Source organism: Winogradskyella ouciana, assembly GCF_965284585.1.
GTDB classification, from domain to species: domain Bacteria; phylum Bacteroidota; class Bacteroidia; order Flavobacteriales; family Flavobacteriaceae; genus Winogradskyella; species Winogradskyella ouciana.
Genome location: NZ_OZ260095.1, coordinates 2,998,913 through 3,114,255, shown reverse-complemented (window position 1 = coordinate 3,114,255; position 115,343 = coordinate 2,998,913). Strand labels below are relative to the sequence as shown.

Below are 115,343 nucleotides of genomic sequence, written 5' to 3'. Positions count from 1 at the left end.
TCCAAAAATTGTTGGTGCAATGACCAATCAGGCACAAACGTTGACCTTAACCTCTCGTGCATTTTACAATGATATGTTAGGGAAGTACGAAAAATTTGCAACCGAGTATTTTGGGTTCGATAAGTTATTACCAATGAATACAGGTGCTGAAGCTGTGGAAACGGCGTTGAAGCTATGTAGAAAATGGGCTTACGAAGTCAAAGGTATTGACGAAAATGAAGCAGAAATAGTAGTTTGCGAAAACAACTTTCATGGACGTACCACAACTATTATTTCATTTAGTAACGACCCAGTAGCACGTAAGAACTTTGGACCTTACACCAAAGGATTTATTAAGATTGAATACGATAATCTTAACGCTTTGGAAGATGCGCTACAAAACAACCCAAATGTAGCAGGTTTCTTAGTTGAGCCTATACAAGGTGAAGCAGGAGTTTATGTTCCGAGTGAAGATTATTTAACAAAAGCTAAAGCTATTTGTGAAAAATATAATGTACTGTTCATCGCTGATGAAGTTCAAACAGGTATTGCACGTACAGGACGATTACTAGCCACTTGTGGCAACTGTGATTGTACAGATAAAAATTGTTCTTCAGAGCCTGAAGTAAAACCAGATGTATTAATTCTTGGTAAGGCATTATCTGGCGGAGCATATCCGGTTTCAGCGGTATTGGCTAATGATAATATTATGAATGTCATTAAACCAGGAAACCATGGAAGTACATTTGGAGGAAATCCAATAGCAGCAGCTGTTGCTATTGCAGCTTTAGAGGTTGTAAGAGACGAAAAATTAGCCGAAAATGCTTTTGAATTAGGTAACTTATTTAGGTCGGAATTAAACAAGTATATTAAAACGAGTTCTATAGTAAACTTGGTAAGGGGTAAAGGTTTGTTAAATGCTATCGTCATCAATGATGATGAAGAGAGTGAAACCGCCTGGAATATTTGTTTAAAATTAAGAGACAATGGTTTATTGGCAAAACCAACACATGGCAACATTATCCGTTTTGCACCACCTTTGGTAATGAACAGAGAGCAACTGTTAGACTGTGTGTCTATCATTACTAAGACTTTAAATGAGTTTGAAGATTAAGGTGCTAATTCACTAAAAGGTGCAATAGGAATATTGCGCAATACCCAAAAAATAATGACCATTGCTAATATAGCTTTGGTCATTTTTGATTTATGTAGAAGGTTGTCATAGGTTTTAGACCCAAATTTGTTAAAAAGGAATAGTATAGCTTGATACGCTAAAACTAAAACCAGCAGTAAAATTAGATAGTTGTGCTTTATTCCTGTAATGATGTTTCCTTGAAGAAAATTATGCACAGCCCTTTGACTTCCACAACCAGGACAATACAATCCTGTAAAGCTTAGGAACGGACATTTTGGAAAAAATGCGGATACTGATGGGTCTATAAAAAAATATAGTGGTAGAGCTAAAAGCAACACTACCACTATAAGTACTATATATATAGTTTTGTTAAAATTCACCATTAGTGGCAGCGCCTAAAAAGGCCAATCCGAATATTAGTACATATACCAACAAGCCTAAAGCCGCAACAACTATAGAGACAATTCCCCAAGTTTTTGCATTTTTAGAGGCACTCATAGCTTTTTCATAGTTGCCATCTTCATAGGCACTATTAACTTGTGTTGCATAAATTATACTTACTATTCCGGTTGGTAAACAACACAAGATTGTGCTGATTATCGCTAATGCCAAATAGCTATTTGGTCTTTGTGGTTTTTGGTCCATTTATTGGGTTTTAGTTGGTTATTGTTGCCATTGCTGCATCATTTCTTCAGATTGACGCATTATTTCATCCCATCCCACAGTATATATTCTGTAAACGGTCATTATTAAATAAATCACATTAATAATCAATATTACGAGAGCAACAATTTTAGCAGTTTTCATTGCATTTATACTACTCTGATCATAATTTTCAGGGTCAGCAGCAACTTTTTTAAGATTACTTTGAGCTATAAAGTATGCTGGTCCTGCCAGCAAAACACCAGCACCGCCAAAACAGCAGCATAATAATCCGATAATCGATAATACATATACAATTGCTGGATTGAGTTTTTGTTGTTCCATAATGAATTTTATTTAAGATAAAGTTTAAGTAAATAACTGACTATGATTATGACCACATTCAGTATTGCCAATATAGTAATTATTTTATTTCCGTTTTTAAAATTCTTAAAACTATTGAGTATAATAAACCCAATTAATGCTATAAGCGTATAAATTGCAGGATACATATAAAAGGCAGAAATAAATTCACCTTTTATTAGCAAAGCCAAAGAACGCTGAAGCCCACAACCCATACACTCAAAGCCAAACAACTTTTTGTTAAGGCAAGGCAACATATAATCTTCTATTCCTTTAATCAAAAATAGCATAGTGCTAAAATAGGGATTTGCAAATACTTTTTTATTAGCTCTAAATAATTATTCTAAAGCTTATTTTTGCATAAAATAGAATTAAAATGAATATTTCAAGAACCATAAACTTTGTTTGTATTGTAGCTGGTGGAATTATTGCCATATATGCTCAAGCAGAAGAAAAGCAGAACACCTATTTATTAATGGGAGGTATCATCTTATTGATGTTTGGGATCTATAGAACATCTCGAAATATTCCAAGTAAAAATGACAAGCAAGAGGAAGAAACTTTTGTAAAAAGCGAGAAGGTAGATGAAGATTAAAGTTGGTGATACAGTTGAAACTATTGACGATGCCATAAAAGGTGTTGTGACAAAAACCTCTGGTAACTCAGTTACGATTGAAGATGTTGATGGTTTTGAGCTTCAGTTTGAAGCCAAAGAACTAGTGATTATAAACTCTGAAAAAACACTAAAAAATGCCATTTATAATTCTGATATAGAAGCCGTAAAAAAAGAGAAGGAAACGGTAAAGAGAAAATCAGTACCAACCGTAAAGCCTAAAGAACGAAATGCACCAAAATTTGAAGTCGATTTGCATATTCACCACCTAACGGATTCTACTAAAGGTATGACCAATTTCGATATGCTGAATCTTCAACTAGATACAGCAAGAGGACAGCTAGAATTTGCGATACGTAAACGCATACCTAAGGTTGTTTTTATACATGGAGTGGGAGAAGGTGTGTTACGACAAGAGCTCGAAACTTTATTCGGCAGATATAATAACGTAAAGTTTTATGATGCTGATTATAAAACCTATGGGCTAGGAGCCACTGAGGTTAGAATATTTCAGAATGTAGCACCCTAATCTTCTTCCTGTAAAGGAAAAGAGTAAGTTAATGTACCAAGATCGAGTTCGTCTGCTGATAAGATATCAAAATCGAAACCTGTAATCAAGAAACTTGCAGTTACCGTTCTGGAATATTCGTTATCATCTGTTAAGCCTGGGTCACCGTAATCTGTAGCTTCTAATTCATTAAGGTAATGAGCAATGGAAACACCTTCAGTGATAGAAGTGTCATTTATAGGGTTTTTATCTAAATCTTCATCCTCAAATCGAGTTAATACACCATCACCATCATCATCGGTGTCTAGATAATCTGCAGTACCATCATTATCTGTATCTAAAGGATTGGTTGCAGGATTATCGTCGCCATCAGCATTTTCTGTATCGAGTTCATTTATTGTTTTTACATTGTCATTGTCATCGTCTTCATCTAAATAATCAGCAATACCATCACCATCTGTATCTTGAGGATCTGCTAAACCTCCAGGTCCGTATTCGTCTTCACTCGGAATACCATCGTTATCATCATCGTCAATGGTAACCGTAACAAAGGCAGTACCACTATCAGCTTCATAATCTTCTACAATGGTCAAATCGGCTGGCGGTACCAAATCGCATAATTCGTCAGTTCCAACAGACCTATTGTAGGTTCTATAGATAAATCTAATGGTTGACATATTTATTTCAAACTCTATAGGATCATCTACGGGAGTAGCTTCTGTAAACGGAAATTCTTGATCGTTATTTCGTGGAATAATCAAGGATAAAGATTCATTGGGATCCTCACGTAAATCATATATTAAAAATGACTCTGTGCTATTAGTACAGTAGTCTAGTTCTTTATCAAACTCTAAATCTACAGTGATAATATCACCATCATCACAAGCAGTTAAAAGAAATAAAGAAAGTACGATATAGATTCGACGCATCATGGTTTCAATTTTGAACAAAAATAACGGATTTGTAAAATTATAACGTTGCATTAACTAAATAATTTTATTTACAATATTTTTGCAATATGAATCACGTTTATCTAGACAATGCAGCGACCACACCACTTCGTAAAGAAGTCGTTGAGCGAATGACCGAAGTTCTCAATAATAACTTTGGTAATGCCTCTTCTACACATAGTTTTGGTAGAGCTTCCAAAGCACTTTTAGAGCAATGTAGAAAAAACATTGCGCGTTATTTTAATGTGTCTGCAGCTGAAATTGTATTCACTTCTGGTGGAACTGAAGCTGATAACTTGGCCTTACGAAGTGCCGTAAGGGATTTGGGAGTTACAGAGATTATTACTTCTAAAATCGAGCATCATGCAGTTTTACATACGGTAGAGCAATTGCAAAAGGAATATGATATCACAGTAAGTTTCGTCAATTTAGATGATTGTGGATTGGTGGATTATAATCACCTGCAAGACTTATTGCAATCTTCAGATAAAGCTATGGTCAGCTTAATGCATATCAATAACGAAGTTGGTAATATTCTCAATATTGAACGCGTTGCCAATTTATGTAAAGCATCCGATGCTTTGTTTCAGTCAGACTGTGTGCAATCTGTAGGACATTTTAAAATAGACTTGCAAGACATCCCGATTGACTTTTTAGCAGCAAGCGCACATAAATTCCATGGCCCAAAAGGTGTTGGGTTCTGTTACGTAAGAAAAGAATCTGGATTGAAGCCACTTATTTTTGGTGGTGAGCAGGAGAGAGGCTATAGAGCTGGTACGGAATCCATCCATAATATTGTTGGTATGGACGAAGCGCTGAAAATTGCCTATGCTAATTTAGATACCGAAAAACAATACATTTCTGAATTGAAGAATTACTTCATTGCACAATTAAAGGAAAATATAGATGATGTCAGCTTTAATGGAGGTTGTGAAGACACAGTAAATAGCACATACACTTTGGTGAACGTCTGTTTGCCTATTGCTCCAGAGAAGGCACCAATGCTACAGTTTCAACTCGATCTTAAAGGTATTGCTTGCTCTAAAGGAAGCGCATGCCAAAGTGGAAGTAATCAACAATCCCATGTACTTTCGGCAATTCTGGATGAGGATAAACTAAAGCGACCGTCCGTGCGCTTCTCATTTAGTGTTTTTAATACTAAAGAGGAATTAGATTATGTGGTGGATGTTCTAAAGGATTTTGTTAATTCTTAACGATCACTTTTTCAGATTTTACCGTATTTGTATTTGAAATCACATTGACTATATAAACTCCGTCGCTTAGATCTACTGTAGAGAGTTCATAGCGATTAGATACAGAATCATATTGGTTATTAAGCATACGCTTGCCTGCAACATCAAAAACTTCAATAGACTTAATGTCTAATCCATTTGGATTTAAAACAGCAAGTTGATGTAAGTCATTTTTCTGTCTTATGGTAAGCTTGCTAACTTCAAAATCATCAATACTTAGAGCCTCGCCAGGTGTAAATATAATTTCGAAGCGATTGGTGTAATTGCCTGGTTCAATGTTTAATTCATAATCTTGTTCCCTAAGATTGACATAAAGCTCGTTCTCAATGTCGTGAATATAAATGCCTTGTGTGTCATCAAAATTCTGAATATCAAATATTCTGAAACGTAAAGGCTGCTGTTGTTCTATATCAATTACTAAAGGAATAGTCAAAGCATCTTCAAAAGGATAGGCTTGAGCAGAATACGCTTTGTCATTGAGTGTAAAATAAGTATCCGAAGGGTGATTATCTGAACGGCTTAACTCTAATCCATAATCAAATCCAGCTGTTGCTGTATCATGAAAATTTAAAAGTAGCTGTCTTGTGTATTGGGATTGACCCACCGTAAAATCTACATTAACCCTAAAACGTTTGTAATCTTCTGGAACTATAGGAAGTCCATTTTCTTGAAATTGAATGCCATCTGAACTTGTATTGGTAGCATCACCATTTCTAAAGAAATAACTCTGCGCACCTTCTTTTACATAAGCTCTGTGTTCGTTTTTGGCACGCACAATACCAGATGTACCAACACTGCCCTCTACCATAAAACCTTGTCCAATTGGTATGTAGCGTTGAGCCATTTTAGTTCCGGTGGCTGGTGGCCCAGGAGGTAAAGAGTAAACATTATCTTGCTCATCATAAGTATAAAACACAGCAGGTGTATTGGAGATGATAACTCCAGAAGAATTGATAGTAAATTCTGAATAGCCACCAACATAATCTTGTAAAACGTGCGATTGTGTTTGTGGAGTACTGGCATCTTGCTCCCAATAAAACAATGTGCCTGTTATTGCTGCTTGATTTTGAGTATCGTGTATAAAGGCTGCAGAGTCCATAGCGCTAGGATACGGATTGCCAACCAGAGTGAAATCACCAGCAGCCACAGGATTAGCCATTGTGCCATTATTTGGTTTTCCTCTGAAATCGTAAGTGGTATTACCTGTACTAGCTGTTCCACTTCCTTTCATAGTGAAGCCCAATCCAGGATCTACATCACCAGTATCACCAGCATAAATCCAATCAGCATAAGCACTAGACGATACATAAGTCCATAACCAACGGTCAGATATGGTCAAAGGGCTTGCGGTTCCATTATACGAAGCGGTAAATATACTATTGTTACTGTCTATTGGATTCATGGTGGACAGAAGAGGATCGTCTAATTGATTAATCCTAAAATCATTATTTATAAAATTATCAGTCAATATTCCACCAACAGGTGAGCACCAATAATTGTAAGCCCATTGGTTGACTGTTCCGTTTTGGTAAACACTTAATTCACCAACACCAGAATTACCAGTTGTACCAGCTCCTTGAATTAATTGAGATTCGTTTCTAAGATAAAGTTTAGTGGTTGACTCTTCGAGGTTAACATCATCTTCTACGTATAAAACCTGATCATTAACGTAGACAAAAGCGTTGTTTCTGACACTAAGTTGTGCAAAAACCGAACTAAAACATAGCATTAGGCATGTGATGAGGGAAAATTTCATGCTTGATAAATTTATAACTAAAGCTTAGTAGGGTAACCTAAAGTGAATTAGACAGTTACAAATTTATGAAATTTAATGATACCTTAGGTGTAATACAACGAGAATTTGAGTTATTGCGCTAAAATATGGTCTAATTTACTTTGATTTTAGTTTTGAGCTAAGCAGTCAGTTTTGAACAACCCAGAAGACCCATCTTCATTTACACCAAAATTATAAGACCTCCAATTTGTATTTGAGTTGTCTAGTTCAAACTCTTCAGTTTCTGTGTTAAACAAGTAATATTTTAATTCTACTTTGTGGTAATTATTTGAAGAAAATGCTTTAAAAAATGCACCATCAATAAAGAATTTACCTTGGATCAAGTTAGGGAGGTCGTCAAATTCCGAAAAAATTGTTTCGTATTTTGCGTAGAGTATATCAGATTCTTGAAGAGGGTTGTTGATGTCATGGTAAACGAACTCTTCTATTTTTATTAGGTTGTTGTTTTCAAGGTGAAATATTCTGTATAAATCGTCTTCTTTGTATTCCAAAACAGTATTTCCTTGATATTGATATGTGAAATCAACTTTTTCATTTAATAATCCTTGCGGAATAATTATACTTCGTTCTACAACTTTTGAATTAATAATGGTATAATTGTTAGTTGTGTCCCCATAAAAAGATTCTAATACTGAAGTAATGCTTGTAACGTTTTCAGAATAATCAATGTCGTACTGGGTTTGATCAGATATCATCCATCCAGTTAAATTCGATCCCATAGGAAACGGTGTTGGGCCGCCAATGATTCTAGTAATAATATTATTGGCATCATATTCTATTTGAATACCTTCAAAGTTTGGGTCAAAATTGTCAACTCTAAAACCTAAATCCTCTCTTGGGAAATAGTCAAAGTAGAGTTGTGCTGCTTCATAACTTACTAACTTGCAATTATCTTCAGAATTTATGTCATCGCCTGTCGAGCACGATACTAGCAATGATAAGAATACCAATTTTAAAAAATGCTTCATGACAACTTTCATTAAAACTTAGCCGACAATCTCAAATTAAAAACACGAGGTGTTAAAAAATTAGGAATAGCAAACTGACGCTTGGTATAAACATCCCTTACCCAAGTATTGGTAATAGAGTTTTGGTTGTTGAACATGTTGTAAATCTCAAAACCTAAGGAAAGTTCCCTAAACTTCTTTTTCCAGCGAGCGTTGTAGGTTTTGGTTGGGTTTACCAGTTCTAGGGAAATACCCAAATCGGCACGTCTGTAGTCTCGCAATCGAATCTGAAAATCGTATGGATCCGCATAACTCGGAGACCCACCAGGAACACCTGTATTGTACACCAAATTGAGGTACATTTTTAAATTGGGCATGTTTGGTACATAATCCTGAAATAATGCTCCAAACTTTAAACGTTGATCGGTTGGTCTAGAAATGTAACCACGATTATCAATATTCTCTTCGGTTTTTAAATAGCCAAAACTAAACCATGACTCAGTGCCTGGTACAAACTCACCATTCAATCGCATATCCAAACCATAAGCGTAAGCTTTAGCATTATTCTTGGCCCTATAACGAATTCTTACGTTTTCTAAAGTGTATGGATTTACATCGCTTAAACCTTTGTAGTAGGCTTCAGTAACTAACTTAAATGGTCTGTCCCACATTTTGAAGCTATATTCATTACCTAGAACTATATGAAAGGATTTCTGAGCTTTAACATCTGGTTGCACAACACCAGAGGAATCTCTTAATTCTCTGTAAAAGGGTGGTTGGTAATACAAACCACCTGCAACTCTAAACAACATATCCTTGTCCCAATTTGGCTTAATGGCAAATTGAGCTCTTGGGCTAAAAACCGTTTGTGTATTGCTTTCTATATCCTCGCCACTCACAGTCCAGTTGTGTGCTCTAACACCAACATTGTAAAACACTTCATTGGCTCCCCATTCTGTTCGTTTACTATATTGGGCAAAAGCTTGCATACGATTTATTTGAACTCTATTCAACGCTCTGATGTTTTCAAAAGCTGTTAGAGGGCCTTCAAAAGGTTCGTAAGGTTGTAAATTTGGAATGCTAAAATTCGGTGGACGAATAGAGAAGCCTGCCGAATCTATAATTTCGTATTCTACCAAACGATCTCTAATATCTTCATGCGTGTATTTTACCGACCATTCAACTGTAGATTCTTCATCGATTTTGTAATCACCTCTATGCTCTGCATTGATGATAAAGGCATCTAAATCGTTACGTGCATGTGTTAATTGTGAACCAATGCCTTCGCTGAATTCAACTTCACCTAAATCCTCGTCACCTATATTAGTATTGACTTCTCCTAAACGGTATTGCGCAAAAATGTCGAAATACTCTTGCTCTATAGTGTGATATGCTGAAGCAATCAGCTTTAGCGTTAAATCTTCGTTGACAAAATAATTCGCCTTAAAGGCACCAAAATAAGTTTGGTATTGATCTTCTTCGTTACCTTCATAAAACACTAAAAGCGCTACAGGTTCTTGTAATGTACCGAAGTTAGTTTGTCTATTTTCTGGCTGAAAGTTGTATTTGTTTAAGGAGATATTTCCCAAGAAGTTGAGATGAAACTTATCCGAAAAACGATACGTTAAATAGGTCTGGGCATCTGCAAAAACAGGTTCTACGTTACCTTCGGTTTCTAAGTTGTTTAATATTAAACTATTGTCTCTGTAGCGCACACCAGCAATACCAGAAAATTTTCCATCTTTAGAAATCGTTTCAGCAGCAATGCTTCCTCCTAAAAAACTTAAATCTGTTCTTATGCCAAAATCCACAGGATTTCTATATGTAATATCCAATACAGAAGAAAGTTTGTCTCCATATTTGGCTTGAAAACCACCAGCCGAAAAATCAACATTAGAAACCAAATCCGTGTTCACAAAACTCAGACCTTCTTGATTACCTGAACGAATAAGAAACGGACGGTACACTTCAATTTCATTAACATAAACCAAGTTTTCATCAAAATTTCCACCACGTACTGAATATTGCGTACTCAGCTCATTTGAAATATTAACACCAGGCAAGGTTTTTAGTATGTTCTCCACACCAGGTTGTGCACCTTTTATGGTTCTTAAGGTTTTTGGAGTCACAGAGACAATTCCGTCGACGCTTTGCCTTGTATTGGTAGAAATGACCACTTCAGCAATTTGCTCTACTTCAACTTTCATTACAGGATTAAACTCTAATTCCTGTCCATTTTTTAAATTGAATTTTGAAACAACACGACTGTGTCCAACATGTGTAAATTCTATAGTTAATTCAATATCTGAAGGTACTCTTAATTCGTAGAAGCCATTTTTATTGGTTGCACTCCCTTCACCAGTAGAAGCTTTTATGTTAACATTTTCTATTGGGTTATTGGCTTCATCCAAGATAACACCTCTTATAATTGCAGACTGTGAATAGGAAATTGCACTAAAAAGCAAACAAAATAGAAGAATAAAGTGTAAGCGTTTCAAATATTAGTTTTTATAGTTAGCATTAAAAAAGATCATAAAGATCAAGTTTTGTCATGCTGAACTTGTTTCAGCATCTCAAAGTATGAAAAACAAAAAATGAGACTCTGAAACGAGTTCAGAGTGACAAGATTTTAATGTTATTTCATTTATTTTCTGAAAAAGGTTGCTTCAAATGTAGAACTATTTCCAACATTATCGGTAACAATTATCTTTAATTCGTTCTTAGTGTCTTTAGCGATGTTATCATTAAAATCGTGCACCAACATCTTGGTTTTATAGTCGTACTCCATTAAGATCCATTCACCATTTACAGTTGCTCTGTATTTGCTGATTCCAGATAATTCATCATCAATTTTCACTTTCAGATAACGGTATTTGCTCAACCATTTCTTGTTCTGAAAATTTACTGGTTCAATTGTTGGTGCAACCGTATCCATTACCAATGTATATAAACCTAATGTTTTACTACCAGCGCTCAAAATGTTTCCTTTCCGCTTTGTGTGTACATAACTTGGTCTTTTGTAATAACCGTATAAACGCGCAATGAAAATTTTGTCCAAATGCTCAACCTTATAATTACTTAGGTCATAATTGATATAGAAATTCTTTTGAAGTGGGATGTTGTCTTTATGAAGATGAATTGTATCTGAGCTTACTTTAAAATCAATAAAAACATCATCATAGACCGTGTTTTCATAGAAATTAACGGTAACGTTTCCAGATTGAAGCGTTGTCGGTTGGTTACTGTATACCAATGTCTTGTTGGCATCAATGTCTCGTAATGTTTCATTGGGCTTTTCATACTTTCCATTTACAGGAATATTCACCCAAGTTTCGTTGCCTTCAAAATCACGAATTCTTATTTTATAAACAGACGAAGTACTATCTTCAACACGTATATAACCATCATCATACGCATCTTTGTATAGGCTCAGCGGATTGTTTTTCTGAATAAATAATTTTTGAATACGAGAACGTTTGGTTTTGTAATATTCATAATCAATTAAACGCTTAATGTGCTTAGATTCGTCAAAACTGAAACGTTTAAAATCTATTTCCAGGCTTTTATTGCCATTAAAAAATGTTTCAATATTGCTTACTCCATTGTTGTTTGGCGCCAAATCTTGTTTGTCATAAGAAGTCACTCCAAAACCTATATTGCCAAAAGCGGTAATTTTTTCAACCTCATAATCACCACTTTTCTGCGGTATTAAACGAAGAGGTACACGTTCATTCTTACCATTAATTATGGCATTTTCATCTTTTGGATACGCAAATACTGCTGACACAAATGGCCTTTTAGAGTCTTTTGCCTCAATGCCAAATAGCATTGGATTCATGGGACGTTCTTGGTTGTCTCTTATTTCAAAATGCAAATGAGGTCCGCCAGAACCGCCTGTATTACCAGAGTATGCAATAACTTCATTGGGTGCAATAATGAGTTCTTCAGAACTTGGAAAAACTTCAACCTCAAAACTTTCTTTATCGTATTGACATTCCTTGATGTATTTTTCCAATCGGTCAGAAAATTTTTGAAGATGGCCGTAAACCGTTGTGTATCCATTTGGATGTGTGATGTAAATGGCCTTTCCGTAACCGTAATGCGAAATTTTTATTCGGCTCACATAACCTTCTGCAGCAGCGTAAACTTTCAATCCTTGTTTTTGCTGAGTCTTTATATCCAAGCCAGAATGGAAATGCGAAGAACGTAACTCACCAAAAGTACCAGAAAGCACTAAGGTGATGTCTAAAGGGTTTCTAAAATAATCTTGAGGGTATTCTGACTGCGCGTACACAGACGAGGTAATTAAAAAGAAGAGTAAAAACTTTTTCATAGACTAAGCAATACAGCTAAAATATCAAATAGATTAAAATTTACAAATGGTAATGTTGTATTATTTTTAATATGCACAATTACATTTTATAAAATTGTCATATTGATCGTTGATGAGTTAAAATAAACATTTTTGTACTTGTATAATGTTTATTTTAATCAAGTTAATTTCTTAACGCTCTAATTGTTTTGATGTTATGTGAATTAAAAATAATTGTAAAAGAATTGTGTTTTTTCATTAGGTATGTTAACTTTGTTTCTACAGTATTGAATTACTTTAATGAGTAAAATAGAAGAAATTGTTGATGCTTTAGAGAATAAGATCAGTAAGATTTTACACAAGCAAGAGGTTTTAAAGCAAACTAATGCGAAACTTACGGATCAATTAGAGAAACAACAAAAAGAACTTCTCAGCAAACAAGAAGAAATTGCTTCTTGGGCAGAAAAATATGAGACACTCAAAATAGCAAATTCAATGCTTGGTAGTGACGAAAATAAACGAGAAACAAAGCTCAAAATAAATGCACTTATTAGGGATATTGATCATTGTATAGGTCAAATCTCGGAATAAAGTTGTAAATTTAGACTGAATGTCAGATCAATTAAAAATTAAACTTTCTATTGCAAACAGGGTATATCCTTTAACAATAAATCCAAAGCAGGAAGAAGGTTTGCGAAAGGCCACAAAGAAGATTGAGGCAATGATAGGGCAATTTGAGCAAAATTACTCTGTAAGAGATAAGCAAGATGTTTTAGCAATGTGTGCTTTGCAGTTTGCGGCTCAAGTAGAGCAAAAGTCAATAGATAAAGAGTATGTTAATGAGGAAGTTCAGGAAAAGTTAGAAGCTTTAAATGATCTGCTTCAAAAACACATCTAACTCGTACGTTCTTTAAAATACATAAGGTTACTGCCTACATTAGTTATATTTTTTGATAAACTCAACGTTAATTCTTTAAAAAGGGTGAGTTTAAATTGTAAAAGCAAGCCATCTCAGAATGGATCCTTGATCAGTTTGTTAGCCCTAAACTTGTTTTTAAGGAGTTTATACCAGAATCCAAAACTGATGTAGGCTTTTTTTATATACTAAACTAAATAACTAACATGGATACTAACACAATTTTATATATTGTTGGAGGAGTAGTATTAGGCGTAATACTGGGCTATATAATCGCTAAATCCCTTGAAAAAGGAAAGGCATCTAAATTAATCGCAAATGCAAAGAAAGAATCCAAGTCGATTTTAAAGCAAGCAAAAGTAGATGCAGAATCATTAAAAAAAGATAAAATACTTCAGGCTAAGGAAAAGTTTATTGAACTTAAGGCTGAGCACGAAAAAGTCATACTTTCTCGCGACAAGAAAATGGCTGAGGCAGAAAAACGTATTAGGGATAAAGAGTCCCAAATTTCCAATGAACTTTCGAAAGCAAAAAAATCCAATCAATCTTTAGAAGGCAAAATCAAAGATTACGATTTTAGATTAGAGTTTCTTGAGAAGAAGAAGGATGAAGTTGAAAAGACGCATAAAAGCCAAATACAACAATTAGAAGTCATTTCTCAACTCTCAGCAGAAGAAGCTAAAGAACAACTGGTAGAATCTCTTAAAGAAGAGGCCAAAACAGATGCTATGGCTTATGCCCAAGAACGATTAGAGGAAGCCAAGCTAACTGCACAACAAGAGGCCAAAAAGATTATCATTAATACCATTCAGCGTATTGGTACAGAAGAAGCTATAGATAACTGTGTATCTGTTTTCAATATTGAATCTGATGACGTTAAAGGTAGAATCATTGGTAGAGAAGGTAGAAATATTAGAGCTATAGAAGCAGCTACAGGTGTTGAGATTATAGTTGATGATACACCAGAAGCTATTATATTATCTTGTTTTGATTCTGTAAGACGTGAAATAGCACGTTTATCGCTTCATAAGTTAGTGACTGATGGTAGAATACACCCAGCTCGTATTGAAGAGGTAGTAAGGAAGACAGAAAAGCAGATTGAGCAAGAAATTATAGAAGTCGGTAAACGTACGGTTATCGATTTAGGGATTCATGGTTTGCACCCAGAATTGATAAAAATGGTAGGACGAATGAAATATCGTTCTTCTTATGGTCAAAACCTATTACAGCATTCACGCGAAGTCGCTAAGCTTTGTGGTGTTATGGCCGCAGAGTTAGGTTTAAATCCAAAATTGGCTAAGCGTGCAGGTTTATTGCACGATATCGGTAAAGTACCATCTTCTGAAACTGATGTAGAAACTCCACACGCAATCCTTGGTATGCAGTGGGCAGAAAAGCACGGTGAAAAACCAGAGGTTTGTAATGCCATTGGAGCCCACCATGATGAAATAGAAATGACAACCATGTTGTCACCAATTATTCAAGTTTGTGATGCTATTTCGGGAGCAAGACCAGGTGCGAGACGCCAAGTGTTGGATTCTTACATTCAACGTTTAAAGGATTTAGAAGATGTAGCTTTTGGTTTTAACGGCGTAAAGAAAGCCTATGCTATACAGGCAGGTAGAGAACTACGTGTTATTGTAGAGAGTGAAAAAGTTTCTGATGATAAGGCAGCTAGTTTATCTTTTGAAATTTCTCAGAAAATACAAACGGATATGACCTATCCAGGACAGGTAAAAGTAACCGTAATTAGAGAAACTAGAGCGGTGAATATAGCCAAGTAGAATAATAGTGTATTTAGATTTACTAAAAAGTGTCTTAATTTCTTAAGGCACTTTTTTTTATATGTATACTGCACAAAACACATACTATGTAAAATTTTTATTCATTACTCGAGTAAGTATGTGATGTAAAATTTCTAAGATCAAAGTAGATATTATTTTCTCGGATGAAATTTGTTTAAAACATCGCTTAAGTGAGTCCTATCCACATGCATATAGACTTCAGTAGTCGTGATGCTTTCATGACCTAGCATCATTTGTATAGCCCTTAAGTCTGCACCGTTTTCCAGTAAATGCGTAGCAAATGAGTGTCTAAAGGTGTGTGGCGATACCGTTTTTTTCAGACCAGACTTCTCGACCAATTTTTTTATAATGGTAAATATCATAGCACGAGTTAACTTTTTACCCTTATAATTTAAGAACAGAATATCTTTAGAACCAGATTGAACATCTATATGGTTTCTTATGTCTTTCCAAATGTTGATAAACCGTTGGGTGGTTTCTCCAATGGGTACAAAACGCTGTTTATCACCTTTACCAGTCACCTTTATAAAGCCCTCTTCAAAAAATAAATCAGATAATTTTAATTCAATAAGCTCACTCACACGCAAGCCGCAGCTATATAAAGTCTCTATGATGGCTCTGTTGCGTTCTCCAAGATTTACACCATTGTATTGGTAGCTCAAATCAATAGTGCTTATTAGTAGGTCAATATCGCCAATGGATAAAGTGTCAGGAAGTTTTCTACCGATTTTTGGGGATTCAATTAAATCCAGGGGATTGGTTTTTCTATAGTTTTCAAAAACGAGATAATCAAAAAAATTGCGAAGACCAGAGATGAGACGTGCCTGCGACCTTGGGTTTATGTCTTTTGAAATGGTATAGATAAATTGTTTTATGATTTCATTGTCAATAGCTGTTGGTGAGCTACTTATATTATTATTTTCAAGATAGGTGATCAATTTTTTAATGTCATAGCTATAATTTTCTATGGAGTTGTTGGAAAGACCACGTTCAATCTTGAGATAGTGCTGATAATCAGTAATCGCTTGGGACCATTTCATGCCTAAAAATAGAAAAATATAAACTCAAATAAGTGAAAATACTACGCAATTTATCGTATATTCATTATAAATTGTTAATAACAAAATTTATAAGTATTTGTAAATCAATAATATATATATCTGTGTTTACAAAAATGTTAATAACTGTGTGAAGAAACTTTAATATTTAAAAAAAAAGGCTTTAGTTTGTATTAATCAATTTTAAAACTTTAAAGATTATGAAAAAATTATTTTTAGCTGCTTTTGCAGTTTTTGCTTTTGCAAGTGTTAATGCACAAGATTTTAACGCTGGTATCAGTGGTGCTTTACCAATAGGTGACGCCGGAGATGGTTGGACTTTTGGAGTTAACCTTGATCTTAATTACTTATGGGAAGTTTCTGATGATTTTCAAGCAGGTGTAACTGCAGGTGTAGCTCACTACTTTGGTGATGAAATCTCTGGATTTGAAATCGAGGACGCTACTTTTATTCCTATTGGTGCAGCAGGACGCTTCGCTGTATCTGAAGAGTTTACTTTAGGTGCTAATTTAGGCTATGGAATCGGTATTGCTCCTGATGGTAACGACGGTGGATTTTACTATTCACCTAGAGTTCAGTATGGTGTAAGTGATTCATTAGATATCGTGTTCGCCTATACAGGTATAAGTATTGAAGGAGGATCGTTTGATGCAATTTCTCTGGGAGTAGAGTTTGGATTGTAATCTATCTAAAATTATAGATAAAAAGGAGGCCAAATGGCCTCCTTTTTTTTACAGTTATTTTTAATAGATAAACTAATTGATAATTGAAATTTTAACAATATTTTGTTTACAAAATTGTTAATAGTTCAAATCAATTTTTTTAAAGATCTCTAAAAAATGCTTTACTTAGTATAAACTAATTTTTAAACCATAAAGTTATGAGAAGTTTATTTTTAGCTGCTTTTGCAGTATTTGCATTTTTAAATTTAAATGCACAAGGGGATGATGATCATGGCCCAATCCAAGAGGGTAAATGGCAGATTGAAATTAATACAGGTTCTTGGACAACAGGAAGCACTGCTTTTTCATTAACGTCTGTTGATGGCGAAACCATGTGGTCCGTGGGTGGTGAAGGTGGCTATTTTGTAGCTGATGATTTAGCAATTAAGGCAGGTTTAGGCTATTCCGATTTTGGAGATGATTTTTCATCATTTAGCTATAAAATTGGTGCAAAGTATTACATTAATAGTGAATTTCCGGTTGGCTTAGATTTCACCGGTACAAGTTTCAAGGACTTTGATGAAAATCCGTCATATGTTGGTATTGAAGGAGGTTATGCTTGGTTCATAACCCAAAAAGTAAGTATTGAGCCTAAGCTACGCTATAATATATCTATGAACAGTGATTTTTATGACGATGCACTTCAGGTTTTAATCGGATTTGCAATTCATTTATAAACAGTAGTGATAAAATAAAAGAGGCCATCTGGCCTCTTTTTTTATTTATGTGAATTTCGATTATTTACATTAAATATTAACATTCTGTTATATTTCAATTGTCGCCTAAATCTTACATTTGGTGTTCGAAAAATTAAACTGATATCAAAATGAAAAAAATTACTTTATCTGCAATTATGGCTTTTTTTAGTGTAATTGCTATTAACGCTCAAGATGAAACCACAGCTTCTGCAGACCAACAATTTGGTTTAAAGGCAGGATACTCTTCAATTATTTCTAAAGTCAAAGTTGATGGTGCTTCTGGTTCTGATAATGTTTCCGGTTTTTACATTGGCGCTTTCGCTGAAATAGAATTAGGTGATAAATTCTCTTTACAGCCAGAAATTACTTTTGCAAACTATAGTCAAGATGGCGAGAGCAGTAGCGTATTACTAATACCAATTCTTACAAAATTTAAAGCAAACAATGAATTAGGGCTTTATGCAGGACCTCAATTAGATTACCTGCTTAATGAAGAAGATGCAGAAGGATTGAAAAGAGTAGGACTAGGATTAGCTATTGGTGCTTCGTATGATATTTCAGATGATGTTTTTATAGATACTAGATATACTTTTGGTATTTCTGATAGATTAGATGGGGATTTAGAAGGATTTGAAGATTTTAATGTTAAGGCAAAATTTAATTATTTTCAGGTAGGCTTAGGATACAGATTCTAAACATTAATTAACTCAACATAAAAAAAAGGCAATAATTGCCTTTTTTTTTTATGCCAGAATTTTTACCACGTGGTATCCTATATATTACTATGAATTTAGTTAATATAGAGTTTTGGAGCTTAATTTATATTTTTAAAAACATACTTAAGCGACTGATAATTAAGAAGATAAATATATTTTGTTTATTAATTTGTTAATAACTAGTACTAAATCCCATAAATTCTTCAAAAAAATCATTTATTTAGTAGTAACTAATTTAAAACCAAAAGATTATGAGAAATTTATTAATGTTTACCGTATTATCAGTTTTTAGCTTTTCAATTATTTTTGCACAAACCGGCGAAGATAACGATAGTTTTACTACTGGTTGGGCAGAAGGAGATATTGCTTTAAGCGGATCCTTAAACTATTCGACTACATCTCAGGATGATGTAAAAGATTCTAGTTTTGGCGTTATGCCACAAATTGGCTACTTCTTCAATGAAAACTTGCAAGGTGGCTTAAGTTTAGGCTATATGTTTAATACTGCAGAGGCTAATGACATAGATATTTTTGACGAAAGTACCATTATGGCTGGTGCCTTTCTTAAATATTTCTGTATGCCAGAAAAAAGGTTTAGTCCATATGCTTCATTGGGCATTAATTATATGTCTACAGATGACGGATTAAATGATGTAAAGTTTAATGGTTTTGGTATTGGAGTAGGTTTAGGTGCAAATTTCTTCTTAAATGATGATTGGGCTCTAACTACTTCGGTTGGTGCTCTGTCTTACACTTCTGAAAAGGCAGATTTTGATGGTGCAGAAGCCAGAAACACTTTTGGACTAGATTTAGACTTTAAAAATATATGGTTTGGAGTTGTAAGAAGATTCTAGAACTATTAGAGTTTTATAAAAAGCAGCCAACTTGGCTGCTTTTTTTATTAGGTTTTTATACCTTTATCTTATGAAGAAACTTATAGTCATCAACGGTCCAAATCTCAATTTATTAGGTAAGAGAGAACCAGAAATATATGGTGACAAAACTTTTGAAGACTATTTAGGTACCTTACAGTCTAAGCACAATGACGTTAAGATTGACTACTATCAGTCTAATATAGAAGGTGAAATTATAGATAAGTTACAAGAGGTTGGGTTTAACTATGATGGTATTATATTAAATGCCGCTGCTTATACACATACTTCAGTAGGGATTGGCGATGCTGTAAAAGCTATTGAAGTACCAGTTGTAGAGGTTCATATTTCCAATACATTTTCAAGAGAAGAATTTAGACATCAGTCTTATATTTCACCAAATGCAAAAGGAGTTATACTTGGTTTTGGGTTAAGAAGCTATGATTTGGCGATACAAAGTTTAATAGAATAAGGCATGAGAAGGATAACACTTGTTCTAGCCTTTCTTTTATCAGGGATTTTTGTAAGTGCTCAAACTGATTTTGGTATTAAAGGTGGACTGAATTTTACTTTTTTTAGAGTAACCGAAGGTAGTTTTGGTACTAATCCAAGCGAGGAGGTTGGCTTTTATGGTGGAGTATTTTTTGATGTTGAATTTGAGGATAAGCTACACCTACAACCAGAGTTACTTTATATCCACATACGGGATTTTCAATTTCTAAATGCACCAATTTATCTGGAGTATGATATTGACAAAAACTTTCACATACTTGTTGGGCCTAGTCTAAATTACTTTTTCGACTTCTTTTCTAACAAATTTAAAGTGCGAGCTGATCTTGGCTTGGCCTACAGCTTTACTGAAAACTTAGATATGCATATGAAATATACCTTAGGTTTTGAGGAACTTGCACCTAATATGGTATTTCTAGGCTTAGGTTATAAGCTGTAAAAATAAAGCGATTCAATTATTAGATGAATCGCTTTTTGTTTTTAAAATAAGAATTATTTCCCATTCGGAAGGATAGGAAGTCCTTACAAATGAATCACTTCATCATAGGCATCAGCCACAGCTTCCATTACAGCTTCACTCATTGTTGGGTGAGGATGAACTGCTTTTAAAACTTCATGGCCTGTAGTTTCTAACTTACGACCTAAAACAGCTTCAGCAATCATGTCAGTTACACCAGCTCCTATCATATGGCAACCTAACCATTCTCCATATTTAGCATCAAAAATCACTTTTACAAAACCATCTTTATTTCCGCCTGCACTCGCTTTACCAGATGCTGAGAATGGAAACTTACCGATTTTTACATCAATACCTTGCTCTTTAGCTTGAGCTTCAGTTAATCCAACACTTGCAACTTCTGGAGAACAGTATGTACAACCAGGAATATTGCCGTAATCTAATGGTTCAACGTGTTGTCCTGCTATTTTCTCTACGCATAAAATACCTTCAGCCGACGCTACGTGAGCTAACGCTTGCCCAGGAGTTACATCTCCAATGGCATAATAACCAGGTATATTGGTTTGGTAGTAATCATTAACTAAGATTTTGTCTCTATCTACCACAATACCAACATCCTCTAATCCTATATCTTCAATATTTGATTTTATACCAACAGCGGATAAAACAATATCTGCTTCTAGTACTTCTTCACCTTTCTTGGTCTTTACTGTAGCTTTTACACCACTACCAGAAGTATCTACAGAAGTAACCTCAGCAGAGGTCATTATTTTGATACCAGATTTTTTAAAGCTACGCTCTAATTGTTTTGATACTTCGTCATCTTCAACTGGAACAATTTTAGGCAAAAACTCAACGATAGTCACTTCTGTTCCCATGGAATTATAGAAGTATGCAAATTCAACACCAATAGCACCTGAACCTACAACAATCATTTTCTTAGGTTGCTTGTCTAGTGTCATTGCTTGTCTATACCCAATAACCTTTTGGCCGTCTTGTGGTAAGCTTGGGAGTTCACGTGAACGCGCACCTGTAGCAATAATGATATGGTCTGCAGAATATTCTTTTCCATCTACCTCAACTTTTTTTCCAGGTTTTACTTTTCCGTACCCTTCAATGACATCAATCTTGTTCTTTTTCATTAAGAACTTAACACCATTACTCATACCATCTGCAACACCTCGACTACGCTTTACAACGGCATCAAAATCGTGCTCGGCATCCTTTAATTTTAAACCGTAGTCTTCAGCATGTTTAAGATATTCGAAAACCTGAGCAGATTTTAAAAGTGCTTTTGTTGGGATACAACCCCAATTTAAACAAACACCTCCAAGACTTTCCTTTTCTACTACAGCAGTTTTAAATCCTAATTGAGATGCTCTAATCGCAGTTACATAGCCACCTGGACCACTTCCTAAAACTATAATATCGTATTTACTCATAAGTGATTTTATATTGAAAATGAGTAGCAAAAATATGAAAATCCCTTAACAATATTGAAATATAGAGATGTCAAATTTTATCATTTGAGCAAATGTTAATTTGGTTTCGGACAATCTAAAAGCTTTAATGAAAGTATTTTTACAATAATGTTATGCGATAAGTGATTAGTCCATAACATAAGCTAACATAATCACACAACTAAATAACTTAAAATTTAAAAAAATGAAAAAATTAATATTATTATTTGCAATAGGAGCTTTTACATTTTCAGTAACAAGCTGTAAAATTGATAAAGAAGAATCGGGCGAGATGCCAGAGTTGGATGTAGATGTAGATGCTGACGCAGGTGAATTGCCAGAGTACGATGTAGATTGGGCAAATGTGGACGTAGGAACCAATATAAGAACGGTAGAGATACCAAAAGTTGTGGTGGTAATGGAAGAGGAAGAAGTAGAAGTTCCATACATAGATGTTAACATGCCTGGTGAAGATAAAGAAGAAAGAACTCTAATGGTTGAGGCCGAAGTTTCTGGTAATGAGCACGATATAGAGATACAAGAAATAAGAGCAAGTAAAAATCGCTTATATGTAATCTCTAGATTGGAGAAATTGGATACTGATTTAGGTGATAAAACAGTTAGGATTCAAGATCAGGTAGATATTAATGCGCCAGATTTGGATGTTAAGCATATCATTATTGGTAAAAAGGTTGACAGAGTTTTTAATAATAATTATACTTATGTTAACTCCATGAATGATTTAGATGCGAGCATCAGAAACGCTGAAGTAATCTATAAAAGATAACATTTAAGTTAATCAAAACACCAAAACCCTTTCATTGATTTGAAAGGGTTTCTTATATTCAAGGATATTCCAATGCCTACAAATCATCTGTAAAATGTTGCTTGGCTTTATCTTTAGAGAACTTGTTTTTGTTATAATCCGATGATTTTCCTTTTGGTATTGAGAGCGATTTCCAGCTATCTCCTTTAATTAATTTACCGATAAAAACAATTTGCCCAATATGGTAGGCATAATGCATCATTTGTCTGTTTATGGCTTCCGTGACTGTATGCCCTTGATTTCTAATATAGACTATACTGTCCAAATCCTCTTCTGTTAAGGGTTTAATGGCATTGAATAAACAATCCCAACCTTTATTCCAGTAGGTAGTTAGAGCTTCTTTGGTTTCAAAAGTATCAATAAACTCGTTATCCCGTTCTCGCCAAGTTTTTTCACCATCTTCGGTTAAAAAATTGGTCCATCTGCTCAACATATTTCCAACAATGTGTTTAACTATAATGGCTATTGAATTAGAGTCGTCTTCAAATTCTGTTTTAAGTTCAGCAAATGATAATTGCTCAAAAGTTTTATCGCCAAGACTTTTGTAATATTCAAATTGTTTTATGCAGCTTGTTAAGTATGAATCTCCCATGCCTTTGGATTTATATCAATAAAAATAGTGCTATAAAACCACTAAAACTACGAATAGTCATAGATAGATTTTATAACACTATTATATGATCTTGTGTGCGAAATTTACTCTTCCGCTGGCACAAACTTTAATGCTACGCCATTGATGCAATGACGTTTCCCAGTGGTTTCTTTCGGGCCATCATTAAACACATGGCCTAAATGGCCTCCACAAGTTGCACAATGCTCTTCGGTTCTTGCATAGCCTATATCATAGTCTGTAGAAAAAGCAACGTTGCCTTCAATTTCTCTATCAAAACTTGGCCAACCAGTACCAGAGTCAAACTTATGTTCGCTTTTAAACAAAGGAGTATCACATGCCGCACAATGGTAAACACCTTCTTCGTAGTTTTTGTTTAACGGACTGGAGAAGGGTCTTTCTGTACCAGCTTCACGTAGAACATAGTATTGCTTGTCCGTAAGTTGCTCCTTCCATTCTGCCTCTGTTTTAGTAACAGGGAAAGTTTCTTTTTCTTGTTTGTCTTTTTTTTGTGCTGAAGAATTGCAGCTAAAGAGTAAACTAAGGGTAAATAAAAATATTATCTTTTTCATAGTGTAAAATTACAATTTTTTAATTGTTTGTTTTGTCGTACACATAAATTAAAACTTACGAAATCGTTTTAGTATATTTAAGTTTATTAATTTTATAATATACAAGGTAAACTCAAGTAATTTGCACTATGTTTGAGTTTTAAACCTTTAGAATGTTAACCTGAAACGAATCAATGAAAGCATTATTTCTAACTAGAGAATTTCCACCATATGTTTATGGAGGTGCAGGAGTGCATGTAGAATATTTGGCAAAAGAATTGTCTGAATTGATGCAGATAGAGGTAAGAGCTTTTGGAGATCAAGATACCAGTGAAGACAGCCTAACTTTAAAAGGTTACCCTTTTGAGGATGGTATTTTTAAGAACAGTGATGAAAAGTTAAAATCAGTGTTTAAAACTTTAAGTACAGGTTTACACATGAATGCCGAAGCAATAGATGCAGATGTGGTGCATTGCCATACATGGTATTCCCATTTTGCTGGTATTATGGCAAAGTTGTGTTATGGTACACCTCTGGTAGTAACTACACATTCTTTAGAGCCTTTACGACCATGGAAACGCGAGCAATTGGGAAGAGGCTATGATGCTTCATCTTGGATCGAAAAGACTGCCATTGAAATGGCAGACTGCCTTATCGCAGTTTCAGAAGAAACTAAGGAAGATGTCATCAAGCATTTTAATGTTGATGAACAAAAAATAGAAGTGGTATATAATGGTATAGATCTCAAAGAATATGTCGTTGTTAAAGAGACCGATGTTCTAGAAGCCTATGGGATAGATAAATCAGAACCTTATGTTCTGTTCGTTGGAAGAATCACCAGACAAAAGGGCATTGTTCATCTAGTGAACGCTATTAAATATATAGATCCTGATACACAAATAGTATTGTGTGCAGGAGCACCAGACACCAAGGAGATTGCTAAAGAAATGGAAGATGCCGTTGAGGAAGCTTCAAAAACTAGGGACAACATATTTTGGATAGATAAAATGTTAGACAAAAAAGATGTAATTCAGTTATATTCTCATGCAGATGTGTTTTGTTGTCCGTCAATCTATGAGCCATTTGGTATTATTAATATAGAAGCCATGGCATGTGAAACAGCTGTGGTCGCTAGTGCAGTAGGAGGAATAAAAGAAGTGGTTATACCAGAAGAAACCGGATTATTGATTAACTTAGAGCAACAAAATGTTGCGCCTTTTGAGCCTGTAAATCCTGATAAGTTTTCAAAAGATCTGGCAAAAGGCATCAATAGGTTAATCAACAACAAAGAGTTAAGAGATGCCATGGCAAAAAAAGGTCGAAAAAGAGTAGAGGATTTTTTCGACTGGAAGGCAATAGCAAAACAAACGCAATCCATATACCAATCACTAATTAACGACTGATGATAAACAACAAAGTTATATCCATAATTTTAGGTGGAGGACAAGGTTCGAGATTATATCCATTAACGGAAAACAGGTCTAAACCTGCAGTACCAATTGCAGGAAAATATAGGTTAGTAGATATTCCGATATCTAACTGTATTAATTCGGATATTAAAAGAATGTACGTTTTAACACAGTTTAATTCGGCATCGCTAAATAGGCATATAAAAAATACCTATCATTTTAGTTTTTTCAGCTCGGCATTTGTAGATGTTTTAGCAGCAGAACAAACCATTAAGAGCGATAAATGGTTTCAGGGTACTGCGGATGCCGTAAGGCAGAGCATGCATCACTTTCTTCAACATGATTTTGAGTATGCTTTGATCTTATCCGGAGACCAGTTATATCAAATGGATTACAATGAGATGATTAATGCGCACATTGAAGCAAATGCAGATATTTCTGTTGGTACCTATCCTGTAAATGCTAAGGATGGAACTTCGTTCGGAATTCTAAAAACAGATGAGAGCAATCAAATTACATCGTTTGTCGAAAAACCTTCAGCAGAAGTGATCGTAGATTGGAAATCTGATGTAAGCGATGAGATGAAGCAACAAGGTCGTGAATACTTAGGTTCAACAGGGATTTATATATTTAATAAAAAGCTATTAATTGAACTCATGGAGGATGAGAGTACTGTTGATTTTGGTAAGGAAATCATTCCGCAAAATATTGATAACTATAAAATAATGAGTTATCCGTTTGAAGGCTATTGGACAGATATAGGAAACATAGATTCTTTCTTTGAAGCTAACCTTGGCTTAACGGATGAAATCCCAAAGTTCAACTTATATGATTTAGATAATCGTGTTTATACCAATGCACGTATTTTACCTACTTCAAAAATTTCTGGAACCACACTTAATAAAGCGGTTATTGCAGAAGGCTGTTTAATCCACGCTGCAACCATAGAAAAATCCGTAATTGGCATTCGTTCTAGAATTGGAAAGGAATCCACTATTATCAATACATATATGATGGGTAGCGATACTTATGAATCCTTAGAGACTATTGAAGAGAAAAAGATTGATATTTTAATGGGAATCGGTGAACGCTGCTTTATAAAAAATGCCATAATTGACAAAAATTGTCGCATTGGTGACGATGTTAGAATAAATGGTGGTACTCATCTCGAAGATACTGAAACAGAACAGTATGTTATAAAAGATGGTATTGTAGTTGTAAAAAAGGATGCCGTGATTAAACACGGTACCACTATTTAATTTTCAAATCAATTTTTGAAGTAATTGACGTACCTGTTTAGGATCCTTTATTTGATATTTTGCTTTGGTTTTGGTTAAGCCTACTTTTATGGTATAAGCCCAATCAGGAGCTTCTTCAAACATATATTCATCTGTCCAGTCATCACCAATGACGGTTATAAAATCATAATCGTTTTCGATCAGCAGTCTGTTTACGACTCTTCCTTTATTAACATTGCTGCTCTTTATTTCAATAACCTTATTTCCTTCTAATATAGATAGACCATTGTTTGCTACCATGCTGGTTAACACGGTGTTAAGCTCCATGGTTCGGATTTTGGCAAGTTCAGGATCTGCTGTTCTATAATGCCAAGCTAATGAATAGTTTTTGGTTTCTATAAATGTTCCTGGCGTACTATCTACAAAGGTTTCTAGAATAGGTCTAATACTCTGCATCCAGTCTGTTTTTAAGCGTTCTAAAGCGGTCCATTCCTCATTTTGATATAACCATACTCCATGGTCAGTGACTAAATTGTATGACTTATGGCCAAACCAACGCTGAAATGTGTCTTTATCTCGTCCGCTTATGAGAACCAAGGTAGCTTTTTCGTGCAATCGATCTAACAACTCAAATAACTCATCATCTGGTTTAGCATCTTGCGGATTGTCCTTAAACCCTACGAGTGTTCCGTCGTAATCTAAAAGTAGCATCTTTTTCTTTTTACTTTTAAATTTTTCCACAAAGCTCTTTTCGTAGTCACCTGTAAGTTTTTTAGTAACTATGGTGTTTCTGTCCTGCTCGGTTTCCTGTAGTGATTTAAAAAATTCCTCGGCCCATTTTTCTACGTCATAGCGTTTTAGGCGCTTTTGTAAAAACTTTATACGGTTTTCCTGTTCGTTTAACGGCATTGTGAGTGCACGTTCTAAATTCTCGGCAAAATTTTGAAAGCTATTCGGATTGATCAATAAAGCCTCGTTCATCTCTTTAGAAGCACCAGCCATTTCACTTAAAACAAGAACACCATTACCTTCGGTTCTTGTGGCAATATATTCCTTGGCAACGAGATTCATGCCATCTCTTATGGGAGTAATCAATGCAACATCAGAAGAAATGTAAAGGTCTATCAAATCCTCAAAGGGCATAGATCGGTAAAAATACCAAATTGGTGTCCAGCTTACTGTAGCAAACTTTCCGTTAATTCTACCTACTAATTCATCAGTTTCGCGCTTTAGCTTTTGATACTGAGGTACGTTGGAACGTGAAGGAACCGCTAGCATCACCAACCTAACTTTTTCTTTGTATTTTGGGTAGTTGTCTAAAAAATATTCAAACGCTTTTATTCTGTTGGGAATACCTTTGGTATAGTCCATTCTGTCAATAGACAAAATCAGTTTTTTATCTTCTGTGACATGTTCTTCTAGTCGTTTTCTGAGTTCAGATTTTTCAAGAGAACCACTACGATGCTCTAATGCGGCATTATGAAATTTATTATAATCAATTCCCATAGGGAAAGAATCAACCTTTATAATTCTATCATGATAGTTTATTTTATTGAAATTAACATCCAACCTTAAAATCCGCTTTACGGAACTCAAGAAATGACGCTCATAATCATAGGTGTGAAAACCAAGTAAATCTGCACCCAACATTCCGGTTAAAATTTCTTCACGCCATGGAAATGTTCTAAAGATTTCATAAGAAGGAAAAGGGATGTGTAAAAAGAACCCTATGGTTGTATTAGGTTTTTTATCCTTAATGAGTTGAGGAAGCAATAACAATTGGTAATCGTGTACCCAAACGGTATCTCCATCGTCTAAATTATCTATTACTACTTCAGCAAACTTTTCGTTGACACGTTTGTAGGCTTCCCACTCGTGTTGTTCAAAATTGGTATATTCCATAAAATAATGAAATAATGGCCACAGTGCGTTGTTGCTAAATCCTTCATAATAATCTTCAATATCCTCGTTTGAAAGTGGCACGGAAACACATTTTTCTTTCTTAATTTTTTTCTCTACTTCTTTTTCAAGCGATGGGCTTAGCTCATTCTCTGGTATGCCAGACCAACCTACCCAAATTCCGTTTCCATCAGCATGAACCGATTTCATACCTGTAGCCAAGCCACCCACACTAGGTGAGATTTCTAATGAATTCTTTTGAATTGAAACCTGAAGAGGTAAGCGATTTGAAACAATAATAGTTTTATTCATTGAGATATTTTGTGCTAATTGACAGGATTTTGTTAATTTAAAAAAAATAAAGCGTTATAAAAACAAAAATTTCATGAATAACTTAGATTATGGTATTATAGGCAACTGCAGAAGTGCCGCTTTGATTTCTAAAAATGGCTCAATGGACTGGTGCTGTTTACCTCAGTTTGATTCCCCTTCCGTTTTCGGAAAATTATTGGACGAAAACATTGGCGGATCTTTTGGATTCGAAGTCGATGACAGCTACAGTATACAACAACACTATGTAGATAACACAGCTATTCTAGTAACTAGGTTTAGCAATGGTTTGGATGCTTTTGAGGTGAGGGACTTTATGCCAAGATACCATAAGGAGAATGGTAGTTATCATTCTCCGCCAGAGTTTATTAGATATATTAAACACATATCAGGTAAGCCTACGGTAAAGGTTATTTACAATCCCAAACTAGAATATGCCAAAGAGGAAACCAAAACCTACATAAAAAATGATTTTGTAGTGAGCTTAACCGATAATGAAGCTTACGATACCTTGTTTTTATACACTGATTTAGATAAAGAAAAACTAATTAAAGGGGAGGAGCTAGAGATTGCTTCTGATCATTTCTTTTTGGTCGGATACCATGAAAAACTATTTGTTCCAACTTTAAAAATGGCATTTTTAGAATATGAGCGTACAAAAGTCTATTGGCTGAATTGGATGGAGCGCACCACATCTTTCAAACGTTATGGCTCGCATATAGCTAGGAGTGCAATGACGCTAAAATTACTGAGTTACGATAAAACAGGCGCCATTTTAGCAGCCGTTACCACTTCCTTGCCAGAGACTATCGGTGAAGTTCGTAACTGGGATTACCGTTTCTGTTGGATTAGAGATGCTTCTATGGTAATAAAGGTGATGTCAACTTTGGGTCATAAGAACATTGCTAAGCGCTATCTTAAATTTATTATCAATCTAATACCAGATAAGGATGAGAAACTGCAGATTATGTACGGCATCAATGGTGAGAAAAAATTGACCGAAGAATTCTTAGATCACCTTTCTGGATATGAAAACTCCAGTCCTGTTAGAATTGGGAATGCGGCTTACAAGCAAAAGCAAAATGATATCTACGGCATATTGATGGATATGATTCATCAATTAGTATTGAATTTCAATAACGATATTGAAGATGGAGAAGCTCTTTGGAACATTACCAAAGGTATTGTTTGGGTAGTGAATAAACACTGGCAAGAACCAGATAAAGGTATATGGGAATTTAGATCAGAAGACAGACATTTTACCTTTTCAAAAGTGTTGTGCTGGACAGCGGTTGACAAAGCCATAAAAGTAGCTAAATTATTGGGTAAAACTTCAAAATTGGCACGTTGGCAATTGCTAGAGGAAGCCATAAAAGAAGATATTATGGTCAATGCCTGGAGCGATAAAGCAAAAGCCTTTACACAGTCTTATGGCTCAGAAGACTTAGACGCTTCGGTTTTGCTAATGGAGTCTTACGGCTTTATAGATGCCAAGCATCCAAAATATGTAAGTACAGTTAAGGCTATTGGGCGAGAGCTATCTTTCGACGGCTTGTTGTATCGCTATAAAAATCAAGACGATTTTGGGTTGCCATCATCGTCCTTTACCATCTGTACATTTTGGTATATCAATAGCTTGTACAAAATAGGTGAAGAAGCTAAGGCTGTAAAGCATTTCGAAAAACTATTGTCCTACAGTAACCATTTAGGACTGTTTAGTGAGGATTTGGATTTTAAAACCAAACGCCTTTTGGGTAATTTTCCACAAGCTTATTCGCATTTAGCTTTAATTGAAACAGCAATAAACCTGTCTAAAATAACTAGTGATGAAAAAGTGAAAGGGATGCTGTCTTAAATGACCGATCTATATTGAAATTTGAGAGATTTCTGTAAAAGTTTTCTAAATAGTTGACATTTCAAACGTTATAGTGCTTACTTAACTCATATTGTCTTTTATATATTGAGAATGTATAGTACTTTCGTGATATAATAACAATCAACCAAAACTATGCATAACCAAAAGCGAGTAGTTATAGATGCAGTTAAACCTCAAATAAACTGCGGAGAGTTTTTCATAAAACGTATCGTAAACGAAATTGTTAACATCGACGCACATGTTTTAGTTGATGGGCACGATGTTATCGCAGCTTCTGTGCTTTATAAGCACGAAAAAGAACGCAAATGGAGTGAAGCAAGGATGCATCATACAGTAAATGATGAATGGAAAGCTTCATTTACTGTAGAGAAACAAGGATTTTATAGCTATAAGGTTGAAGGTTGGGTTGACTATGCGCTTAATTGGCAACATGGTACAGAACGAAAAATTGATGACAATCAACACGTTAAATCAGAGCTTCTAGAAGGGATAGAATACCTTAAACGGCTGTTGAAAAAAGCAACAGTTACAGAGAAGGAGTATATACAACACTGTATTGATGTTTTTGGTGATGAAAATCAATATGACAAAGCAGTAACTGAAGCAAAAAGTGAAAGGCTTCATAAAATTTTCTATAAATATCCTGAAAAACATTTAGTCAATACCTCAAAGGAACTTCAGATACATGTAGATCGTAAAAAGGCATTGTTCAGTACTTGGTATGAGTTTTTTCCGAGGTCATCGTCAGAAAAGGAAGGTGAACACGGTACATTTAAGGACTGCGAACGTTTATTGCCAAGAGTAGCAGAGATGGGCTTTGATACATTGTATTTTCCGCCAGTGCATCCTATTGGTGAGGTCAATAGAAAAGGAAAAAATAACACCACCGAAGCAAAAGATGGTGATGTTGGTTCTGCTTGGGGAATTGGCTCTAAGTATGGAGGTCATAAGGATATCCATCCGCAATTAGGTACAATAGAAGACTTTAAAAAACTTGTAAAAAAAGCAAAGGATCTCAATATAGAAATCGCTATGGATTATGCGTTGCAAGCTGCGCCAGACCATCCATGGGTAAAGGCACATCCAGACTGGTTTAAATGGAGACCAGACGGAACCGTGCAGTATGCTGAGAATCCTCCAAAAAAATATCAGGATATTTTACCTATTTATTGGGAAAGTAAAGACTATAAAAACCTATGGCAAGAATGTTTAGATACTTTATTCTATTGGATAGACTGTGGAATCAATGTCTTTAGAGTAGATAATCCACATACCAAGCCATATTATTTCTGGAATTGGGCAATTTCCGAAGTTAAAAAGAAACACCCAGATGTGTTGTTCTTGGCAGAAGCGTTCACTAAGCCAAAGGTGATGCAACAATTAGCTAAACAAGGTTACACGCAGTCTTACACGTACTTCACTTGGAGAAACACAAAGCATGAACTTATAGAGTACATGACTGAGCTAACCCAAACGGATCAACGTGAATATATGAGACCGAATTTTTGGCCCAATACACCAGACATAAATCCATATCATTTACAAGGAGCCAATGAGTCTAAATATATACAACGATATGTTTTGGCAGCAACTTTAAGCTCTAATATTGGTATTTACGGTCCTGTTTTTGAGCAAATGATAGATGATGCCATTCCTGGTAAAGAGGAATACTTTATGTCTGAAAAATTCGAGGTAAAACATTACAACTGGAATGTTGAGAATAAACTGACCACAATTATATCAAAAGTAAACGCAATTCGTCATCAACACGAGGCTTTGCAACAAACCAACAATATTAAGTTCTGCCATATTGAAAATGACAATTTAATTGCGTTTTATAAGTGGAATGATGCCAAAACAGACGAACTTCTAATCATCATAAGCCTTGAGCAGTATTATGCTCAACAGGGAAATGTCCAATTGCCATTAGAAGAGCTTGGTGTTCAACATGGACATCAAATAACTGTAAATGATCTAGTTACAGGAAGTAGCTATAATTGGCAAAGCGAATGGAATTTTGTTGAGTTGCATCCCACCTTACCATTTCATATCTTTAAGATAAATAAATAGAAATGTCTTCGAGAAAACCTTTAGCTGTAGATGTTAAGACACCGTACAATTTTAATGTACCGTGGGAAGAATTGATGGAAAATGAGGATTTTGTAAAGGTTTTTTTGTCCGATGTTTTAGAAAAATATATAGTTAAGCAGCGTTGGTATGGTGGCAAGTCGAGCAAACTAAAATACATAGAACTTTCAGAATATTTTAGAATCCAGCAAAAGGAGGAAGTATATTACGGACTAATTTTAGAGGTTAATTTTACCGAGGCCTTTTACCAACATTATTTTCTACCAATCGCCTTTGTTACGGATGAAGATTTTGCAAATGATGATCGTATTCTTCCCATTAGTATTCAAAATCAAGAAGGCTTTATTATTGATGCCATAAATCTTGAAGCCTTTAGGCGCGTTGTTTTTGAGAGGATATTAACTGCTGTTCCTAATGATAGGACGAGAGTTCAATATAAAAAGAGTTCTTTGTTTGAAGATTGTGAGTACGAATCTTCGAGATTTATGGGTATGGAACAAAGTAATACGTCCATAATTTACAACGATAAATGTGTGCTTAAATTCTTTAGACGAATCTATGCAGATCGCAATCCTGATTATGAAATGAGCCGTTTCTTGTCTGAAAAGAAAGAATTTAAAAATACACCTGCATACTTGGGAAGTATGCAAATAAAAGATCAGGAAAACACTAACATAACCATTGCGTTAATGAACGAGTTGGTGCCCAATGAAGGTGATGCTTGGGACTATATGCTCAAAGAATTACATAAAATATTTAGCAATTTAGAATACAAAAGAATTCAAATAGATAAATTACCCAAAACAGAACGCTTCAAGCGTTTGAGTATTAGGGAAATTCCACCTCAAATAATAGATTGGGCAGGACTTAATGTGTTCAATAAAATCCAAACACTAGCTAAGAGGACTGCAGAGATGCACATTGCACTAGGCTCTGAATTTGAAGACACATCCTTTACTCCGGCACGTTTTAATGGTGATTATACCGTGTGGTTAAAAAATAGATTGTTATATCAGTTTCAAAATCGTTTAAATGCTGTAGAAAATAATATGCATAAGTTAGACGGATTGGCTTTGGAACTAGCTAATGAGTTTCTCGAAAAGAAAAACGACATTAGAAAACGATTTGTAAATTTTGATTGGACCAAATTAAAAGGAGAACGACTGCGAGTACATGGTGATTACCACTTGGGGCAAATATTGGTAAAAGATGAAGATTTTTATATTATAGATTTTGAAGGCGAACCAGAAAGTACTATTAGAGATAGGAAAGTGAAACAGCCGCCTTTAAAAGATGTTGCAGGTTTATTTAGGTCGTTTCATTATGCCATTTATGCAACAATATTTAATAATCAAGAGAACTATAAACAAAGTCAAGACGAACTCTTTGAAGCAGGCGAGATTCTATATCAATATTTTATCGGCTTATTTTTAGGAACTTATGTTGTAGAGATTCAAAACGCAAATATTAATATAGGATATGAGCAAGAGCGCATATTTTTATTAAAATATTCATTATTAGAAAAAGCAGTTTACGAGTTGGGTTACGAGCTTAATTCACGTCCATTATGGGCAGTCATTCCTTTAAAAGGAATTTCAAATATCATCAACCACTAATTTATGGCAGAAGTAATTGTACACAGTTTATTTACCGATTTTGATATTGATTTATTTAAATCAGGAAAGCATTACAGACTTTATGAAAAATTCGGTTCTCATATAACAACTGTAGATGGAGTAAAGGGAACATACTTTGCCGTTTGGGCACCAAGCGCTAAAATGGTATCCGTTGTAGGTGATTTTAACTATTGGTTAGAAGGTGACCATAAGCTCTCAGTAAGATGGGATGGAAGTGGTATTTGGGAAGGGTTTATCCCAGAAGTTGGTAAAGGCAACATTTATAAGTACAAAATCCATAGTCATCATAACGATATAAAAACTGAAAAAGCAGATCCGTATGCGCGAAGATGTGAGCATCCACCAAATACGGCTTCCATAGTTTGGGACGATAATTATAAATGGAAAGATTCTAAGTGGATGAAAAAGAGAAAGAACCACAATGCACTAGATGCTCCTTTCTCCGTTTACGAAGTTCATTTGGGTTCATGGAAAAAGCAAATTGAAGAAAATAGATTTCTTTCGTATAAAGAACTTGCTGATGAATTAGTGGCTTATGTAAAGGAAATGAACTTTACACACGTAGAATTAATGCCTGTAATGGAATATCCTTACGATCCATCTTGGGGCTATCAACTCACAGGTTATTTTGCGCCAACATCACGTTTTGGCTATCCAGAGGAATTCAAGTTATTGGTGGATAAACTACATCAAAACGATATCGGAATTATTTTAGATTGGGTACCATCACATTTTCCTGAAGATGCACATGGTCTTGGTTTCTTTGATGGTTCGGCCTTATATGAGCATCCTGACAAACGTAAAGGATATCACCCAGATTGGAAGAGTTTGATTTTTAATTACGGACGAAACGAGGTAAAGTCTTTTCTTGTAAGTAATGCTATTTTTTGGCTAGATCAATATCATGCAGATGGGTTGCGAGTAGATGCTGTAGCTTCTATGCTGTTTTTAGATTACAGTAGGGAAGAAGGTGAGTGGGAGCCAAATATGTTTGGTGGTAGAGAAAATCTTGAAGCCATTTCATTTATGCGAGAAATGAACGAGGCTGTTTACGGAGCATTTCCAGATGTGCAGACCATTGCAGAAGAATCGACGTCATTTCCTATGGTGTCTAAGCCAACGTCCTTAGGTGGACTGGGATTTGGAATGAAATGGATGATGGGATGGATGCATGATACCTTGCAGTATTTTGCAAAAGAACCCATTTACAGAAAGCATCATCAGAACGACTTAACATTTAGTATGACATACGCATTTACGGAAAATTTTATGTTGCCTCTGAGTCATGATGAGGTGGTTTATGGGAAGCATTCTATTTTAGGAAGAATGCCTGGTGACGAATGGCAGCGCTTTGCCAATTTAAGGTTGTTATATTGCTACATGTTTACGCATCCTGGTACAAATCTCTTGTTTCAAGGTGCAGAATTTGGTCAAAGTGAAGAATGGAATTTTCAGCAAAGTTTAGATTGGCATTTATTGCAATATGAACCTCATAAAGGGGTGCAAGCATTAATAAAGGATTTAAACACACTTTACAAAAACGAACCAGCACTTTACGAAAAACAATTTTCTGGTGACGGCTTTGAATGGATCGATTATAACGATTCAGAAAATTCAGTATTAGTTTACATTAGAAAAGGAAATGACGAAACCAATGATTTGGTCATAGCTTGTAATATGACACCTGTACCTAGGGAAAATTACAAAATGGGTGTTCCGAGAAAAGGAAAATTAAAAGAAATTTTTAATAGTGATCTTAAGAAATATTTCGGTTCGGGTGAGTATAAAAACAAAATACAATCCACTAAAGCCAATCCATGGCAATTTAGAGACAATTCTGTTGAAATAGATATACCGCCTTTAGGTGCAGTTGTATTAAAATATTCAAAATAAAAAAACTGCATGATTCGTTTTATTGGGTTTTAAAAATTATCATTTTCATAAAATTAGTCATCGAAATCGATATAGTTAACAATTCATTATAAATACTAGTGTTTACGCTTTCTCATGTTCTGATTTTTCCTTTTTTTTACATGCACAAATCCTCAAATTCGTACAATGATTGTAAATACAGAATTAGAACAAAAAGGAAATTTATTTCCATCTAAAATAATAGGCTTTGAAAAGGACGTTGATAAATTATATTTTACAACAGATAATGATGTTATTCTTCAATTAACAGTTTTACGAGATAGCCTTCTTAGGTTTAGATATACTACCGTTGGCAACTTTGATAACGATTTTTCATATGCCATAACGAAGTATGCTAGTATTGGGTATAACCGATTAAAAATAGACGAAAACGAAGATTACTTTGTGGTTACAACGTCTAAGTTGCGTTGCGATATTTCTAAGGAAAGTCTAAGAGTATCTATTTATGATGTTAAGGACAATGTGCTTATTAATCAAGATGAGATTGGATTTCATTGGGAAGAAAGTTATGAGTTCGGCGGAAACATTGTAAAAATGAGTAAAGTATCCAATGATGGTGAAAGCTACTACGGATTGGGTGATAAACCAAATCACTTAAATCTTAAAGGAAAGCGCTACACCAATTGGGTGACGGACTCATACGCTTACGGAAAAGATACCGATCCTATATATAAAGCCATTCCATTTTACACAGGTTTACACCATGGCAAGGCTTACGGAATATTCTTTGATAATTCGTTTAGGTCTTCATTTGATTTTGCGCAAGAACGTAGAAATGTAACAAGTTTTTGGGCTCAAGGAGGTGAGATGAATTATTATTTCTTTTATGGTCCCAAAATGACTGATGTTGTAGAAAGTTATACCGATTTAACAGGAAAACCTCACCATTTACCACCTATGTGGGCATTAGGTTTTCATCAATGCAAATGGAGCTATTATCCTGAAAGTAAGGTTAAAGAAATCACTTCTACATTTAGAAAACTAAAAATACCATGCGATGCTATTTATTTAGATATTGATTACATGGAGGGTTTCCGTTGCTTCACTTGGAACAAAGATTATTTTCCAGATCCTAAAAGAATGGTGTCAGAACTTAAAGAGCAAGGCTTTAAGACTGTCGCTATAATAGATCCAGGAATAAAAATTGATAAAGACTATTCCGTTTTCAAGGAAGGGTTAGAGAAAGATTATTTCTGTAAGCGTGCAGATGGTGCGTATATGAAAGGTAAAGTATGGCCTGGCGAATGTCATTTTCCTGATTTTACCAATGCTGAAGTAAGAGAATGGTGGTCTGGTTTATTTAAGGAATTAATAGAAGAAATTGGGATTAAAGGGGTTTGGAATGATATGAACGAGCCTGCTGTTATGGAAGTGCCAAACAAAACATTTCCAGATGATGTACGTCACGATTATGACGGGAATCCATGTAGTCATAGAAAGGCACATAACATCTATGGAATGCAAATGGCAAGGGCAACATACCAAGGCTTAAAAAAATACTCTTACCCAAAACGGCCATTTGTTATCACTAGAGCTGCATATTCAGGGACACAACGTTACACGTCTACATGGACAGGTGATAATATTGCAAATTGGGAACATTTATGGATAGCTAATATCCAAGCGCAGCGAATGTCCATGTCTGGTTTCGGTTTTGCTGGTAGTGATATTGGAGGGTTTGCAGAACAACCTCAGGGAGAGTTGTTTACACGCTGGATTCAACTTGGGATTTTTCATCCTTTTTTTAGAGTTCATTCATCAGGAGATCATGGTGACCAAGAACCTTGGGCGTTCGATGAAGATGTAACGGACATTGTTAGAAAATTTATTGAAATCAGATATCAACTTCTGCCATATTTATATACTGCATTCTGGAACTACGTAGATCACGGTACACCATTACTTAAATCTCTGGTGCTTTATGATCAGGATGATGTTAATACCCACTATAGAACGGATGAGTTTGTTTTTGGTGAACAAATTTTGGCGTGCCCTGTTTTAGAGCCTAATGCTAAAGGGAGAAGAATGTATATCCCAAAAGGGAGGTGGTACAATTTCTGGGATGATGAAGTCGTAAAAGGTGGAAAAGAAATGTGGATTGATGCTGATATAGATAGCATGCCAATTTTTATAAAAGAGGGTGCCATAATTCCAAAATTTCCCATACAGCAATATGTTGGTGAAAAGGAAATTAAAGAGGTTACTTTAGATGTCTATTACAAAAAAGGTAAGGAGGAAAGTGAATTGTTTAGTGATGCCAATGATGGCTACGATTACACAAAAGGACGTTATAGCTTAAGGAATTTCACACTTACTGGTCGTAAAAATGAATTAATTATCAATCAATATAAAGAAGGAAAGTTCATTACGCCTTATGAAACATTCAAAATACAAATTCATGGTTTGCCTTTTGATATTTCTGAAATCCAGTTGGATAATGAAACTATTTCCCTTAACCATTTAAAGTCTAACGGTACGAGTTCCTTTGTAGTGGATAAGAATTTTTCTGAGTTACATATAAAAGGAAATCAGTCAAAATCTTAGTGACCTATAGTTTATTTTAGTGTCAAAATATAAACGAACTGTTTTTTGTATTTTAGTAACTCTATTTAAAACCATTAGCTATGAATTTGAAAAAAGCCATATTAACTTTAGTAATTACATTAGTAGTTGTCGCTTGTAAAACGAATCCCTTTACTGGTAAAAAAACTATAGCACTGGTCTCCAATGAGCAATTGTTCCCTTCTTCTTTTTCACAATATAACCAGGTTCTTAGTGAAAGTAAAGTGGTAACTGGCACCAAGGACGCAGAAATGATAAATAGAGTAGGTCAGCGTATTGCTGTAGCATCAGAACGATGGTTGAATGCAAATGGATATCAAGGCTATTTAGATGATTATAAATGGGAATATAAGCTTATTGATTCTGAGCAGGTAAATGCTTGGTGTATGCCAGGTGGAAAGATTGCATTTTATACAGGAATATTACCTATAGCTCAAAATGAAACTGGAGTTGCAGCCATTATGGGTCACGAGGTTGCTCATGCTCTAGCTAATCATGGTCAACAGCGAATGAGTACAGGTATACTGCAACAAGCTGGAGGAATTGCTGTAGCTGTCGCAGCAGGTAACGAAAGCCCAGAAAAACAACAAATGTGGATGCAAGCATACGGCATAGGAACAACAGTTGGGTTTGCATTGCCCTTTAGTAGAAGTCACGAAACAGAAGCAGACAAAATTGGCCTAATTCTTATGGCAATTGCAGGTTATAATCCTGAAGAAGCGCCAGAGTTATGGAAACGTATGAAAGCAAATAGTGGAGGTCAGTCTCCACCAGAATTCTTAAGTACACATCCACATCCAGACACCCGTATTAATACACTAAATGAATTAGTTCCTAATGCAAAAGCTGAGGCGAAAAAATATGGTGTCACAAGTTTTAGACCTATAAATTAATATTAAGTTAATATAATTTAACTACTTTAGAAGCTGCTCAATAAGAGCGGCTTTTTTTATTAAACTATCTATGGGAGAACTTAAAAAAGGAAGTAAAAAACTTCTAAATGCATGGGCATTTTACGATTGGGCAAATTCTGTTTATACGCTTACAATAGCATCATCTATATTTCCGATTTTTTATTCAGCGCTATTTATTTCAGAAGTAAAAAAAGTTACTGCTTTTGGATACGAATTTAAGAGTACTGCCCTTATTACTTTTGTTACGGCCTTCACCTTCTTAGTTGTAGCGATTATATCTCCAATATTATCCGGTATTGCAGATTATGTTGGTAACAAGAAGAATTTTATGAAATTTTTCTGTTATGTAGGTTCAGCTGGGTGTATTGGTTTATATTGGTTTAGCATAGAGCCAGATAGAATTCATTTCAGCTTATTGTTTTACTTCATGGGACTTATAGGTTATTGGGGAAGTTTAGTGTATTACAACTCGTATTTACCAGATATAGCCTACGAAGAACAACAAGACAGTATAAGTGCTAAGGGCTTTAGTATGGGATACATAGGGAGTGTTTTATTGTTAGTTGTTAATTTGGCTATGGTTATGACTCAAGACACTGGCGAAGATAAAATGCAGATGATGCGCTATTCCTTTATAACAGTTGGTGTATGGTGGGCATTGTTTAGTCAATACACATTTTACATTCTTCCAAAAGGAACCTCTTCGGGCCATAAAGTTACCAAATCAGTTATTTTCAACGGTTTTAAAGAATTAAAGGGAGTTTGGAATCAACTGAAACAGAACTTAAGATTAAAACGTTACTTATATGCTTTTTTTGTATTCAGTATGGCAGTACAAACTATAATGTTAGTAGCTGTATATTTTGGTGAAGAAGAAATTGCATGGGGAAGTGACGAGGCTAAGACCACTGGCTTAATAGTAAGTATTTTGGTAATACAGCTCGTTGCGATATTAGGAGCCATATTAACATCAAGAGCGTCGGCAAAATTTGGAAACATACAAACTCTAATTGCAGTTAACTTTATTTGGATGTCACTTTGCTTTTATGCCTACTTTATGGAAACTCCTCTTCAGTTTTACATAGCTGCTTCATTGGTTGGGTTAGTAATGGGCGGAATTCAATCATTGGCAAGGTCAACATATTCTAAGTTTTTACCTGAAACTGAAGACACCACATCTTACTTTAGTTTTTTTGATGTAGCCGAAAAAATAGGCATAGTTATAGGGATGCTAATCTATGGCTTTATTGACCAGATAACTGGAAGCATGCGTAATTCTATTCTGTTTTTATTTGTGTTCTTTTTATTGGGAATTATCATGCTCTTTAGAGTACCTAAAGCGGAGATTCAAAATTAATGCTTAACTTTAGATGCTATGTTAAAGAAAATAAGTTTACAATATCTTTGTATTGTAATGCTGTTCCTTGTGGGTTGTCATAACGAACCTTACGAGGGAGAGATTATAATTGTAGATAATTCTTGCCTATTGGCGATGCAGGCTACTGCAGATGCTGCCGTAAATTTTTCTTCCGCTACTGAAAATAATTACAGCGTTTTATGTCAAGTTTATAGAGGTGCTTTAGAGGATCAAATAGAAATTTGCGGTGATGAAGATGGCAGTTTACAAACGCTAGTTGACGCGTTAGGAACCTGCGTATTGGATGAAGATCTATGTGATGAAGCCATAGCTGCAACTGAAATTGCCCAAGAAGACTATGAAAACGCAACTGATGATACCCTTGAAGATTTGTGTAATGTCTATGTGGATGCATTGGAGTATCAAATTGAAGTCTGTGGAGATGATGGTACATTACAAGCTATCATTGATGATATCGGTGATTGCGCGCCTGTTTTTCTAGATCTTGTTGGTAATTGGAGGCTGATTTCATGGCTAAACGATCAAGGCTTAGATATTGATAACGATGGAGAAGTCACCTTTGACTATTTAGAGGAAATTGACTGTTATGATAACGAAACCATTACTTTTAATGGTGATGGAACAGGTTTGTTTTTCTATAGATCTATAGCTGAAATAACCTACACACCTACAGGTCCCGAAGGTGAAGACTTCTTTGTAGACTGTACTAACATAAGTCAAACTATATCTTTTACCTGGACACAAAACGGTAATACGGTAGCTATTACTTTTTCTGATGGTACTACGATAAACCATTTTAGAAATGCTGATAGCTTATTTGTTGTAGTAAATGATGGGTTTACAGCCACTAGTACAGTAGATGGTACATCAACCATTGTAGAGCCTGTGACTTATGTCTATGAAAAATACTAATAAATTGTAGGGTTAATGGTTAAGGTCTAATTAGGAAAATCAGCTTCTGATAGTTTTTCTTTAAAATTAGTTTAGGCTTAATAAAAAAAGGACCAGCAAAGCCAGTCCTCATTCATTTTTTGGTTGATTGATTTGCTATTAATTTCTCACTTTGCCTGAGCCAGTAACCTTAGTATCCTTGCTTGTTGGTGTGCCAGAATAGTTTACATTACCAGATCCAGAAACTCTTGCTTTTAGTTTGCCATTACAAACCACATTGACGTTTCCTGAGCCAGCGATTTTGGCTGTAACGTTCATGCTTTTTAAGTTTTTTCCATTAAAATCACCAGAACCGGCAATCTCAGTACTTAAATCCTTTGTTGAGCCGCTCAGTTCAATATCACCAGAGCCAGCAATACTGCTTTCTACAGTGTTAGAACTGATGTTTAAGTTAATATCACCAGAACCTGCCAATGACACTTCAAACTCATCTGTATTAATTGTTCCTGAGTTTTCTATATCACCAGATCCGGCAAGCGAAACAGAATTTATAGACTCATAAGGTACGGTGACTACAATAGTTTCTGTTGGTTTTATATTAGTGCCTTTTTTTACTTTAACCACAAGATTCCCGTCTTTAACTTCGGTTACGATGTAATCCATAAGGTTGGCATCTCCCTTAATGGTAATAGTACCTTCTTTACCTTCAACTAATTTAAAATCCATTGGCCCTGCAGCTTTTAAGCCATCGTAAAACCCTGTAGTTCTTGTTATTGTAGTGATGTTGCCATCACCTTTAACTTTTTCCCATTTATCCCACTGTGCACAAGATGTTGATACACATAGTAAGAATACTAATACTGTGATTGATTGTATTGCTTTCATTTGTTCGTTTTTTTATGTTGGTTATTTGTTTCGATGCCGTGATTTAGTTTTTCGTAAAACTAACGCTTCCGTATTCTGATTTAATATTTACCATATTACCAGAGTTTTTAGAACCGTAGTAGCCTTTATATTTCTTTTCAGAATGATTAGCTTCCTTTAGTGTGAAATTAAAACCATCAGAATCTCTTAGTGAGCAATAATCTAAATCTATATCAAAATTGAAATTGTAGCCAGCGTCATACCCAATGGTAATACCTGTAAATTCAGAATCAATATTTATGTTTTTTGCTTTTGAAGCCATACGGTCAATTTTTAAGGATCCATAGTTAGATTTTACATCTACATTCTTAAAAACATTTCCTAAACGCAAGCCTAAATAATCACCATTTCCTTCAACATTGTTGACATTTTCGATCTTTAAAGCACCATAATCGCAGTTGTATTTTACATTTTCCACAACTTCTACTATCGACTTTGAATAATCGGCATATATGTCTAAATTTTCTGCTTTTGCAATGGTATAACCACTATAGTCTGCATTAATTTTAGCACTTTTGATATACTCAAAATAACAGTTGTTGGTATAATCAAACCTAAGTTCATTATTGTCTGCCATGAGTTCTTTGGTGGTGATTTTACCATAATCACAATTGATTTTTGCTCTTCCTTCTAGCTTATCTAGGTTAATGGCTCCATAGTCATTATTTAAATCCACGTTGCCAGATATTGGCATTTTAATAACGTAGTTGATTTCTAACTTAAGGTTCATCTTTTTGCCCCAGTTCCACCAGCTTTTTTCCTTCTTTTCAATATTGGTCATGGCAGAAACCAAATCGTTACTTGCAGAAAATTCTACGTCTATACCATCTAAACGCTCTTGTACTTTTTCAGCATCATTACCAGATACCTTAATGGTAATATCAAAATCAATTCTATTTTCATTCCATGTTACAATATCCAGGTTGCCATAGCTGTTTTTCACTTTGAGTGTAGCGTTAGGGGACACATTAAATGATTTTTTAATGTTGCGTTCTTTTTCTGTCTTCGTAGCATCTTTTCCTGTGTTTGCCAATGCTATAAAAGGCATTAACAAGAACAATAATGCTAATCTAAATTGTATTTTTTGGTTCATCGTTGTTGGTTTTTAATTCTTTAATAGTTTCAATTTGTTCTAAGACTGTATTTAAAATATCAATCCTGTTCTGAAAGTTGCTAATCATAGCGTAGATAACACGTTGGTCATTATTACTTTCATTTAAATCTGTTTTTAAATTCTGATACTCTTTTTCTAAAAGTTCAATTCTGTTTAGAGCATCTGTGATCACCTGTTCGGTTAAAGGTGAACGTTCGTTGTTCAGCTTTTTTAATTCAGTTTGAATTGTAGCAGTGAAGAAATCTTGGGCTTCAGACATTTCTGGTGACACGCTTGCCAAATCCATAGCTTCGGGTTCGCTTTGTAATGTTGCAAACACGCTAAAGCAAATGACCAAAGAAGCTGCTATAGCTAAAAATGGTTTCCAGTTAAAGCCAGATGTCTTTTCAGAATCAACAGAAGCTGAATCACTGGCTTTTAATTTATCTAAAAACCGGTTTTCATGTCCTTCGTTAGGTTGGTTTATATCAAACTCTCCTTTAAGGTTATCAAATAAATCGTTTAAAGTATCTTTTTGCATCGCTTTAAAATTTAGGCTGTTTGCATTAGTTTTTTACGTAAACTTTCTTTTGCTCTAGAAATCATTGTCCTACAATTGGCATAAGAAATATCCATTATGTCACAGATTTCTTCATAATCGTAACCTTCAATAAGGTGTAAAGACAATCCTAAACTATAGTTAGGTTTCAAGGTTTTCATCACCTTTAAAATGTGTTTTACTTTATCCGTATTTTGGTTACATTCTTCAATGCCGTTGTCATCTTCAACTTTGTATATTACGGTTTCTAAAGGCACTTCTTTTTGCTTGGCAGTTTTATTGTAGTGTGCAATACTATTGTTCACTACAATACGTTTTAACCATGCCCCAAATAATTTGGTGTCCTCTAGAGTATTTAACTTTGTAAATGCCGTTAAAAAAGACTCTTGCATTATGTCCTCAGCCCTATAAGAATCCTTTACAATCCTTAAGGCTGTATTATACATAGCTTTGTTGTATCTATTGTAAATTTCCAACTGTGCAAGTTGGTCACTAGATTTACAAAGCAATAATAACTGTTCGATATCTTGATTGGTTGATGTCAAAAAAACAATTGCTTTATTCTAAAGATGAGGTTGAACTTAGATTGTTACAGTTTGCATAAAAAACTTTTAATTTCTATAAAGGTAATGGCATAACAATTGAAATTATACTAGTGTGAATAACTTTGAATATCTTCTAATCTGTTGATATTCAGTATAAAGTTAATTATTAATACATTTAAACAAACGCTAGTCTGTAAATTTTAATGACAGAATGGCTTAAATATACTATGGGAAAACAAAAATTTTTAGGACTTGACAGTTTGTCATTTCAGGATTTTGACGAAAATTCAGAGTTGATTCCTTTGATGACACCAGAAGATGAAGAGTTAATAAATAATGAAACTTTACCAGAATCCTTGCCGATTTTACCACTTAGGAATACGGTTTTGTTTCCAGGAGTCGTCATTCCGATTACGGCTGGTAGAGATACATCCATCAAATTGATTAATGATGCCAATAAAGGTGGAAAAGTTGTTGGTGTGGTTGCTCAAAAAGATGAAGCGGTTGAGAATCCTTCAGCAAATGATATATATAAAGCAGGAACCGTAGCTAGAATCTTGAAGGTGTTGAAAATGCCAGATGGTAACACAACCGTTATCATACAAGGTAAAAAACGATTTGAGATAAATAAGGTTATACAAGAGAAGCCTTATTTAACGGCTACAATTTCAGATTTGCCAGAAGTTAAGCCAGAAACCCAAAATGAGGAGTTTTCTGCTATAATAGATTCAATTAAGGATTTATCATTAGACATTATAAAGGAAAGCCCAAACATCCCTTCTGAGGCAAGTTTTGCCATAAAGAACATTGAGAGCAATTCGTTCTTGGTCAACTTCGTATCTTCAAATATGAATTTAAAGGTTGATGAAAAACAAAAGCTGCTGGTAATAAACGATCTAAAGGAACGTGCGCTTGAGACCTTAAAATTTATGAATCTCGAATATCAAAAGCTAGAGCTTAAGAACGATATTCAGAGCAAGGTTCAGAGCGATATGAATCAGCAACAGCGTGAATATTTCTTGCATCAGCAGATGAAAACCATTCAGGAAGAATTGGGTGGAGGAGTCTCTTCTGGTGAAGAAATCGAAGAAATGAAAGCGCGCGCCAAGAAAAAGAAATGGGATAAAAAGGTAAAAACGCATTTCGATAAAGAATTATCTAAGATGCAACGCATGAATCCTCAGGTTGCTGAGTATTCTATTCAACGTAATTATCTAGATTTATTTTTGGATTTACCTTGGAATGAATTCACTCAAGATAAATTCGATTTAAAGCGTGCAATGAAAATCTTGGACCGCGACCATTTTGGATTAGATGATGTAAAGAAACGTATCATTGAGTATTTGGCGGTGTTAAAGCTGCGTAATGATATGAAGTCTCCGATTCTTTGTTTATATGGTCCTCCAGGTGTTGGTAAAACATCTTTAGGTAAATCTATAGCTGAAGCCTTAGGTAGAGAATATGTGAGAATATCTTTAGGCGGTTTGCGTGACGAATCTGAAATTAGAGGGCATAGAAAGACTTATATTGGTGCTATGCCAGGACGAATCATACAGAGTTTAAAGAAGGCACAAACCTCCAATCCGGTTTTTGTTTTGGATGAGATAGATAAATTATCAACAGGGAATCAAGGTGATCCGTCGTCTGCGATGTTAGAAGTGTTAGACCCTGAGCAAAACAACGAATTCTACGACAACTTCTTGGAGATGGGTTATGATTTGTCTAAGGTAATGTTTGTGGCTACAGCCAATAGTTTAAATACCATTCAACCAGCATTAAGAGATCGTATGGAAATCATTAATGTTACGGGTTATACCATTGAAGAAAAGGTTGAAATCGCCAAACGTCACTTATTGCCAAAGCAGTTAAAAGAGCATGGTTTAGATAGTTCTAACCTTAAAATCGGAAAACCTCAATTAGAAAAAATAGTTGAAGGTTATACACGTGAGTCTGGTGTTAGAGGTTTAGAGAAGCAAATTGCAAAAATGGTACGTTATGCGGCCAAAAACATTGCGATGGAAGAGGATTACAATGTAAAAGTGTCTAATGAAGATGTAGTTGAGATTCTTGGTAGCCCGAAGTTAGAACGCGATAAATACGAAAACAATAATGTAGCAGGTGTTGTTACAGGCTTAGCTTGGACTAGAGTAGGTGGTGATATTTTATTTATTGAATCAATTTTATCTAAAGGAAAAGGCAATCTCTCTATCACAGGTAACCTAGGAAAGGTTATGAAGGAATCTGCCACTATTGCCATGGAGTATATTAAATCCAATGCAGATAAATTTGAAATCAACCCTGAAGTATTCGAAAAGTATAATGTTCACATTCACGTACCAGAAGGAGCCACTCCAAAAGATGGGCCAAGCGCAGGTGTTACAATGTTAACCTCTTTAGTATCTTTATTCACGCAACGTAAAGTGAAAAAGAGCATTGCCATGACTGGCGAGATTACGTTGAGAGGAAAAGTGTTACCAGTTGGTGGTATTAAGGAAAAAATCCTAGCGGCCAAACGTGCTCGTATTAAAGAAATTCTACTTTGTGAAGACAACAAACGTGATATAGATGAAATTAAACCCGAATACTTAAAAGGGCTGACTTTTCATTATGTGAAGGATATGAGCGATGTTTTAGATATCGCGATCACTAATCAGAAAGTTAAAAATGCAAAGAAACTTTAAATTAATTCTTTCTATAGTTGTTGTTCTGTTGGCAGGTGCACTGGCTTTCGGACAAGAAGAAAAGGTTGAATATAAAGATGTAGTTCTAGACGGTAAACCTGCAAAGCTTAATGTGGTCACTGGTGAAATTACTTTGGTAGATCCTAAGCCAGATAAAAAGCCTGAAGTTTCGAAAGCTGATGATTTTGAGAAAGAGGAAATTAATTCCAATTTTCATATCGTTGAAGAAAAGGAAACTTTACTCGATATTGCCAATCGATACAATACAACTTTAACGGAATTAAAAAGAGTTAATAATTTAGAATCGACCTTAGTTGAAAAGGGTCAAAAGCTTCAGGTTAGAAACTTTGATGTAGTTGAAATTGAAGAAGCCAAACCTGAAGTCTTAACGCAACCTTCAAAATCTAAAGCAAAAACTAAAAGTTCTTCCGATTTTCATATCGTAGAAAAAGGACAAACCTTATATAGTCTGGCCAATCGTTATGGATTAACAGTAAGTGAACTTAAACAGCAAAACGATTTAACGTCAAATTTGATTAAGGTTGGTCAAGAGCTAAGAGTTGCTAATTTTAACTCTAATATTGGTAAAAGTGATTTATCGGTATGGACTGTTTCTAAAGGTGATACGCTTTACAGCATTGCCAAGAAAAATGGACTTTCCGTTGAGCAACTTAAAAGCTTGAATGGCTTAACCAGTAATCTTATAAAAGTTGGTCAGATATTGCGATTACAATAGAAAAGGACTTCACTCAAAAAATAAAAAAATCATATCATCGTTTTAAGATAGATTTAGTTATTTTGCATCGTTTATGATTAAGAGGCTTACCCAATTATCTATTATGCTATTGGCATTACCAGTGTTTGCACAATTGGGTGGCGAATCTACTTATCAATTTCTTAATTTAGTATCCTCACCAAGACAAGCTGCCTTAGGAGGTAAAATCATAACTAATTTCGATCACGACGTTACGGAGGCGCTTTACAATCCAGCTTCGTTAAATTGGCAAATGCATAATCAAATGGCGGTGAACGTGTCTAGTTTTTTAGGAGGCATAACTTACGGAACCGCAGCTTACGCCTATACTTGGGATAGACATGTACAAACTTTTCATTTTGGTGTTACCTATATCAATTACGGTACTTTTGATGGTTATGATGTCAATGGAGTTTCTACAGGAAGCTTTAGTGGTAACGAAGCGGCTATTTCAGCAGGCTATAATTACAATATTCCATTTACGGATTTCTATGTTGGCGCCAATGTAAAAATCATTACATCCTTATTAGAACAATATAATTCCATAGGTGGAGCAGTGGATTTAGGAGCTATGTATATTAATGAAGATTTAGACTTTCATGCCGCTTTAACTGTGAGAAATATTGGCACTCAGTTCACGACTTATGCAGGTCAAAATGAACCTTTGCCATTTGAAATTAATTTCGGAATGTCCCAAACCTTAGAAAACGTTCCAATACGTTGGCATCTTACTCTGGAAAATTTACAAAAATGGCCTATTGGTGTATCTAATCCAGCTAGAGCAACCACGGATTTAGACGGCAATCAAACGCAAGAAAAGGTTGGTTTTTTCAATAACGCATTGCGTCATTTAATTTTAGGAGCAGAATTGTGGCCAGAACGTGGCTTTAACTTAAGATTAGGTTATAACTTTAGACGAGCAGAAGAATTAAGAATTGTGGACCAAAGAAATTTCTCAGGGCTTTCAGTTGGTGTTGGTATTAGGTTGAATAAAATGCGATTTAGTTATACACACGCCAGATATACTAGTGCTTCTAATACGAGTTTCTTTGGGCTTCAAATTGATTTAGATGGAAGACGATAATTTAAATTGAAAGGAATGTCCCCTTGAGGGGACTTTAGGGGTGTTTTTATCTTTACAGTAATCACTATGCAAATTTTAAACAATTATGAATAAAATCATCATAGCCATAGATGGATTTTCATCAACAGGAAAAAGTACGGTTGCCAGGCAGTTAGCCAAAGAGTTAAATTACATATATGTTGATACTGGTGCTATGTATAGAGCAGTGACTTACTTTGCTTTGAAAAATGACTTAATTGGTGAGGGTTTCTTTCATTCTGAAAAACTTATAGAAAGGCTTGATGACATTAATATTACGTTTAAGTTCAATGAAGACCTTGGTTTTGCGGAGGTGTATCTAAATGGAGAGAACATTGAGAAGGACATCCGAACTCTTGTGGTCTCTCAATATGTTAGTCCGGTTTCCACAATTTCTGAAGTACGTCAAAAATTGGTAGAACAACAGCAATTAATGGGAAAGGGCAAAGGAATTGTTATGGATGGTAGAGATATTGGTACAGTTGTATTTCCTGATGCAGAACTCAAAATCTTTATGACCGCATCTGCAGAAACAAGGGCTAAACGACGATACAAGGAGTTATTGGAACGAGGACATAATTTGAGCTATGATGAAGTTCTAGAGAATGTAACGACAAGAGATTATATAGATTCTACAAGAGAAGATTCACCATTGATGAAAGCTGAGGATGCTATTGAAATTGATAATTCAGACTTAACAATCGAAGCTCAACTCGATAGTTTGATAAAACTAGCAAAAGCTATAGCATAAAAAAAAAGCGACTGCACTTCGAGAACCTCAGTGATCAGTCGCCTTTTTAAGTTGTAAATCTTTCTATTAAAGATTAGGAATAATCAATTCCTGATCAGGATAAATTAAATCCGGATTCTTAAGAATATCAGTATTGGCCTGATAAATCTTTTGGTACTTAGATGGATCACCGTAGTAGTGCTTAGCAATCTTACCTAAAGTTTCTCCAGAAGAAACCGTATGTCTTGCATATACAGACTCGTCAGCAACTTTAATATCAGCCATTATATCAGAAGGACTATCTCCACCAGCAGCTTTTATAGCGTCCCATAATAAGTTCTTTTCATATTGTGTCTTTGCAGTTCCCCATATTTTTAATTTACCATCTTCCACTTTTACATCACCATCTTGAATTCCTAGTGTTTCACCTAAGTCTAATACGCCTTGGTATTTTTCTCTAACCATAATTTATTGTTTTAATTTAGTGTTAATACTTCTTGTAAATATACCAATTTTTGGCATCATATGGTATATCCTATTTATAGGACACTGGTTTTTGAGGAAAGTCACTATTAGGAAATCTTTTTATAATCTATCGTATTGTGTCCAGATACGATTGCCATTTTCAAAATACCATACTTCAAGTACATCTGTATTTAAAGAATACTCTTGTGTATAAGAATTATTATTTACGGTTGTATATAGTAATCTGTTATTTTCAATATCTAAAGTAAAAACACCATCTGTAATAATACCACTAGTATCATTAAAAGTATATTTACCAATTGAATCACGCTCATTTGAATCCTCCATAAATTTTATTGTTTCACAACATAAGGCTTCTGTAGATGAAACATTGTTAATACCACGTGCGCTTATTTCCCATTCGCTAATTAATCCTGAATTGATAAGAGGATTAATCGGTGCATCATCATCACTACAATTGGTTAACATAGGTACTAATATTAACAGGTATAAAGTAATCTTTTTCATGTGAAATGTTTTTCTCAAAATTAAAAATTGTATCATTTGCACTGCGATGGTAAATGTTATGATTGCATCATTTTAATGTAAAGTAGTTTAAATAATGGTTCAGTAATTTGTTAATTGATTGAAAATGATTAATTTTGCGCTCCTTTTTAGCGAAGTATTGAAAGTAGAAAAGGAAATAAAACAAATTTAAATTAATAAACTTCTGTTAGTCATTCGCTAGTCTTTCTAATGCTACAGAATACAAATTTTATTCAGCACATGTCTGAAAAAGAAACAAAACAAGCGGAAGCCGAAGTTGCGGCAGAAGCAAAAGAAACAGCTACGGCTGTTGCACCTCACGTAAGTGAAGCGCAAAAAAATCCGGAAAAATTCTTAAAGGAGTTCGATTGGCACAATTACGAAGAAGGAATTGAGCAAGTAGCGGACAAGAAGTTAGAAGAATTTGAAAAATTAGTATCTGAAAATTTCGTTGACACTTTAGATGACGAAGTTGTAGAAGGTGAAGTAATTCACATTACAGATAGAGATGCTATTATCGACATTAACGCAAAGTCTGAAGGTGTAATCTCTCTTAATGAGTTCCGTTACAACCCAGATTTAAAAGTCGGTGACAAAGTTGAAGTATTAATTGACGTACGTGAAGACGCAACAGGACAGTTAGTATTATCGCACAGAAAAGCTCGTGTAATCAAAGCATGGGACAGAGTAAACAACGCACATGATACAGGTGAAATCGTAAATGGTTTTGTAAAATGCAGAACTAAAGGTGGTATGATCGTTGACGTATTTGGTATAGAAGCATTCTTACCAGGTTCTCAAATCGATGTGAAGCCTATTAGAGATTACGATCAGTACGTAAATAAAACTATGGAATTTAAGGTTGTTAAAATCAATCACGAATTCAAAAACATAGTTGTTTCTCACAAAGCGCTTATCGAAGCAGATATTGAAGAGCAAAAGAAAGAAATCATTGGTCAGTTAGAAAAAGGACAGGTCTTAGAAGGTATTGTGAAGAACATTACTTCTTATGGTGTGTTTATCGATTTAGGTGGAGTAGATGGTTTAGTTCATATTACAGATTTATCTTGGTCTCGTATCAACCATCCAAATGAGATTGTTGAGTTAGATCAGAAATTAAATGTTGTAATCCTTGATTTTGATGAGAATAAATCTAGAATCCAATTAGGTCTTAAGCAATTATCTAAGCATCCTTGGGAAGCTTTAGGCGAAGATGTAAAAGTTGGAGATAAAGTTAAAGGTAAAGTTGTTGTAATCGCTGATTACGGTGCATTTGTTGAAGTAGAAGAAGGTGTTGAAGGATTAGTTCACGTAAGTGAAATGTCTTGGTCAACGCATTTACGTTCTGCTCAAGATTTCGTATCGGTTGGTGATGAGATCGAAGCTCAAATCTTAACTTTAGATAGAGAAGATCGTAAAATGTCTCTTGGTATTAAGCAATTAACACCAGACCCATGGACAGATATTACTAAGAAATATCCTGTAGGTTCTAAGCACACAGGTATTGTACGTAACTTTACAAACTTTGGTGTATTTGTTGAATTAGAAGAAGGTATCGACGGATTAATTTATATCTCAGATTTATCTTGGACTAAGAAAATTAAGCACCCATCAGAATTCTGTAACGTAGGTGATGAGTTAGAAGTAGTTGTTTTAGAGTTAGATGTAGAAGGACGTAAATTATCTTTAGGTCATAAGCAAACTACAGAAAACCCTTGGGACAAATATGAAACTGAATTCGCTTTAGGTACAACTCACAAGGCTGCCATTACTGAAATGGTAGATAAAGGAGCAACTATTGATTTTAATGAAGACATTACGGCATTTGTTCCGCAACGTCATCTAGAAAAAGAAGATGGTTCTAAGCTTGGTAAAGGTGAAGAAGCAGAATTTAAGATCATTGAGTTCAATAAAGAATTCAAGCGTGTGGTAGCATCTCATACAGCAGTATTTAGAGAAGAAGAAGCTAAGATCGTTAAGCAAGCTGTTAAGAAAGCAGAAGCACAAGCGGCAGAAGCTAAACCGACTTTAGGTGATGCAAACGATGCTTTACAAGCACTTAAAGATAAAATGGACGGGAAAAAGAAATAATTTTTCTTTAAATTTTTAATATAAAAGCCTCTCGAGAATCGAGAGGCTTTTTCAGTAATAATTATTTTTATTACTTTTAGTTATTGTAAATAGCTTATATTTACAATAAGATTTTGATTAATTTTATTAATGAAGTGACAGCTTCAATAATTATTTTTAATCTTCCTAAATTGAGCCAGAACTTTTTCGAGGGCTTTGGCTCTTTTTTTTGTTCGTTCATTTCATTTTACACCTCCTTTCATTTCATTAATAAAATTACTTATAAGTCTTACAGTTAGTCGATTTTTCAGGATACGTTGTTAACAATATTATCAACAGCTTGAAATCCTTATAATTAAAAGGTTTGTCGATAAATTTTTTTATATTTTGCATAAACGGAAGTATTTTATTGTGTTATTTTGTAAATTTGTAGTATGGATAAAAAGAAAAAAAAGGAAGAATTAAAGGTCAAACGACAGGTAGCGGAAGAGGTTGCAACCCAAAATAAAAGACAATTTTTATCAATGCTGAGTACTCGATTGAAAGGAGAAACTCATGGAATGAGTAAGTATAGCTTATCTAAAATTGCTCATATTTCTGAAAGCACAATAAGTCGCTTTTTTAGTCAAGAGACTGATTTAACATTAACAAATTTTTTTAAAATTTGTTATGCATTAAAGCTAAACCCATATTTAATACCTGAAGAATTAGATTCAGAAGAATTTAGGACATTCGACGCCAATTATCACGAATACATTAGTAAAACATATTTCAATAATAAAAAATAGTTATGTTCAAATTTCATCCTAAAGTTGTATAAGAGCAACATTTGTAAAAATTAAAGAGTCGAACATAACTCATTAACTCTAGAGAAGTCATTATTGCCTTTCACAAGTCGGCTCTTTAAATCTAGATGATGCAAATGATGCTTTACAAGCACTTAAAGATAAAATGGACGGGAAAAAGAAGTAATTTTTCTTTAAATTTTTAATATAAAAGCCTCTCGATTTTCGGGAGGTTTTTTTATTTTACATTTGTCTCTTATGAAGGTTATTGTTTATATCATTTTAGTAATTCTATTTGCTGTTATGGGCTTTTGGTTTCATAAAGGTTTTTATGAGCTTTCTTTTTCTTTGCTAAAGAATGGTAATGTCACTTTAATTAATAGAACTACGGCAGGTCAGTTTAATTCTGATTTAATATTTGCCACTAGTATAGGTTTAATTCCTTTGTTCTATTTAGTTATTGAAAAAATTACAAACATCAAATTCATTTACAAAGGGTTAATAGCAGCCGCAATTATTCTAATAACAGGAATAGTCTTTTGGAGACTGAGAATTTATGGTCTTAACGTTCAGTTTGAAGAATTGGCCCTATACGATTTACCTGATGGCTTAATTCCAGAATTTGATATTGTCAATCTAAAATTTGAAATCTATTTATTTATGGGATTCATTGTAGGGACATTAATAAGCATTTTAATTTTTAGGGATCACAATAAACCTTTGTTAAATTAAAATCTAAAAATTACATCAAATTCCCTAACTTTGCAAACCAATAACGTTTGGATACTGCATGAGTCAAAAAGTATTACTTAACTCTAAGGAAGTCGATATCACACTACATAGATTGGCTTGCCAACTTATTGAAAACCACGATGATTTTTCTGAAACAGCTTTAATTGGTATACAACCAAGAGGTAAATTTTTGGCCAATCGTTTGGCACAAATGCTCACAAAGGATTACAACATTAGGAATATTCTGTTAGGGCATCTAGACATAACTTTTTTTAGAGACGATTTTAGAAGAGGAGAAAAACCACTTGAGGCTAACACTACCGAAATAGATTTTATTGTTGAGGATAAGAATGTTGTTTTTATTGATGATGTCCTATATACAGGGCGAAGCATAAGGTCAGCACTTACAGCTATTCAATCGTTTGGAAGACCTAATAATATAGAATTGTTGACTTTAATAGACAGACGTTTTAGTCGCCATTTACCAATACAGCCAAATTATAAAGGAAGACAGGTTGATGCCATAGATAATCAAAAGGTAAAAGTAAATTGGGCTGAAAATGAAGGTGAAGATTCTGTGTATTTAATTGATAAATGAAAATATAAACTACAGTTGGAATTAGTTAATAAACAGAGACAGAAGACTGAATACTACCAACTGAATACTAAAACAAATGAGTGAACTAAGTGTAAATCACTTACTGGGAATAAAATATCTTACCGAACAAGATATAGAATTGATTTTTGAAACGGCAGATCAGTTCAAGGAGGTCATTAATAGGCCTATTAAAAAAGTTCCTTCACTTAGAGATATTACTATTGCCAACTTGTTTTTTGAAAATTCCACACGAACAAAATTATCATTTGAACTTGCTGAAAAACGTTTGTCCGCTGATGTTATCAATTTTTCAGCATCACAATCGTCAGTGAAAAAGGGCGAGACACTTATAGATACCGTGAATAACATCTTGTCCATGAAAGTGGATATGGTAGTAATGCGTCATCCAAATCCTGGTGCTGGTGTGTTTTTGTCAAAGCATGTCAATGCAAGTATTATAAACGCTGGTGATGGAGCGCATGAGCATCCAACCCAAGCGTTGTTGGATTCATATTCCATTAGAGAAAAATTAGGCAGTGTAAAAGGAAAAAATGTAGTGATTGTTGGAGATATTTTACATAGTAGAGTAGCACTTTCAAACATTTATGCTTTACAGTTGCAAGGTGCTAATGTTATGGTTTGCGGACCAAAAACACTTTTGCCTAAATACATTAAAGAGCTTGGAGTAAAAGTTGAAACTAATCTTAGAAAAGCACTAGAGTGGTGCGATGTCGCCAATATGCTACGCGTACAGAATGAACGCATGGAAATAAGTTATTTTCCAACCACCAGAGAATACACGCAACAGTTTGGTGTAAATAAAGAATTGCTGGATGGTTTAAAAAAGGATATTGTAATCATGCATCCAGGACCAATAAATCGTGGAGTTGAAATTACCAGCGATGTGGCGGATTCTAAGCAAGCCATTATTTTAGATCAAGTGGAAAACGGTGTAGCGATAAGAATGGCCGTTATTTACTTACTCGCTGCCAAAATAAAACAGTAAGTTATGATTGTAGATAGAGATGGGAATATTACCATAATCGCCCAAGAAAAAGCCTCAGTAAAAACACTGGTAAATAATATAGAGATTGGTTATCATAAGTATAAAGATTATCACCTCATTGTAAGATTATCTAGTCTTGAAAAGATTTTGCTCAAAGATATTATAGAGTTTTTAAGATTAAGTAATAACCACCGCGCTGAAAAAAAATCCTTCGTTATTGTGACCAATCAAGCGGATTTAGACCAAATGCCAGATGAGTTAGTTGTCGTACCTACTTTGCAAGAAGCCTACGACATCATTGAAATGGAAGATATTGAACGCGATTTAGGATTTTGAAAATGTTAAGCTGTTGGTCGTTAAGTTGTAAAGTAGAATTATTAAAGACAACTAAATGACTAAACAACTAAACGACAAACTATGAAATTAACCATTCTCGGCTGCCACAGCGCTACACCACGCACCAATACCAATCCTACATCTCAAGTATTGGAAATAAAGAACCACATGTTTCTTATTGATTGTGGTGAAGGCACTCAGGTAGAATTGCGTCGCAATAAAATTAAGTTTTCAAGGATTAAACACATCTTTATTTCACATCTTCATGGCGACCATTATTTTGGTTTGGTTGGTTTGGTGAGTACTTTTAGGCTTTTAACACGAGAAACTCCCCTTCATATTTATGGACCAAAAGGCTTAAAAGAGGTCATTACACTCCAGTTAAAGCTTTCGGATTCATGGACTAATTATCCTTTGATTTTTCATGAGTTGACATCAAAAAAATCCGAACTGATTTATCAGGATGACAATGTGGAAGTGCATACCATTCCATTAATACATCGTATTTATACCAACGGATTTTTGTTCAAGGAAAAGAAAAACGAACGCAAATTAGATATTGCTGCTGTTTTAAGAGCTAACATTAATGTGGCTTATTATCGTAAGTTAAAACAAGGTTTTGACGTCGAAAATGAAGAAGGAGTTCTTATAAAAAACGAATCAGTTACCAAGGATCCTATGCCACCAAAAAGTTATGCCTTCTGTAGTGATACAGTTTATAACGAAGCCATTATACCATTGATAAAGAATGTTTCGGTCTTGTATCACGAATCTACATTCATAGACAAAAACGAAGCCCTTTGCATACCCACTAAGCATAGTACTGCAAGACAAGCTGCTCTTATAGCTAAAAAAGCGAATGTGGGAACTTTAATTCTGGGGCATTTCTCAACGCGATATAACGGTTATGATGAGTTTAAGTCAGAAGCCAAAGAAGAGTTTGATAATGTGCTTTTGGCACAAGATGGTAAGTCTTTTGAGTTTTAATTAAATTCTTTTAAATTCTGCACCCAATTAATAGCTTCGCCCAAGCTAAATGCTCTTTTCATAGGAATGGAAGCGATGTTTTTTTCAATATTAGCGCTCATATATGTAGAATCCCTATAGCTAACAATACAAGTTGCTATTAAAATACTATCATCTTTATCAAAATAAGACCAAAGCACAGGGTCAATAGAATATGCATTTACCCGGTTTGCGATATACGCTAAAGTTTTATGTGTACCGTAATAAGCTCTAAGCGAATCCAATAGGGTATTCAGCTTTTCCCCGTTAAAATGTTCACCTTCATTGATTTCCATAATAAAGAAATCGCCACAGAGATAATAAGAACCAAAATCTAAAACAATTTTATCGTAAGCAATTGATTTTGAGTGAGGTGAGTCTTCAAATCTCATTTAGTAATTTAGTTAGGTTTTTAAGATGGTTTTCAAATCTACACTTTTTTTGACAGAAACAAAATATTGAACTAACTTCGTACATATATGGAAAAAGACTTAGGCAACTACAGAAAATCTTACGAAAAAGGGGAACTATTATTGGATAATGTACCTGTTAATCCAATGGAGTTATTCCGAAATTGGTTTGTAGAAGTTGATACACACTTCAATGTTGGTGAAACCAATGCCATGACAATTTCTACCTTAGGATTAGACGGCTACCCAAAGAGTAGAGTAGTGCTGCTTAAAAAGTACACACACGAAGGTTTTATTTTCTACACCAACTATAATAGTGAAAAAGGAAAAGCTATAGATGCCAACCCTAATATATGTCTATCGTTCTTTTGGCAAGCAGCCGAGCGCCAAATCATTATTAAAGGAAGGGCAGAGAAGATTGCCGAAAATCTAAGCGATGGTTATTTTGAATCACGTCCTCGTGGAAGTCAACTCGGTGCAATAGTTTCAGATCAAAGTAAAGTTGTTAAGGATAGATCTGAACTTGAAGATAAGCTAAAAGCACTTGAAGCTAAATATGAGGGTAAGGACATAGGACGCCCAAAATATTGGGGAGGTTATATGGTAAAGCCTGTTGAGATTGAATTTTGGCAAGGCAGACCTAACCGATTGCACGATAGAATCCGTTATCAATTACAATCAAACTTTGATTGGAAGATTGAAAGATTATCACCTTGATTCTCTTCTTGCATTATCGATGAAATGCAAATTCTCTTAACTTTTTATTCTTATATTCTTACAAAATAATTCATTTTATCGAATTATAACGCTTATAAACGTATAAATTCGAATAATAATGTATATTCACAATGAAATGAGTTGGTTATTTATTTGCCCCAATTATTTAAATAACCAATGGAAGTAATAAACAATTTAGACCCCAAATCTAAATTACCTAATTAACCTACTTATGAAAGTGACTAAACTATTGCCATTTATGGCCATTGTTGCCCTCTTAGGCTTTACATCTTGCTCAACAGATAGTATTGATGATCAAATCAATGCTATAGAAGTGCCAGTGGCACCACAAGCAAAACAGATTGAAATTGAAATCATGGAGCTCATTAATGCTTATAGAATTAATGAAGGCTTATCTCCGCTCAATGACCACAGTACGGTTAAAGCTGTGGCGTTTACACATACAGATTATATGATAGAAGAGGAAAATGTATCTCATGATAACTTTTTTCAGAGAAAGCAGAGTTTACAGCTTAATGCTAATGCTAACATTGTTTCTGAGAATGTAGCTTATGGGTTTAGCTCTGCAGCATCAGTGGTTAATGCTTGGCTAAACAGTCCAAGTCACAAAGAAAATATTGAAGGCGATTATACAGATTTTGACATCTCAGCCGAACAGAATAGTGAAGGGAAGTGGTATTTTACCAATATCTTCATTAAGCGTTAAACCGCAATAAAAGTTGATTAATAGCAAGAAAAAGCCATAATGAAAGTTGTGGCTTTTTTTAGTTTATTTTTTGAAACTCAAGCCACTCTAATGGTTGTTGTAATTCAGTGTTGTTAAACTCCAGATGAATGACTCTTCTTCTTTTATTGTTTGTGGTTTTATTTGATGCATGAAATAATAAGGGTTTCATTAACATTATTCCACCTAGCCTAACTTCACAGGTGGTTTCACTTTTCAAATTCAAATCTTCCGATTCTTTTTGATAATACCCTTTAAATGAGATTTGGGGATATTTTTTAAAGCACCATTATCTTTTTTTGTATCGTCTAAATGTATTCTGACGGTAATAGTATTTTGAAGAATTTCTTCAGGTGGCTGAACTCCATATTGCCCTTTCTTGTATGTCCAATTTTGATAACTATTCAATTCAACTTTTTTATTTACAGAAATACTCAAATCCTGATGATAAGCAACAAACCAATTTGATTTCGGAGGTTTGTCAAAGTAAATGGCTTTAGTTATAAAGTACCTAGACTTATAGAGTTTGTTTAAAACATGAATTAAATTATCATTGAAAATGTAGTGTTTTAATTCAGGTACTACTTTTAATAATTGACGAATAGCATATATACTTTTATTTTTCGAAATAGGATCTTCGTCCTTAACTACTGTGTTTTCAATACAATTAATAATAGAACTTATTTCTCTTGTTGAATAAATATCTTCAACTGTTGAATAACCAAGATTTTTTAATTCGTTTACATACTTATCCACTTTCATATAATAAAAATAATATATGGTTTACTTATAAGTATTTATTTAAGATTAATTTATTAATAAAAAAGCAAGCCTGTTAGAGCTTGCTTTTACTTAAGTAATTTTGAGGGTAAAATTATTCTTTTACAATATAGAAGTAAGAACGTCTGTTCAGTTGATGCTCTTCCTCAGTACATTTTACACGGTTAGCACATTTATTTAAAAGTTGTGATTCACCATAACCTATTGCACTTTCAATTCTATCTGCATCAATACCTCTAGAGATAATATAATCTCTTGTGGATTTTGCACGTCTGTCAGAAAGTTTCATGTTGTACCTGTCACCACCACGACTGTCTGTATGAGATTCAATTTTAATTACCATGTTAGGGTGTTTGCGCATTACGTCTACTATGTTCTCAAGTTCGTATTGTGCATCTGTTCTAATGTTCCATTTGTCAAAATCGAAGAAAATAGGGTTAATAACGATTTGGTTATCAATAATCAGAGGTTCTAACATTAAATCTACAGTATTGACTTTTTCATTATCGGAAGCCGTTGTCACTGCTAGTTGGTCTTCTTTATAGTCTGGCTTGTTACCAACTACAGAATAAGTTTTGTTGCAATCTACAGTAAAGGTATATTCACCACCGTCTTTAGTGAAAAATTCTTCTACAACTTTTCCGGTTTCATCAATTAAGCGCACCATAACACCTGTTAGTATAATATTGGTTTTACTATCTCTTGCTACTCCAGCAATGTATTGTTTACATTGTTGTGCGTTAAAGCTATAGATGTCATCACTACCTTTGCCATTTGGTCTATTGGATGAGAAATAACCTTTTTCGGTTTCTGAATCCATAAAGAATGCAAAATCATCATAACCACTGTTATATGGCGATCCCATATTTTCAGGTTCTGTGCGTATACCTTTTAGAATATCGGACTCAAAGATGTCTAATAAACCTAAGTTCAAATGGCCGTCAGACGAGAAGTAAAGTGTATTGTCTTTTGCCACAAAAGGAAACATTTCACGTCCTTCTGTATTAATTTTTTCTCCAAGATTTTCTGGTTCGCCATAAGTGCCGTCTTCATTGATTTTTACAGCATAAATGTCTGATTGTCCTAAACCACCTTCGCGATCAGAGACAAAGTAAAGTGTTTTATTATCTGGACTTAATGCTGGATGCCCAGTAGAATACACATCATCATTAAAAGGAAGTTCTACAACATTAGACCATTGATCATTTTCTAAAGTTGCCTTATAAAGCTTAAGGTGTGTCGTTCCTTTGTTATCGTATTTTAATTTATTACGCTTGTTAATGTTGTCTCTGGTAAAATAAAGAGTTTTGCCATCATTGGTAATAGCTACAGAAGCTTCATGGTATACTGTATTAATAGCGCTAGATGAAATCTCTGCAGATGAACCATAGGTAATTACACCGTTATCGTCCGTAAGAGGTACTTCAAATAAATCTAAAAATGGTTCTTTGTTCCAGCTGTATACTTTATTATCATCACCTCTGGCAGATGCAAAGTATAAGGTGTTGTCAAAAATGTAAGCTCCAAAGTCTGAATTTTCAGAATTAAATGGAAGGTTTTCAATATTTACAATAACCTTATTTTTAGTGGTAAGTTTGGCGTACAAATCTACTTCATCAGGATTATATCCTTTCAACCTGCTATCGCCTTGCTGTGCAGCACTTAATTCTTTAAACCATTTATCGGCTTCATCATATTTACCTATACTTCTTAGTGATTGAATGTATTTGTAAAGATATTCGGCATCTATATTTTTATGTTCTTTCAAGGCTTCTCCATACCAATAAGCTGCTTTTTCAGAATTTGAATTATTATAGTAAGCATCTCCTAAACGCGTTAGTACATGCGCACTATTGTCACCATTTTCAACCGCTTTTTCGTATAGCTCTATGGCCTTTATGTAACCATAGTTTTCAAAAAACTTATCGGCCAACTTAGTTTGCGAATAAGAAATTGAGTAGCCTAAAATAAATATGAAAGTTATAATCTTTGTCTTCATAACACAATTCTTTTAGAAGTATCTAGGTGATTTTATACGTTTACTTTTAAATACTTCAAACATAAGCAGCACTTCGTGCGTACCACTTGTATAAGGTCTTAAATCTGAAATTGGATACTCGTAGGCATAGCCAATTCTCATTTGTTTTGAAATTTGAAAATCTGCAATACCACCAATTGCAGCAGCGGATTCGTTGATTCTATATCCTGCACCAATCCAAAAGGTTTCGTTAAATAAAAAGTTAGCCGAAACATCAAAGGATAATGGAGCGCCATTGGTCGCTTTTAATAATACAGAAGGTTTTAATTTTGTCGTTTCACTTAAGTCGAAAACATAGCCACCAGTAATATAATAACTAATACGTTCTAACGCTACATAATCTAATGTACCTTGTCTCCCATTATTATAATCTGTGTTAAGTATTCTTGGCGCTGAAAGACCAACATACCAACGTTGCGAATGCCAATATAAACCAGCACCAACATTTGGACTCCAACGGTTAGAAACATCATTAAAAAATGGGTCATTTACTACAGATGGGTCGTTAAGTAGCTCTTCATCTAAATTATAATGTGTAAACCCGGCCTTTAACCCAAAAGCTAATTTAGAGTTTACTCCAGTTTGAATGGTATATGAAAAATCACCATATATGTATGAAAAGTTTTCATAACCCAATTCATCATTTATAAATGACAATCCTAAACCAATCTTTTCATTTCTCAACGGAGTATGAATGGATAAAGTCTGTGTCTCAGGACCACCTTCTAATCCAACCCATTGACTTCTGTGTAAGCCAACAGCGCTGAATGTTTCTCTACTGCCTGCATAGGCAGGGTTTATAGAGATGGTGTTAAACATGTATTGCGTAAATTGGGGTAGCTGCTGTGCAAAAGCAGTAGACACTCCCAAGATAAATATTACAATACTTAATAATTTAGGTAACTTCATCGGTCAAGTTTATTTGTTTGTTGCTACGTAGATTGGACCAGCAAATGGTTTTAATCCACTATCTCTAAAATTAATTATATAGTAGTAGGTTCCGGTTGGGACTTTTCCAGAATTTCCTACCGATGATCCGTGTGCATCACCGTTCCAATCGTTTTGGTAATTTCTAGATTCATAAATCTTTGCTCCCCAACGATTAAATATTTCTACTTCTATTGTAAATCCACAGAATTCAAGTCCAGTGACTGTAAAGAATTCATTATTATTATCTCCATTAGCCGTTACTGTTTTAGAAATAATAACGTTGTTTTCATCACTACAAGGTAATACTGTACACTCGTCATCAACGGCAACAGTAACTTCAGCTTCTGTAGGGCAAGGCCCTTCCGTTATAGAATACTTAAACACATAGTTGCCTACTATAACTGTAGAAGGGTCAAATAAGCTTCCATTTATAGTTGCATCTCCAGATTCTACAGTCCAGGTTCCATTCATGTCAAAATCACCAGAAAGTAAATCGAATAAATCGAATTCAATATCTAAAATACAGCGTGTTGTATCAGAGGCTTCTATAACATTGCTTATTTCAACTGAAACAGTTTGAGTAAAGTCAGCGACATTACCACAATCATCAGTTACAGTCCAAGTTCTAATAATTTCATAATCCTCAAAATCATTTGCTTGAGTAGATGTTTCATTGAATACAACATCTATATCGTTAGAACATTCATCCTGGAATACTAAGTTTGGAACTTCAGGAATATCATTACAAGCTACTGTAATATTTTCATCAAAAGGTGTAACCAAAGCAGGTGGAGTAGTATCTCTTACGGTTATAATTTGAGTATGCTCAATTTCATTAGCGCAGCTGTCCGTAAATTTCCAAGTACGCTCAATAATATAATCACCTATGCAAGCACCTGCAATAGTATCCTCATTAAATAAGAGGGTAACCTCACCACAATTATCAGATGCAGTCAAGGTTGCTGCTTCAGGTATAGCATCACATTCCACTTCTATGTCAACAGGTAATGATTCATTAAATGTAGGTGCTGTAGTATCCACTACCGTAATTGTTTGAACAGCAGACGTAGAATTACCACATTCATCAGTAGCGGTCCATGTCCTTGTTATCGTTTTTGTATTTCCACAAGCAGCAGATTCCATATCAGTTTCAGTAATAACCACACTACCACATGTATCAGTGCCAGTAGATATTCCTGTGTTGGCACTAGACTCATCTTCTCCACATTCAATGATGACATCCGTAGGAGCCGTGATCGTAGGTGGTGTTGTATCCACAACGGTAATGGTCTGCGTATCGGAAGCGGTGTTTCCACAAGCATCGGTAGCGGTCCAAGTACGTGTAATGGTTTTTGTATTGCCACAAGCAGCCGTCTCAACGTCAGATTCGGTAATGGTGACATCACTACAAGTATCGGAAGCTGTAGCGACACCAGTATTGGCAGAGGACTCATCGTCGGTACACTCAATGGTGACATCGGCAGGAGCCGTGATCGTTGGAGGCGTTGTATCCACAACGGTAATGGTCTGTGTATCTGAAGCCGTGTTTCCACAAGCATCGGTAGCGGTCCAAGTACGTGTAATTGTTTTCGTGTTTCCACAAGCGGCCGTCTCAACGTCAGATTCGGTAATGGTCACATCGCCACAGGTATCGGAAGCGGTAGCGACACCAGTATTGGCAGAGGACTCATCGTCGGTACACTCAATAGTGACATCGGCAGGAGCGGTAATTGTTGGAGGCGTTGTATCCACAACGGTAATGGTCTGCGTATCTGAAGCGGTGTTCCCACAGGCATCAGTGGCCGTCCAGGTACGTGTTATTGTTTTTGTATTCCCACAGTTAGCGACCTCAGTATCTGAGAAGCTTACGTTAGGGGACGCACAATCATCCGTGGCAGTAGCGGTACCGGTTTCAGATGGCTCTGTACTTTCCGTACATTCAACGGTCATGTCAGCAGGAACAGTCAACACAGGCGCAACCGTATCCACAATAGAATATGTCGCAGTTGTACTAGAGGCATTGCCACACTCATCAGTAGCCGTAAAGGTTACGGTAATAGCACCATTGGCGCAATCAACATCAGTATTGGAGCCATAATCATTGGACCAGGTAATAGTACCACAAGTGTCGGTAGCTGTATTGCCAGCATTGTTATCCAACCATGCTTCTAACGTACCATCAGGTGTTACACCACATTCGATAATGATATCTTCAGAGTTTGAACTGTCAATCGTAGGAGGTGTTGTATCCACAACGGTAATGGTCTGCGTATCTGAAGCGGTGTTCCCACAGGCATCAGTGGCCGTCCAGGTACGTGTTATTGTTTTTGTATTCCCACAGTTAGCGACCTCAGTATCTGAGAAGCTTACGTTAGGGGACGCACAATCATCCGTGGCAGTAGCGGTACCGGTTTCAGATGGCTCTGTACTTTCCGTACATTCAACGGTCATGTCAGCAGGAACAGTCAATACAGGCGCAACCGTATCCACGATAGAATATGTCGCAGTTGTACTAGACGCATTGCCACACTCATCAGTAGCCGTAAAGGTTACGGTAATAGCACCATTGGCGCAATCAACATCAGTATTAGAACCATAATCATTGGACCAGGTAATAGTACCACAAGTGTCGGTAGCTGTATTACCAGCATTGTTATCCAACCATGCTTCTAACGTTCCATCAGGTGTTACACCACATTCGATAATGATATCTTCAGAATTTGAACTGTCAATCGTTGGTGGCGTTGTATCCACAACGGTAATGGTCTGTGTATCGGAAGCGGTGTTCCCACAGGCATCGGTAGCAGTAAAGGTTCTAACAATAGTTTTGGTGTTTCCACAAGCCGCAACTTCAGAATCAGATTCGGTAATGGTCACATCACCACAAGTATCGGAAGCTGTAGCGACACCAGTATTTGCAGAGGACTCATCGTCGGTACATTCAATAGTGACATCTGCAGGAGCGGTAATTGTTGGTGGTGTTGTATCCACAACGGTAATGGTCTGCGTATCCGAAGCCGTGTTCCCACAAGCATCGGTAGCTGTCCAAGTACGCGTAATCGTTTTAGTGTTTCCGCAAGCAGCCGTCTCAACGTCACTTTCAGTAATGGTCACATCACCACAAGTATCGGAAGCTGTAGCGACACCAGTATTTGCAGAGGACTCATCGTCCGTACACTCAATAGTGACATCTGCAGGAGCGGTAATTGTTGGTGGAGTAGTATCCACAACGGTAATGGTCTGCGTATCGGAAGCTGTGTTCCCACAGGCATCAGTAGCTGTCCAAGTACGTGTAATCGTTTTCGTGTTTCCACAAGCCGCAACTTCAGAATCAGACTGAGTGATAGTTACATCACCACAGGTATCGGAAGCTGTAGCGACACCAGTATTGGCAGAGGACTCATCGTCGGTACATTCAATAGTGACATCTGCAGGAGCGGTAATTGTTGGTGGTGTTGTATCCACAACGGTAATGGTCTGCGTATCCGAAGCCGTGTTCCCACAAGCATCGGTAGCTGTCCAAGTACGCGTAATCGTTTTAGTGTTTCCGCAAGCAGCCGTCTCAACGTCACTTTCAGTAATGGTCACATCACCACAAGTATCGGAAGCTGTAGCGACACCAGTATTGGCAGAGGACTCATCGTCGGTACACTCAATAGTGACATCGGCAGGAGCCGTTATCGTTGGAGGCGTTGTATCCACAACGGTAATGGTCTGTGTATCCGAAGCCGTGTTTCCACAAGCATCGGTAGCGGTCCAGGTACGTGTAATGGTTTTTGTATTGCCACAAGCAGCCGTCTCAACATCAGATTCGGTAATGGTCACATCACCACAAGTATCGGAAGCGGTAGCAGCACCAGTATTGGCAGAGGACTCATCGTCGGTACATTCAATAGTGACATCGGCAGGAGCCGTGATCGTAGGAGGTGTTGTATCCACAACGGTAATGGTCTGCGTATCTGAAGCTGTGTTCCCACAGGCATCAGTGGCTGTCCAGGTACGTGTAATGGTTTTAGTGTTCCCACAAGCCGCAACTTCAGAATCAGACTGAGTGATAGTCACATCACCACAAGTATCCGAAGCGGTAGCCGTACCAGTATTTGCAGAGGACTCATCGTCCGTACACTCAATGGTGACATCGGCAGGAGCCGTGATCGTAGGAGGTGTTGTATCCACAACGGTAATGGTCTGTGTATCGGAAGCCGTGTTCCCACAGGCATCGGTAGCGGTCCAAGTACGAGTAATCGTTTTTGTATTCCCACAGTTAGCGACCTCAGTATCTGAGAAGCTTATGTTAGGAGACGCACAATCATCCGTTGCAGTAGCCGTACCGGTTTCAGATGGCTCTGTACTTTCCGTACATTCAACGGTCATGTCAGCAGGAACAGTCAATACAGGCGCAACCGTATCCACGATAGAATATGTCGCAGTTGTACTAGACGCATTGCCACACTCATCAGTAGCCGTAAAGGTTACGGTAATAGCACCATTGGCGCAATCAACATCAGTATTAGAACCATAATCATTGGACCAGGTAATAGTACCACAAGTGTCGGTAGCTGTATTACCAGCATTGTTATCCAACCATGCTTCTAACGTTCCATCAGGTGTTACACCACATTCGATAATGATATCTTCAGAATTTGAACTGTCAATCGTTGGTGGCGTTGTATCCACAACGGTAATGGTCTGTGTATCGGAAGCGGTGTTCCCACAGGCATCGGTAGCAGTAAAGGTTCTAACAATAGTTTTGGTGTTTCCACAAGCCGCAACTTCAGAATCAGATTCGGTAATGGTCACATCACCACAAGTATCGGAAGCTGTAGCGACACCAGTATTTGCAGAGGACTCATCGTCGGTACATTCAATAGTGACATCTGCAGGAGCGGTAATTGTTGGTGGTGTTGTATCCACAACGGTAATGGTCTGCGTATCCGAAGCCGTGTTCCCACAAGCATCGGTAGCTGTCCAAGTACGCGTAATCGTTTTAGTGTTTCCGCAAGCAGCCGTCTCAACGTCACTTTCAGTAATGGTCACATCACCACAAGTATCGGAAGCTGTAGCGACACCAGTATTTGCAGAGGACTCATCGTCCGTACACTCAATAGTGACATCTGCAGGAGCGGTAATTGTTGGTGGAGTAGTATCCACAACGGTAATGGTCTGCGTATCGGAAGCTGTGTTCCCACAGGCATCAGTAGCTGTCCAAGTACGTGTAATCGTTTTCGTGTTTCCACAAGCCGCAACTTCAGAATCAGACTGAGTGATAGTTACATCACCACAGGTATCGGAAGCTGTAGCGACACCAGTATTGGCAGAGGACTCATCGTCGGTACATTCAATAGTGACATCTGCAGGAGCGGTAATTGTTGGTGGTGTTGTATCCACAACGGTAATGGTCTGCGTATCCGAAGCCGTGTTCCCACAAGCATCGGTAGCTGTCCAAGTACGCGTAATCGTTTTAGTGTTTCCGCAAGCAGCCGTCTCAACGTCACTTTCAGTAATGGTCACATCACCACAAGTATCGGAAGCTGTAGCGACACCAGTATTGGCAGAGGACTCATCGTCGGTACACTCAATAGTGACATCGGCAGGAGCCGTTATCGTTGGAGGCGTTGTATCCACAACGGTAATGGTCTGTGTATCCGAAGCCGTGTTTCCACAAGCATCGGTAGCGGTCCAGGTACGTGTAATGGTTTTTGTATTGCCACAAGCAGCCGTCTCAACATCAGATTCGGTAATGGTCACATCACCACAAGTATCGGAAGCGGTAGCAGCACCAGTATTGGCAGAGGACTCATCGTCGGTACATTCAATAGTGACATCGGCAGGAGCCGTGATCGTAGGAGGTGTTGTATCCACAACGGTAATGGTCTGCGTATCTGAAGCTGTGTTCCCACAGGCATCAGTGGCTGTCCAGGTACGTGTAATGGTTTTAGTGTTCCCACAAGCCGCAACTTCAGAATCAGACTGAGTGATAGTCACATCACCACAAGTATCCGAAGCGGTAGCCGTACCAGTATTTGCAGAGGACTCATCGTCCGTACACTCAATGGTGACATCGGCAGGAGCCGTGATCGTAGGAGGTGTTGTATCCACAACGGTAATGGTCTGTGTATCGGAAGCCGTGTTCCCACAGGCATCGGTAGCGGTCCAAGTACGAGTAATCGTTTTTGTATTCCCACAGTTAGCGACCTCAGTATCTGAGAAGCTTATGTTAGGAGACGCACAATCATCCGTTGCAGTAGCCGTACCGGTTTCAGATGGCTCTGTACTTTCCGTACATTCAACGGTCATGTCAGCAGGAACAGTCAATACAGGCGCAACCGTATCCACGATAGAATATGTCGCAGTTGTACTAGACGCATTGCCACACTCATCAGTAGCCGTAAAGGTTACGGTAATAGCACCATTGGCGCAATCAACATCAGTATTAGAACCATAATCATTGGACCAGGTAATAGTACCACAAGTGTCGGTAGCTGTATTACCAGCATTGTTATCCAACCATGCTTCTAACGTTCCATCAGGTGTTACACCACATTCGATAATGATATCTTCAGAATTTGAACTGTCAATCGTTGGTGGCGTTGTATCCACAACGGTAATGGTCTGTGTATCGGAAGCGGTGTTCCCACAGGCATCGGTAGCAGTAAAGGTTCTAACAATAGTTTTGGTGTTTCCACAAGCCGCAACTTCAGAATCAGATTCGGTAATGGTCACATCACCACAAGTATCGGAAGCTGTAGCGACACCAGTATTTGCAGAGGACTCATCGTCGGTACATTCAATAGTGACATCTGCAGGAGCGGTAATTGTTGGTGGTGTTGTATCCACAACGGTAATGGTCTGCGTATCCGAAGCCGTGTTCCCACAAGCATCGGTAGCTGTCCAAGTACGCGTAATCGTTTTAGTGTTTCCGCAAGCAGCCGTCTCAACGTCACTTTCAGTAATGGTCACATCACCACAAGTATCGGAAGCTGTAGCGACACCAGTATTTGCAGAGGACTCATCGTCCGTACACTCAATAGTGACATCTGCAGGAGCGGTAATTGTTGGTGGAGTAGTATCCACAACGGTAATGGTCTGCGTATCGGAAGCTGTGTTCCCACAGGCATCAGTAGCTGTCCAAGTACGTGTAATCGTTTTCGTGTTTCCACAAGCCGCAACTTCAGAATCAGACTGAGTGATAGTTACATCACCACAGGTATCGGAAGCTGTAGCGACACCAGTATTGGCAGAGGACTCATCGTCGGTACATTCAATAGTGACATCTGCAGGAGCGGTAATTGTTGGTGGTGTTGTATCCACAACGGTAATGGTCTGCGTATCCGAAGCCGTGTTCCCACAAGCATCGGTAGCTGTCCAAGTACGCGTAATCGTTTTAGTGTTTCCGCAAGCAGCCGTCTCAACGTCACTTTCAGTAATGGTCACATCACCACAAGTATCGGAAGCTGTAGCGACACCAGTATTGGCAGAGGACTCATCGTCGGTACACTCAATAGTGACATCGGCAGGAGCCGTTATCGTTGGAGGCGTTGTATCCACAACGGTAATGGTCTGTGTATCCGAAGCCTTGTTTCCACAAGCATCGGTAGCGGTCCAGGTACGTGTAATGGTTTTTGTATTGCCACAAGCAGCCGTCTCAACATCAGATTCGGTAATGGTCACATCACCACAAGTATCGGAAGCGGTAGCCACACCAGTATTGGCAGAGGACTCATCGTCCGTACACTCAATAGTGACATCGGCAGGAGCCGTTATCACAGGTGGTGTTGTATCCACAACGGTAATGGTCTGTGTATCGGAAGCTGTGTTCCCACAAGCATCGGTAGCTGTCCAGGTACGTGTAATCGTTTTAGTATTGCCACAAGCAGCCGTCTCAACGTCACTTTCAGTAATAGTCACATCACCACAGGTATCGGAAGCTGTAGCGACACCAGTATTTGCAGAGGACTCATCGTCCGTACACTCAATAGTGACATCAGCCGGAGCCGTTATCGTTGGTGGTGTTGTATCCACAACGGTAATGGTCTGTGTATCGGAAGCTGTGTTCCCACAGGCATCGGTAGCTGTCCAAGTACGTGTAATCGTTTTCGTGTTCCCACAAGCCGCAACTTCAGAATCAGACTGAGTGATAGTTACATCACCACAGGTATCCGAAGCCGTAGCGACACCAGTATTGGCAGAGGACTCATCATCGGTACACTCAATGGTGACATCGGCAGGAGCCGTGATCGTAGGTGGTGTTGTATCCACAACGGTAATGGTCTGTGTATCGGAAGCTGTGTTTCCACAGGCATCGGTAGCAGTAAAGGTTCTAACAATAGTTTTGGTGTTTCCACAAGCAGCCGTCTCAACGTCAGATTCGGTAATGGTCACATCACCACAGGTATCGGAAGCCGTAGCCACACCAGTATTGGCAGAGGACTCATCGTCGGTACATTCAATAGTGACATCTGCAGGAGCGGTAATTGTTGGAGGCGTTGTATCATCAACAGTAATACTTTGAACAGCGGAAGCAGAGTTGCCGCAGTTATCTGTTATAGTAAACGTACGTTGAACTATTATAGGGCAGTTGTTGGTAGAAGTGATCACATCAATATACGTTATTGAAGCTATATTAAAATCATCCGAAGCATTATAATTTGGGTTGCTTGCAAATGTACTTTGAACATCGCCTGAACCTGAATCATTAAATTCAAAAACAGAATTCGAAGCAATAATATCCGAAGTAGAACATCCTTCTAAATTAATTGTACTAGGGACAGATATTTGTGGTGATTCCACATCATTAACACCAATAACAGCAGTAACTGTAGTTGTACAGTCATTAGCATCAGTAATTAAAACATTATAAGTTCCATTATCTAAATTTTCAAATAGTCCACTATTTTGATTATTAACTCCGTTATCAATAGAGTATAGATAAGGACTTGTACCACCTGTTGCGCTAACTGTAAAACTACCATCACCATCACTAGAACAATCAACGTCGTTTATATTTGTTATAGAACCCTCTAAGTCTGCTGACGGTTCATTTAGGGTTACTTGGGTTGTTGAAGTACATCCATTAGCATCTGTTACGGTCACTGAATAATTACCAGCAACTATACCCGAAAGGTCTTCTGTTGTATCTCCTGTATTCCATAAATAGGTGTAAGGCGCTGTGCCACCATTAACTAATATATCAATTGCTCCTGTAGCATCTCCTCTACAAAGAATATCCGTGCTAGAATTAACCATTGATGTTAACTCCTCAGTTGGCTGATCAACCGTAAAATCATCAGATATTGTACAACCATTGGCATCAGTGACGGTGACAGTATAAGTTCCTGCTTCTACATTTGTTAAATCTTCAGTAGTATCTGAGTTGCTCCATGCATATGTGTATGGAGGATTACCACCAGATACGGTTATATCAATCGCACCTGTACTATCACCAAAACATGAAACGTCAGTGACAGTTCCAGTAAGTTCTAAGTTATCTAAAACAAATGGTGATGCATTAGTATTTTCACATACGGTAAATGTATTTCTTACAGTAATAGTATACGAACCTTCAGGGAGGTTAGTAAAATCTGGAGAAGTTTGAAATGTTCCACCATTTAAAGAATATTCAAACTCAGTACCTAAAGGGTTAGTTACAGACAGAGTAAAATCATCATTAACAGAACCACAACTTATATTAGCTTCTGGAGCTTGAGGTAAATCCACAAAATTTATTGTAACCGTAGCTGAATCACAAACGGTATTATTTGGTGCAGGTAAACATACTTCATATTCAAATGTTACATCACCAGTAAAACCTGGCATTGGTGTATAAGAATACATTCCATTTGAATCAAGACTGAAGTTTAGGCCAGCAGGTGTAGGACCAGAAATTAAACTGTAAGTTGAATTATTAGGTACATTGTTATTATAGTTTAAATCGCCACTAAATTTTTCATCTACACATTCCGTTTCATTCTGATCAACAGCATACTTTTGAAGTATAAAAAATTTCCCATCTCCATGGTCTCGTGTAGCAGCAACAAATTCAATCTTAGTTATTCGCGAACCTGTAGGAGCGATATCGTTTAAATAAAATAATCCAACTCCAATAGTTTGTCCATTTTCATTGCATCGTCCGGATTGCCAGTAATCAGACCCAGCAATTGGAGGAGCGAAAAGGCAACCTGTATAATTACCTACATTTCTGACAAAAGTTTCACCTAATTTTTGTTCTGGACCTCCACCAACGGGTATTCCCCAAACTTCTATGTAGAAACAATTGTTGCCACCACGCTCAGTGACGGCCAATACACCACCTTCATTGGATGGAATAGCTGGATTGTAAAAGATAGTTTGTTTTTGAGGACCCTCACCATCTTCCCAGTCTTCTTCGATATCTTCTAGTTCATCGAAATCTGAACAAAAATCTTCACCATTATTACTTGAATTAAAATAATGATTCAAATTTTTATCTTGAAAAGCAGCAGTTGCATTCTGAACCCAATTAGCTTGACCACTATTACCACCAACAAAAGCACCATTTCGCCTTATTCTGTTGGAACTATGTCCGTCTTCTCCTAATTGAGTCATCTCGTAGCTCGTAGGTACAACAAAAGTGTTATATACGGTTCCGTCTATGCTCACAGATTGTATCGTAGCTGGTTGGTTTAAATTAAGCCCTTGATTATCTGACCATTGAAAAGTAACGCCAGTTTGAATAGAAGGTGACTGCTGACCTAATAGCACGTATGGAAGCATAACTAATACCGCTACTATGAGCGTTTTAGCTATACTTATACCTGAAATACAATTGTATTTGTTTTTCATATTGTACATAATAACGTATAATGTCCATAATGTGGCTAAATCTAAAATGACCAATATTAGTCATTTAAAAATTTGGCAACATTGTATGTTTTGTTAATTGCAAAAAAATAGAGGGAAGTATTATTAAGGTAAATGAAATATTGAATGGATTAATATATTTTTGATTTGGGGTCATTTACATTAATTTTACACAAACAAAAGAACTTATAACTAAAGTATAAAACAAACATTAGAGTTAAAGGGGCAAAATACTCGTTAAAACGGAATTATGCAACATTTTGTCGATAAAAATCGCTTTTAAACGGAAAAATATGAAAACAATAGTACTTGTTAGGCATGGGAAATCCTCATGGAAATATGATGTCTCAGATGCCGAAAGGCCTTTAAAATCAAGAGGTGTAAATGATGGTAAATTAGTAGCCAATCAATACCTTGGGTCTAATGATGTGCCTGAAAAAATCTTTACGAGTCCTGCTAAAAGAGCACTATCTACATGTAGGATTTTTATGGATGTTTTTGGTTTGTCAGAAAATTCTTTTACTATTGATATGGATTTGTATGATTTTAGTGGTGAAGGTGTAATTAATTTTATAAAAAAACTTCCTAATACTATTGATAGTGCCATGATTTTTGGTCATAATCATGCTTTTACATCAATAGCCAATATTTTTGGGGACAGATTTATTGATAATCTTCCTACTAGTGGACTTGTAAAGCTTAATTTTGACATTGATAATTGGCAAGATTTTAAACAAGGAACCACTGAACTCGTAATTATTCCCAAGGAATTGAAAAAATGACAAAAGACAAAAACGTATATATTAACCGTGAATTGAGTTGGTTGCAATTTAATGCTCGTGTTTTACAAGAAGCTGCAGACAAAGATGTACCATTAATTGAACGCTTAAGGTTTTTAGGAATTTTTTCTAATAATTTAGATGAATTCTTTAAAGTACGCTACGCAACCGTTAAGCGAATTTTTGATGCAGGCAAAGGTGGTAAGAGTGAACTTGGAGGTATAAAAGCCGAGGAATTACTTGAGGAAATTACCAAAGTTGTCATTGATCAACAGAGTGAAAGTGTAGAAATATTAAATGAGATTGAGCAAGAGCTAGAAAAAGAGAACATCTTTATCATTAATGAAACTGAAATAGATGCTGAGCAACACAATTTTATAAAGAATTACTATTACCAAGAAATTAGCCCAGCTCTAGTTGTTATTGTATTGAATGAAGACATTGATTTACCAGAACTAAAAGATAGTGCAGGATATTTATCTGTTAAAATGTCTAACTTAAATCGACCAGACCAGTATGCGCTTATAGAGATTTCTAAAACGATGGATAGATTTATTGTGTTGCCAAGTAAAGGCGATGCAAATTATATCATTACAGTAGATGATGTTATTCGTCATTTTCTCAATGAAATCTTCAACATTTTTGATTATGAAACGATATCTGCCCACATGATTAAGATCACTAGAGATGGTGAGTTGGATTTTGATAGTGACCTCAGTAAGAGTTTTATTGATAAGTTATCTGCTAGTGTAAAAGATAGACAAAGTGGTGACCCTGTAAGATTTGTACATGATAAAAATATAGATAGTGATACGCTTAATTTTCTGTTAGATCGTATGTCAATAGATAAAAAGGATAGTATAATACCTGGTGGTCGCTATCACAATCGTAGAGATTATATGGATTTTCCGAGTTTAGGCCGTACAGATTTGCTCTATGAGAGAATTGTACCTTTACCCGTTAAAGGTCTTAGTTTTGAAGAGAGTATTTTTAAAACTATTGCTAAAAAAGATTATCTAATCTATACTCCCTACCACACATTTTCTTATATCGTAAAATTTTTAAGAGAAGCTGCTTTAGATCCAAAGGTAAGGACAATAAAAATAACTATTTATAGATTAGCCCAAATCTCTCACGTTGCAAGTTCACTAATCAATGCTGCTAAAAATGGTAAGAGAGTTACTGTATCCATAGAGTTAAGAGCGCGGTTTGACGAGGAGGCAAATATTAATTACGCAGAGCAAATGCAAGATGCTGGAGTCAATATGTTATTTGGTGTACCAGGTTTAAAGGTGCATAGCAAAATGTGTGTTATAGAGCGCGAGGAAGGAGACAAAGTTGTAAGATACGGATTTGTTAGTACCGGTAATTTTAATGAATCGACAGCTAAAATATATACGGATTTCACAGTACTAACTGCCAATCAAAAAATATTAAAGGATTTAAATAAAGTATTTAATTTCTTTGAGGTTAACTATAAGGTAAATAGATATAAACACATTATTACTTCACCTCATTACACCAAGTCAAAGTTCTTTGCATTAATTGACAAAGAAATTGAGAATGCCAAAAATGGTAAACCAGCTTATCTCAAATTAAAAATGAATAGTATAAGCAGTTATAAAATGGTGGATAAACTTTACGAAGCTAGCAGAGCAGGAGTTAAAATACAAATGATAGTAAGAGGGCTTTGTTGTTTGGTTCCGGGAGTTAAAGGTATGAGCGAAAATATTGAAATCATCAGTATTATTGATAAGTTTTTAGAGCATACGAGATTGTATATTTTTGGAAATAACGAGGATCCAAAAATTTATATTTCATCAGCAGACTGGATGACAAGAAATATAGATAATAGAGTAGAAGTAAGTTGCCCGATTTATGATAAAGATATAAAGGTAGAGCTGCAGGAATTATTTGAAATATGCTGGCAAGACAATGTTAAAGCGCGTATTATTAATGAAACTCAAGATAATACATATCGCAGGAATAATAAACCAAAAGTAAGAGCGCAATTTGATACCTATAATTATTATAAAAACAAATTAGAAGGATAATATGCTGAAGATTCAGAAATATGCTGCGATAGATATCGGGTCTAATGCCGTAAGATTATTAATATCTAACATCATTGAGCAAAATGATGAAAACGTAGTATTTAAGAAAAACTCATTGGTCAGAGTACCAATTCGGTTGGGTGCGGATGTTTTTATGAATGGTAGCATATCAGAATACAACCAAGAACGTATGATAGATACGATGAAAGCCTTTAGTTTGTTAATGAAGTCTCATGGAGTGGTAAGATATAAGGCTTGTGCCACTTCTGCAATGCGTGAAGCTAATAATAGCCAACCTTTGTCACAGAAAATATTAGATACCTGTGGAATTAACATCGATATTATTGATGGGGAAGAAGAAGCTGCTATTATAGCGGCAACGGATTTACATACATTTATAGATCCTAATAAAACCTATTTGTATGTTGATGTTGGTGGTGGTAGTACTGAGTTTTCCATAATTCACAACGGCGAAAAGATAAAATCGAGATCGTTTAAGATAGGTACGGTAAGATTACTCAATGATATTGTAAAAAATGAAACTTGGGTTGAACTAGAAAACTGGATTAAGGATAATACTAAAGATTACTATAAAATTGAGCTTATAGGTTCTGGTGGTAATATCAATAAGATATTCAAGATATCTGGAAAGGATCTAGGAAAACCGTTAACCTATTTTTACTTAACAAGTTATTATAAGACATTGCAGAGTTATTCTTATGAAGAAAGAATTACTAAATTAAACCTCAATCAAGATAGGGCCGATGTTATTATTCCTGCAACCAGAATATACTTATCAGCGATGAAATGGAGCGGAGCAAAAGATATATACGTACCCAAAATCGGGTTGTCTGATGGTATTATAAAAAGTATATATTATGAAACCGTTTCGAGTGTAATTGTATAATTTTGAATGAAAAATATTACAAAATTTAACTGATTGTCGGTAAAAATCAATAAATTTATTCAAAATTCGAAAATTTAAATCTATATTGGCAGTCTCAAATTGATGATTATGAAAAAAATATTACTTGCCTCAGTATTGGTGTGTTTTACTACTATATGTTTATCTCAAGATGTAAAGTATGGTGTAAGGGGAGCACTGAATGTATCTAACCTAGATTTTGAACCAGACGCAACTTTTGTTAACCAACACCGCAATGGTTTTGCCTTTGCAGGTTTTGTGGATTTTGGTCTATCTGAAGACGTTTCTTTAACAACGGAATTGCAATGGTCTGCTGAAGGTGGGAAGGATGAAAGTATAAGAGCAGATTATATTCAAATGCCTATCTTGCTGAAACTTTCTACATCAGAGCGTTTGTCTTTTATGGCTGGACCACAGATAGCTTTAAAAACCTGGAAAAATAACGACGGTTTTTCAACATTTGCATTTTCTGGAGTTATTGGAGCAGAGTATATGATTACTAGCGAACTTTTTGTTGATGCTAGATTTTCTTATGGTTTAACTAATATACTTGATGAAGATTTAACTGACTTGGAAGCCAAAAACCATGTGATGCAATTTGGTTTTGGTATAAAAATTTAAAAGAATAACCTTGTAATAAAGCTTCAACTTGTGTTGAGGCTTTTTTTTTATCCGTGAATAGTCTCTTTATTCCCTAAACCTCTCATTATTTCGGCTTCATAATCAAGAAGTTGCTGCCATTTTTTATCCACTTCCTTGCGTTCACCATATTGTCTTGCGAAGTTTAAAAACATGGTATAGTGGTTGGCTTCACTGATCATTAGTTTTCTGTAGAATTTGGCCAGTTTTTTGTCTTCCAGTTCTTCCGATAGTAATCTAAAACGTTCACAGCTTCTGGCTTCTATTAATGCAGCATACAAGAGTCTGTGTACTAATTGTGTAGTTCTACTACCACCTTTTGGGAAGAATTTCAACAAGGCAATAACATAGTCATCTTTTCTATCTCTGCCCAAAATCCAACCACGTTCAAGAATTAAGTCGTGCACCATCTTAAAATGGCTTATTTCTTCTTCGACTAAATCTATCATTTCTTGTACTAGCTCAGTATATTCAGGAAAACTTACGATAAGCGAAATTGCCGTGCTTGCAGCTTTTTGCTCACAATACGCATGATCGGTTAAAATATCTTCAATATTTTTTTCTACGATATTAACCCATCTTGGGTCTGTTGGTAATTTTAGGCCTAGCATTTTATTGTTTTCAACTTAAACATCCAAACCAAAGGTTTTTTTAAGTAATTCTATGTTTGGATTTTTCTCTTTTAATTTTTCGTATTTCTCTCTTGGTGTAAACGCATATTTCTTTGCTACTTCTTCATTGACCTTTATATCTAGGTGTAAGTCGAAGTTCATGAGGGTTTTCCGTAAATGTGCCAATAAAGGATATTGTGCGCGTTCTAGCTCTATTTTGTTAGTGTTGTTAGAGTAGGTAAGGTGAATGGTGGTACCTTGTAATTTTGGGCTATCCATTTGTAAAATGGAAGCTAAAATCTTTTCACCCTTTTTATCTATAGACTTTGCATAGGCATTCCAAGCTTTAGTCAATGCTTCTTGATCAACAGGCTCTTTTGGTAAGTCTTCCTCATCAATAATAACATCTAATTGACGTATTTGATGTTCTTTCTTTTCCTTTATGCTTTTTAAAGATAGACCAGAGGTTGTCTTCTTAGCTTTATCTATTGAAATTTTTGGTACAACTACAGGTTCAGCGACAGCAGTTTGCGTTTCTTCTTTCGGTGTAATTTTTTCAACTGTGGATTGCTCTTGCCCAAGTTTTTCCTCCTTTGAAGTTTTATCAACAGGAATAGGTTTAATGCCCTTGGCTTTGAAATAAGAAGCAGGAATTATGAAATGCCTACTGTTTTTTTTTTCTCCATCATAAGTGATAGAGGCCAATTGCATAAGTGTCAGTTCAACTAACAGACGTTGATTTTTACTGGTTTTATATTTTAAATCACAGTCATTGGCCAGTTGTATGCCTTGCATTAAAAACGAATCGGACGTTTTTAGACATTGTTCTACATACTTTTGTTTAGTTTCTTCTCCAACTTCCAACAAATCAATGGTTGCCTGATTTTTACAAACCATTAAATCCCTAAAGTGAGACGCCAAACCAGCTATATAATGGTGACCATCAAATCCTTTTGATAAAATGGTATTGAATTGCACCAACAGTTCTGGTATTTTATTCTCCAGGATTAAATCTGTGCTTTCAAAATAAGTTTCGTAATCGAGTACATTAAGATTTTCGGTTACAGCTTGTCTGGTTAGATTTTTACCAGAAAAACTAACAACTCTGTCAAAAATTGAAAGCGCATCACGCATGGCTCCATCTGCTTTCTGCGCTATAATGTGCAATGCATCATCTTCGGCATTAATACCTTGTTCTTCAGCTATATATTTAAGATACTCTTTGGCATCGGTAACCGTAATACGTTTAAAATCAAAAATCTGGCAACGCGATAATATCGTTGGTATGATTTTATGCTTCTCTGTTGTCGCTAAAATGAAAATACAGTGTTTTGGTGGCTCTTCCAACGTTTTAAGAAACGCATTAAATGCAGCCGCAGATAACATGTGTACCTCATCAATGATATATACTTTGTATTTACCAACTTGTGGTGGAATCCTAACTTGGTCTGTTAGGTTTCTAATGTCATCAACTGAGTTGTTGGACGCAGCATCTAGCTCAAAAATGTTGAAGGCAAAGTCTTCGTCCTCTTTAGTATCACCATCACTATTAATCATCTTTGCCAAAATACGAGCACAGGTGGTTTTACCAACACCACGTGGACCTGTAAATAACAAGGCTTGAGCTAAGTGGTTGTTTTCAATGGCATTAAGCAATGTATTTGTAATAGCCTGCTGACCCACAACATCCTTAAAGGTCTGTGGTCTATACTTTCGGGCCGATACTACGAAATGTTCCATTGAAAAATTAACTGAATTACAAATTTAAGAATAACCTCTAAATAGCCATTTATGAAGCTTAGAATTTAATATGAGTTATTAACAATTTATGTACTTTTGCGCCAAGTAGATCGCCTTATCGATCTTATGCTGAATTTACTTCAGCACAAGGTAGGAAAGTCCGAACACCATAGTGCAACATAGTGGCTAACAGCCACCAGCCGTGAGGTTAGGAAAAGTGCAACAGAAAGTATGTACAGGTAATGCTGTAGTGAAACCAGGTAAACTCTATGTGGTGCAATGTCATGTAAACCAACGTTTGAGGGCGGCACGCTCGATTGTTGGAGGGTAGGCAGCTAAAGTTTGCTGGTAACAGTAAACGCAGATAAATGATAAGGATCTTTTCTTAAAAAGAAAAGTATACAGAATTCGGCTTATAGATTTGCTTAGATATAAAAAAACCTTCTAGAACTAGAAGGTTTTTTTAATTATGGTCAGTTTTACTGTTCTTCAGAAACCTCGGTTTCTTCCATAGCTTCAGCTTGCATGGCACTTATTGCAGCGTTCATCTCGGTGCCGTCAAAGTAAATATGCTCTTTGGTAATTTTACCATCGACAAACTGAACCGCTAAATGCACTGGTATTGACAAATTGGTACCATTAGTCATTGAGCCATTGTGTGTTGCCCAATAATAGACCCAAGTTTCATCGTTTTTATCAATTACCATTTCCATATGGTCCTTTTCTTTGTCAAAGCCATAAGAAGAAAAAGCACCAGTCATTGCTTTTAGTTCATTAACTCTGGCATCTAATGTCACGGGTTCTTTAGAGTTGACATAGATTTTTGCTGTATCAGCAAAATGATTTCTCCATGTATCCCAATCTCCGCTTTCGTAAGCGGCTATTCCTGCCTCTAAGGTTTTAGTTTCGTCAGAGTCGGCAAAATATTGTTGTTTGTGTTCTTCACAAGAGGTCATTGCTAAAAGAAACAACCCAATAACTAATAAATTTTTCATTTGAATGGTTTTAGGATTAGATTTTGATTACTCTTCATCTGATGGTGCATAGCTCAAATCTGGTCTAACAGTAGCTTCTACCTGATCATACTTTGTCGTTAGCTTAATAACGTTATAAAACGTAGCATCTTTATCATCACCTAAAAGTTCATCATTTTCTTTTCCACCTTGTGCAATGGACAAGCCATCTTCACCTGCAATCGCAACCATATAATAGCTTTCTTCGCTTCCGAAACCACTGTGATATACTTCGTAGCCATTCTTAACTCCTTTGGCTTTGAACATGTCTTTTACTTTTTCCATACCTTCACTCATTTCTTTGGCATCCTTAGGCGAATAATAAAGAAAGTGATATTCTCTATAATTTTTCCCTTGTGTAGTATAGCCTTCAGGTAAGTAGGATAAATCGGACATAAAATGGACGATTGCATCACTGTGGGAATCGTAGCATTCGTTCATTTTTTCAAACATTTTCCCCATTTCTTCTTCACCCATTTTTTCTGCTAAATCTCCCATAGGATTTTTATCGAGATCTGCCATGCTCTTAATCGGAGTGACATAGACATAGCGACCATCTTCAACACTTATTGCGGTCCAACTCGCATCTTTAATATTGTACTTTTCGCAATTGTCTTTTAGTTGTTTGGCCGAATCTTCGTATTGTGCCATCATGTTAAATTTAACATTGTCGGTGTGTACGGCGAACATTGTTGGTTGTTCATCTTGTGCGTTGGAAAAGTTGAATGCGAATACAACAGTCATAAGGGCCAACATCCCTTTTTTAAAAATTTTCATAATTGTTTGGTTTTAGTTAATAGCTTAAAACCACAACATTAATATTAAAAATCATTATAAACTCGAGGCAGTTTATATGTGAATTCATTGAGTAAATTCAGAATTGAAGTACTGCAATATAAGGATAAATTAAATTTAGGATTTAGACTACAAATAAAGGTAATCGCCAACGAATGAAAAAGATAGATAATACCTGGTTTTAAAAACAGGTATATTTACTTGAAAAAACTAAACATATTGCCACCATAACTTTTTGAATGTGAGTAATGGTCGAGATGGCTTAAATCTGTATGCTTTGAGTGTTCTATTATAAGGCTTCCATTGTCTTCCAATAACTTATTTTGAAATACTAGCTGTGGAATTTTAGAGAACAATTCAACCTCAAAATCATAAGGTGGATCTGCAAAGATGATGGTATGTTGCTGTTTAGAATTTTCCAAGAACTTAAAAACATCACTTTTTGTAGTTCTGATAGGCATTTCAAAGTTTTCTGCTGTTTCTTTAATAAACTTTATACAGCCATAATTAGCATCAACAGCAACGATCTGTTCTGTCCCTCTTGAGGCAAACTCATAACTTATATTACCAGTGCCAGAGAATAAATCCAACACAGAAATCTCATCAAAATAATATTGATTATTTAAGATATTGAATAGTGCTTCCTTTGCCATATCTGTAGTAGGCCTAACAGGCAGTTTTTTTGGAGCCTGTATCTTTCTGCCTTTATATAAACCAGAAATAATGCGCATTAAAATGAGTTTAAAATTAAAAAGTGCCGATGAAGTTTTTCATTTTTAATGGCCTCCGAAAGTTTGTAGCTAAAATCAACAGTAATGATTTCTACATGTCTAATATATGTGTAAACTACACCATAAAGCTCATCATCTTTTTCTATGTTACCGGAAAGATAAATTTTAGCGGTTTCTGCATCGAGTTTTAATTGCTCAAAAACAAATAAGATATAATAGATAAAGTCTTCTTTACTGTGATATTCAAAAGCGTTAAATAATTGCAGTTGACCTTTATTTACAACTAAAACTTCAATAGTTGATGTATTTACATTAATATAAATTTCAGGGTCATCTTTCGTTTTCTTGTTCTGTAAAACCGTATCTATTAAAAGGGTAGAGGAATGTTTGTAAACAAACTCGCCAAAGGTTTCAAAAATGTAATTATTGATGTTTACATAGGGAATGTAGATATTCACACAATCATTAACTACAATCTCATCATGTGTTATATAATCTGTCTTTAGGATTTTGGCATTAAATTTTAAATAGTCTGCCTTATGGTTTTCGTCATATAAATCTTTTGGCACAAGTGTAGATAATTCATTTTGATGAATAACAGTAACCGCATCAAACTCATCGGAAAAAACAGTGTTAGAACTCAATTCGGTTTTAAGACGATTAAGCGCATCAAAAGGAGTCAGCTTATTTTTAAAAGCTATATGGTTAAGAAATTCAATGGTATTTGAAGTTCTGTTTAAAATGCAAAAAGAAAGCCCATTCAAATTTACTTGAATGGACAGTTCTTTAATATTATTTTGTTTCAAAATTTATTCCTTAATTGAAAGATCTTTACCCCAATTTCCACTGGTGTTTACTTCTTCCATTGAGCCAATCTTTACAGTCTCTCCTTTTACACCGGCTATTGAGACTGCTTGCTTTTCTTTTTCAATAAGATATTTTTCTTGGTCATATAAAACAACAGCTTTATCTACACTGGCTTCAAAAACAGGGATGTCATCTATTTTACCAGCTTCTAGTTTAAACTTAGCACCTGGCTTACCAACACCTACATCTGCCATGTTTTTATAACGATTATTACCTTTAAATATAGAATCCCTAACAGTGTAATAGCTTAAGGTATCTATCAATGTAATAGTTTTCATGGTTTCTACGCCACCAAAAGCACGTGTTTTTTCTTCATCCAATACTAAAGTATCGCGTCTTTGGGTAATTGGTACTTGACCATTTTCTACAAAATCAATTAATTTATTGAAGTCACCAGCATATTCGCCATTAACTTCTTTGTATGCTAATTGTGTATCCCTAATATCAACTAAACGATCTATAACAACGGCGTAACGTTTAACTTTTAGCTTATTAAACTTTATCTCTTCATATACTGACATAAATGTAAGGTACCCTAGAAAAATTATCAATGCCCAAAGCACTATGTTAATAACAGGTTTTAATTTCTTAGGTACAAATTTGTCAATTAACCATACAATACCGATGGTTAATAAAATAATAACTACAATTGAAATAATCACATTCATGTTAAAGTATATTAATTAGGTCTATCGCAAATCTACAATTTTTTTTTGTTGGTAAAAATTATCTAAATAAAAATCATTGAAAATATCAAAAAGCATGATTGATGAATATATAATAATGCTATCTTGCTATATATTTAATTCTTTATGATTACTAATGCTTCCGCGTTTTATTCACTATTAAAATCTAAGTTTCCTTTTACACCAACATCCAAGCAAGATAAGGTGCTGATGCAGTTGTCGCAATTTGTTTTTGATAAGTCATCTAATTCCATTTATTTACTAAAGGGTTATGCTGGTACTGGAAAGACTAGTATTATTGGCACTATAGTCACGCATTTGTGGCAGACAAAAAAAAGTGCCGTTTTATTGGCGCCAACAGGAAGAGCAGCTAAAGTAATTTCAAACTATTCTAAAAAAGAAGCATTTACTATTCATAAGAAAATCTATTACCCAAAGAAAGATAAAGGTGGTGGAGTAAAATTTGTAATGCAACCCAATAAGCACAGAAATACAATATTTATAGTTGATGAAGCGTCTATGATACCAGATGTACCATCGGATTCTAAGTTATTTGAAAATGGGTCATTATTAGATGATTTAATGCAATATGTATATTCTGGGCATCAATGTAAACTATTGCTTATTGGTGATAAAGCGCAATTACCACCAGTAAAGTCTGATTTGAGTCCCGCTTTAGACGCTGACAAACTCAGTCTTAATTTTAATAAAGACGTTACGGGAATTGAACTCGACGAAGTTGTAAGACAAGAACAAGACTCTGGTATTTTAGAAAATGCTACTGAGCTTAGAGCAGTATTGGAAACCAGTTTTTATGACAGTTTTAAATTCAATGTTAACCCTTACAAAGACATCGTAAGGTTAGTTGATGGTTATGAAATTATGGATGCCATTAATGATGCCTATAGTAACGAAGGCTATGAAGAAACCGCCATAATTGTAAGGAGTAATAAACGTGCTAACCAATATAATAAGCAAATCAGGGAACGAATTTTGTTTAATGAAAGTGAACTGTCAGCTGGTGATTATTTAATGGTCGTAAAGAATAATTATTTTTGGATTAAACCCACCACAGAAGCAGGCTTTATTGCCAATGGCGATATTGTAGAAGTTCTGGAAATATTTAGTATTAAAGAGTTATACGGATTTAAATTCGCAGAGGTAAAAGTGAAGATGGTAGATTATCCACGAATGCGACCTTTTGAGACGGTATTGCTTTTAGACACTATTGATGTAGAAAGTGCTTCACTAAGTTATGAAGAATCCAATAGACTATACCAAGAAGTTGCAAAAGATTACGCTAACGAAAAATCTAACTATAAACGATTTTTGGGAGTGAAGAATAATAAGTACTTTAATGCTTTGCAGGTTAAGTTTTCTTATGCCATAACCTGCCATAAATCCCAAGGAGGGCAATGGAATACTATTTTTATAGAGCAACCATACCTTCCCAACGGAATGGATAAAGATTATGTGCGTTGGTTATATACAGCAGTAACTCGAGCTAAAGAACAGCTCTATTTAATTGGCTTTAAAGACGATATGTTTGTAGAAAATGAATTAAACTAAAACGATGACGATAGAAACTATTTTGAGTATTTGTTTAGGCATAGGACTTGCTGCGTCAGTTGGTTTTAGAGTCTTTCTACCATTGTTTGCGTTGAGTTTAGCAGCATACTTTAATGTTTGGGAGCTCAATGAGTCGTGGTCTTGGATTGGAGGAACAACTGCAGTGATTACTTTTGGCATAGCAACTTTGGTAGAGATATTGGCTTATTATATTCCGGTAGTTGACAACGTTTTGGATGCTATCGCCATTCCGTTAGCAACTATAGCTGGTACGGCAGTTATGGTTTCAACAGTTGCAGATTTAAGTCCTGTAATTACTTGGGCATTGGCTATTATAGCAGGTGGAGGAACAGCAGCAGCCATAAAAAGCTCAGCAGGAGCTACCAGATTAGGTTCTACGGTTTCTACAGCAGGTATCGGTAATCCGGTAGTTTCAACAGTAGAAACAGGGACATCAATTATAATGTCTATTGTTTCTATATTCCTTCCTGTATTGGCTATTATATTAGTGATATTCATTTTTTATATTGTTTTTAAACTGTATAAAAAGTTAAAGTCTAAACAACCAAAATCATCTTAAAGCCTTATTTTTGAATACTGATAAAGTAGATATATGAAGATTATATCCATGATTCCTGCACGTTACAGTGCATCTCGTTTCCCAGGTAAATTAATGCAGAATTTAGCAGGAAAATCCGTGATTCTCAGAACTTATGAAGCAACAGTGGCTACAAAACTTTTTAGCGAGGTTTACGTGGTGACGGATAGCGATATTATTTTTAATGAAATTGTGAATAATGGAGGAAAGGCCATAATGAGCAAAAAGGAGCACGAGTCTGGAAGCGATAGAATAGCTGAAGCTGTCGCAGATGTAGATTGCGATATTGTGGTGAATGTACAAGGCGACGAACCTTTTACTGAGCGCGAAAGCCTGCACAAGGTTTTAGAAGTGTTTAAGGATGATGTGGAAAAGGAAATAGACTTGGCATCCTTAATGGTTGAAATTACAGATTGGGAAGAAATCCAAAATCCAAATACAGTAAAGGTTATTGTAGATCAGAACAACTTTGCACTGTATTTTTCCAGAAGTCCTATTCCATATCCAAGAGACAAGGAAGCAGGAGCACGCTATTTTAAGCATAAAGGAATATATGCGTTTAGAAAAGAAGCTTTGTTAGATTTTACCGTACTACCAATGCGCTTTATTGAAGCCACGGAGAAGATAGAATGTATTCGCTATTTAGAATACGGAAAGAAAATAAAAATGGTAGAAACCGAAGTGCAAGGAGTGGAGATAGACACACCAGAAGACTTAGAAAGAGCAAAACGACTGTGGAAATAGATTACAAAAACATAAAAGTCATAGGTTTTGATGCAGACGATACCCTTTGGGTAAACGAAACTTACTTTAGAGAAGCTGAGGAAGAGGTTGGTAGATTGTTATCGCATTACGAAACACCTAATAAGATTGACCAAGAGCTATTTAAAATGGAGATAAAAAACCTTCCAACCTATGGTTACGGAGTTAAGGGTTTTATGCTTTCTATGATTGAATTGGCTTTAGAATTGTCTAACGGTAAAGTATCCAATGAGATCATTGGTAAAATGCTCGATTTAGGTAAGGATATGATTCATAAGCCTATAGAGTTGTTGGACGGAGTAGAGGAAGTGCTAAAAGCCCTTTCTAAAAAATATAAACTTATCGTGGCTACTAAAGGAGATTTGTTAGACCAGGAGCGAAAACTGGAAAAATCTCAGTTACTCCAATATTTTCATCATATTGAAGTATTGAGCGAAAAGCAAGAAGCAAATTATGAGAAGCTTTTAAAGCATTTGGAAATAAAACCATCAGAATTTTTAATGATTGGTAATTCTTTAAAATCCGATATTCTGCCATTAATCAATATAGGTGCAGAAGCTATTCATGTGCCATTTCATACTACATGGCAACACGAAGAAGTGACAACTAAAGAAGCTAATGGTGAAGGTTACAAAACTGTAAAGCAATTAACCAATATTTTAGAGTTGCTATAATGAGGATTATCGATACAGAATCTTGGAATAGAAAAAATCTTTACAATCATTTTGTACAGCTAAAGGATCCATATTTTGGTGTTGTTATCCCTTTTGATGTCACAAAAGCACGTCAATTTTCAAAAAAGAATCAAGTCAGTTTCTTTACAAGGTATTTACACGATTGTATGAAGGCAGTAAACGCAGTCGATAACTTTCGTTATCGTATTATAGATAATCAGGTTGTTGACTATGAAACGATTCATGCCTCTGCGACAATAGCTCGAGAAGATCATACATTCGGATTTTCGTTTATAAATTATGATGAAGATTTAAATGTTTTTATTGACAACTACAATAGAGAAAAAGCACGCATTCAAAGTTCTGATGACTTATATCCACCTGTCAATGGTCAGGATTGTATCCATTGTTCGGCGTTGCCATGGTTTCATTTCACAGGGCATAAAGAACCAAGTTCTGGCAACCTAGAGTCAGTGCCAGAAATTGCTTTTTCCAAGATTAAAGAAGAAAACGAAAAGTTAATAATGAATGTGTCCATTCATGTTAATCATGCCTTGGTTGATGGTTATCATGTCGGACTTTTTGCAGAAAAATTTCAATTTTATTTAAATACTTAGTTAATACGAAGTTTGTTTTTATTTTTGCTAAAGATTAAAGAGTAAATGATATATAAGAATTATCCAATGGTGTCTAGAGTTGTTTTTGGACGCGGAAGCTTCAATCAGCTAGATGAAATTTTAGCGCCAATGCGAAAAGGACGCAATGCACCATTTATATTTTATGTTGATGATGTTTTTAAAGGCAATCATTGGTTAACTTCTAGAATTACATTGTCTTACAAGGATAAAATCGTTTACGTACCTACCAAGGAGGAGCCTAAAACATCTCAAATAGATCAATATGTTGAAGATATTATTCTTGGGCACAACGAATTGCCATCTGGTATTATCGGTATTGGAGGTGGTATTGTTATGGACATCGCCAAGGCTGTATCCCTAATGTTAACAAATAAGGGAGAATCCAAGGACTACCAAGGTTGGGATTTAATAAAGAATCCAGCAATATACCATGTTGGAATTCCTACAATTTCTGGGACTGGCGCAGAGGTTTCCCGAACCACAATTTTAACTGGCCCAGAACGCAAGTTGGGTATTAATAGCGACTTTACACCTTTTGATCAGGTTATATTAGACCCAGAATTAACCAAAGATGTTCCTAAAGACCAGTGGTTTTATACTGGTATGGACTGTTTTGTACATTGTGTAGAATCGCTTAATGGAACATACTTAAATGCCTTTAGTCAGAGTTACGGAGAGAAAGCTTTTGAGCTTTGCCAAGATATATTTCTTGGAGATAATTTAAGTGAGAAAGATTCCCAGGATAAGCTCATGATGGCATCATGGCATGGTGGAATGAGTATAGCCTATTCTCAAGTTGGTGTGGCACACGCCCTTAGCTATGGGTTGGGTTATTTACTTGGTGTAAAACATGGTATTGGAAATTGTATTGTTTTTGATCACTTAGAGGAATTTTATCCTGAAGGTGTAGCCATGTTTAAAAAAATGAAGGCGAAGCATAATATTGAATTGCCTCAAGGTATTTGTGCAGATTTAGATGAACAACAGCTTAATATTATGATTGATGTTGCCTTAAGCCTAGAACCCTTATGGGAAAATGCCATTGGTAAAAACTGGAAAAACAAAATCACCAGAGAAAAATTGATGACGCTTTACAAACTAATGTAAGATGCGTTGGCTGGCTAAATATATATATTTTAAGGTTTTAGGTTGGAAAGTTGTCGGCAATACAAACTTCTCTAAGGATACTGTTAAGAAAGCAGTAATCATAGCGGTACCACATACGAGCTGGTACGATTTCCCTATCGCTCTTTTATTACGAAAAGTTGTGGGTTTAAAAGTTAACTTCGTTGGAAAAAAGGAATTGTTTAAATGGCCTTTTGGTTATTATTTTAAGGCAGTAGGAGGTAGAGCCTTAGACCGTACTCCAGGTCAAAATAAAGTACAGACCATTGCACAGCTTTTTAAGAAGGAGGAAGAATTTAGATTGGCGTTGGCACCAGAAGGTACACGCAAGAAAGTTGAAGAATGGAAAACCGGATTTTACTATATAGCAAAGGAAGCGAAAGTACCAATCATAATGTTCACGTTAGACTTTAAGAACAAGCAGAATAAAGTATCAGAACCTTTTTACCCATCAGATGATATTCATGCCGATTTTAAGTATATGAAGTCCTTTTATGAAGGTGTAGAAGGCAAGGTTAAAGCCTACAGTTAATCGATAAAAACGGCTTTAACGTTGGTTTTATCCACTTTCTTTGCTTTTTGCATAATAGAATAGTAAAAATCAGCTCTTTTTTTTAAATTTAAGTAAATATAAGTTTTTTTTGGCATAAGATTTGATTTATATATAATGCAATGAAACATAAAGTAAACTATTAAGTCCCTAAAAAGAAACATTGCAATTTAAAAAAAGCTATCTAGGTCCTAACGAGATAGCTTTTTTTCGTCTATATACTTATCTAAAAGACGATTGGTCTGCGCTTTCAATTTGTTTTTAAAATATCGGGTTCTACCGATGACCAAGCCTTTAAACCCTAAAGCTTGTCGTGCCCATTTATGTAGATTAAAATTGTCTTTATGATTAATGATTAATCCATCCTTAAATTCGAATTGGGCATCAATCTTATTGTGGACTTTTCTGCCCGATTTACTAAAAATATAATACGCTTCCCAGTGTGCAGAACCCTCAGTGTCGTTTGAGTTTATATTAGAGACTTCAACCTTAAAGTTTTTGTCTTTTTGCGATTCGCACAACATTTGCCACATGGCTTTGGCGCGTTCGCCTTCCAATCTTCCAAATGCAGGATCTTCAAAAACGATGTCTTCATGATAGCAAGAACACATAGTACTTGCATCTAGATTATTAAATGCTTTATAGAATGTCTCGATTAAAGGGTTCATTCTTTCATATCATTTTAAAAATTAAAAACCGACCTTATAATATTTTCGTATATATAATTGCAGTGTCATAAATGATACTATATACTAGCAATTAAGGTTTTAAATTTGATTGATTGATTTAGTTGCTATGAAAGAGAAAGAGGCTTCCTTTAATTAGGGAGCCTTTTTTATTCAATAACAATTTTATTTCTAAAACCTATATCTGTTCTTGTATCAAACTCAAAATCATAATACCCAGCATCACCTTCATTTCCATTTATAGTAGTTTTTGCCCTTCCTATTTCTAGACCATTTTTATTATAAGCCTTGGCTACAATTGTTTCATTGATAGCATTATCAAAAATCAAATATAAAGTGAGTTGATTGTTATTACCGTTAGTGCCACTATTTACATTATAAACACCTGTTTTTAGTCCAATACTAGTTAGGTGTTTAGATAATTTAACATCGCATTCCAGTGTTTTATCAACACCCTCAGAGACACCTTCAAAAAACTCTGTTGCAGTTTCACCAACTACTTCACCACCTTTGTTAATGCCTTCTTTTGTTTTATTGGCTATCCTATTGCATGAGGTTAATAGCAATAAAGTCAATAGAACTAAATAAAGATTACACTTCATAAAACACTAAATTATTGATTGTAATAAAGGTAAGGAAAACATATAGAATTTTATTGTTTGGAGGTTTTAATCTTATCTACAACTTTTCTTAAGACAGAATAGACAAAGGCATTGGTTTTTACATAATAAAATGAGATAAAACATACTGAAACCAAAAACACTAAAGCACCACTAATAGCCTGCCATGGCAATAAGGTTTTACCAATAAGTTGATACAATCCAACACCTGTAAAACTTCCATAAATGATTATAAAATGAATAACATAAATAGAGAGTGTTTTTTGCCCAATCTTTAAGATTAGTGGTTGTTTAACATACTTTTCGGCCAAATAAAACAAAGCAAACAGAATAAGTACATTGCCAAGTCTGGTAAACAGATAGTTGTAATAAGCAACATCTTCAAAAAGTTTGATATCCAATAAGTAATAGAGCTCATTAAAAGACCATGAAGAATAAAATATTAAACCTAGACCAACGATAAAAAACCCAGAAACAGTTGCCAATTTAAACCTTGGTCGTTCTAAATAACGATAAAACAATGTGGAGATAAAGCCACCAAAGGCAACATAACCAAACCAAGGTAAAATGGTAAATATAGAACCATAATCTTTGGTTAAATAGTTAGAAAACAATTTAGGTATATGAGGTAATTCTAAATGTCTATACATTGGCTCCGTGATAAAAATTACCAAGCCAAACAGCAACATTAAAATAGAAAACACTAAAGTTTTCTTGCAGGTTAATCTATAAATAATAACAATTAAAATAAGGGATAGACCTATACACTGAAGCACGTCAATGACCAAAAAATAACTATTGAATACCCCAAACAACCACTCAAAAATCGGGACTCTTAATAAGTAGCCTATACCAATTAGCATAAAGCCACGGACTAAACCTTTGCGCATACGTTTTTCTGCACTTCCGCTTTTCTTGGCCTTAATGAGTAAATAAGAAAATATTAAACCTGAAATGGTAAAAAAGGTCGGTGCTGTAATACCTCTAAAATATTTCCAAACCTTAAAGGCAGTATCGGACTCGTCTCTATATGATACATCTAGCAATGTATCTATAAAGTGCCCTTGTAGCATCATTAAAATGGCGAATGCTCTTACGGCATCTATAAAATAAAGACGATTTTTATTCAATTAACGATTGGTTGAACTACAAAGATATAATTTTGGAATATCTATAATATTTTAATTGCTATGATGTCTTAATTGTAGAATCTAAGAATACTAATACCCTTTGAGGCGCTCTATTTTCTTTTTTAAATAGTTATTAGAATCTATGCTAAAAGCTTTTTGAGCATATTCTAATGCACTCTCAAAATCATTATTGTTTTCATAATATTCAGCCATTGATGTATGAGCTCTTGCACTTAAAGGGTAATACTCAACGGCAAACTCATAAAACATTCTTGCTTTTTTATTCTTTTTCATGTCCGTACTCATATCTCCTAACACAATAAGGAGATCTTCTGGATAAGGTGGTACTTGGTATCCAAAATTCTTGTAAAGTTTATCCGCTCTGTTTTTTATTATGGCTTGCAGTTCTTCTGTAGAAGTTTCAAATGAATTAAACTTTTGAGTGTTTTCCATTTGAAACCATTGAAATATTGATATTAAGCCGTCCATAATTGATGGAAATTGAATCGTGCCGTGTAAATCCCTTGGATAAAATTTCCATATAAAATTTAAACCATTACCTTCATTTTCTTCAAGAATGTTTTTCAGCATAATATTAGATCGCGGAAATGAAGTAAAATCAGAATCATCTTGCATCACATTGTCAATTGTAATTTCTGGTTTTTGCATATGAAGTTGACCATTTAATGACATAAATAATGACTTCCCTTCATAATTTTCATTAGCAATAATATCTTGAGATGCTTTAACCAATTTTTGATTATCCCAATCTAAACTTGGATCTATAGCGATATAGTTAGAAAATAAATTTAAATGGTATAAAAAGGTGTAAATAGTAAATAAACCACCATATGAATGACCAATTAAAGTTCTGTAATTTGTAACAGGGTAGATTTTTTCTATATGCGGAATAAATTCATCTTCAATAAACTTTATAAAATTACTGGCTTCACCATTTTCTCTATTATATGGCATCCCATAATTTTCCGTAATGGTTGATGTTGTCAAATCCCTAGTTCTGTTTTTGAGATTAGATATTCCGACCAATATCATTTCTGGTGTAAACCCACCACTATAGTAGCCTTGAAAGTTATTGACCGTCGGAAGCAAAAACTCACCATCTAAAATTATCGCAACAGGATATTTCTTATCACTTTTTTCATCATAGTCTTGAGGAAATTGCACAAAAAATTGTCTTTGTTCATTCAATGCCTTTGAGAAGATGCTATCTATGATGATACTTCTTTGTTGATTAGGGTTATTCTGTCCTTGGGCATAATAACCGACAAGAATAAACAGAAAAAACAAGGCGTAGTATTTATTTATATGTCTCATTGATTACTAAAATTTATACAAATTAATAACGTTAGATTCTTCAATTAGCTCTATTTAAGCGCACGATATGTAGGATAAAACCTACAAAAATAACGATTAAATATGTTTAAGTTTTAACCTTATATCAAGTATAGACCTACTTTAGTCGATAAAATGAGGTCATATAGGCATTTTTTAGTTAAATAGGAATCCCTATTAACAATTAATGCCGTTAGTACAACCTTTTACCTTGATTGGTTGTGCAAATTAATAATTCAATACAAACCTTACTCTAATTTGTGTTGTTATTTGGCGTTGATTTAAACAACGTGAAGATATGACAACTTCTGACAAAATTAAATTCTATTTGCTCAAAACCCCTCTCGGCAAATTTATAAGAGAAATGCAAAGCAGGTTTATTTTATCTAAGATGAAGCTACATAATCATGCAAAGGCCAACCAAAAAACGGTGTATTGCATTTCACCTTATAAAACGGGTACCACTTATCTATCGAGTTGCTTTAGCTCAAACATTGCGAAACATGAACCCATCCACTATACAACTTATAAATCGTTAGATGAGGATTTCGATACGTATTTCACCAGGCGATTAAATTACTTAAACCTAAAATTAGAATGTTCAGGATCATGGAGCGCTTATGTCGAAGAACTGGTAAATCATAAAATTGCCAAAGACCTAGACTATATCTGTGTCTTAAGATCTCCTTCCTCTTGGGTAACTTCAGTAATTAATTATTGGAATAAACCTAATATGCTAAAGTTTCATTTCGATATTCCGCTTGAGCATTTTTGGAAACAAAAAGTGGGCGTAAACCTGCGGGATTTTGAAATTGGCGTTCACAGCAAAAAAAATCAAGAAATTATAGATAAGCTAGTTAAGTTTTACTTCGATTTTACCGAAAAAACAGCGCTATTAGAGAACATCACTTACATTCGTTTAAAGGATCTAAAAGAAAGCCTTCCCTTGGTTGAATCACTGATTGAAGAAAATGCAACGACAAAAGATAGCTGGAAGCGCGCAAATTTGAAAAAGAAATTCATTTACAAAAATGATCTGATTGATGAAAAATATAAGCGCTTAACTAAGAGGCTCATAAATAGCAGAAACCCAAAGATGGCAAGCTAAACTTCGTAAATTATATAGTTTGGGATATTGATTTCTCAGCCCAAATTTTTAGTGTTTTAGCATCATTTAAAACCTTTATCGGAATGAAGGTATAAAGCATCTTAGAATGTTTTATTGCCCCTTTGTTGGCAAATTCTTCTAATAATGTATTATTGCCTATTAAATAGCATTACCCTTTAGAATCCACCATCCCAAACATTCTTCCATTGCGGAAAATACCATTGCCATCAAACATTTTTTTTATTGTTATATCTGGTATATCACTAAGTTGTGAGACTAAATACTCTACCTGTAATGTAGATTCGTTTGACAATTTATCTTCTTTATTTCACACTAGATTTGTTTTTAGGTCTTGTGCTTATCGTTCAATATTGAAACAAGTTCGGCACTGGTGAACGAGGTTAAGTTTTTCCGCATTTAAAATCAATGAGTTAGCTGGGTAACTCAAAATAAGTTATAAACAATCTACTATAAGTTTATTGGGTTTAGTACATTTATAATCTATGGAGTTTCTCAACCAATTACTCAAAGATTTTTCGTCCTTAGCTTGGGGTTTACCGTTACTCATTTTATTAATTGGTGGTGGACTTTACCTATTGATTCGTTCTCAGTTTTTGCCTTTTAGGTACATAGGTCATGCTATTAGTGTGCTTAGAGGAAAATATGATGATCCAAATGATCCTGGGCAAATCTCACACTTTCAGGCATTGACAACTGCGCTATCTGCAACCGTTGGTATGGGAAATATAGCAGGAGTTGCTGTAGCTATCTCTATAGGTGGTCCTGGAGCAGTTTTTTGGATGTGGGTAAGTGCCATAATAGGTATGAGTACTAAGTTCTTTACATCAACCTTAGCGATCTTATTTAGAGGAAAAGATAGCGCAGGTGAGGTGCAAGGAGGGCCAATGTATTTTATTGTTGAAGGCTTAGGAAAATCATGGAAACCCTTAGCTGTATTTTTTAGTTTATGTGGTTTAATAGGTGCGCTACCCGTATTTAATGTCAACCAATTAACACAAGCCATTAATGATATCTTGTTAATACCGAATGGAGTAGAAGTAGGTTTTTCATCTAATCTCTATATAGCTTTTGCTTTAGTGAGTATTACGGCTCTGGTAATTTTAGGAGGTATAAAACGAATTGGTATTGTGGCATCACGTTTGGTACCGATGATGGTGCTTTTATATTTTGTACTAGTTATAATTATTTTGGTATCGCATAGTGATGTATTACTATATTATTTAAAACTAATTTTTACTGACGCGTTTGCAGCCAACTACTATCCAAAAGATGATACTTTTTTAGGTGGAGTTTTGGGAGCACTAATCTTGCACGGAATTAAGCGTGGTGCATTTTCTAATGAGGCTGGTATTGGTACAGCTCCAATGGCTCATGGTGCTGCAAAAACAAACGAGCCTATTCGCGAAGGTTTAGTTGCTATGCTTGGACCAGCTATTGATACTTTGGTGGTTTGTACACTAACTGCCTTAGCGATTTTAACAACAGGTGTTTGGGAAACAACCTCAGATAACGGAGTGAGTCTTACTGCAGCGGCATTTGGCAATGTGATGCCTACTTATGGTAAGTATGCTCTATTGGTATGCATTACCGTTTTTAGTATGAGTTCATTGTTCTCCTATTCATATTATGGTTCAAAATGCATGTCGTTTCTTTTAGGTACAGATAAAAAGCACTACTACAATTATTTCTATATTTTAAGTATTGTACTTGGCGCAACTACAAGTTTAAGTATGATGATTAATCTCATAGATGGTGTTTTTGCATTAATGGCTATACCAACTATGATAGCAACCATAATATTAGCTCCAAAAGTGATAAAAGAATTGAAAGCCTACACTAAACGCCAAAAATTATCAAAACATGAAGAATAGGGAGAACGCTAAAGGCTATTGGAGAGATAATATCAAATATGTAATTATTTTACTGGCGATCTGGTTTGCGGTATCTTATGGTGCAGGCATTTTATTGAAAGATGAGTTAAATCAAATTAAGATAGGTGGTTTTAAATTAGGTTTTTGGTTTGCACAACAAGGTTCGATGTATGTCTTTGTAATTATCATATTTGTTTATGTTCGATTAATGAATAAACTGGATAAAAAATACGGCTATGATGAATAAACTACTCCTCATCGCCGATATGGATGTACAAACCTGGACCTACATTTTAGTCGGCATAACATTTACACTCTACATTGGTATTGCTATTTGGTCTAGAGCGGGATCCACAAAAGATTTTTATGTTGCTGGTGGAGGTGTTTCACCTTTGGCAAACGGAATGGCTACTGCTGCGGATTGGATGAGTGCGGCATCGTTTATCTCTATGGCAGGTATTATTTCTTTCGCTGGTTATGACGGAGCTGTATACCTCATGGGTTGGACAGGTGGTTATGTACTCCTAGCATTACTTTTGGCACCATACCTTAGAAAATTCGGAAAGTTTACAGTTCCCGATTTTATTGGAGATCGCTATTACTCTAAAACTGCGAGAGTAGTTGCTGTGTTCTGTGCATTGCTAGTGTCATTTACATATGTGGCTGGTCAAATGCGTGGAGTTGGTATAGTGTTTTCAAGATTTTTAGAAGTTGATATTAACACAGGAGTCATCATAGGAATGCTCATTGTTTTGTTCTATGCAGTTCTTGGAGGCATGAAAGGTATTACCTATACCCAAGTGGCACAATATTGCGTACTGATTTTTGCTTTTATGGTGCCAGCTATTTTTATATCCATTCAAATGACAGGCAACCCGATTCCACAATTAGGATTTGGAGGAGAACTCAATGATGGTTCGGGAATGTATTTATTGGATAAATTAGATGGCTTAAGCACTCAACTAGGCTTTGCCGAATATACAGAAGGATCAAAATCAACAATAGACATATTTGCAATTACCTTAGCTTTAATGGTGGGTACAGCAGGTTTGCCACATGTAATTGTAAGATTCTTTACGGTAAAAAGAGTAAAAGATGCTCGAAAATCTGCTGGTATAGCCTTATTACTCATTGTTATTCTCTATACAACTGCACCAGCTGTTGCGGCTTTTGCAAGAACCAATATGATTGAAACGGTTTCTGATCAACCTTATGCAGAAGTACCGGAATGGTTTAAGAAATGGGAAGGAACAGAATTAGTTGTATTTACCGATAAAAATTCAGATGGTAATATTCAATATTTAGCTGGTGATGCATTTCTAAAGGGAGATGATGGTAAATGGGATTTTAATCAGCCTAACCTTAATAACAATAATGAATTATATGTAGATAGAGACATCATGGTTTTAGCAAATCCTGAAATAGCCAAACTTCCTAACTGGGTTATTGCTTTGGTAGCTGCTGGTGGATTGGCTGCTGCACTTTCAACAGCAGCAGGATTGTTATTAGTAATTTCTTCTTCAATATCTCATGATTTAATTAAAAAAATCATTAAGCCTTCAATAACAGAAAAAGGAGAATTGGTTGCAGCACGCTTATCTGCTGTAGGAGCAGTTTGTGTTGCAGGTTATTTCGGTATTAATCCACCAGGATTTGTCGCAGCAGTTGTGGCTTTGGCTTTTGGTTTGGCTGCTGCTTCATTTTTCCCTGCTATTATTTTGGGCATCTTTTATAAACGCATGAATAAAGAGGGAGCTATCGCAGGTATGCTAGTCGGTATTGTGAGTATGCTGTTGTATATGATGAAGTATAAATTAGGTTGGTTTGATGCGGAATTGCCAGATAAAAGCGAATGGTGGTTTGGTATTTCTCCTGAAGGTTTTGGTACTATCGCTATGATGCTTAATTTTATAGTATCAATCACAATAATGAAATTTACAAAAGCACCACCTCAAGAGGTTCAAGATATTGTTGAAGATATAAGAATACCTAGTGGAGCAAAAGAAGCCATACAGCATTAAGAATTACTATGAGTAACTATCACATTAAACAGTTTGAAGAGTATTTCCAGGTCTATAAGAAATCCGTTAATCAGCCAGAACAATTTTGGGAAGAGATAGCCGAGGAGCATTTTGTTTGGAGAAAAAAATGGTCTAATGTCTTAAGTTGGGATTTTACAAAACCTGAAGTAAAATGGTTTGAAGGTGCTCAGCTTAACATCACGGAAAACTGTTTGGATAGACACCTTAGAGCCAGAGGAAAGAAAACAGCGATTTTATTCGAGCCCAATGATCCTAATGAACAGGCTGAACATATTACCTATACACAATTGCATGAGCGTGTCTGTAAGTTTGCCAATGTTTTAAAGGAAAAAGGAATAGAAAAAGGGGATAGGGTTTGCATTTATTTACCAATGATTCCAGAATTGGCGATTTCGGTTTTGGCCTGTGCGCGAATTGGTGCAATTCATTCTGTGATTTTTGCTGGGTTTTCTTCAACTGCATTATCTACTAGAATTAATGATTGTGATGCCAAAATGGTCATCACCTCAGATGGTTCATATCGCGGAGCGAAAACCATTGATTTAAAAGGGATTGTTGATGACGCTTTAGAGGATTGTCCAAATATTGAATCTGTTTTAGTTGCGAAAAGAATCAACTCCAATATAGACATGAAAGAAGGTCGTGACTATTGGTTACAACCTTTATTAGATAAAGCTCATCAAGTTTGCGATGCCGAAATTATGGATGCTGAAGATCCATTATTTATTCTATACACTTCAGGCTCAACCGGAAAACCAAAAGGTATGATGCATACCAGTGCTGGCTACATGGTTTACTCTGCCTATACATTTAAAAATGTATTTCAATATAGAGATGATGATGTGTATTGGTGTACAGCTGATATTGGTTGGATAACTGGTCATAGCTATATTGTTTATGGTCCTTTGGCAAATGGTGCCACAACGGTTATGTTTGAAGGCGTACCAAGCTATCCTGACTTTGGGCGCTTTTGGCAGATTGTAGATAAGCACAAAGTCAATCAGTTTTACACAGCACCCACTGCCATTAGGGCTTTAGCAAAGCAAGGCACAGAACTCGTTGAAAAGTTTGATCTATCCTCTTTAAAAGTGTTAGGGACGGTTGGAGAACCCATTAATGAGGAAGCTTGGCATTGGTACAACGAAAACATAGGTAAAAAGAAAAGCCCAATAGTGGACACTTGGTGGCAAACTGAAACAGGAGGTATAATGATTACTCCAATACCTTACGTAACTCCCACAAAACCAACTTATGCGACCTTACCATTTATAGGTATTCAACCTGCCTTAATGGATGAAAACGGTAAAGAAATAAAAGGCAATCAAGTAGAAGGCCGTTTGTGCATTAAATTTCCTTGGCCAGGTATTGCCAGAACTATTTGGGGAAATCATCAACGCTATAAAGACACGTACTTCTCAGCTTTTGAAAATATGTATTTTTCTGGTGATGGTGCATTGCGAGACGAGGTTGGTTATTATAGAATTACAGGTCGCGTAGATGATGTTATCATAGTTTCTGGTCATAATTTGGGGACTGCACCAATTGAAGATGCCATAAACGAGCATCAAGCTGTGGCAGAATCTGCTATCGTTGGGTTTCCTCATGATGTAAAAGGAAATGCATTGTATGGTTATGTTACTTTGAAAGATTCAGGAGAGAGCAGAAATCATGATAATCTGAGAAAGGAAATCAATCAACTTATTACAGATAGAATTGGACCCATCGCTAAGTTAGAAAAAATTCAATTCACCAATGGATTACCAAAAACACGTTCAGGGAAAATTATGCGAAGAATCCTTAGAAAAATTGCTTCTAATGAAACCGATCAATTAGGCGATACGAGTACGCTTTTAAATCCTGAAGTAGTTGAGAGTATAATTGAGAATAGATTATGAAACTAAAAATCAAATCTCAAAATCTAAATTCCAAAAACCCTTGATTAACTAAATTCACTTTGAGGTATGAAGCAGTCTCATCATTTAAAAAGATTGTCTTATCCTTTGTCCTTGCATTGACGGATACTTTTTTATCTTCGTCAAAAATTCAAATTAACCAATGCTCAAAGCCGTACTATTCGATATGGATGGTGTCATTATCGACACGGAACCACTACACCGAAAAGCCTATCTTCAAATGTTTGATAACGTCAATATTGACGTAAGCCCAGAATTGTACGAATCTTTCACAGGGCAATCCACAATGAATATTTGTAAACGCCTGGTAGAACATTTCAATTTAAAGCAACAACCAGAAGAATTGGTGCAACTTAAACGAAACAACTATAAATATCTCTTTGAAAACGATAATGATTTAGCACTAATAGATGGTGTTTTAGAGCGTATTAAAGATTACCGAAATAATGATGTAACCTTGGTTGTAGCGTCATCAGCATCCATGCATGGCATCAACCAAATTTTTGAGCGATTCAACTTAAACCAATATTTCAACGGAAAATTCAGTGGAGCAGACTTAGAAAAATCTAAACCACATCCAGAAATTTTCTTAAAAGCAGCTAGGTATACAGGTTTTAAAAACTCTGAATGCATGGTTATTGAAGATTCCACCAACGGGATTAAAGCCGCAAATGCTGCTGATATTTTTTGTGTCGGTTTTAAAAGTGAGCACTCTACGGGTCAGGATTATTCAAAAGCAGATTTGGTGATTTCGGACTTTGAGGAGATTGCGTATTCAAATAGTTCAAACTTCTTTAAACATTAACTTCAATCTAACATAGTTTTCTTCGGTATTGACTACATTTAGGGAAATCGAAAAATTTAATAGATGAACGTAAATGCATATGCTGCTAATTCAGCAGGTGAAAAATTAGAAAAATATAGTTACGAATTACCAGAAATTGGTAAAGAGCAAGTGGATATAAAAGTACATTATTGTGGTTTGTGCCATAGTGATGTAAGTATGATAAATAATGATTGGGGACAATCTCAATATCCTCTGGTTCCGGGCCATGAAATTGTCGGCGAAATTATAGCCGTTGGTAGTGAAGTAAAAGGCCTTGAAAAAGGAGATAAAGTTGGTATGGGCTGGTTTTCGGCCTCATGTATGCACTGTAATCAATGCATGGACGGCAAACAACATTTGTGCAGCGATTCTGAAGCTACAATTGTTGGAAGACATGGTGGATTTGCAGACAAAGTAAGAGGTCATTGGTCTTGGACCACTAAATTACCAGATGGTACAGATATGTCTAAAGCAGGCCCTTTATTCTGTGGTGGTATCACGGTTTTCAATCCAATAGTTCTGTCCGGAGTACAACCAACGGATAAAGTAGGTGTAATTGGTATAGGTGGATTGGGCCATATGGCACTTAAATTCTTGAAAGCTTGGGGCTGTGAAGTCACGGCTTTTACATCCAATAAAGACAAAACCGAAGCCTTAAAGAAAATGGGTGCGCATAATGTGGTGGATTCCACAAATTCTGATGATTTGGAAAGCATAGCTGGTACATTGGATTTTATTTTAAATACCACAAACGTTAAACTTGATTGGGATGCTTTTTTAACAACATTAGCACCACAGGGAAAATTGCATACGGTAGGCGCAGTATTAGAACCAATGGAAATCCCAGCTTTTAGTTTGATTGGTGGTGAAAAGTCTGTTGGAGGAAGCCCATTGGGAAGTATAGCCTTAACACGAAAAATGCTTGAGTTCTGTGTGAGACATGATATTTATCCAACGGTTGAAGAGTTTGAAATGGAAAATGTAAATGAGGCTTTACAACATCTGCACGATGGGAAAGCACGATTTAGAATTGTGCTAAAGGCGTAATTTTTATTGAGATAACTTTTTAGTTGGATTGAAATTTTATTTGAATTTGGCAATTCCATAAAGATAAAAAGGGGCGTTTTAAAAAACGCCCCTTTTTATATGATTTAAATATGAACTAAACCTTAGCCTTCGAAATCAAAGTCGTCATCACCATTGTTGTTTCCGTTACCTCTTCCGTTTCTATCGCGTTTATTCAATTGTTGGTTGAAACGGTAGATTAAAGATAGATTAACCTGACGCTGTCTCCATTGAAATTCACTGTAACGTTCAAAAAAGTCTGTCGTTGTAGTCGATTGACGTTTTCTGGAATTTAACAAGTCTCTTACGTTTAAGGAAACAGTTAAGTTGTTATTGAACAATTCCTTACTAAATGCTAAATCTATAGAAAATATGCCATCTGTATCTGATTGCGCATCTTGTCTCGCACCTCTGTAAAAGGCGTTTGTCTGCCAATCAATTTTTGCGGGTAAGGTAACTTTAGAACTGAATCGCGCAAACCAGCTTGTGTTTTTAGCACTATAATCCACACCATTAAAATCACCATCAGTTTCAAACTGGAAGAAGTTAAAACTAGAATTCAGTCGCAACCATTTATTAGGATTGTACAAAAACCCTAGTTCTGCACCAGTTCTTTTGTTTGTAGATAGGTTTATAGGAATTGTTCTAATGATGTCAATACCATCCGTGGTTTGCTGTCCTGTGTTTTCCTGTACACGCTCAAACGAATTGGTTTCAACTTGATAGTACACAGAAGATGTTAACGTGAGTTTATCCCATCGCTTTAAATAACCAATATCAAAAGCATTAGAAAATGCAGGCTCTAAACTAGGATTACCTTGAAACACGTTTGTTCTACTAGAACGCGTTGGGAACGGATTGATAAACCAGCCTCTTGGTCTGTTAATTCTTCTGTTGTAACCTAATGTAATACTTTCTTCACTATCGGATTCTGACCCGCTTAAATTATAAATTAAATTTACCGTTGGGAACAGGCCTAAATAGTTATTATCAAAATTTGTTTGAATTGGAAAACCAAAAGCTTCTACCAATTCTTCATCTGACAATCTAGAATCGATATCACCTTTTAACTGTGTGTGCTCTAAACGAAGACCTAATAAGAATGAAAACTTCCCAAACTTAGTACCATATTGGCTATATAAGGCATGGACATTTTCATCATAATCAAAAACATTGGTGATGGTGTCGTTTACAACTAGTTCGCCAGTTTCTAGGTTTTCTTGCTCCAATCTGTAATTGGTGACTTCATTTTCTAGGTTACTTCTAAAACCTGCTTCAAATCGAGAATCTTCGCCAATAGGTAACACATAATCTGCTTGAATAAGATATTCCTTTTGATCCTCTGTGGTAATTTCTTGTTCAATCTGAAATGGCTCAGGGTCGGTTTGGTCTGTGGTTATATAGTCTTCATTAAGAAAGGTAAAACCATCTTCAGCATCATTTTCATATTGAAAATCTGCCGTTAACTTATGATCTCTATCCTCACCAAATTGTTTGACATAATTTATAGCTATTTGATAGCTATTATCTTCTTCAGTTTCCTTTTCACGACGTAGAGTTTCTTCTACAATTACACCATTATTAAAACGCTCACTATTGTTTAATGATAAATCTGCGTCACTTCCTAATCTGTAAAAAATACTACCTGTTATGGATGACTTTTCACTTAAAAAATACTCCATACCTATATTGGCATTGTAATTTCTGTTAAGACGTTCAACTTCTTGGTCCTCACGTATTCTACGATATTCTGGCTCTATGGTTTCTCCATCGACTACGCGATCAAAATAAGTGATATCATTAAAACTGTTTCTTGGAGCGTCATAATAACGCCAGCTTAGGTTAGAAAAGAGATTGTATTTTTCGGTTCTGTAATTTATACTAGCGTTCAACCCAACATTATCAGGATTACCAATTGTAAAGTTAAATGAGCCATTAAACCCTAAGGTTTCTTTTTGCCTAAGAATAATATTTAAAATTCCTGCTGTACCTTCAGCATCATACCTTGCAGAGGGAGACGTAATCACCTCAACGCGCTCTATGGCTTCTGCAGGTAATTGACTTAATACATTAGTGTCACCAAAGCCTGCAAGTGCAGAAGGTTTACCATTGATTAAAATTCTAACATTTTCATTACCACGCAAACTAATGGCACCTTCAATATCCACAGACACGGAAGGTACATTGTTTAGTGCATCACTAACGGTACCACCAGCAGTAGTTAAATCCTTACCAATGTTATAAACTTTTTTATCGAGCTTTATCTCAACCGATGTACGTTCTGCAACAATCTCAACTTCGTTAAGAGACTCTACATCCAATGCAAGGCTTACTGTACCAAGGTCAATGGAGTCATTAATAGTTTTGTCAAGGTAATTTTTTGCTTTGTATGAAATATATTCTACAGAAATATCGTAAGTACCTGAAGGTATTTCTACGCTAAAGTATCCGTTAACATCGGTAATTCCTCCATCTATAATTTTATTGTCTGGTTTAGATTTAAAGGTTACAGTAGCATATTCTAAAGGTATATTTGAGCCCTCTTCAACGACTTTCCCTTCAACTTTTATGTCTTTTTGTGCATATAAAGACGTGCAGGTTAAAACTGTAAAAATAAATGAATAAATAAATTGTCTCATAAAAGTGATTGGTGTTTTTACGTTTTGATGCGCAAAAATACTTTTACTTGTGGCGAGATAGGTTAATCTTTTGTTAAAGGAAAATACGGATTGTTTATAGTGGTATTAGAATGGTCTATTATCCTTTATCCTTCTTTCTTTTTTTACGTTTTTTCTTTTTTTCTTTTTTGACCTCTTGTTCGTCAAAATTTCCTTTTATCATTTCCTTTATTTTGGCCATATCATCCTTGGAAATGAGTTCTTCTAGCTCTTTAAAGTGTGAGTTATCTAGTTTTTTAACAGCTTCCTCACGATCAAAATTTCGCTCGTATTTTACTTTTAAGACCTCTTGTTTGGCATCAAAATAAGAGTTAAGATATTGTTTGATGATTTCCTTTTGGAATTCATCAGCTTCAAGCGTTGTTAAGAAATTAGCAATAAACTCTTCTTTGCGCTCTTCTATTTTACGTTTATAGTTTTCAATATCTTTCTCTGTAGGCTCACGGTTAACTACTGGATTACCCATACGATCTCTACGTTGTGCAAAGGTATTGAGACCCAAAAACAGTGCAAAGGTGATTAATACAATCTTTTTCATTTTATATGATATTTAAAATAGACTCTGGTGGTCTTCCGACCACAGCTTTATTTTTATTGATAACAATTGGCCGTTCAATTAATTTGGGATTAGCGACCATTGCTTCTATGATTTGTTTATCTGTAAGCGTTTTTCCTTTATATTCAGCTTTCCAAACGGCTTCATTTTTACGAACTAAATCAATAGGTTCTATTCCTAATTTTGAAATTAAAACTTTCAATTCCGCTTCAGAAAATTTGTTTTCAAGGTATCTCACAACTTCAAATTCTTTGCTAGACTCTTCTAAAAGTGCAAGACCTTCTCTTGATTTACTACATCTTGGGTTATGGTATATTGTAATCATATTTGTTTGTTTTGTGCAATTATTGTGCCGTATCTTTTTGCCCCATCATCATAAGGTAAGCTTTTAAGAACGGTTCAATATCTCCATCCATAACAGCATCGACGTTTCCTGTTTCATGGGCTGATCGTACATCTTTTACCAGTTTATAAGGGTGCATCACATAGTTTCTAATTTGGCTTCCCCATTCAATCTTCATTTTACTAGCCTCAATATCGTCGCGTTGTGCCATTTGCTTTTGTAGTTCAATTTCGTACAACTGCGATTTAAGCATTTGCATAGCTCTGGTACGGTTATCATGCTGAGAGCGCGTTTCAGAACATTGAATTTGAATCCCAGTTGGTTTGTGTAATAATTGAACTTTGGTTTCAACCTTGTTGACGTTCTGTCCACCAGCACCACTAGAGCGAGCCGTTGTGATTTCAATATCAGAAGGGTTAATTTCAATCTCAATGGAATCATCCACCAATGGATATACATATACAGATGCAAAACTGGTATGTCGCTTGGCATTACTATCAAAAGGTGAGATACGTACTAAACGATGCACACCATTTTCGCCTTTAAGCCAACCAAAGGCATAGTCACCTTCTATCTCTAAAGTTACGGTTTTAATACCTGCAACATCGCCTTCCTGTAAATTGAGTTCTTTTACTTTGTAACCACTTTTTTCAGCATACATTAAATACATGCGCATAAGCATACTTGCCCAATCACAAGACTCTGTTCCACCAGCACCTGCAGTAATTTGAAGTACAGCACTCAAACTGTCTCCCTCTTCGGAAAGCATATTTTTAAATTCGAGTTTCTCAATGGCAGTTAAGGCTTTTCCGTAACGGATTTCTACATTTTCAAGCTCGGCTTCACCTTCTTTATAAAATTCGTAGATGACCTCTAAATCATCATATAGCTCTTTTGCAGAGTTAAAATCCTCAACCCAACTTTTCTTTTCACGGATAGATCGCATAATCTTTTGTGCTTTTTGGGAATCATTCCAAAAATCAGGATCAAAAGTTTGCTCTTCTTCGTTGGCAATTTCTATAAGTTTGGCATCTAAGTCAAAGATACTGTCTAAGTGCGTCTAGACGGGAATTAAGATCTTTTATTTGATCTGATGTAATCATAAGTAGTCGTAATTTCTGCAAATATAATATGCCTCGTTAAAGTGCCATAATTTTCAATCGGTTTTTTAGAAATTCCGTAGTTTTATGACTCAATATTCTTAATATGAAAAAACTATACCTTCCTTTAATCTTCTTACTGGCATGTTTACAGTTAAATGCACAGATTTTAAACAAAAAGGACCTTAAGTCTTATGAAGGCTTTTTTGATTTTTACTACGAAGAAAGCACAGATAAAATCTTTCTAAAGGTTGAAAAGCTCAATGAGGAATTTCTTTATGTGAACTCATTGGCATCAGGTGTTGGTAGTAATGATATTGGATTGGATAGAGGACAATTGGGCAATGAGCGTTTGGTGTATTTTCAAAAAGCAGGAAACAAACTGTTATTAATTCAACCTAATTTAAAATATAGAGCCAATACGGATAATGAATTGGAACGCAAAAGTATTGAGCAAGCTTTTGCTAAGTCCGTGTTGTTTGGGTTTAAAATCCTCTCAGAAGAGGAAGGTCATTTCATCGTTGATTTTACACCATTTTTAATGGAAGACACTCATGGAGTAGCTAACCGTCTAAAGCAAAGGAAAGAAGGTACCTATAAAATTGATGCTTCAAAAAGTGCTTTGTCATTAGAACGTACCAAAGCATTTCCTGAAAATGTTGAATTTGAGGCCATGCTAACCTTTAAAGGTCAACCAACAGGCAGAAACTTAAGAAGTGTTACTCCTACATCGTCTTTAGTGACTGTAGTACAACATCACTCGTTTATAAAATTACCAGACGACAATTACAAACCACGTGAGTTTGACCCTCGAAGCGGAGCCATATCCATCTCTTATATGGATTATGCTGCGCCAATTCAAGAGGATATAAGAAAACGATTTGTTATAAGACATCGTTTAGAAAAGAAAAACCCAAATGCTGAAATCAGTGAAGCACAAGAGCCGATAATCTATTATCTCGATCCTGGTACGCCAGAACCTGTACGCTCTGCATTGTTGGATGGAGCACGTTGGTGGAACGAAGCCTACGAAGCTATTGGCTTTAAAGATGCCTTTCAGGTTAAAATGCTACCTAAGGAGGCAGACCCTATGGATTGTCGCTATAATGTCATTCAATGGGTGCATAGAAGTACACGAGGCTGGAGTTATGGAGCGAGTGTTGTTGACCCAAGAACAGGTGAGATTATAAAAGGCCATGTAAGCTTGGGCAGTTTACGTATTAGACAGGATTACATGATTACACAAGCCTTAATGAACAAACCCTTTGCCGAAAGTGATGTTAATTATCAACCTATGCTAGACATGGCTTTAGCAAGAATACGTCAATTGAGTGCTCATGAAGTAGGACACACCATAGGGTTTGCACATAATTTTGCGGCAAGTACCAACGAAAGAGCATCGGTCATGGATTATCCACATCCTCAGATTTCACTCAATAATGGAGATATTGATTTTAGCAATGCTTACGCTACTGGAATAGGTGAGTGGGATAAGGTAACAGTGGCTTATAGTTATTCTGAATTTGATAAAAATGCAGATGAAGAAAAAGCACTAAAACAAATATTGAAAGGAGCACAAGATTCAGGATTACGATTTATAACGGATTCTGATGCGAGGGCTGCAGGTGGAGCACATGCATTAGCACATTTATGGGATAACGGTAAATCTGCAGCAGATGAGCTAAATAATGTATTAGAATTGCGTAAAAAAGCAATTTCAAATTTTTCGGAAGATAATATTAGAAGTTATGAGCCATATTCCGTTTTAGAGGATGTATTTGTACCCTTATATTTTTATCATCGCTATCAGGTAGAAGCGGCAACTAAGGTTATTGGAGGTTTAGATTATAACTATGCTGTAAAAGAAGATGGGCAATTCACGGTTAAGCCAGTTGATTTAAAAATTCAAAAGGCAACTTTAGCAGCGGTTTTAAAAACTTTAAATCCTGAAACTTTGGCAATTCCTAAAAACAAATTGAACCTATTTCCACCTAGAGCTTTTGGTTATAACCGTTCTCGAGAATCCTTTAAAGGAAAAACGGGTGTCGCTTTTGACCCTTTCAGTGCTGCAAATACTGCGAGCGATATGACCTTAAAATATTTGTTACATCCACAGCGCGCCAATAGATTGGTGCTACAAAAGAGTTTGGATAATAATCAATTGAGTTTAGATGATGTGATTGATAATGTTATAAAACAAACTTTTGAAAAGACCTTTGAAGACGCTTATTTAGTGGAAATTCAGCAACAAATAAATGTAAATGTTTTAAAGTATTTAATGAATTTAGCTGTGAATGATGAAAGCTATTTTCAAACCAAAGCCATAGCAAACAATGCTATACGCAATATTGCCCAAGGAAATTTATCGTTAGACGAAAAGAAGATGCAATACAATTTTATGATTAATGAATTCTATGAGCATCCAGAAAAATTCAAGATAAAGGCATCACCAAAAATACCAGATGGATCGCCAATTGGTAGTGGTATTTGTAATTATAATTCAAATTAAAACATGATCATAGACTTAAGAAGCGATACCGTTACAAAACCAACTAAAGGCATGCTAGAAGTTATGCTTAGGGCAGAAGTTGGTGATGATGTATATAAAGAAGACCCTACAGTAAATGCTTTGGAAAAGCGATTGGCAGATATGTTTGGTATGGATGAGGCTTTGTTTTTTCCAACGGGTAGTATGGCCAATCAAGCGGCACTAAAGTTGCATACCAATCCAGGTGAACAAGTTATCTGTGATAAGTATGCACATATATATAACTATGAAGGAGGTGGAGCATCGTTTAACAGTGGAATTTCTTGTAAGTTAATTGATGGCCACAGAGGTATGTTTACCGCAGAACAAGCAGAAGCTTCCATAAACCCACCAGATTTTTATCATAGTCCATTAACGTCTTTAATTGCTGTAGAGAATACCACAAACAAAGGAGGTGGAGCTTGTTGGGATTTTGAAGAACTGAAGAAGTTGAGAAAAGTGGCAGATACGCACAATTTAGGCTATCATTTAGATGGAGCAAGGCTATGGAATGCTTTAGTTGCAAAAGATGAAAACCCTAAGCAATATGGAGAGTTATTTGATACCATTTCTGTCTGTTTAAGTAAAGGGTTAGGTTGTCCTATTGGTTCAGTTTTAATAGGTAATAAAGATTTAATGAGAGGTGCAATACGAGTACGTAAAATTCTTGGAGGAGGTATGCGGCAAGTTGGGTATTTAGCTGCTGCAGGGCTTTATGCCTTGGATAATCATTTTGAACGATTAACAGAAGATCACAAAAAAGCTAAGGAAATAGGAGAGGTGCTTTCACAGTTAAATCAGATTAAGAAAGTAGAGCCTATTGAAACCAACATAGTTATTTTTGAATTGAATGATGATATTGACGAAACACAATTTTTAAATAGACTGAAAGACAAAAACATTCATATTATTGGTATGGGAAGTAATAAGTTGCGTATGGTTACACATTTAGACTACACAGACCAAATGCACAAGAAGTTACTAAATTTGTTAAGTGCGTTCTGATTTTGAAAGTTTATCTTCAACACATTAACGAGAATATTTAGAGGTGTTGTGTAATACTTATACTTTCGTCCTACCTAAATTTTAACCATGAAACTTAGCGTTTTAATCCCAATGTATAACGTCGAAGATCACATCGGCAACTGTTTAGACAGTGTGATTAATCAAGACATTCCTACTGAGGATTATGAAATAATTGTACTCAATGATGGTTCTACGGATAGCTCATATGAAATCGCTAAGCGCTATGCAGACGAGCACGATAACATAAGACTTTACGCTCATGAGAATATTGGTCTATATGCTACTCGAAACAAGTTATTGCAATTAGCTAAAGGTAAGTACATATATAACCTAGATTCGGATGACTATATCGTTCATAATTCATTGGGTAAAATTATTAATATAGCGTTTGAAAAGGAAGTTGATGTTTTGGGCTTTGATTATATTTCAACACCTAGAAAAGATTTGCATGCATCCACAAAGAATGATCAAAAGCTAAGCGTAGAGGTGGAAAGTGGTAATCATTTTTTGGCAAATAATGCATACCATGCTAACACTGTGTGGTGGTATATCATAAAAAGAGATTTTATGAAAAAACATGCATTGAGCTTTGATGAAAATAATCCACTAGGCGATGGGCCTTTCACCCTTAGGTTACTTCATATGGCTGAACGCATGCTATATTTGCCCATAGATATTCATAGGTATGTAATAGTGCCAACCTCGATTATGAATAGCAATGAAAGGAAACATCTAGCTAAAATGATTGATAACTATATGGAGATTTTTGATCGTTATAATTTATTAGCTTCTGATATTGCCAAAAAAAATGACCCAAAATTGGATGATGTAGTTCATAAAGTAGAGCATTGGCGCGATGTTAATGTATATGTAATGTTCTATACATTAATTAAATCGGGAATTTCAATCAGTGAAATAAATAAAATACTTAAAAAGCTTAAAGCGATTGATGCCTATCCAATAAAAAACTTCATAGGAGAACGCTATAATTCTCTTAAACATAAAACTCTAATCTATATTTTCAATAACAAGTTTTTATTTTACACAATATTGTTTCCATGTAGGTTGCTTTACAGGTTTAGACTATTAAACTTTTAAGGTATATATGAAGCTAAGTATTATCATCCCACTTTATAATTCTGGACATTTCCTTGGTAAATGCATAGATAGTTTACTAAGACAAGACCTAAAACCAGAAGATTATGAGATTCTAGTAATTAATGATGGCTCTACAGACAATAGTTTAGAAGTTGCTTTAAAATTTGAAAAAGAATATTCTAATATTAATGTATTCACCAAAACCAATGGTGGAGTGGGTAGTGCAAGAAACATGGGTATGTCTTTGGCAAAAGGAGAATATATTTACTTTATAGACCCAGACGATTATTTGGCTAAAAATGTTTTACAGTCTATTCTTAATGAAGCAATAAATAATTCACTGGATATATTAACTTTTTTGTCCAAGCAAACAACTGACCCAAATTTTTTTAGTGAAAGCCCACAAGCTAAGAATATACAGAGCTCTAAGGTATGTAATGGTGTAGATTATATAGCTAATAATCGATATCAAAATGAAGTTTGGTGGTATATTATTAAAAGATCATTTATTGAAGAAACAAAGATCAGATTTATAGAAGATAGATGGATGGAGGATGCTATCATAACACCACAATTATTTTTAAAGGCAAATAGAATGGCCAAATTTCCGATAGATGCCCATAGGCATTTAATTGTTGAAGATTCTGCCATGAAGAGCAAGGAGCCGACACATTATTTGAGAGTTATAGATGATAACAGAAATGCCGCTATAGTATTTGAGTCCATAATTGAAGACTTAGAAAAAAACAATACAAATCCAAAATGTATTAAACGCTTAAGAACGAGACAACAGTCTTTTGTGTTTTTTATGATGGTAAGAATGATGAAATCTACAATAACTATAGACAGAGTAAAGCTTGTAATGAATGAGCTATCCACTACTGGTGCTTATCCTATGGATAGTTTTGTTGGCAAAGATTACAAAGGGGTGACCTATACCATTTTGACAAAACTATTTAACAACAAGAACTTGTTTTATGTTTTGTTTAGGTTGTTCAATCCGTTGCTTAAATAATTTCTTTCGACAGCCATTTTCCGTTTTAAAAACTTAAGATAGATAGTATAAAAAAAAGGAGACAAATTATTGTCTCCTTTTCTTAGTATTATTAATACTGTATGTTAATGTTAGTGTTAGGGATATTTATTAGGGATATTTCTACCACCACCAGCACCAGTACTGAGGAGGGTCATACTCACATAACTCTCCACCCTGAGAACTATGTCCGCTTACTACTTCTATCACTCCACGTCTGTAACCTGGTCCAATATTCAACCAGCAGTTGGTTTTAATCTTGGTATAATAACAGTTACCTACATAAATGTAAACGTACTTACCAAAAGTACCGTCAGCGTTAGCACCGTTGATAGTAAAGTTTTCATTTGCGCCAACTACACTATCAAATATCTTAGTAGCACACCATGTGTTTTCGTAACGTTGATATACTCTTACTCTGTAATCATTGTGCCAATCCCAGTTTAAAGTTAGGTCAGTAACATCACCAATACAGTCATTACACTCTTCTTCATCAAGTTCTAATCTGAAGTTGAAATCCATAATGTAAAGGAGTTCACCTGTAGATAGATCCGTTATCCAGCCCCAAGTACTTAAACCTAGAGCTCCGATGTTTGAATCGTAGTTCGCTCCACCAGGACCTACATGAGCACCAAAATTTGGAGTGCTAGGATCGTTAGGGTCAGGTCTTTGAGTTAAGCCAAAAGTACCAGTTAAATCACAATCACCACCATTGGCAGTTAATGTACTTCTAGTTTCGTCTATAACATAGAAGTTCATGTCTTCAGAATTAGATGCATCACCAGCAGTACCTTCTTTTTTGTGACCACCACCGATGGCTTGCCATTCAGCCCATGTCTTTTTGTTTATAAACCAAACGTCAACGTCTACTACACATGTACCAGAAACCGTAGTTCCTACTAAATGAGCGGAACCGTCTGTATACTCAGTAAAAACCATGTTATCATCATTTACAGTACTGTAATATGACGAAGGACTATCATAGTCTGTTCCGGTAATAGACCACCACATATTAGATATAGGTTGTCCATCGTTACTGTTAGGTGCTCTGTCTGCATCAATGACATTGTAAACCTGAGCCACTGAGCCACCAGTGCTTAAGTTAGACATACCAACATTCATTAGGGTATTGTCATTCAGAATTTCACTGTTTTCATTGAAAATTAATTCTTTGTCTTCTTCACCGTCAGACACAACGTTTCCATCTTTGTCAAAACGTAACTCAGCTTGTCGCTCTTCTAAAGCTTGATCTTCAGTTGATTCCTTTTGACACGATGCAAAAATTACTAGCACCGCAAGTAATAAAAATTTTGAGATTTTTTTCATAATTATAAATTGGTTAATAGCAT

Annotated in this window: 101 protein-coding genes and 2 other RNA genes (1 of these 103 cut by a window edge); 61 read left to right on the top strand and 42 right to left on the bottom strand. The window is 35.5% G+C overall.

What is annotated here, in order from left to right; all coding sequences use genetic code 11:
• On the top strand, positions 1-1,093 hold the 3' portion of the coding sequence (gene rocD, locus ACQ65V_RS13880; protein WP_430468373.1) for an ornithine--oxo-acid transaminase. It extends 188 nt beyond the left edge of the window; the window shows 1,093 of its 1,281 coding nt (coding positions 189-1,281); its start codon lies beyond the left edge, outside the window; the stop codon is at positions 1,091-1,093.
• On the opposite strand, the gene ACQ65V_RS13875 is transcribed toward rocD, so the two are convergent.
• From ACQ65V_RS13875 to ACQ65V_RS13860, 4 genes are read right to left on the bottom strand one after another with little or no spacing between them, the layout of a single operon-like run.
• The gene (locus ACQ65V_RS13875; RefSeq protein ID WP_430468372.1) at positions 1,090-1,497 is read right to left on the bottom strand and encodes a DUF2752 domain-containing protein; all 408 of its coding nucleotides are present in this window, start codon (positions 1,495-1,497) and stop codon (positions 1,090-1,092) included. The two genes, rocD and ACQ65V_RS13875, sit on opposite strands and share 4 nt — an antisense overlap.
• Positions 1,484-1,759: a CD225/dispanin family protein gene (locus tag ACQ65V_RS13870; RefSeq protein WP_430468371.1), complete on the bottom strand. Its 276-nt coding sequence runs from the start codon at positions 1,757-1,759 to the stop codon at positions 1,484-1,486. The genes ACQ65V_RS13875 and ACQ65V_RS13870 overlap by 14 nt, the downstream gene beginning before the upstream one ends.
• Positions 1,760-1,777: 18 nt before the next feature.
• The gene (locus ACQ65V_RS13865; protein ID WP_273291291.1) at positions 1,778-2,101 is read right to left on the bottom strand and encodes a CCC motif membrane protein; all 324 of its coding nucleotides are present in this window, start codon (positions 2,099-2,101) and stop codon (positions 1,778-1,780) included.
• Between the two features lie 8 nt (positions 2,102-2,109).
• Complete coding sequence (locus ACQ65V_RS13860) at positions 2,110-2,409, bottom strand: DUF2752 domain-containing protein (RefSeq protein ID WP_430468370.1); 300 nt, start codon at positions 2,407-2,409, stop codon at positions 2,110-2,112.
• Positions 2,410-2,495: 86 nt separating this feature from the next.
• Between ACQ65V_RS13860 and ACQ65V_RS13855 the strand changes: the two genes are divergently transcribed.
• A complete protein-coding gene (locus ACQ65V_RS13855) occupies positions 2,496-2,714 on the top strand; it encodes a hypothetical protein (protein WP_155087758.1) in 219 nt (72 codons plus the stop codon).
• Positions 2,704-3,261, top strand: a complete 558-nt coding sequence (locus tag ACQ65V_RS13850) for a Smr/MutS family protein (RefSeq protein WP_430468369.1) — start codon at positions 2,704-2,706, stop codon at positions 3,259-3,261. The genes ACQ65V_RS13855 and ACQ65V_RS13850 overlap by 11 nt, the downstream gene beginning before the upstream one ends.
• Here the strand turns inward: ACQ65V_RS13850 and ACQ65V_RS13845 are convergent.
• Positions 3,258-4,223: a hypothetical protein gene (locus tag ACQ65V_RS13845; RefSeq protein WP_430468368.1), complete on the bottom strand. Its 966-nt coding sequence runs from the start codon at positions 4,221-4,223 to the stop codon at positions 3,258-3,260. The genes ACQ65V_RS13850 and ACQ65V_RS13845 overlap by 4 nt on opposite strands.
• Before the next feature lie 35 nt (positions 4,224-4,258).
• Between ACQ65V_RS13845 and ACQ65V_RS13840 the strand changes: the two genes are divergently transcribed.
• On the top strand, positions 4,259-5,404 hold the full coding sequence (locus ACQ65V_RS13840) for a cysteine desulfurase family protein (RefSeq protein ID WP_430468367.1): 1,146 nt from the start codon (positions 4,259-4,261) through the stop codon (positions 5,402-5,404).
• On the opposite strand, the gene ACQ65V_RS13835 is transcribed toward ACQ65V_RS13840, so the two are convergent.
• The 4 genes from ACQ65V_RS13835 to ACQ65V_RS13820 all read right to left on the bottom strand — a co-directional run bounded on the left by ACQ65V_RS13835 (position 5,394) and on the right by ACQ65V_RS13820 (position 12,518).
• Positions 5,394-7,199, bottom strand: coding sequence for a T9SS type A sorting domain-containing protein (locus ACQ65V_RS13835; RefSeq protein ID WP_430468366.1), 1,806 nt, complete (start codon positions 7,197-7,199; stop codon positions 5,394-5,396). The two genes, ACQ65V_RS13840 and ACQ65V_RS13835, sit on opposite strands and share 11 nt — an antisense overlap.
• Before the next feature lie 146 nt (positions 7,200-7,345).
• Positions 7,346-8,206: a hypothetical protein gene (locus ACQ65V_RS13830; RefSeq protein ID WP_430468365.1), complete on the bottom strand. Its 861-nt coding sequence runs from the start codon at positions 8,204-8,206 to the stop codon at positions 7,346-7,348.
• 11 nt (positions 8,207-8,217) lie between these two features.
• Positions 8,218-10,683, bottom strand: a complete 2,466-nt coding sequence (locus ACQ65V_RS13825; protein WP_430468364.1) for a TonB-dependent receptor — start codon at positions 10,681-10,683, stop codon at positions 8,218-8,220.
• 146 nt (positions 10,684-10,829) lie between these two features.
• Complete coding sequence (locus ACQ65V_RS13820; RefSeq protein WP_430468363.1) at positions 10,830-12,518, bottom strand: M23 family metallopeptidase; 1,689 nt, start codon at positions 12,516-12,518, stop codon at positions 10,830-10,832.
• Positions 12,519-12,797: 279 nt separating this feature from the next.
• On the opposite strand from ACQ65V_RS13820, the gene ACQ65V_RS13815 reads away from it, so the two are divergent.
• The 4 genes from ACQ65V_RS13815 (at position 12,798) to rny (ending at position 15,197) form a co-directional block, all read left to right on the top strand.
• Positions 12,798-13,088: a hypothetical protein gene (locus tag ACQ65V_RS13815; protein ID WP_155087749.1), complete on the top strand. Its 291-nt coding sequence runs from the start codon at positions 12,798-12,800 to the stop codon at positions 13,086-13,088.
• Between the two features lie 19 nt (positions 13,089-13,107).
• Positions 13,108-13,395 carry a cell division protein ZapA gene (locus tag ACQ65V_RS13810; protein ID WP_155087748.1) on the top strand — a complete coding sequence of 96 codons (288 nt, stop codon included), beginning with the start codon at positions 13,108-13,110 and terminating at the stop codon, positions 13,393-13,395.
• Positions 13,396-13,454: 59 nt separating this feature from the next.
• A non-coding RNA gene (ssrS, locus tag ACQ65V_RS13805) (6S RNA) lies at positions 13,455-13,562 on the top strand.
• 57 nt (positions 13,563-13,619) lie between these two features.
• On the top strand, positions 13,620-15,197 hold the full coding sequence (gene rny / locus ACQ65V_RS13800) for a ribonuclease Y (RefSeq protein ID WP_430468362.1): 1,578 nt from the start codon (positions 13,620-13,622) through the stop codon (positions 15,195-15,197).
• 152 nt (positions 15,198-15,349) lie between these two features.
• Here the strand turns inward: rny and ACQ65V_RS13795 are convergent, their stop codons facing one another.
• Positions 15,350-16,258: a site-specific tyrosine recombinase gene (locus tag ACQ65V_RS13795; protein WP_430468361.1), complete on the bottom strand. Its 909-nt coding sequence runs from the start codon at positions 16,256-16,258 to the stop codon at positions 15,350-15,352.
• A 218-nt stretch (positions 16,259-16,476) separates the two neighbouring features.
• On the opposite strand from ACQ65V_RS13795, the gene ACQ65V_RS13790 reads away from it, so the two are divergent.
• The 6 genes from ACQ65V_RS13790 (at position 16,477) to ACQ65V_RS13765 (ending at position 20,233) form a co-directional block, all read left to right on the top strand.
• Positions 16,477-16,959: an outer membrane beta-barrel protein gene (locus ACQ65V_RS13790; protein WP_430468360.1), complete on the top strand. Its 483-nt coding sequence runs from the start codon at positions 16,477-16,479 to the stop codon at positions 16,957-16,959.
• 197 nt (positions 16,960-17,156) lie between these two features.
• Positions 17,157-17,675, top strand: coding sequence for a hypothetical protein (locus ACQ65V_RS13785; RefSeq protein ID WP_430468359.1), 519 nt, complete (start codon positions 17,157-17,159; stop codon positions 17,673-17,675).
• Between the two features lie 149 nt (positions 17,676-17,824).
• Positions 17,825-18,391, top strand: coding sequence for a porin family protein (locus ACQ65V_RS13780; protein ID WP_430468358.1), 567 nt, complete (start codon positions 17,825-17,827; stop codon positions 18,389-18,391).
• Between the two features lie 272 nt (positions 18,392-18,663).
• A complete protein-coding gene (locus ACQ65V_RS13775; protein ID WP_430468357.1) occupies positions 18,664-19,266 on the top strand; it encodes an OmpW family outer membrane protein in 603 nt (200 codons plus the stop codon).
• 70 nt (positions 19,267-19,336) lie between these two features.
• A complete protein-coding gene (gene aroQ / locus ACQ65V_RS13770) occupies positions 19,337-19,756 on the top strand; it encodes a type II 3-dehydroquinate dehydratase (RefSeq protein WP_430468356.1) in 420 nt (139 codons plus the stop codon).
• A 3-nt stretch (positions 19,757-19,759) separates the two neighbouring features.
• Positions 19,760-20,233: an outer membrane beta-barrel protein gene (locus ACQ65V_RS13765; protein ID WP_430468355.1), complete on the top strand. Its 474-nt coding sequence runs from the start codon at positions 19,760-19,762 to the stop codon at positions 20,231-20,233.
• A gap of 83 nt (positions 20,234-20,316) precedes the next feature.
• Here ACQ65V_RS13765 and lpdA read toward each other — a convergent pair whose 3' ends face one another.
• The gene (gene lpdA / locus ACQ65V_RS13760) at positions 20,317-21,693 is read right to left on the bottom strand and encodes a dihydrolipoyl dehydrogenase (RefSeq protein WP_430468354.1); all 1,377 of its coding nucleotides are present in this window, start codon (positions 21,691-21,693) and stop codon (positions 20,317-20,319) included.
• 223 nt (positions 21,694-21,916) lie between these two features.
• Between lpdA and ACQ65V_RS13755 the strand changes: the two genes are divergently transcribed.
• Complete coding sequence (locus ACQ65V_RS13755; RefSeq protein WP_430468353.1) at positions 21,917-22,498, top strand: hypothetical protein; 582 nt, start codon at positions 21,917-21,919, stop codon at positions 22,496-22,498.
• 76 nt (positions 22,499-22,574) lie between these two features.
• Here the strand turns inward: ACQ65V_RS13755 and ACQ65V_RS13750 are convergent, their stop codons facing one another.
• Together ACQ65V_RS13750 and msrB are read right to left on the bottom strand one after the other, a co-directional pair.
• Positions 22,575-23,129: a DUF1572 family protein gene (locus ACQ65V_RS13750; RefSeq protein ID WP_430468352.1), complete on the bottom strand. Its 555-nt coding sequence runs from the start codon at positions 23,127-23,129 to the stop codon at positions 22,575-22,577.
• Between the two features lie 104 nt (positions 23,130-23,233).
• Positions 23,234-23,719 (bottom strand): peptide-methionine (R)-S-oxide reductase MsrB, encoded by a 486-nt coding sequence (gene msrB / locus ACQ65V_RS13745; RefSeq protein WP_430468351.1) that lies wholly within the window; start codon positions 23,717-23,719, stop codon positions 23,234-23,236.
• A 173-nt stretch (positions 23,720-23,892) separates the two neighbouring features.
• On the opposite strand from msrB, the gene glgA reads away from it, so the two are divergent.
• Together glgA and ACQ65V_RS13735 are read left to right on the top strand one after the other, a co-directional pair.
• A complete protein-coding gene (gene glgA / locus ACQ65V_RS13740) occupies positions 23,893-25,101 on the top strand; it encodes a glycogen synthase (protein WP_430468350.1) in 1,209 nt (402 codons plus the stop codon).
• Positions 25,101-26,366 (top strand): glucose-1-phosphate adenylyltransferase, encoded by a 1,266-nt coding sequence (locus ACQ65V_RS13735; RefSeq protein ID WP_430468349.1) that lies wholly within the window; start codon positions 25,101-25,103, stop codon positions 26,364-26,366. Before glgA ends, ACQ65V_RS13735 begins: the two co-directional genes overlap by 1 nt.
• A 3-nt stretch (positions 26,367-26,369) precedes the next feature.
• Here the strand turns inward: ACQ65V_RS13735 and ACQ65V_RS13730 are convergent, their stop codons facing one another.
• A complete protein-coding gene (locus tag ACQ65V_RS13730) occupies positions 26,370-28,556 on the bottom strand; it encodes a bifunctional alpha,alpha-trehalose-phosphate synthase (UDP-forming)/trehalose-phosphatase (protein WP_430468348.1) in 2,187 nt (728 codons plus the stop codon).
• Between the two features lie 73 nt (positions 28,557-28,629).
• On the opposite strand from ACQ65V_RS13730, the gene ACQ65V_RS13725 reads away from it, so the two are divergent.
• From ACQ65V_RS13725 to ACQ65V_RS13690, 8 genes are all read left to right on the top strand, one after another.
• Complete coding sequence (locus ACQ65V_RS13725; protein ID WP_412560698.1) at positions 28,630-30,429, top strand: glycoside hydrolase family 15 protein; 1,800 nt, start codon at positions 28,630-28,632, stop codon at positions 30,427-30,429.
• A 153-nt stretch (positions 30,430-30,582) separates the two neighbouring features.
• Positions 30,583-32,520 carry an alpha-1,4-glucan--maltose-1-phosphate maltosyltransferase gene (locus tag ACQ65V_RS13720; protein ID WP_430468347.1) on the top strand — a complete coding sequence of 646 codons (1,938 nt, stop codon included), beginning with the start codon at positions 30,583-30,585 and terminating at the stop codon, positions 32,518-32,520.
• A gap of 2 nt (positions 32,521-32,522) precedes the next feature.
• The gene (locus tag ACQ65V_RS13715; protein ID WP_412560700.1) at positions 32,523-34,154 is read left to right on the top strand and encodes a maltokinase N-terminal cap-like domain-containing protein; all 1,632 of its coding nucleotides are present in this window, start codon (positions 32,523-32,525) and stop codon (positions 34,152-34,154) included.
• 3 nt (positions 34,155-34,157) lie between these two features.
• Positions 34,158-36,068 (top strand): 1,4-alpha-glucan branching protein GlgB, encoded by a 1,911-nt coding sequence (gene glgB, locus ACQ65V_RS13710; protein ID WP_430468346.1) that lies wholly within the window; start codon positions 34,158-34,160, stop codon positions 36,066-36,068.
• A gap of 165 nt (positions 36,069-36,233) precedes the next feature.
• Positions 36,234-38,651, top strand: a complete 2,418-nt coding sequence (locus ACQ65V_RS13705; RefSeq protein WP_155087730.1) for a glycoside hydrolase family 31 protein — start codon at positions 36,234-36,236, stop codon at positions 38,649-38,651.
• Positions 38,652-38,731: 80 nt separating this feature from the next.
• Positions 38,732-39,562: a M48 family metallopeptidase gene (locus ACQ65V_RS13700; protein WP_412560702.1), complete on the top strand. Its 831-nt coding sequence runs from the start codon at positions 38,732-38,734 to the stop codon at positions 39,560-39,562.
• Between the two features lie 70 nt (positions 39,563-39,632).
• Positions 39,633-40,940: an MFS transporter gene (locus ACQ65V_RS13695; RefSeq protein ID WP_430468345.1), complete on the top strand. Its 1,308-nt coding sequence runs from the start codon at positions 39,633-39,635 to the stop codon at positions 40,938-40,940.
• A gap of 18 nt (positions 40,941-40,958) precedes the next feature.
• Positions 40,959-41,873 (top strand): hypothetical protein, encoded by a 915-nt coding sequence (locus ACQ65V_RS13690; RefSeq protein WP_430468344.1) that lies wholly within the window; start codon positions 40,959-40,961, stop codon positions 41,871-41,873.
• Positions 41,874-42,011: 138 nt separating this feature from the next.
• On the opposite strand, the gene ACQ65V_RS13685 is transcribed toward ACQ65V_RS13690, so the two are convergent.
• From ACQ65V_RS13685 to ACQ65V_RS13670, 4 genes are read right to left on the bottom strand one after another with little or no spacing between them, the layout of a single operon-like run.
• Positions 42,012-42,737, bottom strand: a complete 726-nt coding sequence (locus tag ACQ65V_RS13685) for a head GIN domain-containing protein (protein WP_430468343.1) — start codon at positions 42,735-42,737, stop codon at positions 42,012-42,014.
• Positions 42,738-42,780: 43 nt separating this feature from the next.
• A complete protein-coding gene (locus ACQ65V_RS13680) occupies positions 42,781-43,869 on the bottom strand; it encodes a hypothetical protein (protein ID WP_430468342.1) in 1,089 nt (362 codons plus the stop codon).
• Positions 43,847-44,410, bottom strand: a complete 564-nt coding sequence (locus tag ACQ65V_RS13675) for a hypothetical protein (RefSeq protein WP_430468341.1) — start codon at positions 44,408-44,410, stop codon at positions 43,847-43,849. The genes ACQ65V_RS13680 and ACQ65V_RS13675 overlap by 23 nt, the downstream gene beginning before the upstream one ends.
• Positions 44,411-44,421: 11 nt before the next feature.
• Entirely contained in the window at positions 44,422-44,973 is a 552-nt protein-coding gene (locus ACQ65V_RS13670) for an RNA polymerase sigma factor (RefSeq protein ID WP_430468340.1), read from the bottom strand.
• Between the two features lie 227 nt (positions 44,974-45,200).
• Between ACQ65V_RS13670 and lon the strand changes: the two genes are divergently transcribed.
• From lon to cmk, 4 genes are all read left to right on the top strand, one after another.
• Positions 45,201-47,654, top strand: a complete 2,454-nt coding sequence (gene lon / locus ACQ65V_RS13665; protein WP_430468339.1) for an endopeptidase La — start codon at positions 45,201-45,203, stop codon at positions 47,652-47,654.
• Positions 47,638-48,390: a LysM peptidoglycan-binding domain-containing protein gene (locus ACQ65V_RS13660; protein WP_430468338.1), complete on the top strand. Its 753-nt coding sequence runs from the start codon at positions 47,638-47,640 to the stop codon at positions 48,388-48,390. The genes lon and ACQ65V_RS13660 overlap by 17 nt, the downstream gene beginning before the upstream one ends.
• 73 nt (positions 48,391-48,463) lie before the next feature.
• Positions 48,464-49,492, top strand: a complete 1,029-nt coding sequence (porQ, locus tag ACQ65V_RS13655) for a type IX secretion system protein PorQ (protein ID WP_430468337.1) — start codon at positions 48,464-48,466, stop codon at positions 49,490-49,492.
• 85 nt (positions 49,493-49,577) lie between these two features.
• The gene (cmk, locus tag ACQ65V_RS13650; RefSeq protein WP_430468336.1) at positions 49,578-50,261 is read left to right on the top strand and encodes a (d)CMP kinase; all 684 of its coding nucleotides are present in this window, start codon (positions 49,578-49,580) and stop codon (positions 50,259-50,261) included.
• Positions 50,262-50,327: 66 nt separating this feature from the next.
• On the opposite strand, the gene ACQ65V_RS13645 is transcribed toward cmk, so the two are convergent.
• Positions 50,328-50,705, bottom strand: a complete 378-nt coding sequence (locus ACQ65V_RS13645) for a LysM peptidoglycan-binding domain-containing protein (RefSeq protein ID WP_412560712.1) — start codon at positions 50,703-50,705, stop codon at positions 50,328-50,330.
• Between the two features lie 120 nt (positions 50,706-50,825).
• Positions 50,826-51,233, bottom strand: a complete 408-nt coding sequence (locus ACQ65V_RS13640; RefSeq protein ID WP_430468335.1) for a hypothetical protein — start codon at positions 51,231-51,233, stop codon at positions 50,826-50,828.
• Between the two features lie 258 nt (positions 51,234-51,491).
• Here ACQ65V_RS13640 and rpsA point away from each other — a divergent pair, with 258 nt between their 5' ends.
• The 7 genes from rpsA to ACQ65V_RS13605 all read left to right on the top strand — a co-directional run bounded on the left by rpsA (position 51,492) and on the right by ACQ65V_RS13605 (position 57,765).
• On the top strand, positions 51,492-53,342 hold the full coding sequence (rpsA, locus tag ACQ65V_RS13635) for a 30S ribosomal protein S1 (protein ID WP_155087717.1): 1,851 nt from the start codon (positions 51,492-51,494) through the stop codon (positions 53,340-53,342).
• A gap of 413 nt (positions 53,343-53,755) precedes the next feature.
• Positions 53,756-54,109: a helix-turn-helix domain-containing protein gene (locus ACQ65V_RS13630; RefSeq protein ID WP_430468334.1), complete on the top strand. Its 354-nt coding sequence runs from the start codon at positions 53,756-53,758 to the stop codon at positions 54,107-54,109.
• A 255-nt stretch (positions 54,110-54,364) separates the two neighbouring features.
• Positions 54,365-54,838 carry a hypothetical protein gene (locus tag ACQ65V_RS13625; protein WP_430468333.1) on the top strand — a complete coding sequence of 158 codons (474 nt, stop codon included), beginning with the start codon at positions 54,365-54,367 and terminating at the stop codon, positions 54,836-54,838.
• Between the two features lie 58 nt (positions 54,839-54,896).
• Positions 54,897-55,436: a bifunctional pyr operon transcriptional regulator/uracil phosphoribosyltransferase PyrR gene (gene pyrR, locus ACQ65V_RS13620; RefSeq protein ID WP_430468332.1), complete on the top strand. Its 540-nt coding sequence runs from the start codon at positions 54,897-54,899 to the stop codon at positions 55,434-55,436.
• A 76-nt stretch (positions 55,437-55,512) separates the two neighbouring features.
• Positions 55,513-56,442, top strand: a complete 930-nt coding sequence (locus tag ACQ65V_RS13615; protein ID WP_273291660.1) for an aspartate carbamoyltransferase catalytic subunit — start codon at positions 55,513-55,515, stop codon at positions 56,440-56,442.
• Between the two features lie 3 nt (positions 56,443-56,445).
• Entirely contained in the window at positions 56,446-56,778 is a 333-nt protein-coding gene (locus ACQ65V_RS13610) for a ribonuclease Z (RefSeq protein WP_430468331.1), read from the top strand.
• Between the two features lie 81 nt (positions 56,779-56,859).
• A complete protein-coding gene (locus tag ACQ65V_RS13605; RefSeq protein ID WP_273291661.1) occupies positions 56,860-57,765 on the top strand; it encodes a ribonuclease Z in 906 nt (301 codons plus the stop codon).
• Here the strand turns inward: ACQ65V_RS13605 and ACQ65V_RS13600 are convergent.
• Positions 57,762-58,175: a hypothetical protein gene (locus tag ACQ65V_RS13600; protein WP_412560716.1), complete on the bottom strand. Its 414-nt coding sequence runs from the start codon at positions 58,173-58,175 to the stop codon at positions 57,762-57,764. The genes ACQ65V_RS13605 and ACQ65V_RS13600 overlap by 4 nt on opposite strands.
• A gap of 87 nt (positions 58,176-58,262) precedes the next feature.
• On the opposite strand from ACQ65V_RS13600, the gene pdxH reads away from it, so the two are divergent.
• Complete coding sequence (pdxH, locus tag ACQ65V_RS13595; protein ID WP_430468330.1) at positions 58,263-58,910, top strand: pyridoxamine 5'-phosphate oxidase; 648 nt, start codon at positions 58,263-58,265, stop codon at positions 58,908-58,910.
• Positions 58,911-59,142: 232 nt separating this feature from the next.
• Positions 59,143-59,637 (top strand): CAP domain-containing protein, encoded by a 495-nt coding sequence (locus tag ACQ65V_RS13590; RefSeq protein ID WP_273291668.1) that lies wholly within the window; start codon positions 59,143-59,145, stop codon positions 59,635-59,637.
• 240 nt (positions 59,638-59,877) lie between these two features.
• On the opposite strand, the gene ACQ65V_RS13585 is transcribed toward ACQ65V_RS13590, so the two are convergent.
• The 4 genes from ACQ65V_RS13585 to ACQ65V_RS13570 form a co-directional block, all read right to left on the bottom strand.
• On the bottom strand, positions 59,878-60,417 hold the full coding sequence (locus tag ACQ65V_RS13585; protein ID WP_430468329.1) for a phytanoyl-CoA dioxygenase family protein: 540 nt from the start codon (positions 60,415-60,417) through the stop codon (positions 59,878-59,880).
• Between the two features lie 112 nt (positions 60,418-60,529).
• The gene (locus ACQ65V_RS13580; protein ID WP_430468328.1) at positions 60,530-62,434 is read right to left on the bottom strand and encodes an OmpA family protein; all 1,905 of its coding nucleotides are present in this window, start codon (positions 62,432-62,434) and stop codon (positions 60,530-60,532) included.
• A gap of 12 nt (positions 62,435-62,446) precedes the next feature.
• Complete coding sequence (locus ACQ65V_RS13575) at positions 62,447-63,382, bottom strand: PorP/SprF family type IX secretion system membrane protein (protein WP_155087706.1); 936 nt, start codon at positions 63,380-63,382, stop codon at positions 62,447-62,449.
• A 9-nt stretch (positions 63,383-63,391) separates the two neighbouring features.
• Complete coding sequence (locus ACQ65V_RS13570; RefSeq protein ID WP_430468327.1) at positions 63,392-74,224, bottom strand: gliding motility-associated C-terminal domain-containing protein; 10,833 nt, start codon at positions 74,222-74,224, stop codon at positions 63,392-63,394.
• A gap of 311 nt (positions 74,225-74,535) precedes the next feature.
• On the opposite strand from ACQ65V_RS13570, the gene ACQ65V_RS13565 reads away from it, so the two are divergent.
• The 4 genes from ACQ65V_RS13565 to ACQ65V_RS13550 all read left to right on the top strand — a co-directional run bounded on the left by ACQ65V_RS13565 (position 74,536) and on the right by ACQ65V_RS13550 (position 78,621).
• On the top strand, positions 74,536-75,024 hold the full coding sequence (locus ACQ65V_RS13565; RefSeq protein WP_430468326.1) for a SixA phosphatase family protein: 489 nt from the start codon (positions 74,536-74,538) through the stop codon (positions 75,022-75,024).
• Complete coding sequence (gene ppk1, locus ACQ65V_RS13560) at positions 75,021-77,075, top strand: polyphosphate kinase 1 (RefSeq protein WP_430468325.1); 2,055 nt, start codon at positions 75,021-75,023, stop codon at positions 77,073-77,075. Before ACQ65V_RS13565 ends, ppk1 begins: the two co-directional genes overlap by 4 nt.
• Position 77,076: 1 nt before the next feature.
• Entirely contained in the window at positions 77,077-77,982 is a 906-nt protein-coding gene (locus ACQ65V_RS13555; RefSeq protein ID WP_430468324.1) for a Ppx/GppA phosphatase family protein, read from the top strand.
• 108 nt (positions 77,983-78,090) lie between these two features.
• Positions 78,091-78,621: a porin family protein gene (locus tag ACQ65V_RS13550; protein WP_155087681.1), complete on the top strand. Its 531-nt coding sequence runs from the start codon at positions 78,091-78,093 to the stop codon at positions 78,619-78,621.
• 47 nt (positions 78,622-78,668) lie between these two features.
• Here ACQ65V_RS13550 and ACQ65V_RS13545 read toward each other — a convergent pair whose 3' ends face one another.
• Positions 78,669-79,250, bottom strand: a complete 582-nt coding sequence (locus ACQ65V_RS13545; RefSeq protein ID WP_430468323.1) for a tRNA-(ms[2]io[6]A)-hydroxylase — start codon at positions 79,248-79,250, stop codon at positions 78,669-78,671.
• A 15-nt stretch (positions 79,251-79,265) separates the two neighbouring features.
• Positions 79,266-80,990, bottom strand: a complete 1,725-nt coding sequence (locus tag ACQ65V_RS13540; protein WP_430468322.1) for a DNA polymerase III subunit gamma/tau — start codon at positions 80,988-80,990, stop codon at positions 79,266-79,268.
• Between the two features lie 102 nt (positions 80,991-81,092).
• Between ACQ65V_RS13540 and rnpB the strand changes: the two genes are divergently transcribed.
• Positions 81,093-81,422: RNase P RNA component class A (gene rnpB / locus ACQ65V_RS13535), an RNA gene on the top strand.
• Positions 81,423-81,469: 47 nt separating this feature from the next.
• On the opposite strand, the gene ACQ65V_RS13530 is transcribed toward rnpB, so the two are convergent.
• The 5 genes from ACQ65V_RS13530 to ACQ65V_RS13510 form a co-directional block, all read right to left on the bottom strand.
• On the bottom strand, positions 81,470-81,985 hold the full coding sequence (locus tag ACQ65V_RS13530) for a nuclear transport factor 2 family protein (RefSeq protein WP_430468321.1): 516 nt from the start codon (positions 81,983-81,985) through the stop codon (positions 81,470-81,472).
• A gap of 27 nt (positions 81,986-82,012) precedes the next feature.
• Complete coding sequence (locus tag ACQ65V_RS13525) at positions 82,013-82,780, bottom strand: hypothetical protein (protein ID WP_273289784.1); 768 nt, start codon at positions 82,778-82,780, stop codon at positions 82,013-82,015.
• A gap of 215 nt (positions 82,781-82,995) precedes the next feature.
• Positions 82,996-83,529 (bottom strand): 16S rRNA (guanine(966)-N(2))-methyltransferase RsmD, encoded by a 534-nt coding sequence (rsmD, locus tag ACQ65V_RS13520; protein WP_430468320.1) that lies wholly within the window; start codon positions 83,527-83,529, stop codon positions 82,996-82,998.
• A complete protein-coding gene (locus tag ACQ65V_RS13515; RefSeq protein WP_430468319.1) occupies positions 83,529-84,335 on the bottom strand; it encodes a DUF3822 family protein in 807 nt (268 codons plus the stop codon). The genes rsmD and ACQ65V_RS13515 overlap by 1 nt, the downstream gene beginning before the upstream one ends.
• Before the next feature lie 3 nt (positions 84,336-84,338).
• On the bottom strand, positions 84,339-85,064 hold the full coding sequence (locus ACQ65V_RS13510) for a hypothetical protein (protein WP_430468318.1): 726 nt from the start codon (positions 85,062-85,064) through the stop codon (positions 84,339-84,341).
• Positions 85,065-85,208: 144 nt separating this feature from the next.
• Between ACQ65V_RS13510 and ACQ65V_RS13505 the strand changes: the two genes are divergently transcribed.
• The 7 genes from ACQ65V_RS13505 to ACQ65V_RS13475 are packed head-to-tail and all read left to right on the top strand — an operon-like array spanning position 85,209 to position 90,980.
• Positions 85,209-86,651: an ATP-dependent DNA helicase gene (locus tag ACQ65V_RS13505; protein WP_430468317.1), complete on the top strand. Its 1,443-nt coding sequence runs from the start codon at positions 85,209-85,211 to the stop codon at positions 86,649-86,651.
• Between the two features lie 4 nt (positions 86,652-86,655).
• Positions 86,656-87,231 carry a DUF4126 domain-containing protein gene (locus tag ACQ65V_RS13500; RefSeq protein ID WP_430468316.1) on the top strand — a complete coding sequence of 192 codons (576 nt, stop codon included), beginning with the start codon at positions 86,656-86,658 and terminating at the stop codon, positions 87,229-87,231.
• A gap of 48 nt (positions 87,232-87,279) precedes the next feature.
• Positions 87,280-87,993 carry a 3-deoxy-manno-octulosonate cytidylyltransferase gene (kdsB, locus tag ACQ65V_RS13495; RefSeq protein ID WP_430468639.1) on the top strand — a complete coding sequence of 238 codons (714 nt, stop codon included), beginning with the start codon at positions 87,280-87,282 and terminating at the stop codon, positions 87,991-87,993.
• Positions 87,984-88,685 (top strand): HAD family hydrolase, encoded by a 702-nt coding sequence (locus ACQ65V_RS13490; RefSeq protein ID WP_273289792.1) that lies wholly within the window; start codon positions 87,984-87,986, stop codon positions 88,683-88,685. Before kdsB ends, ACQ65V_RS13490 begins: the two co-directional genes overlap by 10 nt.
• Positions 88,685-89,302, top strand: a complete 618-nt coding sequence (locus ACQ65V_RS13485) for a CatA-like O-acetyltransferase (RefSeq protein ID WP_430468315.1) — start codon at positions 88,685-88,687, stop codon at positions 89,300-89,302. Before ACQ65V_RS13490 ends, ACQ65V_RS13485 begins: the two co-directional genes overlap by 1 nt.
• Before the next feature lie 45 nt (positions 89,303-89,347).
• Positions 89,348-90,430, top strand: coding sequence for an iron-containing alcohol dehydrogenase family protein (locus ACQ65V_RS13480; RefSeq protein ID WP_430468314.1), 1,083 nt, complete (start codon positions 89,348-89,350; stop codon positions 90,428-90,430).
• Position 90,431: 1 nt separating this feature from the next.
• Positions 90,432-90,980 (top strand): 1-acyl-sn-glycerol-3-phosphate acyltransferase, encoded by a 549-nt coding sequence (locus ACQ65V_RS13475; protein WP_155087669.1) that lies wholly within the window; start codon positions 90,432-90,434, stop codon positions 90,978-90,980.
• A 209-nt stretch (positions 90,981-91,189) separates the two neighbouring features.
• Here the strand turns inward: ACQ65V_RS13475 and ACQ65V_RS13470 are convergent, their stop codons facing one another.
• The 4 genes from ACQ65V_RS13470 to ACQ65V_RS13455 form a co-directional block, all read right to left on the bottom strand.
• Entirely contained in the window at positions 91,190-91,666 is a 477-nt protein-coding gene (locus tag ACQ65V_RS13470; protein WP_430468313.1) for a nuclear transport factor 2 family protein, read from the bottom strand.
• 167 nt (positions 91,667-91,833) lie between these two features.
• Positions 91,834-92,286, bottom strand: a complete 453-nt coding sequence (locus tag ACQ65V_RS13465; protein WP_155087667.1) for a hypothetical protein — start codon at positions 92,284-92,286, stop codon at positions 91,834-91,836.
• Positions 92,287-92,336: 50 nt separating this feature from the next.
• The gene (locus ACQ65V_RS13460) at positions 92,337-93,434 is read right to left on the bottom strand and encodes a heparan-alpha-glucosaminide N-acetyltransferase domain-containing protein (protein WP_430468312.1); all 1,098 of its coding nucleotides are present in this window, start codon (positions 93,432-93,434) and stop codon (positions 92,337-92,339) included.
• Positions 93,435-93,524: 90 nt separating this feature from the next.
• Complete coding sequence (locus ACQ65V_RS13455) at positions 93,525-94,769, bottom strand: alpha/beta hydrolase-fold protein (RefSeq protein ID WP_430468311.1); 1,245 nt, start codon at positions 94,767-94,769, stop codon at positions 93,525-93,527.
• A gap of 316 nt (positions 94,770-95,085) precedes the next feature.
• Between ACQ65V_RS13455 and ACQ65V_RS13450 the strand changes: the two genes are divergently transcribed.
• On the top strand, positions 95,086-95,895 hold the full coding sequence (locus ACQ65V_RS13450; protein WP_430468310.1) for a hypothetical protein: 810 nt from the start codon (positions 95,086-95,088) through the stop codon (positions 95,893-95,895).
• Between the two features lie 169 nt (positions 95,896-96,064).
• Here ACQ65V_RS13450 and ACQ65V_RS13445 read toward each other — a convergent pair whose 3' ends face one another.
• A complete protein-coding gene (locus tag ACQ65V_RS13445) occupies positions 96,065-96,208 on the bottom strand; it encodes a hypothetical protein (RefSeq protein WP_430468309.1) in 144 nt (47 codons plus the stop codon).
• Positions 96,209-96,398: 190 nt separating this feature from the next.
• On the opposite strand from ACQ65V_RS13445, the gene ACQ65V_RS13440 reads away from it, so the two are divergent.
• The 6 genes from ACQ65V_RS13440 to ahr all read left to right on the top strand — a co-directional run bounded on the left by ACQ65V_RS13440 (position 96,399) and on the right by ahr (position 103,615).
• The gene (locus ACQ65V_RS13440; RefSeq protein ID WP_430468308.1) at positions 96,399-97,787 is read left to right on the top strand and encodes an alanine/glycine:cation symporter family protein; all 1,389 of its coding nucleotides are present in this window, start codon (positions 96,399-96,401) and stop codon (positions 97,785-97,787) included.
• Positions 97,777-98,034: a DUF4212 domain-containing protein gene (locus tag ACQ65V_RS13435; RefSeq protein WP_430468307.1), complete on the top strand. Its 258-nt coding sequence runs from the start codon at positions 97,777-97,779 to the stop codon at positions 98,032-98,034. The genes ACQ65V_RS13440 and ACQ65V_RS13435 overlap by 11 nt, the downstream gene beginning before the upstream one ends.
• Positions 98,035-98,053: 19 nt before the next feature.
• Positions 98,054-99,808, top strand: coding sequence for a sodium:solute symporter family protein (locus tag ACQ65V_RS13430; RefSeq protein ID WP_430468638.1), 1,755 nt, complete (start codon positions 98,054-98,056; stop codon positions 99,806-99,808).
• An 8-nt stretch (positions 99,809-99,816) separates the two neighbouring features.
• On the top strand, positions 99,817-101,724 hold the full coding sequence (acs, locus tag ACQ65V_RS13425; RefSeq protein ID WP_430468306.1) for an acetate--CoA ligase: 1,908 nt from the start codon (positions 99,817-99,819) through the stop codon (positions 101,722-101,724).
• A gap of 160 nt (positions 101,725-101,884) precedes the next feature.
• Entirely contained in the window at positions 101,885-102,547 is a 663-nt protein-coding gene (locus ACQ65V_RS13420; RefSeq protein WP_430468305.1) for an HAD family hydrolase, read from the top strand.
• Between the two features lie 63 nt (positions 102,548-102,610).
• Positions 102,611-103,615, top strand: a complete 1,005-nt coding sequence (gene ahr / locus ACQ65V_RS13415; protein ID WP_273289811.1) for an NADPH-dependent aldehyde reductase Ahr — start codon at positions 102,611-102,613, stop codon at positions 103,613-103,615.
• 122 nt (positions 103,616-103,737) lie between these two features.
• Here the strand turns inward: ahr and ACQ65V_RS13410 are convergent, their stop codons facing one another.
• The 4 genes from ACQ65V_RS13410 to prfB all read right to left on the bottom strand — a co-directional run bounded on the left by ACQ65V_RS13410 (position 103,738) and on the right by prfB (position 108,313).
• Complete coding sequence (locus ACQ65V_RS13410; RefSeq protein ID WP_430468304.1) at positions 103,738-106,272, bottom strand: TonB-dependent receptor domain-containing protein; 2,535 nt, start codon at positions 106,270-106,272, stop codon at positions 103,738-103,740.
• 118 nt (positions 106,273-106,390) lie between these two features.
• Positions 106,391-106,849, bottom strand: a complete 459-nt coding sequence (locus ACQ65V_RS13405; protein ID WP_430468303.1) for a hypothetical protein — start codon at positions 106,847-106,849, stop codon at positions 106,391-106,393.
• A 1-nt stretch (position 106,850) separates the two neighbouring features.
• Positions 106,851-107,192 (bottom strand): arsenate reductase (glutaredoxin), encoded by a 342-nt coding sequence (arsC, locus tag ACQ65V_RS13400; protein ID WP_155087656.1) that lies wholly within the window; start codon positions 107,190-107,192, stop codon positions 106,851-106,853.
• A gap of 19 nt (positions 107,193-107,211) precedes the next feature.
• A protein-coding gene (prfB, locus tag ACQ65V_RS13395) for a peptide chain release factor 2 (RefSeq protein ID WP_430468302.1) occupies positions 107,212-108,313 on the bottom strand; the annotation gives its coding sequence in 2 pieces (ribosomal slippage) (positions 107,212-108,249 and positions 108,251-108,313; 1,101 coding nt in all).
• A 103-nt stretch (positions 108,314-108,416) separates the two neighbouring features.
• Here prfB and ACQ65V_RS13390 point away from each other — a divergent pair.
• The 4 genes from ACQ65V_RS13390 (at position 108,417) to ACQ65V_RS13375 (ending at position 113,976) form a co-directional block, all read left to right on the top strand.
• Positions 108,417-110,819: a zinc-dependent metalloprotease gene (locus tag ACQ65V_RS13390; RefSeq protein WP_430468301.1), complete on the top strand. Its 2,403-nt coding sequence runs from the start codon at positions 108,417-108,419 to the stop codon at positions 110,817-110,819.
• A gap of 3 nt (positions 110,820-110,822) precedes the next feature.
• Positions 110,823-111,842, top strand: a complete 1,020-nt coding sequence (locus ACQ65V_RS13385) for a threonine aldolase family protein (protein WP_430468300.1) — start codon at positions 110,823-110,825, stop codon at positions 111,840-111,842.
• 87 nt (positions 111,843-111,929) lie between these two features.
• On the top strand, positions 111,930-112,961 hold the full coding sequence (locus ACQ65V_RS13380) for a glycosyltransferase (RefSeq protein ID WP_430468299.1): 1,032 nt from the start codon (positions 111,930-111,932) through the stop codon (positions 112,959-112,961).
• Between the two features lie 7 nt (positions 112,962-112,968).
• Entirely contained in the window at positions 112,969-113,976 is a 1,008-nt protein-coding gene (locus ACQ65V_RS13375) for a glycosyltransferase (RefSeq protein WP_430468298.1), read from the top strand.
• A gap of 141 nt (positions 113,977-114,117) precedes the next feature.
• Here ACQ65V_RS13375 and ACQ65V_RS13370 read toward each other — a convergent pair whose 3' ends face one another.
• Positions 114,118-115,320, bottom strand: coding sequence for a hypothetical protein (locus ACQ65V_RS13370; protein ID WP_273289819.1), 1,203 nt, complete (start codon positions 115,318-115,320; stop codon positions 114,118-114,120).
• Positions 115,321-115,343: the final 23 nt, after the last annotated feature.

Coding starts and splice junctions, on each gene's coding strand:
- ACQ65V_RS13875 (WP_430468372.1), bottom strand. CDS start 1,497: ATGGTGAATTTTAACAAAACTATATATATAGTACTTATAGTGGTAGTG.
- ACQ65V_RS13680 (WP_430468342.1), bottom strand. CDS start 43,869: ATGAACCAAAAAATACAATTTAGATTAGCATTATTGTTCTTGTTAATG.
- ACQ65V_RS13370 (WP_273289819.1), bottom strand. CDS start 115,320: ATGAAAAAAATCTCAAAATTTTTATTACTTGCGGTGCTAGTAATTTTT.
- ACQ65V_RS13390 (WP_430468301.1), top strand. CDS start 108,417: ATGAAAAAACTATACCTTCCTTTAATCTTCTTACTGGCATGTTTACAG.
- ACQ65V_RS13755 (WP_430468353.1), top strand. CDS start 21,917: ATGAAAAAATTAATATTATTATTTGCAATAGGAGCTTTTACATTTTCA.
- ACQ65V_RS13585 (WP_430468329.1), bottom strand. CDS start 60,417: ATGAAAGTGGATAAGTATGTAAACGAATTAAAAAATCTTGGTTATTCA.
- ACQ65V_RS13855 (WP_155087758.1), top strand. CDS start 2,496: ATGAATATTTCAAGAACCATAAACTTTGTTTGTATTGTAGCTGGTGGA.
- lon (WP_430468339.1), top strand. CDS start 45,201: ATGGGAAAACAAAAATTTTTAGGACTTGACAGTTTGTCATTTCAGGAT.
- ACQ65V_RS13505 (WP_430468317.1), top strand. CDS start 85,209: ATGATTACTAATGCTTCCGCGTTTTATTCACTATTAAAATCTAAGTTT.
- ACQ65V_RS13435 (WP_430468307.1), top strand. CDS start 97,777: ATGAAGAATAGGGAGAACGCTAAAGGCTATTGGAGAGATAATATCAAA.
- ACQ65V_RS13485 (WP_430468315.1), top strand. CDS start 88,685: ATGAGGATTATCGATACAGAATCTTGGAATAGAAAAAATCTTTACAAT.
- ACQ65V_RS13510 (WP_430468318.1), bottom strand. CDS start 85,064: ATGAATGTGATTATTTCAATTGTAGTTATTATTTTATTAACCATCGGT.
- ACQ65V_RS13835 (WP_430468366.1), bottom strand. CDS start 7,199: ATGAAATTTTCCCTCATCACATGCCTAATGCTATGTTTTAGTTCGGTT.
- ACQ65V_RS13470 (WP_430468313.1), bottom strand. CDS start 91,666: ATGAACCCTTTAATCGAGACATTCTATAAAGCATTTAATAATCTAGAT.
- ACQ65V_RS13860 (WP_430468370.1), bottom strand. CDS start 2,409: ATGCTATTTTTGATTAAAGGAATAGAAGATTATATGTTGCCTTGCCTT.
- ACQ65V_RS13870 (WP_430468371.1), bottom strand. CDS start 1,759: ATGGACCAAAAACCACAAAGACCAAATAGCTATTTGGCATTAGCGATA.
- ACQ65V_RS13440 (WP_430468308.1), top strand. CDS start 96,399: ATGGAGTTTCTCAACCAATTACTCAAAGATTTTTCGTCCTTAGCTTGG.
- ACQ65V_RS13630 (WP_430468334.1), top strand. CDS start 53,756: ATGGATAAAAAGAAAAAAAAGGAAGAATTAAAGGTCAAACGACAGGTA.
- ppk1 (WP_430468325.1), top strand. CDS start 75,021: ATGACAAAAGACAAAAACGTATATATTAACCGTGAATTGAGTTGGTTG.
- ACQ65V_RS13660 (WP_430468338.1), top strand. CDS start 47,638: ATGCAAAGAAACTTTAAATTAATTCTTTCTATAGTTGTTGTTCTGTTG.
- ACQ65V_RS13525 (WP_273289784.1), bottom strand. CDS start 82,780: ATGAAAATTTTTAAAAAAGGGATGTTGGCCCTTATGACTGTTGTATTC.
- rsmD (WP_430468320.1), bottom strand. CDS start 83,529: ATGCGCATTATTTCTGGTTTATATAAAGGCAGAAAGATACAGGCTCCA.
- ACQ65V_RS13530 (WP_430468321.1), bottom strand. CDS start 81,985: ATGAAAAATTTATTAGTTATTGGGTTGTTTCTTTTAGCAATGACCTCT.
- ACQ65V_RS13555 (WP_430468324.1), top strand. CDS start 77,077: ATGCTGAAGATTCAGAAATATGCTGCGATAGATATCGGGTCTAATGCC.
- pdxH (WP_430468330.1), top strand. CDS start 58,263: ATGGAAAAAGACTTAGGCAACTACAGAAAATCTTACGAAAAAGGGGAA.
- ACQ65V_RS13420 (WP_430468305.1), top strand. CDS start 101,885: ATGCTCAAAGCCGTACTATTCGATATGGATGGTGTCATTATCGACACG.
- ACQ65V_RS13410 (WP_430468304.1), bottom strand. CDS start 106,272: ATGAGACAATTTATTTATTCATTTATTTTTACAGTTTTAACCTGCACG.
- ACQ65V_RS13625 (WP_430468333.1), top strand. CDS start 54,365: ATGAAGGTTATTGTTTATATCATTTTAGTAATTCTATTTGCTGTTATG.
- kdsB (WP_430468639.1), top strand. CDS start 87,280: ATGATTCCTGCACGTTACAGTGCATCTCGTTTCCCAGGTAAATTAATG.
- ACQ65V_RS13775 (WP_430468357.1), top strand. CDS start 18,664: ATGAGAAATTTATTAATGTTTACCGTATTATCAGTTTTTAGCTTTTCA.
- ACQ65V_RS13750 (WP_430468352.1), bottom strand. CDS start 23,129: ATGGGAGATTCATACTTAACAAGCTGCATAAAACAATTTGAATATTAC.
- ACQ65V_RS13610 (WP_430468331.1), top strand. CDS start 56,446: ATGATTGTAGATAGAGATGGGAATATTACCATAATCGCCCAAGAAAAA.
- ACQ65V_RS13455 (WP_430468311.1), bottom strand. CDS start 94,769: ATGAGACATATAAATAAATACTACGCCTTGTTTTTTCTGTTTATTCTT.
- ACQ65V_RS13780 (WP_430468358.1), top strand. CDS start 17,825: ATGAAAAAAATTACTTTATCTGCAATTATGGCTTTTTTTAGTGTAATT.
- ACQ65V_RS13685 (WP_430468343.1), bottom strand. CDS start 42,737: ATGAAAGCAATACAATCAATCACAGTATTAGTATTCTTACTATGTGTA.
- lpdA (WP_430468354.1), bottom strand. CDS start 21,693: ATGAGTAAATACGATATTATAGTTTTAGGAAGTGGTCCAGGTGGCTAT.
- ACQ65V_RS13720 (WP_430468347.1), top strand. CDS start 30,583: ATGCATAACCAAAAGCGAGTAGTTATAGATGCAGTTAAACCTCAAATA.
- ACQ65V_RS13790 (WP_430468360.1), top strand. CDS start 16,477: ATGAAAAAATTATTTTTAGCTGCTTTTGCAGTTTTTGCTTTTGCAAGT.
- arsC (WP_155087656.1), bottom strand. CDS start 107,192: ATGATTACAATATACCATAACCCAAGATGTAGTAAATCAAGAGAAGGT.
- ACQ65V_RS13810 (WP_155087748.1), top strand. CDS start 13,108: ATGTCAGATCAATTAAAAATTAAACTTTCTATTGCAAACAGGGTATAT.
- ACQ65V_RS13640 (WP_430468335.1), bottom strand. CDS start 51,233: ATGAAAAAGATTACTTTATACCTGTTAATATTAGTACCTATGTTAACC.
- ACQ65V_RS13500 (WP_430468316.1), top strand. CDS start 86,656: ATGACGATAGAAACTATTTTGAGTATTTGTTTAGGCATAGGACTTGCT.
- acs (WP_430468306.1), top strand. CDS start 99,817: ATGAGTAACTATCACATTAAACAGTTTGAAGAGTATTTCCAGGTCTAT.
- ACQ65V_RS13570 (WP_430468327.1), bottom strand. CDS start 74,224: ATGAAAAACAAATACAATTGTATTTCAGGTATAAGTATAGCTAAAACG.
- msrB (WP_430468351.1), bottom strand. CDS start 23,719: ATGAAAAAGATAATATTTTTATTTACCCTTAGTTTACTCTTTAGCTGC.
- ACQ65V_RS13700 (WP_412560702.1), top strand. CDS start 38,732: ATGAATTTGAAAAAAGCCATATTAACTTTAGTAATTACATTAGTAGTT.
- glgB (WP_430468346.1), top strand. CDS start 34,158: ATGGCAGAAGTAATTGTACACAGTTTATTTACCGATTTTGATATTGAT.
- ACQ65V_RS13830 (WP_430468365.1), bottom strand. CDS start 8,206: ATGAAGCATTTTTTAAAATTGGTATTCTTATCATTGCTAGTATCGTGC.
- ACQ65V_RS13815 (WP_155087749.1), top strand. CDS start 12,798: ATGAGTAAAATAGAAGAAATTGTTGATGCTTTAGAGAATAAGATCAGT.
- ACQ65V_RS13375 (WP_430468298.1), top strand. CDS start 112,969: ATGAAGCTAAGTATTATCATCCCACTTTATAATTCTGGACATTTCCTT.
- ACQ65V_RS13675 (WP_430468341.1), bottom strand. CDS start 44,410: ATGCAAAAAGATACTTTAAACGATTTATTTGATAACCTTAAAGGAGAG.
- cmk (WP_430468336.1), top strand. CDS start 49,578: ATGAATAAAATCATCATAGCCATAGATGGATTTTCATCAACAGGAAAA.
- ACQ65V_RS13565 (WP_430468326.1), top strand. CDS start 74,536: ATGAAAACAATAGTACTTGTTAGGCATGGGAAATCCTCATGGAAATAT.
- rny (WP_430468362.1), top strand. CDS start 13,620: ATGGATACTAACACAATTTTATATATTGTTGGAGGAGTAGTATTAGGC.
- ACQ65V_RS13430 (WP_430468638.1), top strand. CDS start 98,054: ATGGATGTACAAACCTGGACCTACATTTTAGTCGGCATAACATTTACA.
- ACQ65V_RS13705 (WP_155087730.1), top strand. CDS start 36,234: ATGATTGTAAATACAGAATTAGAACAAAAAGGAAATTTATTTCCATCT.
- ACQ65V_RS13645 (WP_412560712.1), bottom strand. CDS start 50,705: ATGGTTAGAGAAAAATACCAAGGCGTATTAGACTTAGGTGAAACACTA.
- ACQ65V_RS13690 (WP_430468344.1), top strand. CDS start 40,959: ATGTTAAAGAAAATAAGTTTACAATATCTTTGTATTGTAATGCTGTTC.
- ACQ65V_RS13795 (WP_430468361.1), bottom strand. CDS start 16,258: ATGAAATGGTCCCAAGCGATTACTGATTATCAGCACTATCTCAAGATT.
- ACQ65V_RS13865 (WP_273291291.1), bottom strand. CDS start 2,101: ATGGAACAACAAAAACTCAATCCAGCAATTGTATATGTATTATCGATT.
- ACQ65V_RS13850 (WP_430468369.1), top strand. CDS start 2,704: ATGAAGATTAAAGTTGGTGATACAGTTGAAACTATTGACGATGCCATA.
- ACQ65V_RS13540 (WP_430468322.1), bottom strand. CDS start 80,990: ATGGAACATTTCGTAGTATCGGCCCGAAAGTATAGACCACAGACCTTT.
- ACQ65V_RS13550 (WP_155087681.1), top strand. CDS start 78,091: ATGAAAAAAATATTACTTGCCTCAGTATTGGTGTGTTTTACTACTATA.
- aroQ (WP_430468356.1), top strand. CDS start 19,337: ATGAAGAAACTTATAGTCATCAACGGTCCAAATCTCAATTTATTAGGT.
- ACQ65V_RS13735 (WP_430468349.1), top strand. CDS start 25,101: ATGATAAACAACAAAGTTATATCCATAATTTTAGGTGGAGGACAAGGT.
- ACQ65V_RS13765 (WP_430468355.1), top strand. CDS start 19,760: ATGAGAAGGATAACACTTGTTCTAGCCTTTCTTTTATCAGGGATTTTT.
- pyrR (WP_430468332.1), top strand. CDS start 54,897: ATGAGTCAAAAAGTATTACTTAACTCTAAGGAAGTCGATATCACACTA.
- ACQ65V_RS13615 (WP_273291660.1), top strand. CDS start 55,513: ATGAGTGAACTAAGTGTAAATCACTTACTGGGAATAAAATATCTTACC.
- rpsA (WP_155087717.1), top strand. CDS start 51,492: ATGTCTGAAAAAGAAACAAAACAAGCGGAAGCCGAAGTTGCGGCAGAA.
- ACQ65V_RS13575 (WP_155087706.1), bottom strand. CDS start 63,382: ATGAAGTTACCTAAATTATTAAGTATTGTAATATTTATCTTGGGAGTG.
- ACQ65V_RS13450 (WP_430468310.1), top strand. CDS start 95,086: ATGACAACTTCTGACAAAATTAAATTCTATTTGCTCAAAACCCCTCTC.
- ACQ65V_RS13840 (WP_430468367.1), top strand. CDS start 4,259: ATGAATCACGTTTATCTAGACAATGCAGCGACCACACCACTTCGTAAA.
- ACQ65V_RS13380 (WP_430468299.1), top strand. CDS start 111,930: ATGAAACTTAGCGTTTTAATCCCAATGTATAACGTCGAAGATCACATC.
- ACQ65V_RS13820 (WP_430468363.1), bottom strand. CDS start 12,518: ATGAAAAAGTTTTTACTCTTCTTTTTAATTACCTCGTCTGTGTACGCG.
- ACQ65V_RS13695 (WP_430468345.1), top strand. CDS start 39,633: ATGGGAGAACTTAAAAAAGGAAGTAAAAAACTTCTAAATGCATGGGCA.
- ACQ65V_RS13580 (WP_430468328.1), bottom strand. CDS start 62,434: ATGAAGACAAAGATTATAACTTTCATATTTATTTTAGGCTACTCAATT.
- ACQ65V_RS13475 (WP_155087669.1), top strand. CDS start 90,432: ATGCGTTGGCTGGCTAAATATATATATTTTAAGGTTTTAGGTTGGAAA.
- ACQ65V_RS13590 (WP_273291668.1), top strand. CDS start 59,143: ATGAAAGTGACTAAACTATTGCCATTTATGGCCATTGTTGCCCTCTTA.
- ACQ65V_RS13725 (WP_412560698.1), top strand. CDS start 28,630: ATGAATAACTTAGATTATGGTATTATAGGCAACTGCAGAAGTGCCGCT.
- porQ (WP_430468337.1), top strand. CDS start 48,464: ATGATTAAGAGGCTTACCCAATTATCTATTATGCTATTGGCATTACCA.
- ACQ65V_RS13405 (WP_430468303.1), bottom strand. CDS start 106,849: ATGAAAAAGATTGTATTAATCACCTTTGCACTGTTTTTGGGTCTCAAT.
- ACQ65V_RS13480 (WP_430468314.1), top strand. CDS start 89,348: ATGATATATAAGAATTATCCAATGGTGTCTAGAGTTGTTTTTGGACGC.
- ACQ65V_RS13465 (WP_155087667.1), bottom strand. CDS start 92,286: ATGAAGTGTAATCTTTATTTAGTTCTATTGACTTTATTGCTATTAACC.
- ACQ65V_RS13600 (WP_412560716.1), bottom strand. CDS start 58,175: ATGAGATTTGAAGACTCACCTCACTCAAAATCAATTGCTTACGATAAA.
- ACQ65V_RS13605 (WP_273291661.1), top strand. CDS start 56,860: ATGAAATTAACCATTCTCGGCTGCCACAGCGCTACACCACGCACCAAT.
- ACQ65V_RS13545 (WP_430468323.1), bottom strand. CDS start 79,250: ATGCTAGGCCTAAAATTACCAACAGACCCAAGATGGGTTAATATCGTA.
- ACQ65V_RS13845 (WP_430468368.1), bottom strand. CDS start 4,223: ATGCAACGTTATAATTTTACAAATCCGTTATTTTTGTTCAAAATTGAA.
- glgA (WP_430468350.1), top strand. CDS start 23,893: ATGAAAGCATTATTTCTAACTAGAGAATTTCCACCATATGTTTATGGA.
- ACQ65V_RS13385 (WP_430468300.1), top strand. CDS start 110,823: ATGATCATAGACTTAAGAAGCGATACCGTTACAAAACCAACTAAAGGC.
- ahr (WP_273289811.1), top strand. CDS start 102,611: ATGAACGTAAATGCATATGCTGCTAATTCAGCAGGTGAAAAATTAGAA.
- ACQ65V_RS13715 (WP_412560700.1), top strand. CDS start 32,523: ATGTCTTCGAGAAAACCTTTAGCTGTAGATGTTAAGACACCGTACAAT.
- ACQ65V_RS13785 (WP_430468359.1), top strand. CDS start 17,157: ATGAGAAGTTTATTTTTAGCTGCTTTTGCAGTATTTGCATTTTTAAAT.
- ACQ65V_RS13730 (WP_430468348.1), bottom strand. CDS start 28,556: ATGAATAAAACTATTATTGTTTCAAATCGCTTACCTCTTCAGGTTTCA.